General features: G+C 29.5%; 120 protein-coding genes and 2 tRNA genes (1 of these 122 cut by a window edge). 51 read left to right on the forward strand and 71 right to left on the reverse strand.

Translation table 11 applies throughout. From position 1 onward, the window contains the following. The 5 genes from ACTF45_RS05490 to ACTF45_RS05510 all read right to left on the reverse strand — a co-directional run. A protein-coding gene (locus tag ACTF45_RS05490; RefSeq protein WP_288347009.1) for a hypothetical protein crosses the window boundary here: on the reverse strand, positions 1-68 show its 5' end (the start). Its footprint begins 103 nt before the window's first position; only the first 68 of its 171 coding nucleotides appear in the window; its start codon is at positions 66-68; the stop codon falls past the left edge of the window. Between the two features lie 265 nt (positions 69-333). Further along, positions 334-1050 carry an MBL fold metallo-hydrolase gene (locus ACTF45_RS05495; protein WP_438949506.1) on the reverse strand — a complete coding sequence of 239 codons (717 nt, stop codon included), beginning with the start codon at positions 1048-1050 and terminating at the stop codon, positions 334-336. A gap of 140 nt (positions 1051-1190) precedes the next feature. Further along, the gene (locus ACTF45_RS05500) at positions 1191-1496 is read right to left on the reverse strand and encodes a hypothetical protein (protein WP_438949507.1); all 306 of its coding nucleotides are present in this window, start codon (positions 1494-1496) and stop codon (positions 1191-1193) included. Positions 1497-1539: 43 nt separating this feature from the next. Further along, entirely contained in the window at positions 1540-1725 is a 186-nt protein-coding gene (locus tag ACTF45_RS05505) for a hypothetical protein (protein ID WP_288347012.1), read from the reverse strand. A 108-nt stretch (positions 1726-1833) separates the two neighbouring features. Next, complete coding sequence (locus ACTF45_RS05510; protein ID WP_438949508.1) at positions 1834-2214, reverse strand: DCC1-like thiol-disulfide oxidoreductase family protein; 381 nt, start codon at positions 2212-2214, stop codon at positions 1834-1836. A 219-nt stretch (positions 2215-2433) separates the two neighbouring features. Here ACTF45_RS05510 and ACTF45_RS05515 point away from each other — a divergent pair, with 219 nt between their 5' ends. Next, positions 2434-2571: a hypothetical protein gene (locus ACTF45_RS05515; RefSeq protein ID WP_288347014.1), complete on the forward strand. Its 138-nt coding sequence runs from the start codon at positions 2434-2436 to the stop codon at positions 2569-2571. Between the two features lie 106 nt (positions 2572-2677). After that, complete coding sequence (locus ACTF45_RS05520; protein ID WP_288347016.1) at positions 2678-2944, forward strand: hypothetical protein; 267 nt, start codon at positions 2678-2680, stop codon at positions 2942-2944. A gap of 215 nt (positions 2945-3159) precedes the next feature. On the opposite strand, the gene ACTF45_RS05525 is transcribed toward ACTF45_RS05520, so the two are convergent. The 4 genes from ACTF45_RS05525 to ACTF45_RS05540 form a co-directional block, all read right to left on the reverse strand. Further along, complete coding sequence (locus ACTF45_RS05525) at positions 3160-3333, reverse strand: hypothetical protein (RefSeq protein WP_288347018.1); 174 nt, start codon at positions 3331-3333, stop codon at positions 3160-3162. A 22-nt stretch (positions 3334-3355) separates the two neighbouring features. Next, positions 3356-3676: a DUF3303 domain-containing protein gene (locus ACTF45_RS05530; RefSeq protein ID WP_288347019.1), complete on the reverse strand. Its 321-nt coding sequence runs from the start codon at positions 3674-3676 to the stop codon at positions 3356-3358. An 88-nt stretch (positions 3677-3764) separates the two neighbouring features. Next, positions 3765-3920: a hypothetical protein gene (locus ACTF45_RS05535; protein ID WP_288347020.1), complete on the reverse strand. Its 156-nt coding sequence runs from the start codon at positions 3918-3920 to the stop codon at positions 3765-3767. A gap of 427 nt (positions 3921-4347) precedes the next feature. Continuing rightward, positions 4348-4809, reverse strand: a complete 462-nt coding sequence (locus ACTF45_RS05540) for a GNAT family N-acetyltransferase (protein WP_288347022.1) — start codon at positions 4807-4809, stop codon at positions 4348-4350. 20 nt (positions 4810-4829) lie between these two features. On the opposite strand from ACTF45_RS05540, the gene ACTF45_RS05545 reads away from it, so the two are divergent. After that, positions 4830-5528 (forward strand): peptidase E, encoded by a 699-nt coding sequence (locus ACTF45_RS05545; protein WP_438949509.1) that lies wholly within the window; start codon positions 4830-4832, stop codon positions 5526-5528. 4 nt (positions 5529-5532) lie between these two features. Here the strand turns inward: ACTF45_RS05545 and ACTF45_RS05550 are convergent, their stop codons facing one another. Beyond that, complete coding sequence (locus ACTF45_RS05550) at positions 5533-5937, reverse strand: hypothetical protein (RefSeq protein WP_438949510.1); 405 nt, start codon at positions 5935-5937, stop codon at positions 5533-5535. A 180-nt stretch (positions 5938-6117) separates the two neighbouring features. On the opposite strand from ACTF45_RS05550, the gene ACTF45_RS05555 reads away from it, so the two are divergent. From ACTF45_RS05555 to ACTF45_RS05565, 3 genes are read left to right on the forward strand one after another with little or no spacing between them, the layout of a single operon-like run. Continuing rightward, positions 6118-6351 carry a hypothetical protein gene (locus ACTF45_RS05555; protein ID WP_288347025.1) on the forward strand — a complete coding sequence of 78 codons (234 nt, stop codon included), beginning with the start codon at positions 6118-6120 and terminating at the stop codon, positions 6349-6351. Between the two features lie 34 nt (positions 6352-6385). Beyond that, positions 6386-7204 (forward strand): hypothetical protein, encoded by an 819-nt coding sequence (locus ACTF45_RS05560; protein ID WP_438949511.1) that lies wholly within the window; start codon positions 6386-6388, stop codon positions 7202-7204. 13 nt (positions 7205-7217) lie between these two features. Then, positions 7218-8381: an NAD(P)-binding protein gene (locus ACTF45_RS05565; RefSeq protein ID WP_438949512.1), complete on the forward strand. Its 1164-nt coding sequence runs from the start codon at positions 7218-7220 to the stop codon at positions 8379-8381. Here ACTF45_RS05565 and ACTF45_RS05570 read toward each other — a convergent pair. Beyond that, positions 8365-8970, reverse strand: coding sequence for a uridine kinase family protein (locus ACTF45_RS05570; protein WP_438949513.1), 606 nt, complete (start codon positions 8968-8970; stop codon positions 8365-8367). The genes ACTF45_RS05565 and ACTF45_RS05570 overlap by 17 nt on opposite strands. A 512-nt stretch (positions 8971-9482) precedes the next feature. Here ACTF45_RS05570 and ACTF45_RS05575 point away from each other — a divergent pair. Continuing rightward, positions 9483-9815: a helix-hairpin-helix domain-containing protein gene (locus tag ACTF45_RS05575; protein ID WP_438949514.1), complete on the forward strand. Its 333-nt coding sequence runs from the start codon at positions 9483-9485 to the stop codon at positions 9813-9815. 139 nt (positions 9816-9954) lie between these two features. On the opposite strand, the gene rpsU is transcribed toward ACTF45_RS05575, so the two are convergent. The 7 genes from rpsU to ACTF45_RS05610 all read right to left on the reverse strand — a co-directional run bounded on the left by rpsU (position 9955) and on the right by ACTF45_RS05610 (position 12548). Then, the gene (gene rpsU, locus ACTF45_RS05580) at positions 9955-10131 is read right to left on the reverse strand and encodes a 30S ribosomal protein S21 (RefSeq protein ID WP_002806486.1); all 177 of its coding nucleotides are present in this window, start codon (positions 10129-10131) and stop codon (positions 9955-9957) included. Between the two features lie 89 nt (positions 10132-10220). Then, positions 10221-10685, reverse strand: a complete 465-nt coding sequence (locus ACTF45_RS05585) for a nucleoside 2-deoxyribosyltransferase (RefSeq protein WP_438949515.1) — start codon at positions 10683-10685, stop codon at positions 10221-10223. Beyond that, positions 10682-11077, reverse strand: coding sequence for a phosphoribosyltransferase (locus tag ACTF45_RS05590; RefSeq protein WP_288347034.1), 396 nt, complete (start codon positions 11075-11077; stop codon positions 10682-10684). Before ACTF45_RS05590 ends, ACTF45_RS05585 begins: the two co-directional genes overlap by 4 nt. Before the next feature lies 1 nt (position 11078). Beyond that, on the reverse strand, positions 11079-11264 hold the full coding sequence (locus ACTF45_RS05595) for a hypothetical protein (RefSeq protein WP_288347035.1): 186 nt from the start codon (positions 11262-11264) through the stop codon (positions 11079-11081). Between the two features lie 75 nt (positions 11265-11339). Continuing rightward, positions 11340-11843 (reverse strand): josephin, encoded by a 504-nt coding sequence (locus tag ACTF45_RS05600; RefSeq protein ID WP_438949516.1) that lies wholly within the window; start codon positions 11841-11843, stop codon positions 11340-11342. A gap of 223 nt (positions 11844-12066) precedes the next feature. Continuing rightward, positions 12067-12291 (reverse strand): hypothetical protein, encoded by a 225-nt coding sequence (locus ACTF45_RS05605; protein WP_036930301.1) that lies wholly within the window; start codon positions 12289-12291, stop codon positions 12067-12069. 35 nt (positions 12292-12326) lie between these two features. Then, positions 12327-12548 carry a hypothetical protein gene (locus tag ACTF45_RS05610; RefSeq protein ID WP_288347039.1) on the reverse strand — a complete coding sequence of 74 codons (222 nt, stop codon included), beginning with the start codon at positions 12546-12548 and terminating at the stop codon, positions 12327-12329. Between the two features lie 176 nt (positions 12549-12724). Between ACTF45_RS05610 and ACTF45_RS05615 the strand changes: the two genes are divergently transcribed. Continuing rightward, entirely contained in the window at positions 12725-13126 is a 402-nt protein-coding gene (locus ACTF45_RS05615; RefSeq protein WP_438949517.1) for a hypothetical protein, read from the forward strand. 10 nt (positions 13127-13136) lie between these two features. After that, the gene (locus tag ACTF45_RS05620) at positions 13137-13331 is read left to right on the forward strand and encodes a hypothetical protein (RefSeq protein ID WP_288347042.1); all 195 of its coding nucleotides are present in this window, start codon (positions 13137-13139) and stop codon (positions 13329-13331) included. Positions 13332-13412: 81 nt separating this feature from the next. On the opposite strand, the gene ACTF45_RS05625 is transcribed toward ACTF45_RS05620, so the two are convergent. After that, positions 13413-13754: an HNH endonuclease gene (locus tag ACTF45_RS05625; protein ID WP_288347043.1), complete on the reverse strand. Its 342-nt coding sequence runs from the start codon at positions 13752-13754 to the stop codon at positions 13413-13415. Positions 13755-13892: 138 nt separating this feature from the next. Here ACTF45_RS05625 and ACTF45_RS05630 point away from each other — a divergent pair, with 138 nt between their 5' ends. The 3 genes from ACTF45_RS05630 to ACTF45_RS05640 all read left to right on the forward strand — a co-directional run bounded on the left by ACTF45_RS05630 (position 13893) and on the right by ACTF45_RS05640 (position 15686). Further along, the gene (locus ACTF45_RS05630) at positions 13893-14705 is read left to right on the forward strand and encodes a sulfite exporter TauE/SafE family protein (RefSeq protein WP_288347044.1); all 813 of its coding nucleotides are present in this window, start codon (positions 13893-13895) and stop codon (positions 14703-14705) included. Positions 14706-15192: 487 nt separating this feature from the next. Next, the gene (locus ACTF45_RS05635; RefSeq protein WP_011132613.1) at positions 15193-15420 is read left to right on the forward strand and encodes a hypothetical protein; all 228 of its coding nucleotides are present in this window, start codon (positions 15193-15195) and stop codon (positions 15418-15420) included. Beyond that, on the forward strand, positions 15396-15686 hold the full coding sequence (locus ACTF45_RS05640) for a hypothetical protein (RefSeq protein WP_288347046.1): 291 nt from the start codon (positions 15396-15398) through the stop codon (positions 15684-15686). Before ACTF45_RS05635 ends, ACTF45_RS05640 begins: the two co-directional genes overlap by 25 nt. A 3-nt stretch (positions 15687-15689) precedes the next feature. On the opposite strand, the gene ACTF45_RS05645 is transcribed toward ACTF45_RS05640, so the two are convergent. The 5 genes from ACTF45_RS05645 to ACTF45_RS05665 form a co-directional block, all read right to left on the reverse strand. Then, positions 15690-16484 carry an ABC transporter permease gene (locus tag ACTF45_RS05645; RefSeq protein ID WP_288347048.1) on the reverse strand — a complete coding sequence of 265 codons (795 nt, stop codon included), beginning with the start codon at positions 16482-16484 and terminating at the stop codon, positions 15690-15692. Then, positions 16481-17272 (reverse strand): ABC transporter permease, encoded by a 792-nt coding sequence (locus tag ACTF45_RS05650; protein ID WP_288347049.1) that lies wholly within the window; start codon positions 17270-17272, stop codon positions 16481-16483. Before ACTF45_RS05650 ends, ACTF45_RS05645 begins: the two co-directional genes overlap by 4 nt. Continuing rightward, a complete protein-coding gene (locus ACTF45_RS05655; RefSeq protein ID WP_288347051.1) occupies positions 17273-18262 on the reverse strand; it encodes an ABC transporter ATP-binding protein in 990 nt (329 codons plus the stop codon). A gap of 85 nt (positions 18263-18347) precedes the next feature. Continuing rightward, positions 18348-18743: a cytochrome b6-f complex subunit PetP gene (gene petP / locus ACTF45_RS05660; protein WP_438949518.1), complete on the reverse strand. Its 396-nt coding sequence runs from the start codon at positions 18741-18743 to the stop codon at positions 18348-18350. 62 nt (positions 18744-18805) lie between these two features. Further along, positions 18806-18979 (reverse strand): hypothetical protein, encoded by a 174-nt coding sequence (locus tag ACTF45_RS05665; RefSeq protein ID WP_288347055.1) that lies wholly within the window; start codon positions 18977-18979, stop codon positions 18806-18808. A 400-nt stretch (positions 18980-19379) separates the two neighbouring features. On the opposite strand from ACTF45_RS05665, the gene ACTF45_RS05670 reads away from it, so the two are divergent. Both ACTF45_RS05670 and ACTF45_RS05675 read left to right on the forward strand, forming a co-directional pair. Further along, positions 19380-19550, forward strand: coding sequence for a hypothetical protein (locus ACTF45_RS05670; protein WP_288347056.1), 171 nt, complete (start codon positions 19380-19382; stop codon positions 19548-19550). A 255-nt stretch (positions 19551-19805) separates the two neighbouring features. Beyond that, positions 19806-19985 (forward strand): hypothetical protein, encoded by a 180-nt coding sequence (locus tag ACTF45_RS05675; RefSeq protein WP_288347057.1) that lies wholly within the window; start codon positions 19806-19808, stop codon positions 19983-19985. 29 nt (positions 19986-20014) lie between these two features. Here ACTF45_RS05675 and urtE read toward each other — a convergent pair whose 3' ends face one another. From urtE to ureE, 8 genes are all read right to left on the reverse strand, one after another. Further along, positions 20015-20725 (reverse strand): urea ABC transporter ATP-binding subunit UrtE, encoded by a 711-nt coding sequence (urtE, locus tag ACTF45_RS05680; RefSeq protein ID WP_288347059.1) that lies wholly within the window; start codon positions 20723-20725, stop codon positions 20015-20017. 2 nt (positions 20726-20727) lie between these two features. Next, on the reverse strand, positions 20728-21483 hold the full coding sequence (gene urtD, locus ACTF45_RS05685) for an urea ABC transporter ATP-binding protein UrtD (protein WP_288347061.1): 756 nt from the start codon (positions 21481-21483) through the stop codon (positions 20728-20730). Beyond that, positions 21476-22612 carry an urea ABC transporter permease subunit UrtC gene (urtC, locus tag ACTF45_RS05690; protein WP_438949519.1) on the reverse strand — a complete coding sequence of 379 codons (1137 nt, stop codon included), beginning with the start codon at positions 22610-22612 and terminating at the stop codon, positions 21476-21478. The genes urtD and urtC overlap by 8 nt, the downstream gene beginning before the upstream one ends. Beyond that, positions 22612-23766, reverse strand: a complete 1155-nt coding sequence (locus ACTF45_RS05695) for an ABC transporter permease subunit (protein WP_288347064.1) — start codon at positions 23764-23766, stop codon at positions 22612-22614. The genes urtC and ACTF45_RS05695 overlap by 1 nt, the downstream gene beginning before the upstream one ends. Before the next feature lie 81 nt (positions 23767-23847). Further along, positions 23848-25137: an urea ABC transporter substrate-binding protein gene (gene urtA / locus ACTF45_RS05700; protein WP_288347066.1), complete on the reverse strand. Its 1290-nt coding sequence runs from the start codon at positions 25135-25137 to the stop codon at positions 23848-23850. 134 nt (positions 25138-25271) lie between these two features. Next, positions 25272-25877, reverse strand: coding sequence for an urease accessory protein UreG (gene ureG, locus ACTF45_RS05705; protein ID WP_288347067.1), 606 nt, complete (start codon positions 25875-25877; stop codon positions 25272-25274). A 3-nt stretch (positions 25878-25880) separates the two neighbouring features. Continuing rightward, positions 25881-26567, reverse strand: a complete 687-nt coding sequence (locus ACTF45_RS05710) for an urease accessory protein UreF (protein WP_288347068.1) — start codon at positions 26565-26567, stop codon at positions 25881-25883. After that, complete coding sequence (gene ureE / locus ACTF45_RS05715; protein ID WP_288347070.1) at positions 26545-27009, reverse strand: urease accessory protein UreE; 465 nt, start codon at positions 27007-27009, stop codon at positions 26545-26547. The genes ACTF45_RS05710 and ureE overlap by 23 nt, the downstream gene beginning before the upstream one ends. A 47-nt stretch (positions 27010-27056) precedes the next feature. On the opposite strand from ureE, the gene ACTF45_RS05720 reads away from it, so the two are divergent. The 4 genes from ACTF45_RS05720 to ureC are packed head-to-tail and all read left to right on the forward strand — an operon-like array spanning position 27057 to position 30351. After that, complete coding sequence (locus ACTF45_RS05720) at positions 27057-27950, forward strand: urease accessory protein UreD (RefSeq protein ID WP_288347072.1); 894 nt, start codon at positions 27057-27059, stop codon at positions 27948-27950. Positions 27951-28010: 60 nt separating this feature from the next. Further along, positions 28011-28313 carry an urease subunit gamma gene (locus ACTF45_RS05725; RefSeq protein ID WP_011132598.1) on the forward strand — a complete coding sequence of 101 codons (303 nt, stop codon included), beginning with the start codon at positions 28011-28013 and terminating at the stop codon, positions 28311-28313. Between the two features lie 2 nt (positions 28314-28315). Further along, complete coding sequence (locus tag ACTF45_RS05730; RefSeq protein ID WP_288347074.1) at positions 28316-28636, forward strand: urease subunit beta; 321 nt, start codon at positions 28316-28318, stop codon at positions 28634-28636. A 5-nt stretch (positions 28637-28641) separates the two neighbouring features. Continuing rightward, complete coding sequence (gene ureC, locus ACTF45_RS05735; RefSeq protein WP_438949520.1) at positions 28642-30351, forward strand: urease subunit alpha; 1710 nt, start codon at positions 28642-28644, stop codon at positions 30349-30351. Here ureC and ACTF45_RS05740 read toward each other — a convergent pair. Beyond that, complete coding sequence (locus ACTF45_RS05740) at positions 30348-31574, reverse strand: glycosyl transferase (protein ID WP_288348045.1); 1227 nt, start codon at positions 31572-31574, stop codon at positions 30348-30350. The two genes, ureC and ACTF45_RS05740, sit on opposite strands and share 4 nt — an antisense overlap. Positions 31575-31624: 50 nt before the next feature. Here ACTF45_RS05740 and ACTF45_RS05745 point away from each other — a divergent pair, with 50 nt between their 5' ends. The 5 genes from ACTF45_RS05745 (at position 31625) to ACTF45_RS05765 (ending at position 35664) form a co-directional block, all read left to right on the forward strand. Beyond that, positions 31625-33382, forward strand: coding sequence for a sugar phosphorylase (locus ACTF45_RS05745; protein ID WP_438949521.1), 1758 nt, complete (start codon positions 31625-31627; stop codon positions 33380-33382). A gap of 3 nt (positions 33383-33385) precedes the next feature. Further along, on the forward strand, positions 33386-34189 hold the full coding sequence (gene yedP / locus ACTF45_RS05750; protein WP_288348048.1) for a mannosyl-3-phosphoglycerate phosphatase-related protein YedP: 804 nt from the start codon (positions 33386-33388) through the stop codon (positions 34187-34189). Then, positions 34186-35142 (forward strand): kinase, encoded by a 957-nt coding sequence (locus ACTF45_RS05755; protein WP_438949522.1) that lies wholly within the window; start codon positions 34186-34188, stop codon positions 35140-35142. Before yedP ends, ACTF45_RS05755 begins: the two co-directional genes overlap by 4 nt. A 79-nt stretch (positions 35143-35221) precedes the next feature. Beyond that, positions 35222-35449: a DUF1830 domain-containing protein gene (locus ACTF45_RS05760; protein WP_011132591.1), complete on the forward strand. Its 228-nt coding sequence runs from the start codon at positions 35222-35224 to the stop codon at positions 35447-35449. A gap of 89 nt (positions 35450-35538) precedes the next feature. Further along, positions 35539-35664, forward strand: coding sequence for a hypothetical protein (locus tag ACTF45_RS05765; protein WP_288348050.1), 126 nt, complete (start codon positions 35539-35541; stop codon positions 35662-35664). Positions 35665-35829: 165 nt separating this feature from the next. On the opposite strand, the gene ACTF45_RS05770 is transcribed toward ACTF45_RS05765, so the two are convergent. After that, a complete protein-coding gene (locus tag ACTF45_RS05770) occupies positions 35830-36108 on the reverse strand; it encodes a hypothetical protein (protein WP_288348051.1) in 279 nt (92 codons plus the stop codon). An 89-nt stretch (positions 36109-36197) separates the two neighbouring features. On the opposite strand from ACTF45_RS05770, the gene ACTF45_RS05775 reads away from it, so the two are divergent. Then, positions 36198-36998 (forward strand): undecaprenyl-diphosphate phosphatase, encoded by an 801-nt coding sequence (locus ACTF45_RS05775; protein WP_438949523.1) that lies wholly within the window; start codon positions 36198-36200, stop codon positions 36996-36998. A 61-nt stretch (positions 36999-37059) separates the two neighbouring features. Next, positions 37060-37218: a hypothetical protein gene (locus ACTF45_RS05780; RefSeq protein ID WP_288348053.1), complete on the forward strand. Its 159-nt coding sequence runs from the start codon at positions 37060-37062 to the stop codon at positions 37216-37218. Here ACTF45_RS05780 and ACTF45_RS05785 read toward each other — a convergent pair. The 3 genes from ACTF45_RS05785 to ACTF45_RS05795 all read right to left on the reverse strand — a co-directional run bounded on the left by ACTF45_RS05785 (position 37219) and on the right by ACTF45_RS05795 (position 39825). Next, a tRNA-Pro gene (locus ACTF45_RS05785) sits at positions 37219-37292 on the reverse strand. A gap of 27 nt (positions 37293-37319) precedes the next feature. After that, positions 37320-38048, reverse strand: coding sequence for a peptide-methionine (S)-S-oxide reductase MsrA (gene msrA / locus ACTF45_RS05790; RefSeq protein WP_288348054.1), 729 nt, complete (start codon positions 38046-38048; stop codon positions 37320-37322). Between the two features lie 31 nt (positions 38049-38079). Then, positions 38080-39825 (reverse strand): ABC transporter ATP-binding protein, encoded by a 1746-nt coding sequence (locus tag ACTF45_RS05795; protein ID WP_288348055.1) that lies wholly within the window; start codon positions 39823-39825, stop codon positions 38080-38082. An 80-nt stretch (positions 39826-39905) separates the two neighbouring features. Between ACTF45_RS05795 and ACTF45_RS05800 the strand changes: the two genes are divergently transcribed. The 9 genes from ACTF45_RS05800 to ACTF45_RS05840 all read left to right on the forward strand — a co-directional run bounded on the left by ACTF45_RS05800 (position 39906) and on the right by ACTF45_RS05840 (position 49863). After that, positions 39906-40202: a DUF3288 family protein gene (locus tag ACTF45_RS05800; RefSeq protein WP_288348056.1), complete on the forward strand. Its 297-nt coding sequence runs from the start codon at positions 39906-39908 to the stop codon at positions 40200-40202. 29 nt (positions 40203-40231) lie between these two features. Further along, positions 40232-41263 (forward strand): anthranilate phosphoribosyltransferase, encoded by a 1032-nt coding sequence (trpD, locus tag ACTF45_RS05805; RefSeq protein ID WP_438949524.1) that lies wholly within the window; start codon positions 40232-40234, stop codon positions 41261-41263. 15 nt (positions 41264-41278) lie between these two features. Then, positions 41279-42421 carry a glutamine-hydrolyzing carbamoyl-phosphate synthase small subunit gene (gene carA / locus ACTF45_RS05810; RefSeq protein WP_438949525.1) on the forward strand — a complete coding sequence of 381 codons (1143 nt, stop codon included), beginning with the start codon at positions 41279-41281 and terminating at the stop codon, positions 42419-42421. Positions 42422-42550: 129 nt separating this feature from the next. Further along, a complete protein-coding gene (locus ACTF45_RS05815; RefSeq protein WP_438949554.1) occupies positions 42551-42853 on the forward strand; it encodes an STAS domain-containing protein in 303 nt (100 codons plus the stop codon). Continuing rightward, positions 42850-43242, forward strand: a complete 393-nt coding sequence (locus ACTF45_RS05820; protein WP_438949526.1) for a ribonuclease III domain-containing protein — start codon at positions 42850-42852, stop codon at positions 43240-43242. Before ACTF45_RS05815 ends, ACTF45_RS05820 begins: the two co-directional genes overlap by 4 nt. 12 nt (positions 43243-43254) lie before the next feature. Beyond that, positions 43255-44433, forward strand: coding sequence for a 23S rRNA (guanosine(2251)-2'-O)-methyltransferase RlmB (gene rlmB / locus ACTF45_RS05825; protein WP_438949527.1), 1179 nt, complete (start codon positions 43255-43257; stop codon positions 44431-44433). 124 nt (positions 44434-44557) lie between these two features. Continuing rightward, positions 44558-44800, forward strand: a complete 243-nt coding sequence (locus ACTF45_RS05830; protein WP_288348403.1) for a DUF1816 domain-containing protein — start codon at positions 44558-44560, stop codon at positions 44798-44800. A gap of 32 nt (positions 44801-44832) precedes the next feature. Beyond that, the gene (gatA, locus tag ACTF45_RS05835) at positions 44833-46287 is read left to right on the forward strand and encodes an Asp-tRNA(Asn)/Glu-tRNA(Gln) amidotransferase subunit GatA (protein ID WP_438949528.1); all 1455 of its coding nucleotides are present in this window, start codon (positions 44833-44835) and stop codon (positions 46285-46287) included. Positions 46288-46365: 78 nt separating this feature from the next. Beyond that, the gene (locus ACTF45_RS05840; protein ID WP_288348295.1) at positions 46366-49863 is read left to right on the forward strand and encodes a DNA polymerase III subunit alpha; all 3498 of its coding nucleotides are present in this window, start codon (positions 46366-46368) and stop codon (positions 49861-49863) included. A gap of 1 nt (position 49864) precedes the next feature. Here the strand turns inward: ACTF45_RS05840 and ACTF45_RS05845 are convergent, their stop codons facing one another. From ACTF45_RS05845 to ACTF45_RS05865, 5 genes are read right to left on the reverse strand one after another with little or no spacing between them, the layout of a single operon-like run. Beyond that, positions 49865-50311, reverse strand: coding sequence for a PAM68 family protein (locus ACTF45_RS05845; protein ID WP_288348293.1), 447 nt, complete (start codon positions 50309-50311; stop codon positions 49865-49867). A 9-nt stretch (positions 50312-50320) separates the two neighbouring features. Beyond that, the gene (gene rpsO / locus ACTF45_RS05850; RefSeq protein ID WP_438949529.1) at positions 50321-50590 is read right to left on the reverse strand and encodes a 30S ribosomal protein S15; all 270 of its coding nucleotides are present in this window, start codon (positions 50588-50590) and stop codon (positions 50321-50323) included. Between the two features lie 51 nt (positions 50591-50641). Continuing rightward, complete coding sequence (gene ruvA / locus ACTF45_RS05855; protein WP_438949530.1) at positions 50642-51301, reverse strand: Holliday junction branch migration protein RuvA; 660 nt, start codon at positions 51299-51301, stop codon at positions 50642-50644. Beyond that, positions 51302-51652, reverse strand: a complete 351-nt coding sequence (locus ACTF45_RS05860) for a glycine zipper 2TM domain-containing protein (RefSeq protein ID WP_438949531.1) — start codon at positions 51650-51652, stop codon at positions 51302-51304. Positions 51653-51675: 23 nt separating this feature from the next. Further along, entirely contained in the window at positions 51676-52563 is an 888-nt protein-coding gene (locus ACTF45_RS05865; protein WP_438949532.1) for a DMT family transporter, read from the reverse strand. 98 nt (positions 52564-52661) lie between these two features. Between ACTF45_RS05865 and dnaG the strand changes: the two genes are divergently transcribed. Then, positions 52662-54698: a DNA primase gene (gene dnaG, locus ACTF45_RS05870; RefSeq protein ID WP_288347862.1), complete on the forward strand. Its 2037-nt coding sequence runs from the start codon at positions 52662-52664 to the stop codon at positions 54696-54698. A 13-nt stretch (positions 54699-54711) separates the two neighbouring features. On the opposite strand, the gene ACTF45_RS05875 is transcribed toward dnaG, so the two are convergent. The 5 genes from ACTF45_RS05875 to ACTF45_RS05895 form a co-directional block, all read right to left on the reverse strand. Next, positions 54712-55167 carry a serine hydroxymethyltransferase gene (locus tag ACTF45_RS05875; RefSeq protein ID WP_288347863.1) on the reverse strand — a complete coding sequence of 152 codons (456 nt, stop codon included), beginning with the start codon at positions 55165-55167 and terminating at the stop codon, positions 54712-54714. Between the two features lie 9 nt (positions 55168-55176). Next, complete coding sequence (locus ACTF45_RS05880) at positions 55177-56469, reverse strand: Y-family DNA polymerase (protein WP_288347864.1); 1293 nt, start codon at positions 56467-56469, stop codon at positions 55177-55179. Then, positions 56466-56852 (reverse strand): LexA family protein, encoded by a 387-nt coding sequence (locus ACTF45_RS05885; protein WP_011132569.1) that lies wholly within the window; start codon positions 56850-56852, stop codon positions 56466-56468. Before ACTF45_RS05885 ends, ACTF45_RS05880 begins: the two co-directional genes overlap by 4 nt. A gap of 120 nt (positions 56853-56972) precedes the next feature. Further along, entirely contained in the window at positions 56973-57389 is a 417-nt protein-coding gene (locus ACTF45_RS05890) for a 23S rRNA (pseudouridine(1915)-N(3))-methyltransferase RlmH (protein ID WP_288347865.1), read from the reverse strand. A 15-nt stretch (positions 57390-57404) separates the two neighbouring features. Next, positions 57405-57758: a hypothetical protein gene (locus tag ACTF45_RS05895; RefSeq protein ID WP_438949533.1), complete on the reverse strand. Its 354-nt coding sequence runs from the start codon at positions 57756-57758 to the stop codon at positions 57405-57407. Positions 57759-57774: 16 nt separating this feature from the next. On the opposite strand from ACTF45_RS05895, the gene rsmA reads away from it, so the two are divergent. From rsmA to secF, 6 genes are all read left to right on the forward strand, one after another. After that, the gene (gene rsmA, locus ACTF45_RS05900; protein WP_288347868.1) at positions 57775-58608 is read left to right on the forward strand and encodes a 16S rRNA (adenine(1518)-N(6)/adenine(1519)-N(6))-dimethyltransferase RsmA; all 834 of its coding nucleotides are present in this window, start codon (positions 57775-57777) and stop codon (positions 58606-58608) included. A gap of 1 nt (position 58609) precedes the next feature. Beyond that, entirely contained in the window at positions 58610-59548 is a 939-nt protein-coding gene (gene ispE, locus ACTF45_RS05905; protein ID WP_438949534.1) for a 4-(cytidine 5'-diphospho)-2-C-methyl-D-erythritol kinase, read from the forward strand. A 20-nt stretch (positions 59549-59568) separates the two neighbouring features. Continuing rightward, positions 59569-59886, forward strand: coding sequence for a DUF3082 domain-containing protein (locus tag ACTF45_RS05910; RefSeq protein WP_438949535.1), 318 nt, complete (start codon positions 59569-59571; stop codon positions 59884-59886). Positions 59887-60069: 183 nt separating this feature from the next. Further along, positions 60070-61053 carry a pyruvate dehydrogenase complex E1 component subunit beta gene (locus ACTF45_RS05915; protein ID WP_288347873.1) on the forward strand — a complete coding sequence of 328 codons (984 nt, stop codon included), beginning with the start codon at positions 60070-60072 and terminating at the stop codon, positions 61051-61053. A gap of 3 nt (positions 61054-61056) precedes the next feature. Further along, a complete protein-coding gene (gene secD / locus ACTF45_RS05920) occupies positions 61057-62517 on the forward strand; it encodes a protein translocase subunit SecD (RefSeq protein WP_288347875.1) in 1461 nt (486 codons plus the stop codon). Positions 62518-62537: 20 nt separating this feature from the next. Beyond that, the gene (gene secF / locus ACTF45_RS05925; RefSeq protein ID WP_288347876.1) at positions 62538-63455 is read left to right on the forward strand and encodes a protein translocase subunit SecF; all 918 of its coding nucleotides are present in this window, start codon (positions 62538-62540) and stop codon (positions 63453-63455) included. 206 nt (positions 63456-63661) lie between these two features. On the opposite strand, the gene ACTF45_RS05930 is transcribed toward secF, so the two are convergent. Genes ACTF45_RS05930 through mnmH form a run of 3 tightly spaced genes read right to left on the reverse strand, consistent with a single transcriptional unit; the run spans position 63662 to position 66182 of the window. Continuing rightward, on the reverse strand, positions 63662-64705 hold the full coding sequence (locus ACTF45_RS05930; RefSeq protein WP_353884900.1) for an AI-2E family transporter: 1044 nt from the start codon (positions 64703-64705) through the stop codon (positions 63662-63664). A gap of 14 nt (positions 64706-64719) precedes the next feature. Beyond that, entirely contained in the window at positions 64720-65073 is a 354-nt protein-coding gene (gene psb28, locus ACTF45_RS05935) for a photosystem II reaction center protein Psb28 (RefSeq protein ID WP_288347879.1), read from the reverse strand. A 56-nt stretch (positions 65074-65129) separates the two neighbouring features. Further along, the gene (gene mnmH, locus ACTF45_RS05940) at positions 65130-66182 is read right to left on the reverse strand and encodes a tRNA 2-selenouridine(34) synthase MnmH (protein WP_288347881.1); all 1053 of its coding nucleotides are present in this window, start codon (positions 66180-66182) and stop codon (positions 65130-65132) included. Positions 66183-66216: 34 nt separating this feature from the next. Between mnmH and ACTF45_RS05945 the strand changes: the two genes are divergently transcribed. Together ACTF45_RS05945 and ACTF45_RS05950 are read left to right on the forward strand one after the other, a co-directional pair. Then, positions 66217-66936, forward strand: coding sequence for a GUN4 domain-containing protein (locus tag ACTF45_RS05945; RefSeq protein WP_288347884.1), 720 nt, complete (start codon positions 66217-66219; stop codon positions 66934-66936). 49 nt (positions 66937-66985) lie between these two features. Continuing rightward, complete coding sequence (locus tag ACTF45_RS05950; RefSeq protein ID WP_438949536.1) at positions 66986-67429, forward strand: ATP-binding protein; 444 nt, start codon at positions 66986-66988, stop codon at positions 67427-67429. On the opposite strand, the gene ACTF45_RS05955 is transcribed toward ACTF45_RS05950, so the two are convergent. The 3 genes from ACTF45_RS05955 to glnA all read right to left on the reverse strand — a co-directional run bounded on the left by ACTF45_RS05955 (position 67418) and on the right by glnA (position 70276). Further along, positions 67418-67672 carry a DUF6439 family protein gene (locus ACTF45_RS05955; RefSeq protein ID WP_438949537.1) on the reverse strand — a complete coding sequence of 85 codons (255 nt, stop codon included), beginning with the start codon at positions 67670-67672 and terminating at the stop codon, positions 67418-67420. The two genes, ACTF45_RS05950 and ACTF45_RS05955, sit on opposite strands and share 12 nt — an antisense overlap. Before the next feature lie 18 nt (positions 67673-67690). Further along, complete coding sequence (locus ACTF45_RS05960; RefSeq protein ID WP_438949538.1) at positions 67691-68746, reverse strand: class I SAM-dependent methyltransferase; 1056 nt, start codon at positions 68744-68746, stop codon at positions 67691-67693. Positions 68747-68854: 108 nt separating this feature from the next. After that, positions 68855-70276, reverse strand: a complete 1422-nt coding sequence (gene glnA, locus ACTF45_RS05965; RefSeq protein ID WP_288347951.1) for a type I glutamate--ammonia ligase — start codon at positions 70274-70276, stop codon at positions 68855-68857. A 214-nt stretch (positions 70277-70490) separates the two neighbouring features. Here glnA and ACTF45_RS05970 point away from each other — a divergent pair, with 214 nt between their 5' ends. Beyond that, entirely contained in the window at positions 70491-71675 is a 1185-nt protein-coding gene (locus ACTF45_RS05970; RefSeq protein WP_438949539.1) for a pyridoxal-phosphate-dependent aminotransferase family protein, read from the forward strand. On the opposite strand, the gene ACTF45_RS05975 is transcribed toward ACTF45_RS05970, so the two are convergent. Then, on the reverse strand, positions 71650-72147 hold the full coding sequence (locus tag ACTF45_RS05975; protein WP_438949540.1) for a nucleoside deaminase: 498 nt from the start codon (positions 72145-72147) through the stop codon (positions 71650-71652). The genes ACTF45_RS05970 and ACTF45_RS05975 overlap by 26 nt on opposite strands. A gap of 62 nt (positions 72148-72209) precedes the next feature. Here ACTF45_RS05975 and ACTF45_RS05980 point away from each other — a divergent pair, with 62 nt between their 5' ends. Further along, a complete protein-coding gene (locus ACTF45_RS05980; protein ID WP_288347954.1) occupies positions 72210-73604 on the forward strand; it encodes a pyridoxal phosphate-dependent decarboxylase family protein in 1395 nt (464 codons plus the stop codon). Positions 73605-73717: 113 nt separating this feature from the next. Here ACTF45_RS05980 and ACTF45_RS05985 read toward each other — a convergent pair whose 3' ends face one another. From ACTF45_RS05985 to pyk, 5 genes are read right to left on the reverse strand one after another with little or no spacing between them, the layout of a single operon-like run. After that, positions 73718-75220 carry a DUF697 domain-containing protein gene (locus ACTF45_RS05985; RefSeq protein ID WP_438949541.1) on the reverse strand — a complete coding sequence of 501 codons (1503 nt, stop codon included), beginning with the start codon at positions 75218-75220 and terminating at the stop codon, positions 73718-73720. A gap of 2 nt (positions 75221-75222) precedes the next feature. Then, positions 75223-75687: a signal peptidase II gene (gene lspA, locus ACTF45_RS05990; RefSeq protein ID WP_353884901.1), complete on the reverse strand. Its 465-nt coding sequence runs from the start codon at positions 75685-75687 to the stop codon at positions 75223-75225. Further along, a complete protein-coding gene (locus tag ACTF45_RS05995) occupies positions 75684-76253 on the reverse strand; it encodes a biotin transporter BioY (protein ID WP_438949542.1) in 570 nt (189 codons plus the stop codon). Before ACTF45_RS05995 ends, lspA begins: the two co-directional genes overlap by 4 nt. Before the next feature lie 14 nt (positions 76254-76267). Then, a complete protein-coding gene (locus tag ACTF45_RS06000) occupies positions 76268-77497 on the reverse strand; it encodes an ABC transporter permease (RefSeq protein WP_011132546.1) in 1230 nt (409 codons plus the stop codon). Next, positions 77490-79280 (reverse strand): pyruvate kinase, encoded by a 1791-nt coding sequence (gene pyk / locus ACTF45_RS06005; RefSeq protein ID WP_288347957.1) that lies wholly within the window; start codon positions 79278-79280, stop codon positions 77490-77492. The genes ACTF45_RS06000 and pyk overlap by 8 nt, the downstream gene beginning before the upstream one ends. A 61-nt stretch (positions 79281-79341) precedes the next feature. On the opposite strand from pyk, the gene ACTF45_RS06010 reads away from it, so the two are divergent. After that, positions 79342-79671, forward strand: coding sequence for a nucleoside triphosphate pyrophosphohydrolase family protein (locus tag ACTF45_RS06010; RefSeq protein WP_288347958.1), 330 nt, complete (start codon positions 79342-79344; stop codon positions 79669-79671). 3 nt (positions 79672-79674) lie between these two features. On the opposite strand, the gene ACTF45_RS06015 is transcribed toward ACTF45_RS06010, so the two are convergent. The 3 genes from ACTF45_RS06015 to ilvA all read right to left on the reverse strand — a co-directional run bounded on the left by ACTF45_RS06015 (position 79675) and on the right by ilvA (position 82092). Then, positions 79675-79953, reverse strand: coding sequence for a YggT family protein (locus tag ACTF45_RS06015; protein WP_288347959.1), 279 nt, complete (start codon positions 79951-79953; stop codon positions 79675-79677). A gap of 31 nt (positions 79954-79984) precedes the next feature. Next, positions 79985-80467 carry an SMC-Scp complex subunit ScpB gene (scpB, locus tag ACTF45_RS06020; protein ID WP_288347960.1) on the reverse strand — a complete coding sequence of 161 codons (483 nt, stop codon included), beginning with the start codon at positions 80465-80467 and terminating at the stop codon, positions 79985-79987. Between the two features lie 83 nt (positions 80468-80550). Further along, a complete protein-coding gene (ilvA, locus tag ACTF45_RS06025) occupies positions 80551-82092 on the reverse strand; it encodes a threonine ammonia-lyase, biosynthetic (protein ID WP_438949543.1) in 1542 nt (513 codons plus the stop codon). A 116-nt stretch (positions 82093-82208) separates the two neighbouring features. On the opposite strand from ilvA, the gene dxs reads away from it, so the two are divergent. Beyond that, complete coding sequence (dxs, locus tag ACTF45_RS06030) at positions 82209-84122, forward strand: 1-deoxy-D-xylulose-5-phosphate synthase (RefSeq protein ID WP_438949544.1); 1914 nt, start codon at positions 82209-82211, stop codon at positions 84120-84122. A 2-nt stretch (positions 84123-84124) separates the two neighbouring features. On the opposite strand, the gene psaK is transcribed toward dxs, so the two are convergent. From psaK to ACTF45_RS06075, 9 genes are all read right to left on the reverse strand, one after another. Further along, the gene (gene psaK / locus ACTF45_RS06035; RefSeq protein ID WP_011132539.1) at positions 84125-84388 is read right to left on the reverse strand and encodes a photosystem I reaction center subunit PsaK; all 264 of its coding nucleotides are present in this window, start codon (positions 84386-84388) and stop codon (positions 84125-84127) included. Between the two features lie 65 nt (positions 84389-84453). Next, entirely contained in the window at positions 84454-84789 is a 336-nt protein-coding gene (locus tag ACTF45_RS06040; protein ID WP_288346851.1) for a DUF3593 domain-containing protein, read from the reverse strand. Then, positions 84782-85084: a DUF2499 domain-containing protein gene (locus ACTF45_RS06045; RefSeq protein ID WP_438949545.1), complete on the reverse strand. Its 303-nt coding sequence runs from the start codon at positions 85082-85084 to the stop codon at positions 84782-84784. The genes ACTF45_RS06040 and ACTF45_RS06045 overlap by 8 nt, the downstream gene beginning before the upstream one ends. A gap of 5 nt (positions 85085-85089) precedes the next feature. Continuing rightward, positions 85090-85623: a peroxiredoxin gene (locus ACTF45_RS06050; RefSeq protein WP_288346855.1), complete on the reverse strand. Its 534-nt coding sequence runs from the start codon at positions 85621-85623 to the stop codon at positions 85090-85092. Between the two features lie 5 nt (positions 85624-85628). Then, entirely contained in the window at positions 85629-85865 is a 237-nt protein-coding gene (rpmB, locus tag ACTF45_RS06055) for a 50S ribosomal protein L28 (protein WP_288346857.1), read from the reverse strand. 39 nt (positions 85866-85904) lie between these two features. Next, positions 85905-87809, reverse strand: a complete 1905-nt coding sequence (htpG, locus tag ACTF45_RS06060; RefSeq protein WP_438949546.1) for a molecular chaperone HtpG — start codon at positions 87807-87809, stop codon at positions 85905-85907. 147 nt (positions 87810-87956) lie between these two features. Next, positions 87957-89108: an ATP phosphoribosyltransferase regulatory subunit gene (locus ACTF45_RS06065; RefSeq protein ID WP_438949547.1), complete on the reverse strand. Its 1152-nt coding sequence runs from the start codon at positions 89106-89108 to the stop codon at positions 87957-87959. A gap of 21 nt (positions 89109-89129) precedes the next feature. After that, the gene (locus ACTF45_RS06070) at positions 89130-89978 is read right to left on the reverse strand and encodes an inositol monophosphatase family protein (RefSeq protein ID WP_438949548.1); all 849 of its coding nucleotides are present in this window, start codon (positions 89976-89978) and stop codon (positions 89130-89132) included. A gap of 5 nt (positions 89979-89983) precedes the next feature. Further along, positions 89984-90358 (reverse strand): 2Fe-2S iron-sulfur cluster-binding protein, encoded by a 375-nt coding sequence (locus ACTF45_RS06075; protein WP_288346865.1) that lies wholly within the window; start codon positions 90356-90358, stop codon positions 89984-89986. 50 nt (positions 90359-90408) lie between these two features. Between ACTF45_RS06075 and ACTF45_RS06080 the strand changes: the two genes are divergently transcribed. The 4 genes from ACTF45_RS06080 to ACTF45_RS06095 form a co-directional block, all read left to right on the forward strand. Beyond that, positions 90409-90495: transfer RNA gene (locus ACTF45_RS06080), tRNA-Ser, on the forward strand. 227 nt (positions 90496-90722) lie between these two features. After that, positions 90723-92720, forward strand: a complete 1998-nt coding sequence (dnaK, locus tag ACTF45_RS06085) for a molecular chaperone DnaK (protein ID WP_438949549.1) — start codon at positions 90723-90725, stop codon at positions 92718-92720. Further along, on the forward strand, positions 92671-93645 hold the full coding sequence (locus ACTF45_RS06090; protein WP_438949550.1) for a DnaJ C-terminal domain-containing protein: 975 nt from the start codon (positions 92671-92673) through the stop codon (positions 93643-93645). The genes dnaK and ACTF45_RS06090 overlap by 50 nt, the downstream gene beginning before the upstream one ends. Positions 93646-93679: 34 nt before the next feature. After that, positions 93680-93747: DUF3110 domain-containing protein (locus ACTF45_RS06095; protein WP_438949555.1), on the forward strand; the 68-nt coding region annotated here is incomplete at its 3' end.

Consider the following 93747-nt stretch of genomic DNA (forward strand, 5'->3'; position numbering starts at 1 on the left):
TCGTATCTCCAATCCCATTTTCTGTCCGTAAATGATAAGTAATCTTTTCTAAGAGAATATGGTAGCATTAGCTTTTTTTTATTCCAATCTATATTAATAAATGCTCCAGGTTCAATTTCAGAGATGGTTTTAACTATTGAGAAATCTCCATTAATATTATTTCTAATTACTAAATCGAGCTTAATATTGTCGCAAAAATAGGACGTGTTTAGTGCAAATAGACAAATTGTGGAAAAAAATAACGAATAAATTTTAGATAACCCTTATCTTTTTCTATTTTATTAGTTTACAAGCACTAACGATATAGTTATAAATTTTCTTTATTAAAAATATCTAAATTTTTACAGAATCCATAGTTTTTAAATTTACCAAATTACATTTTACTTCTTCTGCATATTCCTGAACTGATATAAATCTGTTTAAAAGGCCTGTATATTTTGCTTCTCCTCCAGCAGTACTTGAAAGTACATATTTTGGATTAAAAGTATTTATTAATTTTGGAAGTATATCTGCGCCTTTTACAAAAGATCCAACCATTGGAAGTTCAAGGTTAATTATGGGTGTTATGACAGCATCAATTTCTTGTGATTTAATGCTTTCATCAAGATAACCATGTGGTTCGATGTAGAAACCTTTTCCTTTTTCGTCTTTTACAATGTATCCATTTTCTATTTGTGGTACGGGTGCACCAGCAGTAGCTTCTATTTCTAGACCCTTTTCTTTAATTTTTTCGGACGGTTTGAGAACTTTGATCGATGTAAAACCTAATTTTTCAAGAATTACTTTTGCACTATTGGGGCAGATGATATCAATATTTTTTTTAAACTTTTTTAATGAAGGAACATGGCAATGATCAGGTAAACCTTGAGTTAAGAGGATTATATTAATGTCTTCCTCAATTAAAATTTCATTGTCTAGTGAACCTTTGAAAAACCATTCTCCAGGAGGGAATACTAAATCACCAGTAAGCCAGGGATCTATTATTAAGTTGGTTTTATCAAATTTGATTAACCAACCATTTGAACCTAAATATTTGGCTTCAAAAGTCATTATTAGTAAGTAGTCTAAATAGACTATAAATTAGATTTATAAAAATTGAGAAAAGAATTTTTATGGAGTTTGCATATCTATTAGTTCTGACAGGAAATGTTTTCGGTTTATTTTTTATTTAATGGTTTTCAAAAAATTTATTAATGTTTAGCTTCATTTAAAATTTGAAATGATTTCTTTTTGAGATTAAATATAAGTACTTGATTTTCTTTTGATTTATTTTTTAAATTTTTTTCTTTTAACGATTGAATAGGAATTAATGCTAATCCTCCAGTCCCTGAAAATATAATTGGCATGGTTACATTTTTATCGCCATTCATTTTTTGTAAATCTATAGCTTGTGAAACAATATTTTTAGCTCTTTCAAATCCATGATGTTCTATCAATTCAGACCATAACGAATTTACTGACTCATATTTTGAAAATTCAATTTGTATACTTTTCATTAAAAATTTAAGGAAAACTAAATTTTTTAGTGAGATTATTTATTTAATTTCTATTTTTAAACCCATCCATCACTAATTGCAACATATCAATAACGTCCCCATCAGTTAAATCAAGATCTTTTTTTAAATCATTGCATGTTAAATTCATCTCTAGTGCTGCTTCTGCCATATGATTTATTTTCTCATCTTTACCACCTAAAGAAATAAATGGATTGAAGTTTTCTATCATTATTTTTTTATATTACTTATACTTTCTAGCTAAGAAATAATAAATTATCTTCTAATCACAAATAAGCTTAAAAATATGTCATTTATTAATTTGGAGTGAATCATTTTTTCAAACCAAAGAAGTTGGTACACCTTTTGCAATCAAGGCTAATCTCCTCGCTCTTACAAGGAAGGGAAACAATAAATTTGTTCTTTTGTCTGATTTAAAGATATTTGATAAGAGCTTTAAAAGTTTGCCAGATGGATTATTTATTTGATTACATATTTTATTTATTGCTTCAGCTCCATGAAATATATCATCACCCTTAAGAAGAATTGCTCCTCTATCTATGTCATAACCTTTCTCTAAAAGAGATTTAATTATTTTTGGATTTTTTCTACCATCTAGAATAGAAATTTTATTTATTTTACTTTTAAGTTCTAAAAGTTCTGCGAAATGATTACAAAAAGGACATTCTCCATCATATATAAAAGTTAAATTTGCATTCATAACGTTTTATTTTCAATAATTTGATTTTAAGTGAAAAAATAGTGACCTGTAGTGCATCAAAGACTCACAATTAAAGTATTTAATTTTCAATTATTTATGTAGCTACTAAACCGTCTCTCGATCGAATCTCCTTTGAATTACAAAGAAATGTCTCAATTTAGGTATAATCCCTGCAATAATTCTGTATGCTATCTCCGAGATAATTGTATTTAAAAATCTATGAATTTATTAGCTTCATTCGCCATAGGCGGTTTTAATCCTTGGGCAGCAGGTGTTGGGATTGGTTCTCTAGTTCTCTTTGGGCTTGTTGGTTTAGTTGCAGGACCAAATCTCAGCAAATTTGATACTGAGGAATAAATAATTAATAGTTTTTTAAATAAAATTCCAAAAGACTCTTTTTGAGTCTTTTTTTTTAGCAGTTTTTGGAAATTTTTTTTAGAGTGGTTAATATAAAAAAATTTAAATGTTATTAAACCCTTTTGCTCCTCTAGCTTTCATAAAAATTACTTCTCTCAAAGCTACTACATTTTTTCTACTAGTTCTCCTAATAAAGTCTAATTTACTTAGATTAAAAGGTGGTTTGATAGGTGGCCTCTTCGCATTGATACTCATTTCAGGAATATTAGCCTCTACATCTATTGCTCTAGGTTCACTAATTTATGCTTATAGAGTCAAAAACAAAACACAAGAAGACAACACCGTACAAGATCTTGAGACAGTGAACATATAATTTTTATCAAATTGATAAATAAATAATGTTATTAGAAAGGTGTTCCGGGTACAAAATGTAATACTAAAAATCCAAATCCAGCAGCGAAAACTATTGAAACTGCGATAATCAGAAGGCCAGAAGCCATGCCACCTTGTTCAAATGCCATAAATTTTAGTTATTTTTACAAATATAATTCAAATATAAGATAAAAGTAATTGTGTATATTACTCATATCAGCCGAATTTGTTATTTATTGTATAAAGGAGCAAAAATATAGAAGATAATGAAACAATAGTTCCGAAAATTATTAACGGTTTTGATTTTTCACTAGCCTCTTTTTTAGGAAGTTTATTTGATAAAGATGTATTTTTATCTTTATTAATAATATTTGAAAAAGGTTTTTTCACATCCAAAAATAAATTTAATAGGTTATTGGTTCATTGATTTAAATAAGTCTTTGTGGTAGTCGACAATATTTTGACAACTGGTCACAGGTGTAAATTCCATATGAATTCCAAATTTAGCTCTCCAAGGAGCAAAATGTTCAAAAACTTCCTTGTCACTCAAAGCTTTACACAAACAAACTACCCTTCCTTCTCCAGGAGCATGAACTCTAAACAGCATTTCAAATTTATCAGTTTTGTCAGCTTTGGCCATTTCACCATTTTCCCATGCTTCTACAAATAATTTATAGGCCTTAACCTGATTATCAATATCTGGAAATTGACAATCAGCAAGATACATTTGCATTAGATTCTTTATAATTTGATTTTATTATCTGTCAAAAACAAACTAATTTCTTGCACTGTTTTAATTTGAACATCATATAAGAATTTTTTTACGGGATGAAATGAGACGCTAATATTTCTAGAAATTTTCCAATATCTTTTTTATATAAACTGTCAGTAATTTTTAGAGAGAATAGTTCATTTTCGTTCAATTCATCCTTTTTATTATCAAAATTAACATTTCCTTTAAACGTAATGTTTTGCATGAAAAAAATAATTTATTACTATTTAAAATTTAAGCAATTTATCTGAAATAGCAATTTTCTTTACATAATGTGTTTTCTCTTTAGCCCTATTATCTATATAACCTTATCTATGAGATAAAAAATTGTATTTAATATACTTAAGACTACGGTAATAAAGGATGCTAGAACAGGCAATAGATTAAACCATAATTGGGATGTTTTCATTGCTGAATCTATTGGTAAGAACTTTTCACTCCTTTTTATCCTTATTTGTAACCAAAATATTGATAATGGATAAATTACCTTTGCGAAGGTAATAAATATAGAAAATAAATATCCTTTTTTTGAATAGAGTATGTAACCTGAAAATAAATATAAAAACCAAATAAGAGATCTTTGCAATAATAATAATTTTTTGCTTCTGCTACTCATTTTTTTATTTAAGCAATTAAAAATTTTTTATCATCTTATATCTTTCAAATGTTATATTCTTGATAATTATTTTTTCTTTACGAATTATTTTCCAGCTATTTTTTAGAAATAATTTATAACTAATTAAGCTTGCCTCTGTTGTTAAGCAAGGTAAACCCTCTTTTATTGCTTCCTTTTCTATTTTTTGAAGTAACTTTGTCCCATAACCTTTCCTTTGTGAATCTCCTCTGCAATATAAAAGGGAAATTCTTTTATTTGGATATCTTGAGGCAAAAGCAATTATCTTCTCTCTTTCATTAATAAGCCATCCTTTACCTTCCTTTAAGGATAAATTAAAATATTTATTATCCCAGGCTTGACTTGCCCAAGCTCTTTTTTGTTCTGAAGTATAAATTTTCTCATCTATAGAAATTATTGAATCAAAATATATTTTTTTTAAATCAAGTTGATCTTTTTGGGTAATTTGTTTTAAATTCATTGAGTTGAGTTCAAATTGTAATGTCAAATAAAAATATTGTGGCAATTGGAGGTGGAGGTTTTGGAAGGTCCTTAGGTGAACTTAAGATAGAGAAATATATTACGTCATTAGTTAAAAAGGAAAGACCTAAAATCTGCTTTATTCCTACTGCATCAGGAGATAATGATTCATATAAATTAAATTTTTATAGAGCTTTTTCAAAATTAAATTGTATAACTAGTCATCTTGATTTCTTTTCAAGAACAGAAAACTTGGAAAAAAAAATTCTATCCCAAGATATTATTTATGTTGGTGGAGGAAATACAAAAAGTATGTTGGCGGTTTGGAAAGAATGGGATCTGCATAATATTCTGAAAATTGCTTATGAAAAAGGCATAATAATGAGTGGTGTCAGTGCCGGCGCGATATGCTGGTTTGATCAAGGAATTACAGACTCTTTCTCTGATAAATTAGAGATAATAAATTGTTTGGGAATAATAAAGGGTATAGCATGCCCTCATTATGATGAGGAAAAAGAAAGAGAACCTTTCGTTAAAAAAATAATTAAAAACCAAAGAATTGATTCTTGTATTTGTATAGAAGGCAATTGTGCCTTGCATATTAAAAATGATTTTAATTATGTATCAATTAATTTTGGAAATAAAAAGAAGTGTATAAATATATCTAGCGAAAATAATGAATTAATTAAAGAATATTTTAAAAATTATGATTGTATATAAAAAGTTATATATCTTCGTTTTTTGCTATTGATACTAATTCCAGACCCTTATATTTTATAAAAGAAGCTGTCCATATTTCTTTTGATAGATTACCTAAATATTTTAAAAATTGTGTTGTATCGCCGTCTCTTATCCATTCAGATTTTATAAATGGAAGTTCTTTCTGCATTCTTTTTGGATGCATATGAACTAATAGTAGGCCTTTATCTTCGGATACTCTTTTTAAAGCTCCTTCATCACTTCTTTGGAAAACTCTTAAAAGAAGATTTAGAATTACTTCTTCCCCAAGTTTATTTAAATTACCTTCTTCTTCAAGTTTTTCTTTAATCTCTTTTCCACCTAAAGGCATAGCCCTGACATTATTTTGCTCTATTAATGCAATTGCAATTAGATAATCCTGACTTGCCATATTTTTTTTGTAATCTTGTTTAGATTATTCTAACCCCTCGACCTCTTCATATATTTCATTTAATAAGAATAATTGTATTAATAAAAATACAAAATTATAAGGTAATTTTTTGTAAGTACTTCCAATCTTTATTTTCCACAAAATATAATTATTTTTATAATGTGTTAAATGTTTTTACTTATGAGAAATTCATTTTTATTATTATCAGGATTAGTTTTAGGTTTATGGACCTCTTGGCCAGGGATAGTTATACCTAACAATTGGAAATGCTTTAAAGATATAATTGAAAAATCTTCCAAAGAACAAATCTCTTTTAAGGCTGCTTTAGCTGTTTCTCCAAATTACATATTAAAAGGTAATAGAATAAATAATAATTCAAAAATGAGAGTTGTCTTTGACGCATGCTTTCGTTAACTCTTTTTACTTATAAATTTTTTATAATTGAAATATGTTAAATGATTTAAGATTCGAATTATCTTTTAAAAATACTTTTCAATTAGAAAATAAACTTAATTTTTGCATATCCAACAATATTAATAAAATCAATATCCCATGCAAAGGAGTAATAAAAAAAGATTTCCTAAATGAGACTATAAAATATATTGGTGAAAACTATAAAAATTTAGATGTCACATATCATTATAGTCTTTATCATCAATATGCAAAGAATAGAGAATATTCATATTTAGAGTTTTTAAATTTTATTAAAAAATGTAAGTTTTATAAAAATAAGGAAATTTTACTAGTTTCAGGATCTAATAAGAAAAAAAACTTTGAAGTATTAGATGTATTGAAAGATTTTAAAAATGAAAAAAATTTAAATTTTAATATTGGAGTTGCTTATAACCCTTACTTGAAAAATCATTACAATATTTGTGGAGAAAGAGAAAGAATAAAAAAGAAATTTTCTTGTAGATTAACTAAATCAATCTGGCTTCAATTTGGAACTGATATTAAATTACTTGAAAAAGAAATTAATTTTTTAAATGATTCTGTTCTGAATAATACATCTCATAGTAAAGATAAAAATGTGAAAATTTTCGGAAGCTTATTAATTCCATCAAAGGAATTTATTTCACGATTTAAATTTCGTCCATGGAAAGGGGTTTTTATTTCAGAGAAGTATCTTAATTCTCTAGATGATTTTTACGCATTTACAAAAGATTTAATTGAAATCTATCTTGATAACAATATTTGTCCAATAATTGAAACTGAATGTTCTTCAATAAAAAAATTACAAGATATTCATTCTTTAATGAAAAAATAACGACATAATAATTATGATTAATGATACTTTTTATGATATTGCGATTATTGGTGGGGGCATATCTTCATGTGTTTTTTCATCGTTTCATCTGAAAAATGGCTACCAAGGTAGAATTGCGATAATAGAAAATGGTAGAAATCTTGGAGGACGTTCTAGTACAAGAAACAGTATTAGTAATAGTGGGTGGCAACTCAATCATGGTTCCCCTAATTTCAATATTTGTAACAGTAATAATAATCAGTTGTTGAAAGCTTTCATTCAGGAATTATTAGATTCAAAAATTATCCAATCAGATCCTTCTGATTTAATTGAATTATATGAAGATCCTAGAGATCAAAAAAAAATAATCTGCGATTTTCATAGTTGCAAAAATTATACCTCAAGCTCTTATATGACTGATTTATCAAGAAATATAATTAATCATAATAATTTGAAAAATCAAGTTGATTTTTTCTTTAAAACTTTAATAGTCAAATTAAAATATGAAAATAATTGTTGGATTTTAACCTCAAAAAATGGCTATAAATTTAAGGCGAAATTTCTTGTATGTTCAAGTAATTTAATTTTACATAAAAGATCTTTAGATATTTTGAAGATAAATCAAATACCATTGAGGGAAGCTATTCCAATAAATAATGATAAAAAAATTGATACAATTTTAAATCTTCTTAATAAGCAAGAATATGTTCAAAGATTAACTTTTTTGATTTATACAAAATCCAATTATAGTTATAAAGATAACTATAAGAATAGATTTAGGTATTTCCTTTTAAATAATCCTCTAGAAGAAAAATTTAAATTTGAAAGAATTATATTTCAAAAACAAATTAATAATCAAATAGGAATTGTCCTACATACTAGAAATAAAAAATTTATAACTGAATATTTTCAATGCAATAATAAAAAGAAATTTAAAAATATCTTATTAGATAAATTCAATCAAATATTCGATGAAAATTCTTATATAAATAAACTAATAGATTATCAGGATATTTCTATAATGATATGGAGAGCATCTCAACCATCTGGTTTAGGGATACCTGAAAATTTGCAAGTTTGTGACAAATATAATATAGCTTTTTGTGGCGATTGGTTCGATTTAGAAGGGTTTGGTAGGATTGAAGGTGCAATGTTGAGTGCTTTAAAATTGTCTTATAAGATTAGTTCACTATATTAATTATTTTTTTTAATATAAGATCTATATCACTTTTCTTCCTAATGACAATTGTGTTGAAATAATTTCTTGAATTACATTTTTTTTTATTTTTATGAAATAATTCCCATGCTTTTATAAAGTCTCTTCTTGCAAGATCTTTACTTTTCCCTCTTTCCAAAAAATCTCTTTTAATTACTCTATTCAAACAAGTTTGTTTATTAGCTTTTAATTTAATTAAAAGGCAATTTTCTTTTGAAAGAGTTTTTAATATTTCTTGTCCAAATATTCCTTCTATAATAAGAAATCTTATATTTTTAGTATTTTTATATACTTTTTTTATAGATTTAATTTTGAAATTATATTCATAATAGAAATCAGAAAATCCGTTTTTTACAATAAATTCTAGATCTCTTTTAAATAATCCATAGTTGAAGCTTATTTTTCTGTCAAAATACGAAGTTAATGTTCGTGATAATATTTGACTTAATATACCTGTTCTATAGTAATTATCTGTATTTAATATTATTCCATTTTTAATTTTTTTTAAAATCCTTTTGGATAGTGTAGTTTTTCCGCTCCCAGATGGTCCACTAATAACTATTAATTGCATATTCAAAAATCAGTTGAATAAGATTGAAGAAATGTATCTCATAATAGTTAAGTAAAAAAAAAATAATAAGTCAATTTATTTTTTAATTTTGGTATGGTTTTAGCGTAATAATATGATTGAAATCGTTTTTATCTTAGAAATTAAATTTCGGATTTATTTTTAGTAAAGTACGGATATGTAAAATTAATTCAAAGGATTTTTTATTAACTTAAATTATAAAAAATACCTAATTTTCAATTAAATATCTAATTTGAATTATTAAACTGCAAAAAATAAATTTATTATTTCATTCTTGGATTAGATCAATTAATTAAATATGAACTTTAAAAATATTTATATAGTTCCCCATTTAATTTTTAACTTGCATCATAAATAAATATATGACTTAATATAGATGTAAATAAAAATTAATTTCTATCATTTCTTTTTAAAATTATCATTGATTGTTTGAAAAAATTAATTTATTTTTTATTGAAATGTAGAATTTATTAAATTATCTAATTTTTGAATAAATGATTACTAAATTTTTAAGTAAGTTAAAATCAATCCTATTTAATAGCGAGACCTCTACAGAAATACCTTTACCTAAGAAAACTGTCTCAAAAACCAAGAGGAAGTCTGTAAAGTCTTCTAAGGCCTCTAAATCCAAAACAAAGAAAGATGATTCGAAAAAAATAATAGAATCCTTTAAAGCTATTCCTGGTGTAGGAGCTAAGAGTGCAGAAGCATTTTATAAGGCTGGTTTTAAAACTCCAAAGTCAATTACTTCTGCAAAAGATGAAGTTCTTCTTGCTGTTCCTGGAGTTGGAATCAATCTTGTTAAGAAACTAAAGAATATTAATTAATAAAATATCAACATTAATGTTTATATTGATTAACTATTGAATTTTATAATAGTTAATCAAGGAATTTTCTAATTTTTCTTAATATTCAATTATAAATTTCCAGCATTTAAATAATTAAAAATAATTGTAATCCTATAAATTATCTTCTTCTTGCTTTTCTTCTTTGTTGTAATTTTCTCTTATATTTTTCAATAGGAGTTTCATGATGTCTTAATCTCTTTAAATCAGCAAATATCCCTGATTTTGAGACTTGCCTTTTAAATCTTCTAAGGGCAGATTCTATTCCCTCATTTTCTCCAACAGTAACTTGAGTCAAAATTTACCAAATAAACATAATTATATCATTTTAACGCATCTTTTAATTATTTTTATAACTCAATATTTTAAGAATAACTTGGAAGATTCTTATTTTCTTTTTGCCCAATTAAGAAAATTCTTCTTTGGATTAAGTATATCCTCTGTGGATTCAAAATAATTCTTTGACCAACTTTCCTTAGATAGGCCTACAAATAACATCAAATTTAGAGGATATTGATCACTATCTGAGCAGTTTCTAAAATCGTCCCTAAATAAAAATATTTCTTTATTAAGCGCAATAGCAATTCCTAGTTCTACCATTACACCCTCATCTGGAGGGTTACCGTTAACAATCGCAAAAATGCAATCACATGACTTTAAATCGTTGAAATTTGCTTTTGCTAGGTCATAAGCCCAATTATTTTTGTTTGTAATTAAATGCTTTGTTCTCTCAAAAGGTTCATAAACTTCTACATTTAAATTTTGAAATATTTTAATGAATTCAGTTAATAGATTTTTAGTTTGTTTTGAAAACCCATATGGATTAGCTAAATATAATTTCTTTTTATTCACTTTAGCCTCCTTTTACTTTTGTATTCTTTTTCATCTTTAAGCTCATTTTCTTTATTTTCCCATGGAAATACTATCCATTCTTCTTTAAGAGATAAATTTACGGTCTTCCACCAAATAGGTTTCTTTTTACTAACTAAGACAAAGAAATTAACACCTTCAATATTTTTAAAATTACTTAACGTCATCCCAGTTTCATAAACATCATCAACTATAAGTGAACTTTTTAAGGGCTTTTCAATTAACTTAACATTTAATTTATGACTCAAAGCCACTGCAAGGCATAGGCCACCTCTGGGAACACCATATATTCCTGATAATTTAAGTTTTTTGCATTGATTAGCAATATAATCAACACTCTTATCAAATTCGCCCCATGTAAAATACTTTGTCATTCTAATTTTTTTTATGTTCAATTATTGGAGCAAAGTTTGAGGCAATTACACTTAATAAGGCTACTACTTGTTCGTTAGGACAATTTGTGTCTTTTTTTAATTTTTCGCATTCTTTTACTATATTTGTATATATTTCTTCAACAATTCCATTCATTTGCTCTTCATTAAATGAATATGGTTTATTCATATTTTTATTTATAAATATATTTTATTTTTACTTGAATATTAAATAAGTAAACATTTTTATTTCAGTAATATGAAATTATTTCCACATTGGCTCATTTGAACCTTTATTTTTTATCATATTTGGCTGATATTTATGTAGATTTTCGATTTCCATCGCATATTTTTTTGAATCTCCTGTTATGCTCTCGCTCTTAATTAAATTTGATAATGATACTCTTCTTCTGATTTTCAGAAGACCAAGACAGATTTCCCATAATTGCTTATCCTTATATTTTTCTAACCAGAAATCAAATATACTTTCTAAAAAGTTTAATGGAATATTAAATGAAATCCCTTTTGGAGGTTGATCTAATGAGAAATCATTATTTTTTAAATCATTCATTAAATTATCTAAATTCAAGTTTATTGCATTAAGAATATCTTTAGCTGATTCATGTCCTATTAGTTCTTTTCTATGACATTCCAAAAGAGTTTCATCATCAAGTATTTTTAAGTCACTATTTTTGACTCCAATCAGCCAAAAACCTTCATCATTTACTATTCCACTAGCTAAAAACAGAAATAAATATCTATTTTCCAAAAATAATAATCTCTCTATTCAGTTTTAACATTAAAGAACAAAAAATAAAATAGCTTTACCACTAAATCATATTAAAATTATTCTCGCGATTTTGAAAAAGTATAGATACTATTAGGTTTTACGATGTTTAGCAAAAAAGAGTTAAGATTAATGTTTAATGACCCACTTGATCAATTAGTAATTTATATAAACCTAAAGTTACTTCAAAATAAAACTCTAAGGACTATTTTTTCTTAGGAAACAATTTTCCAATCTTCTCTTGTTGAATAAGTTCTCTTTCAGTTCTTATTTTTGTATCTTCTAATGATTCTTTATTAGTGCTAACAGCGTAAATAATATAAAAGATCATTCCACTGAAAATCAAACCTATAAATAAGATAATAATCCCAATAGGTTCGGTAGGGCTAAAGATTTTGAGATCTATCCCTGATTTTAAAAATATTTTCATTAAAAATGTAATTAATTAACTACTTTTATTTGCATCTAGTTGACTTCTTCATAACCATAGTAAGCTGTATTATTTGAATTTTTATATCCTATTGCTGCCTCCTCAGGATTTTTAGCATCAATTTTTCTTGCTCTAGCGTGTATCATGTTAAATGGAAAAATCACAGCCCCAACAAAAAAATGGAGTATTAAAAAATCAGAAGGTAATCCGTTTGTCCAATCGGGAAAGAAAAGAAGTGTCAATAATAAATGATCCATATAATAAAAACGAAATTTACTTAATAAATACTATTACTAAGTTCCATCGATAGTTGTTTTTATTTAATAAATTGAAATCTAAATTAAAACTATTTCAAAGAAATTTATTTACTATTTAAGTTTGTAAATATTTAAATATTATTATTTATAATATTGATAGTTATAGAAAAAGCGAATTGTCTAGACTTTTAATTAGCTTTGTATTTTTCGCCGTTGTTTTCTTATCTCCTTTAAGTTCATTTGCATCTCATACTTCTGACCCCACAGTAAGTCTTCTTCAGAGTAGGATATCAAAAAATTTTTCAAAGAAGTTTTGTAATGCAATACAAAATGGATTGTCCAAGGATGAAGCCATGACATCCGCTATAGTTAAAACCGAAAATATTGTTTCATTTTCATATAATCCTCAAAAAAAATGGATTGAAAAAGAAGATTTGGCTAATCAAATTTCTATAAAAGTTATAAACGATTGCGGTTGGTCTTTTGGATTAATCGGCAAAGAAGGAATAGATTATTTTAATTCATATTTTTTAGAAATCTATGATAAGACAACTCCTGATAAGAAATTATCTAGTTAAAAAATTTTTTATGAATAATCTTTCGGATAAAAATTTAATAATAATTCTTTTAGGCACTATTATCGTAGTTTTTGCTTTGATATTTTCAGTAAAATCTCCAGAAAGTAAAGTTATTGAATCCCCTATAATGTGGAAGGAAGAATTTTCTACCATTTTTTTCTTTAAAAATGATTTAGTCGAGTTGAAAAAATCTATTTTTTTATAATAAAAATAATATTTAAATAATCTTTTGAATTAAATTCCATAAAAGATTACTTTAATTAATTTAAAGAGAACTAAAAAAAAATTATTTTATGTAATTTAATAAAACAGAAGCCAACTTTAAATCATTATTAAACCATGCTCTAATTGCCATTGATCTTCTTGGATCATAGAATTTTTGACTCCTGTACCATTTAAGTACTTCAATATCAGATTTTTTTCCGTTGCAAGATAAACAACATGGAACGCAATTTTTTGTGTTAGTTTCTCCTCCTTTTGACCTTGGATATAGGTGATCAAGAGATTCGGATGGATTACCGCAATAAATGCATGTATTATTCGTTAATTTATGTAGAGAATCTCTCCAGTTTTTATTGCTAATTTTAGGGCAAAGTTGATCAAGGTAAATTGCATCTTGCTTATGCATGAACGTCTTGATAACTGCTCTAATAATAACAGTTTTTCTTGAGTTCTGAAGATACTTAAAATTTCAAACTATTTTATAAATATGTAATGTTAATATCTAATAATTGAAGAAACTTTTTTAAAGTAAGAATTATATTAAATGTTAATAATTTTTTTATATTTAACAATTGATAGCGATTTTTATTTTTATAACAAAGCTTTAATCTTTTTAATTTCTTTTTTATCAAATACATTTTCAGCCATTTCTGGTGGCGGTGCTGGATTAATACAATTACCTGCTTTGATTTTATTTGGTTTACCTTATTATCAAGCTCTTGCTACTCATAAAGTTGCTACGGTTGCTTTGGGTTTAGGTGGATCAATTAGAAATTTAAAATATATTAGAAATGATATTTTTGTTTTATGGCAAATTTTATTCTTTGGAACCCCAGGAGTTATTTTGGGTTCATATATTGTGAAATTCCTTTCTGAGCAATATCTATATTTAATATTAGGATTTATTTCAATAGTCTTAGCTATATACTCTTTTTGTAAACCTAGTTTAGGTTTGAATTCAACAGATAATATTATCAATTACCGAATAGAATTAAAGTTTATTATTCCTATTTTTTTTATTGGAATCCTTAACGGTTCTGTCTCTTCAGGAACTGGTTTGTTAGTAACTTTCTTATTAATTAATATTTTTAAGATGGATTTTCTTAGAGCTGTTAGTTTAACTTTTTTTACAGTAGGTATTTTCTGGAATTCTATAGGGGCCTATTTTCTCAGCAAAATTGGTAATGTACCTACAAATATATTAGTTATTCTTATTTTGGGATCTTTTGCGGGGGGATATTTTGGTGCTCATATGTCTAATTTAAAAGGGAATAAACTTATTAAAAATACATTTACAGTTGTATGCCTGCTTGTAGGAGTTAGTTTGTTAGTAAAGTCAATTGGTTCTTTGATATAAATTAACTTATGGCAAATGCTAGAACAGCTGTTGTAGTTAAAAAAAGTCCCACTGCTGCTGTAGCTGTTAATAGTGAAAAATTCATTTGAAGAATATTTTAAAAAAACATTAATTATCTTTTTAGATTGAAGTTGTATTAAAAAATACTTTTATACCAAATTTATTTTGTCCTCCCCGAATATCATTACGTAAAAAAAAAGCCTCACAATTGCGAGGCCAAGTGATGGGGAACCTTATTTTTAATCCAATTTAAATAAAAATGCAACCCCCCCCATCGGTAGCGCGTTGTTGGTGGGTTTACGACACTACAGATAGTGCTTACTAAATGAAATTTTAAAGAGTCTTGCAAATGAGATAATATTTTGTAATATTATGAGCTTTATTCAATATAATAAAATTTAAATTTAGAAATTTATTATCTTTATAAGCTTGTTAAAGCTTCCGTACAATGTATTATTCGTAAAAGTGATTAATAAATTAAAATTTAATGATTGAATTAACTTTACTTACACTATTAAATTATGTTGGAGATAATTTCTGTGAATATAGAAATGTAGGTCATGATAATTATAAATCTTTACTTCTTTCTTATAGTGATGCAAGTGAGAAGTTTGGTCCACTAGAAGTTAAAAAAGTAATTGAGAAATCAGATAATTTTAAAGTCGCGGCAATTGCTATTGCAGCTATTAAGTGTCCTCAGCACATTATGGAATAATGAAATTCGAAGTTAAAACTCAAAATGATGACCTTAGGAATTCTTCTTTTTCTTTCTTATTAATATTTGCTCTTCTTTCATTAATAGTAATCTTTTCTAATGTTTCAATTAAACTTGGAACGATTTCAAGATATCATGAAATAAATTATCTTTGTAGTCTACTTACCATTGAAAAGTCATCATTAAATTTCAAAAAACTATCAAAATTAACTAACTTAAATACTAAGCAAAAAATGTGGGATTTATGTCGAGAAATTGTTAAATAAAAATTAGCTAGAAGCTGAAGTGTAATATTTTAGGGCAAATAACCAAAATCTTCTTGAAACTAAAAAAAATATTATAGCAACAAATATTTCTAATAATATTTCCCATAGTAATGCAATACCTAGGAAAACTTCAGAGGGAATTGTCGTTATGAATGCAATTGGAACAAAAATACTAAAAAATATCCTTAAAGAGAATGAAAATGAATTTAAAGGAAATCTTCCTATATAAAGAAAAGAACGTAAGACTTCTGTCGCATTCCATGTTTTTACAAACCAAATTGTTGTTGTTGAGATTAAAAACCATAAGCTATATAGAATTACAATAGAACAACACAATGTTGTAAGGCATAATAATAAAAAACTTAAGTTTATATTTATTTGATTAATACCTATGCAATAAAATAGTAGAGCAAAACCTAATATTATTTCTAAAAATCCTGACGGTGCTATTTTATTTAAGGAAATAAAAAATTGACTATCTAAGGGTTTAAGAAGAACAAAATCTAAGGTTCCTTCTCTTATGTGTTTTACTATTTCTGTAAGATTTGGATTGAACCATGTATTAGTAATCCCATTTAAAATTGTATATATTCCTTGAATAATTAAGGCTTGTTCAAAATTCCATCCTCCGATATTATCAGTATTTTGGAAAAATATAGTTAATAAAAATACGCTCCCTACTAAGCTTAAAATCGCAGTAATAAAGTCAATTATTACGTTAGTCTTATATTCCAATTCTGAGGCTATAGAAGTACTTAAAAATAATGAATAAATTTTTATATATTTTTTTATTTTCATGAACCCATCGCTGTATATTTTTTTGTTCCCAGAGACCAAGTCCTTTTAAATATGGGGAAAAGAACTGAAATCCAAAATATCTGCATAAAAAATCCAGAAATTATGTTTGTATTATTCCCAGATAATATATTTGCTGGAAAATCAATTAAGTAAGGGAATGGGGTTAGGTATATCCATGATTTCACATGTTCTGGGAATGATATTACTGGGGCTAAAAGTCCTGAAAGGAATAAAGTTGGGATAAATAACAATCTTTCTATTGAAGAAGCCTTTTCTGTCCAAAAACAGAAGCAAGCAATAATTGATTGAATCAGAAATTGAATTAGAAAAGAGAAAAATGTAGAAAAACATGCTAATAAAAATAGACTTAAGTTTGGTATCCATATACTTTCTGGATTTATTAGAAAAAAAATTAACGCAATTATTATGGCAAAAGGGAAGCGTGTTATTTGTTCTGCTATGTGTTGAGCAAAGTATCTAAAAAATGGGTTTAAAGGTTGAATTAAATATGGGGAAATTTTACCCAAGAGAGCGTCTTCTTCAAAAGTAAAAACAACCCAAACTACGGAAAATTGCCTTACAAAGAACGCACTCAAAAAATATCTTGAGAGCATTACATTACTTAAGTTAATTGATTCATTTAAGTTATTGTTTGTCCATATATTGAGCATAAAAAAAGGTATTATTCCTGATATTGCCCATAAAGCTATTTCTACTCTATATTCCAACATATTTGAGTACTGTACTTTTAATAATGTTATTAGCTTATTTTTATTTAAATTAAACATTTATACTTTTTCCTTGACTAAAATATTCCCAATTATTTCATCAACAGGAGGCTCATTTATATATAGATCCTCGATCTCAAATCTTTTAAGAATATTATTTAAAGTAGATTTAATAGAATCTTTTTTAATTGTTATTGTAATTTCTTTTTGATTTTGATTTTTAATATTAAATCCTGAATTGCTTAGTTCTATAGCATCTTTATCCGTCTTGCAAATTATTAGGATATCTTTAACAGGAGATATTTTTTTTAATAGTTTTTCCAGTCGCCCATCATATGTAAGACAACCTTCGTGAATACATAATACCCTCTTGCATAAAGATGTAATATCTTTCATGTAATGACTAGTTAGACAAATTGTTGCATCTGTTTCTTTATTATAAATTTGTAGGAATTTTCTAAGATTCCTTTGAGAGTTAACATCTAGGCCTAGTGTCGGTTCATCTAAAAATAATATATTTGGTTTATGTATTAAAGCTGCCAATAATTCTGATTTCATTCTTTGACCTAAAGATAATTTTCTAACAGGTATATAAAGCTCCTTTTCAATTTCAAGCATATCTGACAACTTTTTAATTCTTTTTTTAGCTTCAAATTTTTCTATGTCATAAATTGCGGCATTTAAGTAAAAAGATTCTATTGGAGGAAGATCCCAAATTAGCTGTTGTTTTTGCCCCATTATTAAAGTTATATTTTTCAGGAAATTAGACCTTCTTTTATAAGGCAGGTTACCTGCTACCGATAACCGACCTTGGCTTGGGTGAATTAAACCACAGAGTATTTTAAGAATGGTTGTTTTCCCAGCTCCATTAGCCCCAAGAAAACCTACTATTTCTCCTTTTTTTATTCCAAAATTTATATTTTTTATAACCTCAATACTTTTTGTTTCTCTTTTAAAAAAATGCTTTAGTGTACCTTTTAGTCCAGGTTCTTTTGATGAAATATCAAATGATTTTGATAAATTTTCAACCTGAATAATATTCTCTTCCATATTATTTAAAAAAGTAAGTTTTAATTTTGGATTCTATAAATTTTAAAAATCTAAATTTATTTATTTAGTTGAATATTAAAATCAATTAAAAAATATCTTTTAATGAAACAACAAGCCAAGTTACAAAATTAATCGGGTTTAAAAGTTCACTGGATTTAAACTTAGATTCGTAATTAATATTATTAACTGCATTCAATATAAAATTATTTTCTAAAATTTTATTTTTATTTACTTCATTTTCTATTATGTTGCCATTCTCATCAAGAATTTGAATTTCATTCTCAAAAAACCACTCATTTTTCCCATTTGATAAGTTTAAAAATACTCCAATACCCATACCATCAGTAATTTTGAAATCACTTATAGTGCATTCTGATGAAATGTTTATTGCTTCAATGGTCTCCTTAGTTAATCTATCTTTTGAAAGCTCTAGATTAACCTTAACCGTGCTTCCTATTTTTACTTTATCTAGTATCATCATTTATAAGTTATTATACCTATAAAAAATTTACTATTGTGATAATTAAATATAAGTTCTTGTTATTATTTATTAGAGTTTTTGAATACGGCTTCTAATATTTTTTTTATTATTATCGCTAATATTCTTAGGAAAACAAAACTTATTCCTAGCCATCCCAATAATACTGAAATTGATAATAAGCTTGAACTAAGATCTTTTTGTAAAAATTCCTGCATAGAGAATGAAATTTTATTCATCAACTTTAATTTATATATCTAGTTTATTCGTTAATTCGATATAAATGCTTATAAATTATTTTTATTTAACTGAGATTAAATCCAAGATTTGATGATTTAATTTAATAAGCTAATATATATTTAATCAGAAATTATTAATTTGGATCTCTCATTAAATTCATATTTAGGATTTTTTTTAATCCTAGTTGGCTTAATAGTTCGTATTGATTTTAAATTTATTATTCAAAAGAATTTATAATAGTATCCTCTAATAATTGAAAATTTATTTAACTTTTTAAAATTTCCTGCCATTTCAAAAATATAAATTTAAAAAATTTTTTTAGTAATATTTTGATTTTAAAATTTAATTAGCTTTTATATTTTATATGATTAATAATTATCAAAAATATAGATTATTTTCATGAATAATGATTTGGAAACCTTTAATTATTTTATTGATGATCTACTCTCTTCGGAGGTTAATTTATTAAATAATGAGCTTGATCTTCTTTTAATGCAGTATCTTTTTAATTCGATAGATTTAGACTCATTAAGGAATATGGATAATGAAGAAGAAATTAGTGTTGCATAATTGTTCTTAATTATGAAATATTTTTATGAAAAATTTTGGGTTCCTTTCTTTGGTGGAATTTTATCAAAGTTTGTTTTTTTAATTGAAAGGAAACAAACAAAAAACAAGGGAGAGAAAACTAAACTTTAACTGAAAACTTTGAATAGTTGTTATGAGTATTTGACAGTTTATATATTGAAAGCAACAAAACATATTCTCTTAATTAATTAATTTATGCATGGTTAAGGTATCCAAAGAAATAGTATTAAAATTTTTATGAATAACAAACCTTTTTTAAAACCATACACTGTCCATTATAGAGACTTTCAAAATCTTAGATTTGAAAATTGTTTTTATGCACTAGATGCTTATGAAGCAAGAACATTGGCTATGGAGTTTAATAAATTTATAAATGCACATCCTAATAGTATTGATTTAATTAGGTGCGAAAAGTGATATTTAAATAGATATTTGAAAGTTATATTCTATACACTTAAAAATTTATCAATAACTGTTTGGCTTAATTCACTTGTACGGCCACTTGCAACAATTCCTCCCCTTTGCATTGCATAATATCTACTTGCCTGCCTAACAAAGTGTAAGTGCTGTTCAACTAATAAAACTCCAATACCAGTTTCTTTAATTATGAGATTTATAGCGTTTTCAATATCTAATACTATATTTGGTTGAATTCCTTCAGTAGGTTCGTCTAGTAACAATAATTTTGGTTTACCTAATAGTGCTCTCGCAATTGCAAGTTGTTGTTGTTGCCCTCCACTGAGATCACCTCCTTTTCTTGATAGAAAGTCTTTTAAAATAGGAAATAAATCATAGATACTTGAATCAATATTTTTATTTTTAGATAAGCCTCCAGGAAGCGATTCCATTCCCAACATTAAGTTTTCTTCAACAGTCAGATAAGGTATTATTTCTCTTCCTTGAGGAACATATGCCATTCCTTTTCTAGCTCTTTGATGTGGGGCCTTTCTATTTATATTTTCTCCAATAAAGTTTATTTCTCCTTTCTTTGCCTTTAATAGCCCTATTAATGATTTTAATAAAGTAGTTTTCCCTACTCCATTTCTACCTATTAAACAGATCATTTCTCCAGATTTAAGGTTTAAATCTACATCTCTGAGGATATGGCTTTCCCCATAATAAGTATTTAATGATTTTACTTCTAGTAGATTTTTCATGTTTATTCCTCCGGTCTTCCTAAATAAACATCAATTACCCTTTTGTCATTTTGAATAGTATCCATTGTACCTTCACATAATACTGTTCCTTGATTGAGAACTGAAACATTACTATCAAGTCTTCTTATGAATTCCATATCGTGATCTATAACAACAACAGTATTTTCTCCAGATAATGATTTTAATAAATCTGCTGTCAAATCAGTTTCTTCATCTGTAAGCCCTGCCACAGGTTCATCAACCAGCATTAAATCCGGTTTTTGACCTAGTAACATTGCTATTTCTAACCATTGTTTTTGACCATGTGATAAAGCACCGGCTTTTGAATTGATTTTTTTTGATAAGTTTATGACTTTCATTAAATGTTCTATTTCATCTAATTGATCATTTTTAATTTTTTTATTAATTAGATTTAAAGGACTTTTTGGAGTACTTACTGATATCTCAAGATTTTCTTTAACAGTTAGATTTTCAAATACTCTTGGGCTTTGAAATTTTCTTCCTACACCTAAACGTGCAATTTTATGTTCTTTTCTTCCTATTAATGATTTTCCTTTAAAAAAAACATCACCTTTAGTAGGTTTTACTTTACCTGTTATTACATCTAGAAATGTTGTTTTGCCCGCCCCATTTGGACCAATTACAGCTCTTAATTCTCCTTTTTTTAAGCTAAGGTTTAGATCATTTAATGCTAGAAATCCTTCAAAACTTACACTTATATTTTCTAAGCTTAATAGAGAATTAGTATTCTTATTCATTTTTTAATCCCTCCGTTTCATTTTTTATTTCTAGACTTGGATATGTTTCGATTTTCCTTTTCAGACCAATTCTTTGAAGCAGATTCCTTGGTCCCTCTCCTTGTACCCATCCTAAAACACCTTCTGGTAATGCTGTAACTACTAGAATAAATAACCCACCCTGAATAAACATCCAGCTTGCCGGTAAAGCTTCACTTACTAAACTTTTTGCATAATTTATTAAGACTGCTCCAAGTATTGCTCCCAATAAAGTCCCTCTTCCTCCAACTGCAACCCAAATAACCATTTCTATTGAAAATGGAACTGTCATAAATTGAGGGGATACTATTCCTGATTGAACCGTGTATAAAGCACCCGATATTCCTGCTAAACCTCCTGCTATAGAAAATATTATTGTTTTAAATAAGACAGGATTGTAACCTGTGAATCTTACTCTTGGTTCGTCATCTCTGATCCCTATAAGAATATTCCCAAATCTTCCTTTTACTACCCATTTTGAAAAAAACCATGCCGCAATAACTAATAAGGCTGTAAACCAAAAAAACATTCTTTGGATTGATTCTGAACCAACCATTTGTCCAAAAAGTTGAGTTACATCAGTTTTTAACCCGTTTGTACCATTAATAAGTTTTTGTTGTCCATTAAAGAAATTAAAGAATACTAAAAGAGCAGCTTGGGTAAGGATTGAAAAATACACACCTTTTATTCTGTTTCTAAAAACAAGAAATCCAAGTATTCCTGCAACTAATGCAGGTATAACCCAAATTGCAAATAAACTAAAGATTGGAGATCTAAATGGCTCCCAGAAAAAAGGTAAATTATCTACGCCATAAAGTCCAAAGAATTCTGGAATATTATTTGGAAATTCAGAAGAGCTTGTTATCTGTAGATACATTGCTGCACAATAACCACCAAGAGCAAAAAATATACCTTGACCAAGACTCAATAAACCAGTAAATCCCCAAATTAGATCTACACCCAAAGCAACAATAGCTAATGATAAATATCTACCAAGAAGATTCAATCTGAAAACAGGAAGAATTGATGGAGCTGCGATAATAAAAGCAATAATGAGCACCCAAATAACAAAAGTTGTTTTTTTGCTTAGTTTTAAATTTTTAAATTCCATTAACTCTCAACCATCCTTCCTTTCTGGGGGAATAAACCAGTAGGTTTGAATTGCAGGAATATTACTATTAATGCAAAAATCATAACTCTAGCCATACTGGTAGTTGCAAAGAAATTTATTGTATTAGATAGTGGTAGAGGCATATCAGGCCATATTGATAAAAGGCGACCAGCTCCAATTAAATCAGTCATTATTCCTATTCCAAAAGAGGCAAAAATTGTACCCAACAGGTTCCCTACACCTCCTAAAACTACAACCATAAAACATCCAACTATATAATTTCCTCCAACATTAGGCCCAACCGATCCCAAAAGAGATACAGCAACTCCTGCTACACCTGCCAATCCAGAACCAATTCCAAAAGTAAGAATATCAACTTTTTCTGTTGAAATTCCAAGACAGTCACTCATTTCTCTATTTTGAGTTACTGCTCTTATCCTCATACCCCAAGCACTTTGATTCAAAAATAAAGTTATTGCAATTACAGATATTAAAGTAATTATTATTATCATTAATCTTGTTTTTGGGAAAGCTGTTCCAAGAATTTCAACCTGACCCCTCATCCATGCTGGAGCCGTGACATCCACATTTCTTGCACTAGCTCTACTTAATTTGCTAACTGAAGATGAAATTAAATTACCGGAGAGAACTCCCGCTAAAGCTGCAAATATCCATGAACTAAATTTTACATATTTAAAGTTTATAGAATCTTTTAATTTTGATGAAAATAGTGATGGTAGAAATAAACCTATTATGAGACTTATTATTAGTCCTGTCCCATAAGCTAAAGGAACACTGCGGACAAACTGTTGAAGTATAAGGCTTACTCCCCATGTTGCAAGTAAAGTCTCTAATGGACTTCCGTATAACTTTCTAATTACAGTTTTTTCTAAAAGTATTCCTACTACTCCACTGACAATAAATGCAAAAAAGATAGAAACTATAACGTACGCGTTGTAATAGGGTTTTAATAGTGGGAGTTTGAAAATTAATTGAGTTACATATGTTGTGTAAGCACCTAGCATCATTAATTCACCATGAGCCAGATTGATTACACCCATCAAACCAAATACAATAGCTAGGCCCAAGGCTGCTACAAGTAAAACTGATCCGATCGCTACACCGTTGAATAAACTATCAAGAAGCAATTCCAATTTTAATAAGAAGAAAATTTAAGTGGATATAAGAAGAGGAGGCATCAAGCCTCCTCTTCTCTTTAGAAGTAAGCTTTGAAATTAAAGCTTATATCTTTCTCCTTTAGATGGGTCTGTCCAGTCACATGCATAACCTTTTGAACTAGGTTCAAATTGGTTCCATGCTTGTGGTAACACAACTCCATCAGTTTCTTCAAGAATCTCAAATCCACCTTCAGGCTTGATTAAACCAATTCTTACTGTTTGAGCAAGGTGATGGTTAGGCATAACCTCAACTGGTCCTTGAGGAGCGTCGAATGTTTGTCCTACTAGTGCTTCTCTAACAGCACTGTTCTCAAATGTGCCTGCATCTTCAACTGCTTGTTTCCATAAATAAACCATGTTGTAAGCAGACTCCTGTGGATCAGCAACTACTCTGTCACTTCCATATAGAGCTTTGAAATCAGCTGCAAATTTCTTGGATTCAGGTGTGTCGATAGACATCATGTAGTTCCAAGCACCATAATGGCCTTCTAAAAATTCAGGTCCAATAGTACTGATTTCTTCCTCTGCAATAGAATAGTTCATTACATAATATCCATTACTAGGAGTAATCCCAGCATCCTGAATCTGTTTAAAGAAAGCAACGTTTTGGTCACCATTAAGTGTGTTGATGATTACTCCACCACCAGATGGTGCTAACGCTTTTTTGATCTTGGAAATAATAGGAGCAACTTCAGTATTACCTAGAGGTAAATAATCTTCACCTACAACCTTTCCTCCAAGTGATTTAAGTTGTTCTTTGGTAATTGTATTTGATGTCCTTGGGAAAACATAGTCTGAACCAACTAGGAAAAATGGCTTTCCAGCGGCAGGAGATCTCTTATACATAAAATCAGTTGCTGGTTCTGATTGTTGGTTTGGTGAAGCACCCGTGTAGAAAATGTTGTTTGAACATTCCTGAGCTTCATACTGAATTGGGTAGTAAAGGAATGCATCTTTTGATTCATACACAGGAAGCATTGCCTTTCTACTAGCGGATGTCCATCCACCAAATACAACTGGAACCCCATCCTGGTCGATTAATTTTTTAGACTTCTCAGCAAATGTTGGCCAGTCAGAAGCCCCATCTTCAACGATGTAATCGATTTTATAGCTTTTTCCACCAACGGTTACTCCGCCGGCAGCGTTTATTTCAGCAATTGCCATTTTTTCAGTATCAACAAGAGTTGATTCAGATATGGCCATTGTTCCTGAAAGGGAATGTAAGATACCAACAGTTACAGTGTCATCGAAACTTCCGGAAGTGTCTGAACCTCCTCCGCAAGAAGTAACTGAAACGGCAAGAGAGGCAGTAGCTAAACCTGCCAAAATACGCCTTGAAATTCTCATGAATTCGTTTAAATTAGGAAATTGACCCACATTGGGGGGATAAAGTAAAAGTTATAAACGAGTGGGATTTAGTTTTGTAGCATAGGTAACATTTTGTTGAATCCAATATAAAACTTCTGATTATTTTTTTTAGTTTAAATGTTTGGTATTTGACCGACTAAATACTTAATAACGTCATCAACTCCACTGCCGGAACTAAGATTTGTAAAAAACCATGGTTTACCATCTCTCATCAAATCTGTATCGTTCTGCATAATATTTAAATTTGCACCAACCATATCAGCTAAATCAATTTTGTTGATTAATAACAAATCAGATCTTGTAATGCCAGGACCTCCTTTTCTAGGAATTTTATCCCCAGCCGATACATCAATCACGTAAATAGATAAATCTACAAGTTCTGGACTAAAACTTGCTGCAAGGTTATCTCCTCCACTTTCAACAAAAATGAAATCCAATGGATCATATTTTTTTTCAAGATCCATTACTGCATTTTTATTAAGTGAACAATCTTCTCTGATTGCAGTATGAGGACAACCACCAGTTTCTACTCCAACAATTCTTCCTTCCTCTAAAATCTTTTTCTTTATGAGAAAATTAGCATCCTCTTTTGTATAAATGTCATTAGTAACAACAGCTATTTTATATCTCTTTTTAAGACCTATGCATAAAGTTTCAACTAATGCTGTTTTTCCCGAGCCTACTGGGCCCGCAACTCCTACTCTTAATTTGCTGCTCATAAATCAATTTCTAAAAAGTTTTGTATATAAATCATTATGGTTTTGTTGAGCCATAGATAAGCTTATATTCCCAACATAAAGATCATTGATATTACTGTCTACAATTTCTTGGGAAACTTCTGAGATTAAATCCAATAACTCAAGTTGAATAGTTTGTGCTTTTATTGAACCCATGGGTATAAGTCTTATTGCAGCACTAAGTTGATTCGCAGTCCATGCATATATAAAATTTTCGATCATTTCTAATTTATTTATTTGAAAAGAGAAGCAAGCCCAACTCCATGCTAAAGACCAAGAGATATTTTTATTTTTATCATATAAATATTCAAATCCAAATTCTTTAGTCAATTCAAAAAGTGATTTAGCCATTTGAGTCTGTTGATCTCTTATCTCAACAGAATCTCTAAAAGATAATAGCCATTTATCTAAACTCAATAATCTTCTTTTGTTATTTTTAACATTATTAGCAACTTTTAATTCTACAAAAATATCAAAAAATTCTATTAAACATTTTGCTTCAATTCTAATTTGCCCAATTTTTAATTCATTTGTAATTAAATCCCTTATGTGGACTGATTCTTCTAAATTCTTAATTTTTAAATAACTTTCCAATCCCTCAGAATAACAAAAACCTCCCACAGGTAAACTTGGACTAATTAATAAATACTTAACTAAGTGATTTTTTTTCATGATGAAAAGCTCCTATTTCTGGGAAAAACTTTTTTTCAACTTTTGAGAAAACAACATCAAAGTTCTTAAGCAATTCCTCAATTATGTAATCACTTTTAGTAAATAAGATATTTTCATTAATCTCAATTTCCACATGTCTATTCCCAAGATGATAAGCAACTTTTATAAGCTCTAAATTCTTTTTAGCAGTAATTTCAATTAAATTTTCTTTTTGCGCAATGATTTGTACAAAGAGTTTTTTTTGATTTGTTCGAAGTATATCACCATCATTCAATTTCCCCTCTCTTGGTAATTGTAATTGAAGTTCTTGATTACAATCTGATTTTCTTTTTCCCCTGAAGACTCTTCTTTGATCAGAACTTAGTGTAAGGTTTAAAAGATTACCCTCATGGCAATTTTGCTTAATCCAATCAGTTACAACAATTTCTTTTTTATTACTCATAACAAAATATTTTTAGTAACTTAAATAGAGTAATCAAGAAATCAATTATGGCTAAATCTTCTTGGGAAGGTAATTGTTTCTTAAATTTTTTTAATAATAAATCAAGTTCTGGGAAAGACGATAAAACAATCTTTAAATCTAAATTTACATCTCCTTATAAATTACTAAAATGCAGTTATGACATAGAGGGCAGATGTATTTTACCTATACTTCATACGGCAGGAGGACTTGTTGGTGGTGATTTGCTTGAATTTGAAGCAGACATTGGAATTAATTCGAAAGTTTTATTAACCACCACTTCCGCTCAGAAAGTATATGGATCAGTTGGTAGATCAAAAATTAATCCTGAAGGAACTTTTTCCTCACAGAAAACAAAGATAAGTATTCTTGATAATTCTCATTTAGAGTACCTCCCACAAGAAACAATAGTTTTTGCAAACGGATTATATTCTCAGGAATTTAATATAAAGATTTCGGATAACTCCAGTTTTTTATTTACAGATTTAATAAGACTTGGAAGATCTTCTGCAGGTGAATCAATTGAGAGCGGCGTTTTTAGATCAAAATTAGAGATTATGAGGAATGGAAATTTATGTGATGATTGGGAATTTGTAGATCAAATCGAATTAACTAAATTTAGTTTTGAAGCTAAAAGTGGAATGGATTATAAGCCAGTTTTTGGTTCTTTAATTTGGATATGTGAAAAAGAATTTCCTAAAACAAAAATAAGTTACTTAAAAGATAAAATCAAAATAATTTTTAAAGAAAATAATAATTATTTGTCTTTAGGAACTTTAGAAAATGGGATATCAATAAGATTCTTAGGAACTTCATCACAAGATGCAAGAAAATGTTTTTTTTCTATTTGGACACAAATAAGAACTGTTTGTGGGTTTTGTAAGCCAGAATATCAAGGTGTATGGCCTTTGCAAGATCTTTAAATTACAAATTATGTTCATTAAGAACTTTTTTAAAGACAATTTTTAGATTAATTTTTATTTATGCATCTTTCACCTCAAGAAAAAGATAAACTATTAATTTTTTCAGCTGCACAACTAGCTGAAAGAAGACTCAATAGGGGTCTAAAACTTAATTATCCGGAAACAGTTGCTTTCTTAAGCTTTCAAGTTTTAGAAGGTGCAAGAGATGGCAAAAGTGTTAGTCAATTAATGTCTGAAGGGACAACTTGGCTTAGTAAAAAACAAGTAATGGATGGCATCTCTGAAATGGTCGATGAAGTTCAAGTTGAGGCTGTCTTTCCAGATGGTACTAAATTGGTAACTATTCACAATCCTATTAATTAACTATGGAATATTTAATACCAGGAGAAATAATTACTGAAGATGGTGATATTGAATTAAATTCTGGTAAGGATGTCATAAGTATATCTGTCTCTAACTCTGGGGATAGACCTATTCAAGTTGGATCTCATTATCATTTTTTCGAAACTAATAAAGCTTTATTTTTTACAAGAGAAATTACACTTGGTATGCGTCTAGATATTCCTGCAGGAACTGCTATTAGATTTGAACCTGGAGATACTACAGAAGTAAAACTCGTACCTTATTCAGGATACAGAAATGCCTTTGGTTTTAATGCTTTAATTAATGGTCCTTTAGATTCTTAAATATTATGTCTTATAAAATCAATAGAAAAACTTACGCTCAAACATATGGACCTACAAAGGGAGATAGAGTAAGACTTGCAGATACAGAATTAATAATTGAAGTTGAAAAGGATTTCACAACTTATGGAGATGAAGTTAAATTTGGAGGAGGTAAGGTTATCAGAGATGGGATGGGGCAGTCTCAAGTAACTAGAGATGATGGAGCTGTTGATACAGTAATAACAAATGCCTTAATAGTTGATTGGTGGGGAATCGTAAAAGCTGATGTCGGATTAAAAGATGGAAAAATTTATGAAATTGGTAAAGCTGGAAATCCAGATATACAAGATAATATAAATATTATTATTGGCTCTTCTACTGAAGTAATAGCTGGTGAAGGACATATTCTTACGGCAGGATCTATTGATACACATATACATTTTATTTGTCCTCAACAAATAGAAACTGCATTAGCTTCTGGCGTGACAACTATGTTAGGAGGAGGAACAGGGCCAGCTACCGGAACAAATGCTACTACCTGTACTCCAGGTGCTTTTCATATATCTCGTATGCTTCAATCTGCCGAAGCATTTCCTGTTAATTTAGGTTTTTTTGGGAAGGGAAATTCAACTAATGAGACAAATCTTTTTGAACAAGTAAATGCTGGGGCATGCGGTTTAAAATTACATGAAGACTGGGGTACAACCCCATCAACGATAAATTCATGTCTTAATGTTGCAGATACTCTAGACGTTCAAGTATGTATTCATACTGATACTTTGAATGAAGCAGGGTTTGTTGAAGACACTATTGCTGCCATCGCAGGTAGAACTATTCATACTTTTCATACCGAAGGAGCAGGGGGTGGCCATGCTCCAGATATTATTAAAATTTGTGGAGAAAATAATGTCTTACCAAGTAGTACTAATCCAACGAGGCCTTATACCAAAAATACTCTTGAAGAACATCTTGACATGTTAATGGTTTGTCATCATTTAGATTCAAAAATTCCAGAAGATATTGCATTTGCAGAGTCAAGAATTAGGAGGGAGACAATAGCTGCGGAGGATATTTTGCATGATATAGGAGCTTTTTCAATTATTGCAAGTGATTCGCAAGCTATGGGACGAGTTGGAGAAGTAATAACAAGAACTTTTCAAACCGCGCATAAAATGAAAGTGCAAAGAGGTCCTTTACCTGAAGATTCTGATAGAAATGATAACTATAGAGTTAAAAGATATATCTCTAAAGTTACTATTAATCCAGCTATTGCTCATGGAATTAATAGGTTTGTTGGTTCTATAGAAAAGGGTAAAATAGCGGATTTGGTTTTGTGGAAACCTTCATTTTTTGGTGTTAAGCCAGAACTAGTTGTCAAAGGGGGTTCTATAGTTTGGTCTCAGATGGGTGATGCAAATGCTTCAATTCCAACGCCAGGACCTGTTCATGGTAGACCTATGTTTGCGAATTACGGACAATCAATTTTAAAAAGTTCGTTCACTTTTTTGAGTAAAAATGCAATCGAGCTTGATATTCCTAACAAACTTTCTTTACAAAAAAATTGTTTGGCTGTAGAAAACACAAGATCAATTAATAAATTAGATCTAAAATTGAATAATAAATTACCAGATATCACGGTTGATCCACAAACTTATGAAGTATTCGCTGATGGAGTATTACTTTCTTGCGAACCTCTTGAAGAAGTACCGATGGCTCAAAAATATTTTTTACTTTAATAGTTATTAATTAATTCCTTTTTAGTTGTATTTATTTCTTTAGATCCTGCATTTGCTAAATCTTCTTGAAGCTTATTCTCACATGAAAGAACTCTTGACCAACTAGGAAGTTGTTGAGTTGTTGGATTTGCTAAGTAACCTTGAGTAGCAGGTCTTAATAATTTTGCAAATTTTTGAACAGACAATTCCTCTTCATGTCTGTCATATGGAAGCTTATTAACTGCAGAATCTAGTCCAAATTGTTTAACTCTATCTTCTCCTACTCTTTTATAAAGAACTTCAAGTGTAGATAATTGAGTGCTTGTTAGAGTCTGAGCTTGATGTTCCATAAGTCCTCTTAAGACGCTAGATAGAATTTCTGTGCACATCTTTTGAAGACCTTCCTTGGAAGATAATCCTATAGTTTTATGTTTATGATCAAATAATCCAAGGTCTACTTGAGCTATTTTTGAAGTTCTGACATTCCTGTAAACCTCTGATAGAAGACCTATCTCTAATCCCCAATCACATGGAATTCTTAAATTCATAGCTAAATCTTTTGTAAATGCAAATTCACCAGCTAGAGGATATCTAAAGGATTGTAAATACTGCAAAAATGGTCCATTGCCAACTAACTGCTCCAAACTTGCCAATAAAGGACCTACAAATAATCTCGTTGCTCTTCCTTGTAATTGATTTGTTTCTAAGGATAATCGACTATAGAAGGCTTTTACATAGGAAATTCCATATGATTCGTCTAACAAGGGAAGAATCATTCTTGATGGATATAAAGGGGTGAATGTTCTTATGTCTGCATCAAATAAAGCAACTACGTCAGATTGTCTTGTAGCAACCCCTATTCCTTGCCATACGGCCCATCCTTTTCCTGGAGTTCCAAGAAGTTCTAATCCATTTTTTTCTTGATTTTTTAATAGTTCAATTACAGATGGAGAATTTGTCCATTGAATATGAACAGGGAATGGCATTGAATCAAAAAATGACTTTGCAGAATTTACTTGATCTGCAGTCTTTGCAGATAGAGCAATAACTAATTCATTTAATCCTGTAAGATTTTTTAAAACTTCTTTAATGTCTTTTAGCGCTGGTCGTTCAAATTCTTCATATAGACACGGAATTAATATTGCTGTAGATCTTTTCTTAAGACGTTTATTTAATTCTCTAAGTAGATCCTTAGTGACACCATATTCATGTATTGTTGTGATTAATCCTTGTTGAAAGTCCATTTTCTATTTGATGTGCAGAATAGTGTTAATACTTCGATGATTTCTTCAATGTGACGCAAATTGATTCAAAGAAAAAATTTGATAGATTAAGGCTTTATAAATTGCTAGAAACAATTTATAAGGATCATACTACTGAAGAGCTTAACTTAATTTGTAATCAATTATTGCAGATTTTAGATAATTTCTCAGAGAAGTCTCGTTATGAAGAAATAAGTGAAGATAAAAAGTGGGATGAATCTTTTGCTGTTTTAATAACCTATGCCGATGGGGTTTATAAAAAAGGAGAAACTACACTTGTAACGCTTCGAGAATTACTAAGTAAAAATTTTGGGAGTTTATCAAAAGTAGTTCATATTCTTCCATTTCTTAAATCAACTAGTGATGGTGGTTTTGCTGTATCAAGTCATAAGTCTTTAGAAGAAAAATTTGGTAGTTGGGAGGATTTAAAAAGTATCTCTAATAAACATTATTTAATGGCTGATTTAGTTTTAAATCATGTTTCATCATCTCATCCATGGGTTCAGCAATTTATAAAATGTAAAGAACCCGGATTATCTAATGTTTTTTCTCCTTCACAAGATCTTGACTGGAAAAATGTTATCAGACCAAGAAGTTCATCTCTTTTCTCCCAGATAAATACAGAAGATGGACAAAAACAAGTTTGGACAACTTTTGGTCCAGATCAAATTGATTTGAATTGGCTTAATCCCAAAATGACAATAGAGTTTCTTAACTTGATTATTACTTATTTATCAAATGGTATTAAATGGTTAAGATTAGACGCTGTAGGTTTTATTTGGAAGGAGCCTGGTACAACATGTTTGCATTTACCAAAAGCACATTCAATAGTAAAAATTTTAAGAATACTTTTAAATAGCCTTCTTAAGGATGGCGTATTAATTACTGAAACTAATGTTCCACAGAAGGAAAATCTCTCTTATTTATTACCAGAAGATGAGGCGGACATGGCTTATAATTTCCCTTTGCCTCCTCTTCTTTTAGAAGCAATAATTAGTTCAAGAGCAGATATTTTGAATTCATGGATTTGTGATTGGCCAGAGTTACCCAATACTACAACGCTATTTAATTTCACTGCTTCTCATGATGGAGTGGGGTTAAGGGCTTTAGAGGGTCTCATGAATGAAGAAAGAATTAAAGATTTATTGATTAATTGTGAGAAAAGAGGTGGTCTAGTAAGTCATAGAAGATTATCAAATGGAGAAGATAAACCTTATGAACTAAATATTAGTTGGTGGAGCGCTATGGAGGATCCTGGTAGGGATTCAAATCGTTTTCAATATGAAAGGTTTTTGTTAACTCAATTACTTGTGATGTCACTAAAAGGCGTTCCTGCTTTTTATCTACCAGCATTGCTGGCTTCAGAAAATGATATAAAAAGTTTTTCAATGACAGGCCAAAGAAGAGATTTGAATAGAGAAAAATTTAAGTCAGAGAAATTAGCAGCTGTATTTAATAATCCTGAATCTAACGCTAATAAAAATCTTAAATACCTCAGACATGCAATGGATGTTAGAGCAAAATTACCTCAATTCCATCCTCAATCGCATATGGAATGTTTATCTAAAAATAGAGCTGATATTGTTGCATTAAAAAGGGGTATTGGTTCAAAAGCTGTTTTCACAATTCATAATATGACCGAAAATAAAATTAATTACAGGTGTATTGATTATGAATTTAATAAATTGATTAAAAATGATTTAAATATGCAGGATTATCTTACATCAAATAAATATAATTCTAATAATATTGAACTTGATCCCTTTCAAGTTATTTGGCTCGGTTTTTGATTGATGATTGATTTTTCTTCCTTATGGGTCGTTAGTGATGTTGATGGAACATTAATGGATCATTCTTATGATTTAACTCCAGCAAAAGAAACTATAAAATTACTTCAGGAATTATCTATACCAGTAATATTATGTACCAGTAAAACCGCTGCTGAGGTTAAGGTTATTAGAAAGGAACTTAATTTAACTGATCCATATATTGTTGAAAATGGTGCGGCCATACATGGTGAAACATTAAAGAGAGTTAATGGGGAGATTATTCTTGGAGAAAAATACGAAATACTTGAAAATATTTTAAGTAGTATTTCTAATGAAATTAATTATGATTTACAACCACTCAATAATATTTCCGACCAAGAAGCAACCGAACTGACTGGATTAAGAGGCCATTCTCTTGATTTAATGAGAGAAAGACACTGGAGTATGCCATTCTTGAATCCTCCTCAAAACAAAGAAGAAGAAATTAATATTTGTTGTAAAAGATTTGGTGTGGAAATTTTTAGAGGTAACAGGATGAGCCATATGTTATCAATTAACTCAAATAAGGGTAAAGCAATAAATGCGCTCAAGAACTATTCAAATAATCCAAATATTAAAATTATTGGTCTAGGAGATTCTCCAAATGATTTACCTTTATTATTAAATTCAGATTACAAAATTGTAATTCCTGGTCCTGGGGGACCAAATTTGAAATTAATAGAGAAATTAAAAGACCACAAATATACATTAGCGACTGATCCAAATGGTTATGGTTGGAAAAGTGAAATAAATAAGTTAATAAATAATTTAGTATTAAATAAGCGATGAATGATTTAAATATTGAATTTCCACTGGATGATTTTGAAGAATTAATTTCTCAAATTGGATGGAGTTCTTTGGATGAATGGTTTATGTTTTGGAATCTTAAGAAAGAGATGCTTTCAATTAATAATTTTTGGGATGATAATGTAAAAGATGATTGGATTTGGGGATTGGCTTTACCCCTTTTATCACAAGCATATAAATTGAATAAAAAATCTCCTAAGAGAAAAATTATTGGAATATCCGCTTTACCTGGTACAGGGAAAACTACTTTAGGTAAATGGTTGGAGAGTATGTCTTTAAAATTAAAATTTAAGTTATCTGTTATTTCTATTGATGATTTTTATCTACCTTCTGAAGAAATGGAATTTGCTATTAAAAATAATCCATGGAATGTATCTCGAGGTTTTCCTGGAAGTCACTCGATTGATTTAATGAAAGAGAAATTACTTAAATGGAAAACTGATGGACAATTAACTGTACCTGTTTTTGATAAATCATTAAGAAAAGGTCTAGGTGATAGGGCTCATTGGAGGGAAGAATCTCCTGATTTGCTGATAATTGAAGGATGGTTTTTAGGTGTAAAACCCTTATCTATAGAATTAGATAATTCTGAAAAATTTTCACCTCCATTAAGTGTTTTTGAATCTTCTTACAGAATTAAAATACAAAATAATTTAAATCAATATTTAGACGTTTGGAATATGATTGATAAAATTTGGCATTTAAAACCTTTGAAATTTGAATATTTGAATGAATGGAAATCTAATCAAGAAAAAAGTATGCAGTTTAAAAGTGGAAGTTCTCTTAAAGATAATAATTTGAGTAATTTTCTTCGAATGTTAAATGTTTCTATCCCACATAAAAGTTTTGACGATATCAGCTCGGATGTTTTATTAATGATAAATCAAGAGAGAAAGTTAATTAAAGTTGGATTAAATCAACAAATCTCTAAATAATTTTTTATTTAGTTGCTTTTTATACATTTTAGATCAATTTACTTAGTGTTTAATTAGAACAAATTTTAATTATTTTTATATGGTTGAGTTTTCTTATAAAAATGAAGGCTCCAGAATGGTTGTTTTGAGATGTATAGGACCTTCTAATTTTTTTTTAGAAAGAGTGCTATTTCCTACGGATATTTTATCTTTTACGGCTCCTAATGATTCTAGAGTTGAAATTTGGGGTAATGAATTATATGGTCCTAAACTAGAAGAAAGGATAAGAATTTCTTCTGAAAATGAAGATGCAACTCTAGTTGCTTAATTCTGTTGATTTGTAATTGTCTTCGAGTCAGAATTTTTAACGACCTACGTTAATTTTATTGATATTATTGAGATAAATTTGAATTTATAATGACTCAATTTGCTTCTTTTGCCATAGGTGGATTTGTTCCTTCAGCCGCTATTGCCGGTGTCCTAGTTTTGATTGGTCTTGGTGCATTTTTTTATCTGGGATTAAAAGGACCTACAGATTATTAATATAAAATATTAAATATACCTATTTTAGATGGATCTTACTGTAGTACTTTTTATAATTAGTATGCCTTTCGTATTACTAACAGCCTATTTTGGGACTAAAAATGATTTTTACGAAAGTGAAAATTATAAAGGTGACGGCTGTGCACACGATGTGAAAAGATAATTTTATTTAATGTTTCCGCTATATATACAAGTCCATTTATTATCAAATTGCCAAACAGGAATATAAATTTCTTTAGAAATTTTATTCCCAGCTTTTTCACAAGTTTCCATATCTTTCATTGGAATAGTATGCAAAGATGGGCTTGTTATTCCACTTACCTCAGGTCTGCCTCCTGGTCCTTGTCTGTAAGTTCCAATCACTAGCCAATAATTTGCTTTAACAGCATCAGAAAAAATAAAAAGACTTACGAAGACTAGTATTTTAAAAACAAATTTTTTCATAATATTAATACCTTAGCTTTTCTTCAAATAATGTAAATTGTATTATTTTTAATTGATATTATTATTGGAAATATTTTGAATATAAACTATTGGAATTTTTAAAGTATATTTTTTATGGAATAATTCAAGGTTTAACAGAGTTTATTCCTGTAAGTAGCACTGCTCATTTAAAAATCATATCTCTATTCTTTGGAATTGATGATCCTGGTTCGTCTGTTTCTGCAACTATACAAATTGGAAGTGTTTTTGCAATATTTTGGTATTTTAGGAAAAGTATTTCTAATTTCAAAAATACAAACTCTAGAAAACCAAGAGATTCATTTTTGTTTAATAAATTAAATAAATCTATCTTTATAGGTACAATTCCAATTGTTTTTATTGGTGGAATTATAAAGCTATTTGTTCCAGGATTCTCTGATTCGTTTTTACGTTCAAATCTTTCAATAGCTTTAGTATCTATATTGATGTCTTTAATAATGCTTTTTGCAGATATTTCGACTAAGAAATCAATTAATTTAAACAATCATAAATATCCAAACAGCTTATATATTGGAATTGCTCAAGCCTTTGCAATTGTTCCAGGAGTATCTCGTTCAGGAGCCACTATTTCTATGGCTCTTTTATCTGGATGGAATAGAAAAGATGCCGCTAAATTCTCATTCCTTCTTGGTATTCCTTCAATCTCATTAGCAGCTTTTGTTGAGTTTTTTAGTACAGTAAATCAATATTCAGCATTTCCATTCCTTCCTCTTTTTGCTGGATTAATTACAGCTTTCTTCTCTTCTCTATTAGCCATAAATTTTTTAATAAAGTATGTTTCTTCTAATGGACTCAAAATATTTGTCTATTATCGTTTAATATTCGGAATCTTAATTCTTCTCAATTTATAGGAATCTAAATTAAATTAAATCAACATTTCTATGTTAGTGTTTTTTAAATATTGTTTTTCGGATGATTTTTTTTATATCATATCAACTAGGAGAGGTTGAAGTCTCGAATCTTACTATTATTATATGTGCAATTTTTTCTTCATTTACTTTCATCGCTGTTGGAATAAGTTCTTATAAGCTGTATAAATCGTTAATAAATAAAGATGATTCTGAATCTTAATCGGAACGGCGGGATTTGAACCCACGACCCCCACTACCCCAAAGTGGTGCGCTACCAAACTGCGCTACGCCCCGTATTGACACTATAAATATAAAAGGCTTTTAATTGTTAATATCTATAGGTTTATTATTAGATCTCAATACACATTTATCAATGTCCCAATTGAAATTATCCCAGACTTTTTTTGGGAGTTTGTAATCACAGTTATTGAAACTTCCTAACTTTACTTTAGTAGGAGATGCCGAACAATATTGCCTACTACCTTCTACTGCTAAATACTGCTGATGATAGTCTTCAGCATAATAATAAGTGTCAATTTTTTTAATCTCTGTTTCTATGTGTCCTAAATTATTTTTATAAAGTTCTTTTTGGTAAGCTTCTTTGCTCGAGTAAATTTTGTCTTTATTCCTGTCATTCTTATAGTAAATTGTTGATCTATATTGAGTTCCCATATCATTACCTTGTCTATTTTTTTGGGTTGGGTTATGACATTCCCAGAACATTTTTAATAAATCGCTAATATCTATTTCATTTACATTCCAAACAACCCTTACAACTTCAGCATGACCGGTAATACCAGAGCAGACCTCGTAGTAAGTAGGGTTTTTCTTCTCTCCTCCAGCATAACCCACGGAAGTTGTAATGACTCCCGGAAGTTTCCAGAAACATTTTTCTGCACCCCAAAAACATCCACATCCAAATATTATTTCATCCTCTTGAGATTTTGGTACCTCTTTTATATCGGTACCTAATATTCTGTGGAGGGAATTTGTTTTATTTGCTGAAACTGATTTATTGTTTGTCATGAGTTTTTTAAGAAATTCAAACATCTTTAGGTATGTATTTAATTAAAAAGTTTTTTTAACTTACTATTTTATTAGTAGCTATTTCTCTTTCCCAAAGTTTTTTATATAGTCCATTGGTTTTTATCAAATCTTTATGGATCCCCTCCTGCACAATCTCACCTTTATCCATAACAAGTACCCTATCACATGTTGCTGCAACGGATAATTGATGACTAATCATTAATATTGTTTTACTTTTTTTTGCTCTCATCTCTTCGATAATTTTCGCAGCAGTTTTATTGTCTACACTGGCCAATGCATCATCTAGAACTACTACAGAAGCTTCAACTAAAAGTGCTCTTCCCAACGCTGTTCTTTGTCGTTGACCCCCACTCAGCGTGATTCCTCTTTCACCTACGATTGTTTTAAACCCTTCTGGAAAACTATTAATATCATCTATTAATCCTGCTTTTACTGCGCTTTTTTTTACAACATTTTTAGAAGCTTTTGGATCTCCAAATTTTAAATTTTCTGAAATTGTAGATGTAAATAAAAATGCTTCTTGAGGTACGATGGCAATGTGTTTTCTTAAATCTCTTAATTTAATATTCTTAATATCAATATTATCTAAAAACAATTGTCCATCGGGAATCTCAATAGTTCTACCTAGTGATTTAGCTAATGTTGTTTTTCCACAGCCTACTGGACCAACTATGGCGATAAGTTCTCCGGGATTAATTTTGAAATTTAATTTATTTAAAGAGTTAAAATTTGCACCCTCGTATCTTATTTTTAAATTTTTTGCCTCAATAAAACCTTTAACTTTTTTCTTTATGAATTTAGCTTTTGGGTTGTCAATTATTTTTGGATTGTTTTGAAATATCTCTTCAACTCTATCTAGACTTACTTGTCCTAATTGAAAAGTATTTAATGTAAATCCTAATAGAGCTGTTGGAAATACAAGTCTTTCAACAAATAATATCAATGCAACTAGTCCACCAATTGTGATAAATCCGTTTTCTAGTTGAGAGGTCCCTAGACCTAAAAGTATTAATAATGAAATTGAAGAAATACCTTGCAATAGAGGGAATAATGTACTTGCTGTTCTTGCGAGCTTTATAGCTGAATTGCGATAAACTTTATTGTAGTTATTAAATTCTTTCTTTTCAGCCTCCTCCTGTGCATAAATTTTTATAGCGCTTATCCCTGATAAATCTTCTTGTATTAAATCACTTAGTTTGGAAAGTGATTCTTGTTGAATTTTTCTTTGGCTCACCATTCTTCCTCCAAATAAACTAACTATTACTAATATCATTGGAAATATCATTAATGCAGCTACTGTCAATGTTTTATTAATCGATAACATTGAAGGAATTGTTAGAGAATAAGCCAGAACGATATTACATAAACTTAAAACTGTAAAACCTAAGAGTCTTCTAATGTTTTCTACATCACTAGTAGCTCTACTAATGATATCTCCACTACCTTTTTTTTGTATCCAATCAGGGTCTTGAATTAGTAAATGGTCAAATAATTTTTGGCGAAGATTTACTTCAACTTTTCTTCCAATCCCAAATACAATTTGCCTTGAAAATAATCTTATAAGACCCATGCATGTTGCTAGAAACATGAGTAATAATGATTTTGATATAACGTAACTAGAGGAAAATCCATCTTTCAGTTGATCAATTATGTTTTTAACTTCTAAAGGTATTAGAATACTTAAAATATTCACTACTAGGAGAGCTATCCCACCATATAAAAATTCTTTTTTGTATGGTTTTAAATACTTAAATATGACTTTTAATTTAAGATTCTTCATTTAAAAATTCCCATATGATTAAGATAATGTTTCATTTTCGAATATGTGAGCTAGTTTGATAAATGATTTCGTTTTTTATTATGAGCAATGAACAAACTCATCCTTTGCATGCAACTGATAAAAAGATTATAGATTCTCTTATATCTAAGGAAATACCAGAGGATTTTGACTTAATTAATTTAGGTAGATTAATTAATAGATATGATGATTTTCCTGGTGAAATTGAGATCAAAGATGATATTGAAAAAACACTAAAATTTTGGAAAATAACAAAGGACAATCTTTTTGAAAAGACTAAGAAATTATGGTCAAATAATTTTAGACCTTCAAATACGAATAAAGATTTAGTCGGTTCCGGTTTTGATACTTCTAATTGAGCCACGAACCTTAAATCCACTAAAGATTAATGTCTATTATTAAAACAAATTCTGAAATTCTAAACCAGTTGCTATATGGGCAAGACCTTGATGCTGAGACATCATATATTTTAATGAAAAGATGGCTAAATGATGAAATTTTGGACGTCCAAACAGGTGCTTTTTTGAGTGCATTGAGAGCTAAAGGAGCTACAGGTACTGAATTATCTTCTATGGCAGAGGTACTTTTAAATGCTTGTAAATTGCCTGTCGAACGACCCAATTTGTTTATGGTTGATACTTGTGGAACTGGGGGGGATGGGGCTAATACTTTTAATATTTCTACTGCTGTCGCTTTTGTCGCCTCATCATGTGGTGTAAATATTGCAAAACACGGAAATAAAAGTGCTAGTGGAAAAGTTGGCTCGGCAGATGTTTTGTTAAATCTTGGGATTAATTTAAATTCCACTTTAGAAAAGGTTATTTCTTCAATAGATCAAATTGGGATAACTTTCTTATTTGCTCCTGTTTGGCACAAATCATTAATTAAACTAGCTCCTTTGAGGAAGGCTCTTGGCATAAGAACTGTTTTTAACCAACTAGGGCCATTAGTAAATCCTTTAAGACCTAATGCTCAAGTTTTAGGGGTTGCTTCTGATGAATTACTTAATCCTATGGCTTCAGCTTTGAGCAGAATGGAAATGGATAGAGCAATCGTTGTTCATGGCTATGGTGGTCTAGATGAGGCTTCGTTAGAAGGTGATAATGAAATAATATTTGTAGACAAAGGTAAGCTTAAACATTCAAAAATAAATGTTTCTGACTTTAACTATCAAAACACTTCAAATAAAGATTTAATCGTATCAAATGATGACTCTTATGAAGACATATTGAAATCTGTTTTGAATGGTTCAGGTCAAAAGGCTCATTTGGATGTAGTCGCTTTAAATACAGCATTAGTACTCTGGGTTGCAGGAATTGAAGATGATATTGAAAAGGGATTTAAAAAAGCTTTGTTCTCTATGAGTAAAGCAGAGCCTTGGAATAAATTTTTGCTTTTGAAAAACTACCTTGAATCATAATAAATTTTTTAATTAATGAATCATCCTTTTAAGAAAAATGCAAAACTTGTTTTGAGTAATGGGATAACTTTTACTGGTTATTCCTTTGGTGCGATGGGTTCAACTGTTGGCGAAATTGTTTTTAATACTGGTATGACTGGTTATCAGGAAGTAATTACTGACCCAAGTTATTTTGGTCAGATCATTACATTTACTTATCCTGAGATTGGAAATACAGGAATCAATTTCGAAGATTCAGAATCAGATAATTCTGTCAGAGGTATAATTGTGCGTAATTTTTCAAATAATAATAGTAATTGGAGATCTAAATTAAACTTTAATCAGTGGCTAATAGAAAAAAATATTATTGGACTTTATGGAATTGATACAAGAGCTCTTGTTAAAATTTTAAGATCGAATGGTTCCATGAATGGAGTTATCACTACTGAAAAAAATGATTTTGATAGTTGTCTTGAAATTATTTCTAATACTCCCAATATGCAAGGTTTGAATTTAGCCAAAGATGTTTCAACAAAGAAAAATTATATTTTTAAAGAAACTACAATGACTGATTTTGATGTAAGAGAAAAAATCCACAATAATATAAATAAATACAAAATTGTGGCAATTGATTTTGGTATTAAAAAATCAATTCTCAATAGATTAGTTTCGCATGGATGTGAAATATTGGTTTTGCCTTCAAATTCTTCATTTGAAGATGTTTTAAGTCATGATCCTGATGGAATATTTTTCTCAAATGGTCCAGGTGATCCTTCATCTGTCCTTGATGGAATTAACTTAGCTAAAGCACTAATTGATTTTGGAAAAATTCCTATGTTTGGTATTTGTCTTGGTCATCAAATATTTGGTTTGGCATTAGGTGGAAAAACATATAAATTGCCTTTTGGACATCGTGGATTAAATCATCCTTGTGGCATGAATAATAATAATATTGAAATTACAAGTCAGAATCATGGTTTTGCTATAGATCCAAATTCTTTGTCAACTGAATCAGTTGAAATAACCCACTTGAATCTTAATGATAAAACTGTCGCCGGATTGAAACTTATAAATAAGCCTATATTTAGTGTTCAATATCATCCAGAAGCAAGTCCTGGTCCTCATGATTCAGATTATTTATTTGAAAAATTTGTTTCTCTAATGTTAGAAAGATGTTGACATATTGATTCTTTTTGATTTGATAATTACATTTAGTAAATTAATTTTTTTTGGAGGTATTAAACCATAGAAGATTTCCAAAAGTTAACTGTTTCGTTAAGAGGCAACATTGAAATAAAGGCAAATATAATTGTTTTTACTTTAAAAGGGCAATTAGACGCATTTTCTGAAAAACAATTTAAAACTTTTATTACCAATACCCTTAAAAAAGAACCTCTGTCATTTGTAATTGATTTAAGTAAAATAGATTTCCTTGATTCATCCGGTTTAGGTGCCCTTGTTCAAACTTCCAAGGAATGCAAAAAACTTAAACTAAGGTTTTCTGTAGTTGGAAATTCTAGAGTTGCTCAAACTATAAAACTAGTAAGATTAGCAGACTTTCTGAATTTGAAAGCTACTCTTCAAGAAGCCTTGCTCTATTTGAAGCATTGAATTATTGGATACAAAATCTTGCTCCTGATGGTTCTCCTGATGAGATAGGTGTTATTCAACTTGCTTGGCTAGGGGATTCTATATGGGAGTTACATCAAAGATTACGCCATATTCATATCCCATTAAAATCAAAAGATCTTCATCTTTCAGTTGTTAATGAAGTAAAAGCTCAAGCTCAATCAAAAGCATTAGATGAAATTGAACATTTATTAAATTCATTTGAAATTAATTTAATAAGACGAGCCAGAAATAAAACAAAGCGATTTCCAAAATCTTCAGATCCTGCTATCTATTCAAGAGCAACAGGTTTTGAAGCTTTAGTTGGTTGGTTATTTCTAAAAGACCCTAAAAGATTGTCTAAATTTTTTGAATACCTAGAGTGTAAATAAGCTATAAGATTTATGAAAAACTTTTCTAAAAATAATTATTCAACAAAAAGGAATGATACAGAAAATAGAAGATCACAATCAAAAAATAATTTTAAAAAAGGAAATGATTTAAATACAAGAGATAATTTTAAAAGGCGAGACGATTCTAATAGAAGAGACGATTCTAATAGAAGAGACGATTCTAATAGAAGAGACGATTTTAAAAGACGAGATAATTTTAAAAGACGAGACGATTCTAATAGAAGAGACGATTTTAAAAGAAGAGATAATTTTAAAAGAAGAGACGATTACGAAAGAAAAGACGATATTAAAAGTAATGAATACAACTACTTAAATTCAAAAGAAAAACCTAGAAATAGTTTTAATCAACCACAAACAAGATTTTCCTCTAACGCTCCGCAAACTAAAAATTATTCTGAAAACAGTTCAAAAAAATTTCAATTGAGTCCAAATGAAAGAAATTTTGAAGACTGGGTTTGGGGTAAGCATTCTGTTTTTGCTGCTTTAAATAGTGAAAGACCAATCAATAGGATTTGGTGTACTTCTGAAATTTTTTCTTCAGAAAAATTTTACCTATTATTAAAAGACCTTAAGTCTAAAGGCGTTTTAATAGAAGAGGTGACTTGGTCTAGACTCTCTCAACTAACATCCGGAGCCGTTCATCAAGGTGTTGCTTTACAACATGCTTCTACTGAGTCAATATCTTTAGAAAAATTAATTGATATATCAAAAAGTAAATCCTCTAATCCTATTATTGTTGCATTGGATGGTGTGACAGATCCTCACAACTTTGGTGCAATTATTAGATCAGCAGAAGCTTTTGATTGCAAAGGTATTATTGTTCCTCAAAGAAGATCTGCAGGTTTAACTGGAACTGTTGCAAAAGTTGCTGCTGGAGCATTAGAGCATATACCTGTAAGCAGAGTAGTAAATCTAAATAGAGCTATTGATGAATTAAAGAAAAAGGGGTTTATCATTATTGGTTTATCTGGAGATGGGCAAGTCCCCATTTCAGAATTTAAAGAAAAAGCTCCTTTTGTTGTAATAGTTGGAGCAGAAAATAAAGGAATCTCTTTGCTAGTCCAAAAAAAATGTGATTATTTACTTAAAATTCCTCTTAAAGGGAAGACTTCGAGCTTAAATGCCTCTGTAGCAGCTGCTATTTCCTTATGTTATTTATCAAATAGTTAACATAATTATTAAGTAAAAATTGCTATTTTGATTAAATATTTATCGTTATTTCAATATATTTATTTAAATCAAATTAATTACTTGAATAATTAGTTGAAAATTGTATAGAATTTAACAAGAATTTATGGTCTTAAATGAAGACCAAAAAATATTGATTAGAAATTTAGGTAACAAACTTGGTTTGGCTTGGTGGGCAAAAGTCGAGACCGGAAATCCTTCGGGAATCTATTGGTATGGTCCATTTCTTACAAAAAGTAGTCTTAAGAAAAATCTAGAAAAATTTCTTTCTGATCTTTCAGACGAAGGTTCAACAGATATTAAATACCATATTGTTAGATGTAATAAAGAAGAACCCCTAACTGTTTGATAACTAATTTAATCTAAATTTTCGATTTTGATATGAACTTTAATTCTTTTAGAAAAGAAATTAATAGTGGAAATGCTTCAGTTAAGGAATTAGTTAATGAATTCTTTTTAAAAATAGATTCATTAAATCCAAAAATAAATGCTTATACTTGCTTAACAAAAAGCATTGCTAATTCTCAATCTGAAAACATTGATAAATTAATAACTAATAATCAAAAACTTCCACCGCTTGCAGGAATACCTATTGCGATAAAAGATAATATTTGTACTAAAGGGGTTGTTACATCTTGTTCAAGTAAAATGCTTAAAGACTTTGTTTCTCCATACGAGTCTTCTGCGTCAGGTAAATTATGGTCATCTGGTGGTATTTGCTTAGGGAAGACTAATTTAGACGAATTTGCGATGGGAAGTTCGACTGAGACTTCTGTATTTGGTGCGACATCAAATCCTTGGGATGTAAATAGAGTACCTGGTGGAAGTTCAGGTGGAAGTGCCGCTTCAGTAGCTGCAGGTCTATGCTTAGCCGCTATTGGATCAGATACCGGAGGCTCCATAAGACAGCCAGCATCTTTTTGTGGAGTTGTGGGACTAAAACCAACATACGGAAGAGTAAGTAGATGGGGACTAATTGCATTTGCAAGTTCTCTAGATCAAATTGGTCCAATTACAAATACTGTTTCAGATGCTGCTGAGATTCTTTATTCAATTTCTGGTAAGGATAATCTAGATTCAACATGTCTTGATAAATCAGTTCCTAATTACTTATCAGATTTAGATAAATCTATTAAAGGTATTAAAATAGGTATTATTGAAGAATGTTTTGATCATCCTGGGCTTGATCCTGAAGTTAAGGAATCAGTTTTATCAAGTGTTGAGAGGTTCAGATCTTTAGGAGCTGAAATTCACGACATAAAGTGTCCAAGATTTAACGACGGCATTGCCACTTATTATGTTATTGCTCCATGTGAGGCTTCAGCTAATTTAGCAAGATATGATGGCGTTAAATATGGATATAGATCAGAAGGTGATTCTAATTTATTAGAAATGATATCTAAGAGTAGAGCTGAAGGATTTGGAGATGAAGTACAAAGAAGAATTTTGATTGGTACCTATGCTTTGTCTGCAGGATATAGTGATGCATATTACAAGAAAGCTCAGAAAGTAAGAACTTTAATTAGAAAGGATTTTGATACAGCTTTTAAGGAAGTAGATGTTTTATTAACCCCCACATGTCCTACCACTGCATTCTTAAAAGGTGATTTTGTAAATGACCCTTTATCAATGTATTTGTCTGATCTCTTAACTGTTCCAGTAAATCTTGCTGGACTCCCAGCTATCAGCATTCCATGTGGTTTTGATAAAAAGGGTTTACCTATCGGTCTTCAATTAATCGGAAATGTATTGGAGGAGCATCGAATATTGAATGTTGCAAATATATTTGAAAAAGATGCTGAAGTTATGAATAGTAAACCTAATATTGAAATTTGAATTAATAATTAATTTGTATTAGTAAAATATAGAATTTTTTAAAATATTCTCTATCTTATAAATATAAATTGGTTAAACATGGGATTTGTTCCACTACATAATCATAGCGATTACAGCCTTCTAGATGGAGCAAGTCAAGTTTCGAAAATTGTTGATAGAGCTTGTGAACTTGGAATGGATTCAATTGCTTTGACCGATCATGGAGTAATGTATGGCGTTCTTGATTTAGTAAAAAAATGCAAAAGTAAGGGTATAAAACCAATCATTGGTAATGAAATGTACATTATCAATGGTTCTATCGATGATCCTCAGCCAAAAAAGGAAAAAAGATACCATTTGGTAGTATTAGCCAAAAATCATACAGGCTATAAGAATCTTGTAAAGTTAACAACGATTAGCCATCTTAATGGTATGAGGGGCAGAGGTATCTTTTCTAGACCTTGTATTGATAAAACTCTTCTAGAAAAATATAATGATGGTCTTATTATTTCAACAGCATGTTTAGGTGGAGAGATTCCTCAAGCAATCTTAAAAGGAAGGATTGATGTCGCTGAGAATACTGCTGTTTGGTATAAGAAATTATTTGGAGATGATTTTTATTTAGAAATACAAGATCATGGTTCTATAGAAGACAGAATTGTAAATGTTGAATTAATAAGAATAGGTAAAGAGCATCAAATTAAAGTTATTGCTACAAATGATGCTCACTATATCTCAAACATGGATGTTGAAGCTCATGATGCCTTACTTTGTGTTCTTACGGGAAAATTAATAAGTGACGAAAAGAGATTGAGATATACGGGAACAGAATATATTAAAAGTGAAGATGAAATGCTTAGACTTTTTAACGATCATATTGATAAAGAATCTATTAAAGAAGCAATAAATAATACGGTTGAGGTTTCACAAAAGATTGAGGAATTTGAGTTGTTCGGTACCTACAGAATGCCAAAGTTTCCTTTAAAAGAAGAGACTGACTCTTTATCATTTTTGACCAAAATAACTAAGCAGGGTCTTTTAAGTAGGCTTAATAAAAATAATCTTGATGAAATCGATGAAATCTACAAGAAAAGGTTAACTTCAGAATTAAAAATAATAGATGATATGGGTTTCCCAGACTATTTCTTAGTTGTGTGGGATTATATAAAATTTGCTAGAGATAGCTCTATACCTGTTGGCCCAGGCAGAGGTTCCGCTGCAGGTTCACTTGTAGCATATGCTCTTCAAATTACAAACATTGATCCAGTTAAACATGGATTATTATTTGAGAGATTCTTAAATCCAGCAAGAAAATCTATGCCTGATATTGATACAGATTTTTGTATTGACAGGAGAAATGAAGTTATTGATTATGTAACCAACAGATATGGCGAAGATAAAGTTGCGCAAATAATTACCTTTAATAAAATGACATCAAAAGCAGTATTAAAGGACGTTGCAAGAGTACTAGATATCTCTTATGGAGAATCGGATAAGTTGGCTAAGTTAATACCAGTTGTAAGGGGGAAACCTTATAAGCTGAACGAAATGATTGATAAAAAATCTCCTAGTCCTGAATTTAGGGATAAATATTTAAAAGATATTAAGGTAAAAAGATGGGTTGATTTGGCATTGAGAATTGAGGGTACTAATAAAACATATGGTGTTCATGCCGCAGGAGTTGTAATAGCATCTGATCCTTTAGATATGCTAGTGCCACTGCAGAGGAATAATGAAGGACAAATAATTACACAATATTCAATGGATGATATTGAATCGTTAGGCTTATTAAAAATGGACTTCTTAGGCCTTAAAAATCTTACAATGATAGATAAGACTATATCTTTAATTGAAAGTTCCACAGGACAAAAAATAAATATCGATCAATTACCTCCAAAAGATAATAAAACTTTTGATCTTATTGGAAGAGGAGATTTAGAAGGGATATTTCAATTAGAATCATCTGGGATGAAACAAGTTGTTAAAGACTTTAAGCCAAATTCTCTTGAAGATATCTCCTCTATTTTGGCTTTATATAGGCCTGGGCCTCTTGATGCTGGTCTCATACCAAAGTTTATCAATAGAAAAAATGGGAGTGAAAAAATAGATTTTCCTCATCCTTTAATTGAATCTATTCTCACTGAAACCTATGGAATAATGGTTTATCAAGAGCAAATTATGAAAATTGCTCAAGATTTGGCAGGTTATTCTCTTGGGGATGCAGACTTGTTACGAAGAGCAATGGGAAAGAAGAAAGTATCTGAGATGGTTAAACATCGTAATATTTTTATTGAAGGATCCTGTAAAAAAGGTGTAGATAAAAAAATTGCTAATGATCTTTTTGATCAAATGGTTTTATTCGCTGAATATTGTTTTAATAAAAGTCATTCTACTGCATATGGAGCAGTCACTTACCAAACTGCTTTTTTAAAAGCACATTATCCAGTAGCTTATATGGCTTCTCTTCTAAGTGTTAATGCTGGTTCAAGTGACAAAATGCAGAGATATATTTCTAATTGTTATTCCATGGGAATAGAAGTCATTTCACCAAGTATTAATTTATCGGGAATTGATTTCACTATTAAAAAGGATCAAATTTTGTTTGGATTATCTGCTATTAAGAATCTCGGAGATTCAGCTATAAGAAATATAATTGATAATCGTATTAAACTAGGAGTTTTCAAATCATTTTCTGATTTATGCGATCGTTTACCCTCTAATATTTTAAATAAAAGGAATCTCGAATCTTTAATTCATTGTGGAGCCCTTGATGAATTTTCTGAAAATAATAATAGAGCTCAACTTTTTTCAGATCTTGAATATGTAATGGAATGGGCATCCTCACGTAATCGTGATCGGATTTCTGGACAAGGAAATTTATTTGATTCAATTAGTAAAAACGATACCAAAGAATTTTCTTTATCTCAAGGATCTAAAGTTGAAGATTACTCCTTAATTGAAAAGCTTAAATTAGAAAAGCAACTTTTAGGTTTTTATTTATCAGATCATCCTTTAAAACATCTTGCAAAGCCAGCTAAACTTGTTTCTCCTATAAGTATCTCTCAATTAGAGAACTCCCACGACAGAACAAAAGTCTCTTTAGTTGGAATGATTCCAGAATTAAAGCAAATTACTACAAGAAAAGGCGACAGAATGGCTATTGTTCAACTTGAAGATCTTTCTGGAAGTTGTGAGGCAATAGTATTCCCTAAAACCTATTGTAGATTATCTGAATTTTTGCTTACTGATACAAGACTATTAGTCTGGGGCACTATTGATAAAAAAAGTGATAAGACTCAATTAATTATTGATGACTGCAGAGAAATTGATAATTTAAAGTTACTTGTCATTAATCTTGATAGTTCCCAAGCCTCAGATATAAGAATTCAAAACACAATAAGAGATTGTTTAGTTAAATTTAAACCAGAAAGAGATAAATGTGGAATTAAAATTCCAGTATTAGCTGCTGTTAGGAATAATGACTCTACAACTTATGTTAAGTTTGGAGATCAATTTTGTGTTGGAGATATTCTCGGTGTTTCGAAATTACTCTCTGATAAATCTTTTCAAGTAAATTTGAAATCTATGATTGCATAATTTACTTTTTCTCATCAAAGTTTTGAGATGCTGGTTTAAATGCAGCCTTTGCTCTTTCAATATTCAAGGGGATATTTTCTATACCAAAAAAACTTCCTGGTTCTATATCCCAACTAGCAGATAATATTCCAAAACTTAACCCCCCTAGTCCTAATAAGAAGAATAATGCTGATATTGCTATTGTTGAAGAAGGCGGGATTTCAGCAATATTTCTTGTGACGATTATATAACTTATAACAAAGACTGACATGCCCATAATTGTTGGTATTCCAGCCGTAAAAAAGATTCTCCTAGCCATTCTGTCAGCTACATATTTTGGTATGCCGCTAGATTGTTTGCTTTTTGGGGTTAATGATGGAACTTTCTTTTCAATATTTCTAAAGGCATCAACCTCGGATATTTTTTTCTTTTTTGAAAGATTTTTCTTTTTAGCTTGTTTTTTCTTCATCAATGGAAATCATCCTCTGATTCCAATTTTTTTAATTAGATCTTGATAGTTTTGGAGATTTTTATCTTTTATGTATGATAGTAATCTTTTTCTTTTTCCTATCATCTTTAATAGGCCTTGTCTTGATGCGTAATCGTGAATATTTCCTTGTAAGTGGTCACTTAATTTTGAAATTCTTTCTGAAAGCATAGCAACTTGCACCTCAACAGATCCTGTGTCTGTTGCATGTACTTGATGCGATTCAATTAGTTTTTGTTTTTCCGCTGTATCGAGAGTCATGAAATTTATCTACCTTTAGACATTTTACTACGTTATTGGTCTAAATTACTATTATTGGTTGTCTAAATAGTTCATTGCTTCTTTTAATAGGTTTTCAAAAGAAATAGACTTTTTTTCTAAAGATGAATTTTTAATATTTTTAATAAGTTTTGGAAATAAGTTTTTAATTTCTTTTTTAGGATAATTTAAAGATTGAAGTGTTAAATCAATATCTTTAAAAATTGAATCTAAGTCTTTATTTTCTTCAAGGAAATTATTTCCATTTAGATTCTCTTTTTCAATTTGTTTTGTAATTACCTTACTTTTTAATTCAAGGATTATTCTATCAGTCATTTTCTGACCAATTCCTTGAACAGAACTAATCGATTTTTTATCATTATTAGAAATTGCATTTATTAATTGATTCACAGAAAATTTATTTAATAAAGACATCCCGATTTGGGAGCCAATACCTTTAATATTTAGAATTTCAATAAAAAAATCTCTTTGCTCTTTGGAGTTAAAACCAAAGAGCATATCAGAATCTTCTTTTTTAATATGTTTTAGCCAGATGATTATTTCTTTTTTAGAACTCTTATTTGTATCGATATCAAAAATTACTGATGCCAGGGTCTGGATTTCATAACCTAATCCCTGACAGTTTATTAAAATGTAAAATTTATTATTAGCTTGCCATGAACTTACTAATTCTCCCTTTATCCAACTAATCAATTAACCACCATCCACCTGACATCCAATAAGAGCACCTGCTGTGCCTCCTGCTGGGACAGCCCAAAATCTATCTTTGCCTCTAGATGAAGAAAGAGCTATTCCTGCTCCAAGGAGTCCGCCTATTACTGACCCCTCACTACAATCGTTATCATCAACATTTTTAGCACTTTCTCCACTACAAGGTATCTCTACATCTTCAACCCAACTTTTAACATAACCTGGAGATGATTCTGTACCTGGTATGTATTCTTCATAATATTGCTTCCTTGAACATGTTACTGCTTTGGGAGTTGAGGCATTAACTTGAAGAAATGGATAGATACTGAAAAATGCTAATAAGAAAAATTTCATTACAAACATACTTTTTATTTATTTTAAATCTTTTTTAGTTTTTTGCTAGTAGAAATAATAGTTCCTAACAAAACAAGTACTGCACCAATTATGAAGTTAAAATTAATTAATTCATTGAAGAACAGAATTCCCCATAAAGAGCCAAAAATTACTTGTAAATAATTTATTGTGGCCGCATTTGAGGTTGGTAATTTTTTTAATCCAATGGTCAAAAATGTTTGCCCCGCTTGGGTAAATATCCCAATACCTATTATCCAAGTTAAATCATTAATGTTGGGCGTTACCCAATTAAATAATACTATCGGTGATAATGTAATTACAGACATTAAGGGAAAGTATTTAATTATTATGAAAATATCTTCTGTTAATGAAAGTTTCTTTACTGTTATGTAAGCCAGCGCTGTTGATATAGCTCCTAGAAATGCTATTAATATAGTTAATTTATTCAGCTCAACGTTTATACTCGATAATTGATATGGATTTAAGATTAATAATATTCCTAACCAACCTATTAAAGATGCAATAATTATATTCTTAGTAATCTTTTCTTTTATTAGAATTCCTGCAAACATAGCTATAAAAATAGGGTATGTATATTGAATAACAGTAGAAATATTTAGAGGCATATTTTTAATAGCATAAAATATACAAACCAAAGCTATTGTCCCTAAAAGACCCCTTAAGATTAGTAAAGGTTTGTTCTTCCCCCAGGGATTTATATTCTTTTTATTTATTATCAAAGAGGTTATGAACAAGCTTATTAATGATCTAAAAAATACTAATTCATATATTGGTATTCTATTATCTATTATTTTTACGCAAACAGTCATAAGGCTAAAGAAAAAAGATGCCAGTATTAGATTTACTTTTTTAAATGAATTACTTTTTTGATTAAAAAATTCTATAAGCATTACTAAAAATAATTTTATTGTGAAATTAAGTAGATTCTTTTGAAAAATTGACCTATAACAAAATGATAATTAGGACTTCTTTTTAGAAAAATAAATAAATGGGACCTTCCATACATCCAAGAACTATTCAGGAGGTTAAAGATAAAGCGGATATTGTAGATGTTATTTCTGAACATATTGTATTAAAGAAAAAGGGAAAAGAATTTGTTGGTATATGCCCTTTTCATGATGATAGTAAGCCATCTATGACGGTATCTCCTGCAAAACAATTTTATTATTGTTTCTCTTGTGGCGCTGGAGGTAATTCTATTAAATTTTTGATGGAGTTTACCCGTAATAACTTTACTGATGTTGTTCTTTCACTTGCAAAAAAGAATGATATTAATGTAATAAATGTTGACGGACCTCAACAAGAAATATATAAAAAACAATTATCTAGAAGAGAGGAACTTTATAAGATTCTTCGCGTAACAAAGGAATGGTTTAAATCTCAACTAAATAATACCTTGGGTAAGGAAGCACATCATTATTTGACTTCACAACGAAATTTAAATATTAAAAATATTAATGATTTTGAATTAGGTTATGCTCCTAATTCATGGAATGATTTATTCAATTATCTTTCAAAAGTTGAGAAATTTCCTTTAAAGTTAATTTTAAGTGCAGGTCTTGTTGTTTCAAAGGATAATGCTGATAAGGTTTACGATCGCTTTAGAAATAGATTGATAGTTCCTATTTTTGATATGCAAGGGCGTGTAGTTGCTTTTGGAGGCAGATCTCTTGATGGTCAGGAACCTAAATATTTAAATTCTCCCGAATCTGAAGTTTTTGAGAAGGGTAAAATGTTGTTTGCTTTTGATAAAGCATCCAGCAATATTAGAAAAAGAGACAAAGCAGTTGTAGTGGAAGGTTATTTCGATGTTATTTCACTTCATTCAAAAGGAATTACTAATTCTGTCGCTTCTCTTGGAACGGCATTAAACAAATATCAGATATCACAACTTTGTAGATGTACTGATAATAAAAATATAATAATTAACTTTGATTCTGATAATGCAGGAAGATTAGCTACAAAAAGGGTTATAAACGAAGTTGAAAGTTTATCTCTTCACGATCAAATAAACTTAAAAATCCTGGAAATAAAATCATTTAAAGATCCTGACGAGTATCTTAAAGAAAATAAACCAGAAGATTATTTTAATTTAATAGATAATGCATCTTTTTGGATTGATTGGGAGATTGATCAGATTTTTGATAATAAAGATTTATCTAAATCTGATATTTTTCAGAACGTTATTTCTTCGTTAGTTAAGTTATTAAGCAAATTTCCTCAATCTGCTACAAGAACTCACTATTTGCAAAAAGTCTCTGAAAGATTAAGCATGGGTCAAGCAAGATTAGCTATTAAATTTGAAGAAGACTTAAGAAAACAAGTTAAAGGATTTCGTTGGCATGGTAGATCAAAAAAATTTGAACAACCAAGTGAAGTTAGTCAGCGTGAAAAAAATGAATCAGAGATTATTTATTACTATTTGCATTGCCCTGAACATAGACTTTTTATTCGCGAAGAATTACTTAAAAGAGAAATTAACATCTTCAATACTGAATACATTCGTATTATTTGGGAATCTATTTCAACAATAGAAGTAAATAATTTAAGTGTAAATTATTTAGATGATTTGAAAGATCCTAATAATAAACAATTAAATAATGAATTTACTTCAATTAACTTGATTTCATTATTGCCTGATCATTTAGCTCTTAATGATTTAGAAGTCTCAAATAAAATCAATACTTTTATTAATCCAGATGAATTATTTTTAACCACTTTAAAAAATTCTAAACATAATCTTCTGGGTACTTTATCTCTTCTTGAAAGATATAAATCATTAAAAAGATGTAGACATCTTATCGAATCCTGGGGTTCGCAAAGACTAAAAACTTTGGAAAACTGTATTTCTATTTTAATCGATAATTCTTCCTTAGAACCTACAGATTCTAATAAAGAGATTGAAGATGTATTCAAAGATTTAAACTCTGATGCTATAAAATTTCAAGAATTATATTACCTAGAAAGAGAACATATCAATTTTCTTGATAAACAACGTTGTGGAAATTTTTCTTCTAACCAATAAATTTTTTAAGAATTTATAAACAATAAATTTTCATTATCTCTTTTACTTTTCTTGGCTTGTCTTCCATAACATAAGCCTCTAACTCTTTAGAATAATTTCCAGATAATTGTACTGAGGAATTTAAAGCTTTTAATTTTCCTGAATGAATTTTATCTTCTATATTTTTTATTATCCCTGTTGGTTTATTGTTATTGCATGACTGTACTAGATGTGTCGTCTCATGCCTTAAAGCTCTCCTTATATAAAGATTTGTTTTGTGATTATCATGACGTTCTCCTTCTTTATATCTTCCTAATTTTTTAGCATTTTCAGTGCAAATAACTATTACTTTTTCTCTTCTTTTGTAAAAACCAACAAATTTTTTATCTATAGCACAAAGAGCTGTATTTTCTTCTATTGAATTATTTGATTTATTGATCAGATCTATTATCTCTTTATCGATTTTGCTTAAAAATAATATAAATTCCATATTCCATTTTTATATCATTATATTTGGAATTTTTCTAATATCTGTTGTAGATCCAGAACTTAATGAATTTCTATTCATTGCCCATTCTTGTGGTTTTTTTGTAATTGCCCATGTAATTACTTCATTATTAAATTTTTTATTCAAGGAGTCAATTGTTTTCATAAGACGGATTGATTTTTTTGATTTCTCTTGAGATTCGTAATTGATAATTGATTGCTGCAAATATTTGCAATTAGTTAAATCCTGCATTAAAACCCCAGCTTTTGATAATTTATATTCCGGAGTATAAATTTCTTTAGATAATGCAATTACTGTTTTTAAAATAGTACTTGTATTATCTGTTGCATTTATAAGTTTTTTATAAGCACTTTTGTGATAAGGATGATTTGAATAATGACTAGTTCTTACAAATATAGTAATGGCAGATGATTTTAAGCTTTGACTTCTCATTTTCTCGGACGCTTTTATTGCATAAATTGCTAATGCTTGAGTTAAATCTTCTAATTTTGTGATTGGTTTTCCAAAGCTTCTACTTACTTGAATCTCTTTTTTTGGCTTCTTAATTATTTCTATCGGAAGACATTTATTACCTTTTAATTCCATTTGTAACCTTTTCCCTATGATCCCTAATTTCTTAATGATTTCATCTTCATCCATATCTCTGAATTCTTTTGCATTTTTAATCCCTTTGCTTTGTAACCAATTAGATGTTTGTTTACCAATACCCCATATTTTTTCTACACTAATTTTTCTTAAGTAATCATTATCATTATAGATCCTAGCTAAATCAAATATTCCTGCGGAAGAATCTATATTCTTAGCTAGATTATTAGCAATTTTTGCTCTTACTTTGTTTTCTGCTATTCCTATTGTTAAAGTTATTCCTAGATTTTGATATATTAAGCACCTTACTTTTCTTGCCCAAGGATTTAAATTCTTATCTTTAGGTCTAAGAATTGAAATAAAGGCTTCATCAATAGAATAAATCTCTATCTCTTCAGAATAGTCCTTTAATAAATTCATTAATCTCTTGCTCATATCACCATAGAGCGAATAATTGGAACTTAGGACTGCAACTCCTAAGTTATTCAAACTTTCTTTGACTTTAAAATAAGGAATTCCCATTTTTATTTTCAAAGCACGAGCTTCAGGGCTTCTTGCGATAATACATCCGTCGTTATTAGATAAGATTACTACTGGTTTATTCCTTAAATTGGGGTTGATACTTTGTTCGCACGATGCGTAGAAATTATTGGCATCTATAAGAGCTATTGCTTCAGTACTTGAGCTTTTACTTTTCATAAGTAACTATGTATTGAATAGATTACAACTCCCCAAATTTGTATATCAATATGATTTCTAAAACTGAAGTCTGGATATTTATGATTTTCTGCTTTTAAATATAATTCATTATTTTTTATGGATAATCTTTTTATAGTAAATTCTCCATCTATCATCGCAATAATAATATTTCCTGGTTTAGCAGTTAGACTCTTATCTACTATTATTAAATCTTTATCTTTAATTCCTGAATTGATCATTGAGTCACCTTTGACTCTAAGAAAAAAAGTACTAAAAGGATTAGATATTAAATGCTCGTTCAAATCAATATTTTCTTCAGCATAGTCATCTGCAGGAGAGGGAAAACCCGCTGAGACCGAATCACTTAATAATGGAATCTTCACCTTTTTAAAAGTTAAATCAGAAGAATACGAAATTCTTTAATAGTACATATATACTATATATTAAAAATTTAAAATTGTGTTTGTCTTAAGAGGTTTATGTATTAATCTTAAATCTTCTGTTTAGGCGCGATGATAAGGTGAATTATTAGAAATAGAAATAGCTCTATAAATTTGTTCAATAAGAATTAATCTTGCAAGTTCATGAGGAAAAGTAAGAGGAGAGAGGCTTAGTAGAAGATTTGATTTATCTTTAATATCTGAAGGGATTCCATCTGCGTCTCCAATAAGAAAATTAATTTTTTTATTTTTAAAATTTAAAAGTAAGGAAGTTAGTTCAATTGAATTAAAGGATTGTCCTTCTTCAGTAAGGCAAATAATAATATTATTATTAACTCGAATATTATCAATATTAAAACTCTTAGATTCATTAATAATAAGATCAGGCATTCTTTTTTTGTATTGATTAATTCCTTCTCTTATCCAATTTTTTTTTATTTTACCAATAGCAATTATTGATAATCTATTAGTTTGAAGCATAGAAAAAAAATTTCTTTATTCATCAAGAAGATAATTAAATTCGTCATATAGTTCTTCCTCTGTCGATAGATTCTCTGATGTATTAGTTTTTCTAGAATTTATATTATGAAAAACGTCCTCACTTTTTTTTAATAATTGATTTGCATTTGATGTCTCATTTATATTATCGGAGTTATCAATTATAGAATAAAAAATTTTGGAAGGTTCTTCAACTTTGGAAGGATTGAGGGATTCTTGAGGGTTTTCAATTGAGTTATTTTTGCTAACTAAATTATTATTTTTAATAAAAGTATTGAGTTTACCTAAATTTTTTTTTGATAGGCCCATACTATTTAATAAAGATATAAGATGTACATTTAATTTAAACATATTATTTCTCTTTTGGATGAATTTTAAGAACCATCATCAAAAAAAAAGATTTGGACAACATTGGTTGGTTAATAATCTGATATTAGAGAAAATCAAAGAGGTAGCTGAACTGGAAGAAAAAGATTTTATTCTAGAAATTGGTCCCGGAAGAGGAGCTTTAACATCGAAATTATTAGATTCGAAAATTAGTAGATTACATGCTATCGAGTTAGATAAAGATTTAATTGACCTTTTAAATAATAAATTTAGAAATGATAAAAATTTTTCTCTTCAACAAGGAGATATTCTTTCAACAAATCTTGACTCAATAAATAAAAAAATCACAAAAGTGATCGCAAATATCCCATACAATATTACAGGCCCAATATTGGATATTTTTGTAGGAAGATTAGGAATAATTAGCAATAATAACTACAATAAAATAATTTTCTTAATGCAAAAGGATGTTGTAGATAGGATCTTAGCTAAAGATGGAAATACGAATGCAGGAGCTCTGAGTGTGCGGATGCAACTCATCTCTAACATAAGAAGAATTTGTGATGTACCTCCATCTTCTTTTGACCCACCTCCAAAAGTGTTTTCTACTTTGGTTGTTTTTGAACCATTGAGACCAGAGATGCGTTTAGATATTAAACTAGAGAAATATTTAGATAAACTTCTTAGGATTTCATTTAATTCAAGAAGAAAAATGATAAGAAACACTCTTAATTCAATACTTTCTGCGGATGAGATAGAGAAATTATCAGAATCATCTCAAATATGCTTTAATTCAAGACCTCAGGATATTTCAATTAATAAATGGATTAAGCTTGCAGAGGCTTGTATTAAAATAACAAATAAGAACCAGTAAAATGTCAAAATTATCTACAACTAAGATTTGTGTTAAATCACCTGCAAAGATAAACCTCCATCTTGAAATCATCGGCAAAAGAGAGGACGGATATCATGAATTAGCGATGATAATGCAGAACATTGATCTTTCTGACTATATAGAATTTGAGAATAATCAAATTGGCGAAATTAAGTTAAAGTCTGATAGCAAAGATCTATCTCTAGATGAAGATAATTTAATAATAAAAGCGGCAAATTATATAAAGGACATATCAAAAAATAAAGAATTAGGGGCTAATATATTTTTAAAAAAGAATATTCCTATTGGTGCTGGTTTAGCTGGTGGTTCTAGTAATGCAGCTGCAACATTAGTTGGACTTAATAAATTATGGGCTTTAGACCTTGATTACGACACTATTTTTATACTTTCGGCAAAACTTGGTTCAGATGTACCTTTTTTTATAGAAGGAGGATGCCAATTTTGTTTCGGAAGGGGAGAAATTCTTGAGAAATATAGTTCTAATTTTGACTTTGGCGTAATTCTTTTAAAAAACCCAAATATTTCAATTTCAACTGTAGATACTTATAAAAAATATAGTCAAGAATTTTGTCCAAAATATTTTACTGAAACTGAGAAAACAAACAAAATCAGAAATGATTTAAGAGTAAACGGATTCAATGATTTCAAATTTTCAGAACAAAGGATAAATGTAAAAAATGATTTGCAAGTTATTGTTGAGAGAGAAAATAATTCTGTAAAGAAAGCATTATATCTACTTTCAAATTTGCAAAATTGTTTATCATTCTCAATGAGTGGATCTGGTCCAACATGTTTTGCTCTTTTTAAAGATATAAATATAGCTAATGAAGTTTTTGAACAAAATTATAAAATGTTTAATGATAATGGATTTGAAGCGTGGGTCTGTAAATTAATTAATAGCGGTATTACCTTATTGTAAAAAATTTTTTTCTATTAATAATGAATAATGAACAAACATCAATTAAAAAAGTAAATATTGAAAATCAAAATACTCCTGAAAAAGGTCCCCTAAGTTTTTTAACTGGGTCATTAACAAGTTTCCTCCTTTGTATATTTTCTTATTTTATAAGTAATAAAATTGCAATTTACTTTTCACTCCATAAACCATCAAATTCATCTGAAATTGTTCAAAGTATATCTTCTAGTATTAATACATTAATTATTGGATTGTCCTTCTTATTAACTTTTTCTTTTGCGTTTATAGGATTAGGTCTTTTTATTGTATTTATTCGAAGTTTTTTGATTAAAAAAAATTGAAATCCTAATATTATTAAGTAATACTGTTATTTTTTAATGTCTTTACATGACTTAGGCCTTTTAATACTTTTGCTCTCTCCAGGAATGATTTTGTCAATATTACTACTCATAACTTTTGCCGAAGGAGGCTAATTCAACCTTGATGGTATAAATTTATATATATGATGAATTAGGAAATTACTCGTGGCTAGTACTTTATTATTTACTGCTTTGAAAGAAGCAATTGATGAAGAGATGGCAAATGATGTAAACGTTTGCATTATGGGAGAAGATGTAGGTCAATATGGTGGTTCTTATAAGGTCACTAAGGATCTATACGAAAAATATGGAGAATTAAGAGTTTTAGATACTCCAATTGCCGAAAATAGTTTTACTGGTATGGCAGTTGGTGCAGCCATGACAGGATTAAGACCGATAGTTGAAGGTATGAATATGGGATTTTTACTATTAGCCTTTAATCAAATTTCCAACAACATGGGTATGCTCAGATATACAAGTGGCGGTAACTATAAAATACCAGCAGTTGTTCGCGGTCCTGGTGGTGTAGGTAGACAACTAGGCGCTGAACATAGTCAAAGATTAGAGGCATACTTTCACGCAGTTCCTGGGATTAAGATTGTTGCTTGTAGCACTCCTACTAATGCAAAGGGATTAATGAAAGCTGCTATAAGGGACAATAACCCAGTTCTATTTTTTGAACATGTCCTTTTATATAATTTATCTGAGGAATTGCCTGAAGGAGATTATATATGTTCTTTAGATCAAGCTGATTTAGTCAAAGAGGGTAAAGATATTACTATATTAACTTATTCAAGAATGAGACATCATTGTTTAAAGGCTATTGAGGAATTAGATAAGAAAAATATTGACGTGGAATTAATTGATCTGATAAGTTTAAAACCTTTTGATATGAAAACAATTTCAAAATCAATCAAAAAAACTAATAATGTAATTATTGTTGAGGAGTGTATGAAGACTGGAGGTATTGGAGCAGAATTAATTGCTTTGATTACCGAAGAGTGTTTTGATGATCTTGATACTAGACCTATAAGATTATCTAGTCAGGATATTCCTACTCCTTATAATGGAAATTTAGAAAATTTAACAATAATTCAACCACATCAAATAGTCGAAAAAGTCGAAGAAGTAATCAATGGGAGTATTTAAGAAATGAAAAGAAGGCAAGGTTGGCTTTTTTTTATTATTTTTCTACTGACTTTTTCTATTTATTTATTAATTAATTTCCCACTACAATTGGGTCTTGATTTAAAAGGAGGTTCTCAACTAACTCTTCAATTGATTAAAGAAGAGGGGAAAGTTTCAAAAGAAGAACTAGAGGCTGTCAATGCAGTTTTAGATAAACGTGTGAATAATTTAGGAGTTGCAGAGTCTAATTTACAAACATTAGGACGTGATCAATTGATTTTGGAGTTACCAGGGGAACAAAACCCTTTGTCTGCATCAAGGATATTAGGTAAAACTGCTTTATTAGAATTTAGAACTCAAAAAGAAAATACAAATTCTCAATTAAAAAATCTCCAATTGCAGAGATTTAAACTTAATGATTTAATTGAACAATTCAAAATTGGTGATAAACGAAATGAAGAGAAGTCTTCACTTCTTATGGACAATCTTACTGAAATTGAAAATGAGATAAATTATTCTTCTAATAATCAGCAATTATTTGAGAGATTGGTCGAAACTAAAAAATTTATAACTAATGAAATTGCTAATCTATTCAATAAAACTGACTTATCAGGCAAGGATTTAATAAATGCTGGTAGAAGGCAAGAGCAAACTAATAATAATTGGGAGGTCTCATTATCCTTTAGTAATGATGGTGGTGAAAAATTTGCTGAAATTACAAAATCTATTGCAGGCACAGATAAACTTTTGTCTATTGTTCTTGATGGAGAATCTATTAGTGAAGCTAGTGTTGGAAGCCAATTCATAAATACGGGTATTACCGGGGGATCAGCAACGATAAGTGGAAATTTTTCAGCTGAAAACGCCAGAGAATTAGAAGTTCAACTTAAGGGTGGTTCTTTACCTTTACCTATTGAAATTGTTGAAACTAATACTATTGGTCCTTTACTTGGTTCAAAAAATATTGTTAAGAGTCTTTATGCTGCTATTTGTGGATTGATATTTGTTGGAATATTTATGATCTTTAACTATAGAATTCTAGGTTTTGTTTCTGTTATTTCCTTGATTTTTTATGGTTTTTTTAACTTGGCTCTTTATTCTTTAATACCAGTGACATTAACTTTACCTGGAATTGCTGGATTAATTTTAAGCATTGGTATGGCTGTGGATGCAAATGTTTTAATTTTTGAGAGAATTAGAGAGGAACTTATAAATGGAAATACTCTTATAAGATCAATTGATAGTGGGTTTCAGAGAGCTAATTCGTCTATTATCGATGGACATATTACAACCTTTGTAAGTTGTTTTGTGTTGTTTTTATTAGGAACTAATTTTGTAAAGGGCTTTGCTGCAACTCTTGGTCTAGGAGTTGTTATAAGTTTATTTACCTCGTTAAATTGTTCCAAAACTATTTTAAGATTTTTAACTACTTATCAATCTTTAAGACAAAAAAATCTTTATTTAAGTAAATCTAATCCCCTCTAATTTTATTAATTATCTAGTTCATGACATCATTTAGTTTTAATTTAATTAAAAATAAAAATAAAATATTTGGATTTTCATCTTTTCTTATTTTGTTAAGTTTAATAGGAATCTTATATTCAACTTTTAATACTTCATTCAAAAAACCTATTAATCTTGGAATGGACTTTATTGGTGGTAATGAATTAAGAATTGAGAGGAGTTGTAAAGAAGAATGTGAAAATATTTCCCCTGATTTAGTTATTGAAAAACTGAGAACTTTTTCAAATAATAAAAATCTTCTAAACAATATTAAATTACAAATTCAAAATAATAATAGTTTAATTTCTATTAGGACTCCTTATTTAACTATTGAAGAATCAAATGATTTGATTTCTAATGTTGACAAAATTTTAGGTCCTTTAAATTATGACAGTAAAAACTCTAGAATAATAGGTCCAAAACTTGGCAAAAAACTTCTTACAAATTGTGCTACCTCCTTATTAGTTTCTTTATTTGCAATATCTTTATACATCTCTATTCGATTTGATAAGAAATATGCATTGTTTGCTTTATTAGCTTTATTCCATGATTTATTTATTGTTTTTGGAATTTTTTCTTGGTTAGGTGTCCTATTGTCTATTGAGGTAAATAGTTTGTTTGCCGTTTCTTTATTAACAATTGCTGGCTATTCAGTAAATGATACAGTTGTAATTTTCGATAGGATTAGAGAAAATTTAAAGAAAGATTCAGATAACTATAATAAAATAATCCAAATTTCTGTTAATGAATCCTTTCGAAGAACATTTTTTACTAGTATTACAACATTAATACCTCTACTAACACTAATAATTTTTGGTTCATATTCGCTATTTTGGTTTTCTGTATCTTTGACCCTAGGAATTTTAATAGGTAGTTATTCAAGTATATTACTAGCACCTTCATTTCTAATTAAAGATTGAACTAAGGGTGTAATTTAATGAAAATAAATTACTATTTAATTCTTCTATTTTCCTTAGTATTAATTGATTTATCTACAGAATTAAGAATACTAATAGATCATTTTACATTTAATTCCTTATATTTTGCATTCTCTAAACATCCTCTTTCCTTCTTTATACTTTTTTCTTATCCATATTTGTATAGGAAATTAACTAAATAAAAGTCTTTAATTATCATTAATTAGCTCTTTAATTAATACTTGTGTTACTACTACAATTGGCAAAGATAATACTAATCCTAAAGGACCAAAGATGAAAGTAAATCCAAATTGAGATATTAATGTTAATCCTGGAAGTAAATTGGATTTCTTCTTCAAAATAGAGGGCATTATTATATAACTCTCTATATTTTGAATTATGATATAAGCCCCAAAAACAGCTACTGGTTTCCAAAAGTTATCTAAAAGTGCGATTGAGATAGGAAATATTCCACTTAAAACTGGTCCTATGTTAGGAATTATGTTTAAGATCATTGCTATAATTGCATTTGAAACTACATATTTAACATCTAAAATTGATAAAACTATTAAAGATAATAAACCTACTGATATTGAACTTATCACTATAGAAAAAGTCCAATTTGTTAATGCAATATTACACTTATCTAATATAATCCTGAATTTATTTCTATAAACTTTAGGAACTATAAAGAGTACTCCCTCTTTATAAGCTTTTGGTTCAATGGATATCATAAAACTTACAACTAATACAAAGATTACTCTTATAAATCCAGATCCGAGGTTTCCAGCTAAATTAATTATATTTATAAAACTTTCTTGAATTGCTTTGGCAATAGTCGCGCCATCTGGAATTGGAACTACATCATTAACAAGGTCGAAAATGTTTACTATCCTCTCAGATTCTTTACCATAAAGTAGATCGTTAAATTTATTTAGGTTAGAGTTGATCAATTCGTTAACTCTTGATAATCCATTTGGAATATCTATTAGTATTTCATTAAATTCTCTTATGAATGGAGGTAATACAATGATAGAAATAGCAAATATTATGAATGATATTCCTAATAGAACAATCAATAAGGAAATAAATCTTGGTAATTTTAAAATGGTTTGTATTTGGTTACATAAATTACTAACTACATTCGATATTACTAATGAACAAATTATTAAAAGAATGAAATCCCTCAAGGTCCATACTATTAAAAAGCTTATTATTACAACAGAAAATTTAAAATAGAAGGAACGATTCAATTTTCATAATCTATTTACTTCTTCTCAGAGTATCCTAATCCATTTGATTTGGCATAACTATTAGCAAACCTCATAAATCTATCAAAATCAGATTTGGTTTTCCATATATAGGTTCCCTCTAAAAACATTGGTTCACCATCAACAAATTTGACTTTAACTTCTCTGGTTAAAATTTCTCCTTCGGCATCAATCATTCTCATTCCTGTAATCTCACCATCTGCAATTGAAGATAATGCTTGAGGTTTCTCGAATATAAATATTGCTTGTCCAGTAGTACCATCATTACCCCTTGTTAATCTAATCTCTGGAACAACTGGTTCATCAGTTCCTTCATAAAATTGAATTTTTGCTAAGTTATTTTCTGCCATAATAATTTAAAAGTTAATTTTATATTGTAGATAATAAAAGCATATTTCGTTAAAATTTATGATTTCATATATTCCTTTATTAATCTCAATGTTGTTTGATCGTCAAAGATATCTGTCATATCTAATGTTTTAATATTATTTGCCCCTGTTTTTTCATAGTCATAGCACTTATCATAATATTCTAAAACAGACTTACAAACCGATTCCCAATCTTTACTTTTTATTGACTCGATTGCAATTGCTGTTCTTTGTGGACCTAATCTTTTCTTTATTCTTAAAACAGCTTCTATAAGATCTTTTTCTTCAAAAATACTATATGTTTTAATTAATTCCTCTAAACGATTTGATTCACTTTTTTTTATTTCTATTCTCTCTGCTGTTTTCATTTGACTAAAAAACTCATGAGGTATTTTACATTTTCCAATATTTGCACTTTCAGCTTCGACGAATATTTTCTTATTTTTTATAAAACCTTTTAATTCCTCTGCGATGGTATTTTCAAATTGTTCATTTGAAGGTTGTGCTTTCATGCCTAGTCCGCCAAAAGTACTTCCTCTATGACTAGCTAACCCCTCTAAATCAATGATCTGATAATTATTATCACGAAGTAATTTTAATATTTTAGTTTTACCAGTTCCAGTTTTTCCTCCCATAACAACTATTTTCCATTTTTTATTAAAGCTTTCTAAAGTCCATTTTCTGTAGCTTTTATAGCCATTTTTTAAAGTAACACTTTTATGATTGTATTTTTCTAAAAGCCAGCATATACTTTGAGATCTCATTCCACCCCTGGCACAGTAGATTTTTAACGTGGGATCACTAAATTGTGAATTATGACTTTTCATTTGATGATCATTTATAACTTCAAATAACTTATTCATAATATTTTCAATTTTTATGGCTAAAAATTCCAAACCTTTTATTACTGCTCCTTGTCTACCGTAATTTTTATATACAGTTCCTACTATTGATCTCTCTTCATTATCAAATAAAGGAATATTTATAGAATTTGGCATATGTCCTTTATAATATTCACCTGGACTCCTAACATCAATAAGTGGGCCGTTTAACTTCCTGAATTCCTCTAGTTCTTCTTTTCTGGAGTTCATGGATAGTTTTAAAAATTAGATGGATTTTTTAGAAATGACAAACAAAGATCAAGAAGACCATTATAAGAATACATTAAATTTAGTTAATATTTTTGTTAAATCAAATCAACGGAAAAGAATAAATTTATTATCTGATATTGAATCAGATGTTGAAAACATATTTTTGATTGGAAAGAAAATATTTGATGATTTTGATCAGAAAGGAGATGATTGGGCTGCTGGTTGGTTACTACAAGTATTAAAAAAACATAAACCAATTTTTTTTAATGAAAAAAAATACAATAATTGGTTTTTTACTTCTTCAGATGAAAATATTAACTATGAAGAACTTCAGTTGAGGTTATTAGAACAAAACTTTGAGGATGCTGATAGATTAACTAGTTCATATTTAAGAAAACTAGCTGGTAAGCTTGCTGAAAATCGTGGTTATGTTTTTTATAGTGAGGTCAATAATATGTCAGGCACTGATCTTCAAACGATAGATAGATTATGGACTATTTATTCAAATGGCAGGTTTGGTTTTTCTATACAAGCTAAACTTCTTAAGTCAGTTGGAAAAAAATATGAATTGTTATGGCCAAAGATAGGATGGAAAAAAGATGGATATTGGACTAGATATCCAAGTTCATTTAGTTGGTCATTAGAGGCTCCTGAAGGTCACATGCCATTAATCAATCAACTTAGGGGAGTAAGACTTATGGATTCTATTCTCAGACATCCAGCTATTTCATTGAGGCATAATAATATTCTTTGATCTATAGCTATTTGGTAAGTTAAAATATTCTTAATATAGATATAAAGTTATGTCCTTTTTTCAGGGCAAAATTCTTTTAAATTTTATTATTGATTTACTTAACAGACCAGCAATTAACTGGTCTAATTTTGAATTAAATTCCTCACTTCAATTAAATGATTTTGTTGATTTATTGTTAGAACCGTTAAATACTTCTCAATACAGCTACAACATAAAACTAGGTTTACATGAAGCACTTATAAATGCGGTTACGCATGGAAATAAACTAGATCCTAATAAATCAATTAGAGTTCGAAGAATTATTACTCCTAACTGGTGTGTATGGCAGATTCAAGATCAAGGTAATGGTTTAGAAATAAAAAAAAGATTATATAAATTACCTGAAAAACTTAATTCATTAAATGGGCGGGGTCTATATATAATAAACGAGTGTTTTGATGATATTAGATGGAGTAATAAGGGTAATCGGCTCCAATTAGCATTAAAAAGATGAATGTTTACTTGGACATGGCTTGTTTACATTAATTCCTTTTAACCATTTTATACTTTCTTCCAAATAATTTATAGTATCTTCCTCATTCTCTGAAATTAGTAATTGGCATAATGCGGCTGATATGAGTTCTGCTGATCTATTTAATTTTTCCCCCTTTAGTTTGTGCCAATCTAGGTGATCAATTTTTAACTTATTATTCAGTTTTTGGGCTAGTTGAATAATGTCTTCATCCGAGTTATTCATAAGTATTTATTGTTTTTTTTATTTTATAGCAGACCATACTTTAGTCATGAAAAAAGAATTTGATTTTATATTATTAAAACCTATATCTTTTATTTTGGAAGTTATATCTTCTTTGATGTAATCACAATAAAAAGGTTCATGGAATGATTTATAAAAATTTTCCATTATCTGGATAAAATCAGGTGAATCATTCTCCTGTATTGAATCAGCAAGAATTAATATTCCCTCTGGTTCAAGGACTCTAAAGAATTCTTTTAAGACATTTTCTCTTACTGTTCTAGGTAATTCATGGAATAAATAAACACATGTAATTCCTTGAATACTATTATCTGCAAATGGTAAATTTTCAGCATTACCTTTAATTAATTCTATTAAATCACCATTTAAATTTGAAATAAATCTACTAGCTTCTTTTAAGTATGATCCAGACAAATCAAGTCCTATAATTTTTTCTTTAGGGAGTGCACCTCTTAACTGTTTAAGTGTTCTACCAGAACCTGTAGCAACATCAAGAATTTTTAATGAACTTTTTTTTCTACTACTAAAATTGTTTAATCCTTCCTTAAGGGGTTTAATTATTCTTCTTCTCATGGCATCGGCACTTCCATTAAAAAGAATTTCTACTTGTAAATCATAAATACTCGCCGAAAAATCAGAAAGATAACCATCTGTCTGATGGTGAAAATTTCTTAAGTAATACTTTGGGTAGTTTTCATTTTCTATGTTTTTAGGAAGATCTTTATAATTTTGTTTTCTTCTTCGGTCCCATGTGTTTGGCATGTCGAGCCAAATTTTTGGATATTGGGTTAAATATCTCAGCCAAGGTTCATCAAATAATAATTTCTGAGGGTATATATTTTTTTCCGCATCATTCCAATCCTCTTCTCTAAGACGATCCATTGAATTTTGGATATCAACCAAGAGTTTTTTATCTATATTAAAATTACCAAGCTTATTATCCGGGAGTACGAAATTCATGATTCTTGTGCTTAATTCTTTATGAGCTAATCCAGCAATACTTTTTCCTTGTTGAAGTGTTTTATATGCAATTTTTGAAAATTGTTCTTTTATCATTTTTTATTATTAATTACCTATATTTCAACAAAAAAAAAATCAATCTGAGAATTATTTGTGATAATTCTCAAAAAGATCTTTTGAAATTTTTAAATTTCCTACTTTGACTTAAGCGTCATAGTACATAAAAAATTCATGAGGGTGGGGCCTCTGCCTTAATTGTTGAACCTCTTCATACTTCATATCAATAAAATTATCAATGAAATCTTCTGTGAATACTCCTCCCGCTAGTAAATAATCTTTATCTGCTTTAAGTGCATTTAGTGAATCGTTTAGAGATGACGGAACTGTATCTATTTTTGATAGCTCCTCTGCTGGTAATTCAAATAAGTCAACATCAACTCCATCACCAGGATCGATTTGATTCTTAATACCATCAATACCAGCAAGCATCATTACGGAAAAAGCTAAATAAGGGTTAGCAAGTGCATCACCTGATCTAAACTCTAATCTTTTAGCTTTTGGATTAGGTCCAGTTAAAGGGATTCTTACAGCTGCTGATCTATTACCCTCTGAGTAAACTAGATTTACCGGAGCTTCAAAACCTGGAACTAGCCTTTTATAGCTATTAGTTGTTGGATTAGTAAATGCAAGGAATGATGGAGCGTGTTTTAAAATACCTCCGATATACCACCTTGCTGTCTGAGATAGATTTGCATATGATCCTTCGCCATAAAATAGAGGTTGACCACTTTTCCATAAACTCTGATGAACATGCATGCCTGTTCCATTATCGTTAAATACAGGTTTAGGCATAAATGTTGCTGTTTTCCCATATTTTTTGGCTACGTTTCTTACAACATATTTGTATGTCATAACACTATCAGCCGAGCTAATTAAGGAGTCAAATTTAATACCAAGTTCATGTTGTCCTGCTCCAGCGACTTCATGATGATGCTTCTCAGTTGGAATTCCTAATTCAGCCATTTGCAATAACATTTCAGACCTTATGTCTTGAGCGGTGTCATTAGGAGCAACTGGGAAATAGCCCTCTTTGTATTGAATTTTATAACCTAGGTTCCCACCTTCTTCTGTTCGACCAGTATTCCAGGGAGCTTCAATAGTATCTACACTATAAAAACAACTACCTTCTTTAGAGTCATATCTAACATCATCGAATAAAAAGAATTCTGGCTCTGGTCCAAAAAATGCAGTATCTGCTATACCTGTGGAATCTAAATATTTTAATGCCTTTTGGGCTAATGATCTTGGGCACCTATCATAGGGTTCTCCACTTCTTGGCTCTTGAATAGAGCAGATCATACTTAAGGTTTTGTGTTTATAAAAAGGATCGATCCATGCGGTACTTGAATCTGGAACCATAGACATGTCAGATGCGTTAATGGCTTTCCAACCTCTTATAGAAGATCCATCAAAGGCAAGACCTTCAGTGAATGATTCTTCTTCTATCATGTCAGATGTCAAGGTTAGATGTTGCCATTTACCATGAATGTCAGTGAACTTTAGATCGATGAGTTCAATTCCTTCATCCTTAATCTGACTTAAAACGTCTTGGGGAGACTTGGCCATTTCTTTATTTATACCTCCAATAAAATTAATAACTTGACGAATCTAATTATGTATCAAAGGTAACTTTTTTCAACACTTGCTGGGTTCTTTGAGTATTTCAAGTTATATGTTTACCAATTGTTAACTAAAATATTTAAATTGGATGAATTTCTTTAAACATTCTTCGCTTTAGTAGATAAATTAGTTTAATTTAAAAGTAATGCTTTAAAAGGTTTTGACCGAAACAAAACTCATTTCAACTTTAAATGAAGAGAATCTACCTCATCTCGATAAAACTTATGTTCCTTCAAGACTTTTATTAGGGCCTGGTCCTTCAAATGCTCATCCCGAAGTCCTTAAGGCTTTAGCACTTAATCCAATAGGACATTTAGATGAGGCATATATAGAGTTAATGTCCGAGGTACAAAAATTACTTAGATATACATGGCAGTGTAATAATCGAATAACTCTACCTATGAGTGGTACAGGTAGTGCAGCTATGGAAGCCTCTATTGCTAATTTTATAGAGCCTGGAGAAAAAATTCTAATCGCAAAAAAAGGATATTTTGGGGATCGTTTGGTTGATATGGCATCGAGATATAAAGCGGACGTTTCAGTAATTGAAAAAGAATGGGGAGAAGCGTTTACTTTTGAAGAAATAAAATATGAAATAGAAACTAAAAAACCTGTAATATTTGCTATTGTCCACGCTGAGACATCAACGGGGGTATTACAGCCTCTTGAAGGAATAGGTGAAATATGCAGAAAGAATAATTGTCTTTTTTTGGTTGATGCTGTCACATCATTAGGTGCTTTAGAACTTTTTATTGATGATTGGAAAATTGATCTTGGCTATAGTTGTAGCCAAAAAGGTCTAAGCTGCCCTCCTGGACTTAGTCCTTTCACAATGAACAAACGTGCAGAAGATAAACTTAGTGCAAGAACTTCTAAAGTTCCAAATTGGTACTTAGATTTATCCTTATTGAATAGATATTGGGGATCTGATCGTGTTTACCATCATACTGCTCCAGTGAATATGAATTTTGCAATAAGAGAGGGTTTGCGCTTAATCGCTAATGAAGGTTTAGAAAATATTTGGAGAAGACACAATTCTAATGCAATCAAATTATGGAAGGGATTAGAAAGTTTAGGTATGGAGTTACATGTTGCTAGTGAATTTAGATTACCTACTCTGACAACAGTGAAAATTCCTCCTGCAGTAGATGGAGACGCATTTAGAAATCATCTTTTGAAAAATTTTGGTATAGAAATAGGAAATGGACTAGGTGCATTGTCTGGTAAGGTTTGGCGTATTGGATTAATGGGGTTTAACTCTAGTGAAGAGAATGTTGATCGATTATTAAATTTATTTGATACAGAATTAAAGAAGTTTTCTATTTTTGATTCCTCATCTTTTTAAACCATAACTTAATTTTATTTTTACAATCCTGATTTAAAATCCCTCCTACTACTTTCATTTTATGATGTGCGCTTTCATGCTTAGATAAATCAATCGTGCCTCCGAATCCGCCTCTTTTGTCATCTTCTGTTCCATATATCACTTGACCCATTCTTGCTTGAACTAATGCCGCAGCACACATTGTACAAGGCTCTAAATTTACAATTATGCTGCATTCATTAAATCGCCAATCATTTTTAATCCATGAAGCTTGTCTTAGTGCTATTAATTCTGCATGTCCTAAAGGGTCATTGTTAATTTCTCTTTTATTGCTTCCTCTACCAATACATCTTCCATTCTCATCTATTATTACTGCTGTAATTGGTAATTCAACCTTACCTACTTCCTCTGATCTTCGTAAAATGAATTTCATCCATTTAAAATAATCTATGTGCTCAATTTTTTTATGCCAATTTATAGTTTTTTGGTTCATTTTATCAATTACGTTTTTTTTATAAACATTATAAATAACCTAATTAATAATTATTTTAAAGAATGACTTCAGATTCACTTAATAATCAAAACAATATATTTCCGACATCTTCTGGAAGTAACGAAAGTTTGCTTATACTTCTCAACCGAACTTCTGAAATCATATGCAAATGGTTTTCAGATTCAGATAAATTAGGTCCTATACCCATCGATAGTAACTTTGAATGTTCAGTTCCTGGAGAACAGGGAAAGTCTTTCGATGTTTTATTCTCGGAGATTGAAAGTCTTATTTATAGTTCTTTTAATCCAGTACATCCAGGTTCCCTTGCTCATCTAGACCCTCCACCATTAATCATTTCTATTTTGGGAGATTTAATAGCTGCTGGCTTAAATAATAATCTTCTTGCACATGAATTATCACCAAGTGTTTCTCTTCTTGAGGAATCAATTTGCAAGTGGTTTTCAATAAAACTAGGGTTTTCTGATTTAGCAGGTGGCGTTGCAGCCAGTGGCGGGACTTTAAGTAATTTAAATGCCCTTGTCACAGCAAGAAACTATGCCGGACTTGAAACTGATTCAAAGGCAGTTTATTTAATTAGCGAAGATGCTCATTCATCATTTGAAAAATGTACTAGAATTATGGGCCTTGAAAAAAATAATTTAATTAAAGTCAAAACAGATAAAGATGGATGTATGGATATGATTGAGCTTAAAAAGACTGTTGATAAATGTTCTATTGAAGGTAAAAGAATTTTTGCTATTGTTGCCACTCTTGGTACAACAGTTCGTGGAGCAATAGACCCAATTGATAACATCAGTAAATTTTGTAATGAAAGAAATATTTGGCTACACATTGACGGATCCATAGGGGGCATTTTTTCAATTACGAATATAAAGATCAATGGAATTATTAATGTTCATTTAGCAAATTCAATAACTATAAATCCACAAAAAATACTTGGAATTACAAAAACTTCATCCCTTTTAATCGTTTCAAATATTGAAATTCTTAAAAATACATTTTCTACAGGGTTACCTTACGTTTCTAATGAAAACAATTCCTTTAATAGAGGTGAACTAGGAATACAAGGTTCTAGACCCGCTGAAATAATCAAACTATGGTTAGGGTTGCGATTTCTGGGAATGCGAGGAATAGAGGATGTCTTAAATTCATCTATTAAGAGAAGAATATTCTTCGAAAATAATTTAGATAGATACAAATATGATTTATATTCTGGTCCTTTGCATATAATTTCCTTTTTACCAAAGGGTATGAATAAAAACGAATCAGATTCATGGACTTTAAAAAAAAGAATAAATCTTCTTAAAAAGAACTTTATGATTTCTCGGCCTCTATTTAAAAATAGATATTATTTAAGAGCAGTTTTTGGGAATTACAATACAAGTGAATCTCATATTAATGATCTTTTGAAATTACTAAATTATTATGAAAGTTAGTAGATCAAAATTAATAGCAATTATAACGGGTTTTATTTCAATATTAATTTGTATTTTATATTTATTATTAATTACTGTTTTTGATTTTAGATCATTCTTAAACAATCAAATAATTAGTCACTCTGCAAATATGGCGGCAATTTTCTTTGAGATTTTTGATCCTCGTTAATTCTTATATTATTTATTGCTTCTCTAATGAAATTATTTAGAATATCCTCCCTTTTATTTAATTTGTAAATATCCTCAATTACTTCTTGAATTCCACCATCTCCCCAATTTTTTCCATTATTAAAATATTTTTTTATTGATAAACCTACTATTTTTAGTAACCAACATGAGGTTATAGATTGTAATGATTTTGAAATAAATATTGTTGTAAAATTTGAAGCTAATGCGTTTGTAATAACACTAAGTCCACCTTTCAAAATGCCAAGTTTTGCTAGAGTAGTTAATAATGATTTTGATAATTCGACTGCTTCTTTTTTTGTTATCTTGAAATCATAAATTTTCGAAATTTCAAGTATCATTTGAACATTTACAGATGTTGTTGTTATAAAATCTACAACTGGCAAAGGATTTACCAGTATTACTCCACCGGTAATCAAAGTATATTTATTTATTACTTTATTAGCACTTAAATTTCTTTGATCCGATATTACATTTTTGCTAATTTGGCCTAATTTATTACATCTAAAAAGAATATTATCAGCTAGTAATTCTTCTCCATTAGCATCAAGTGTTTCTATTATCTCTTTAAATAGATTACTTACATCAGGAGTTATTTTTAATGAGTTTACTAAATTGTTTGAGAAGACTTTTGATGAAGCAATAGTTTCTATAACTGATATTTTAATATGTTTTGTAGATGTAATTGAGATAATGTTTTCTCTAATGATATTATTATGTTTTTCTGATCTTAAGTCACATTTATTTAAAACAATAATAATTTTCTTCTTCAAATTTAGTAATTCTCTAATTAGATAGAGTTCATATTTATTGATATCTTGATCAATTACAAAAAGAATTAGATCTGATTTTGATGCCTCCATTATTGTGGAATCCTCCCTTTCTTGGCCTTCTTTAGAAGCTTCAAATAACCCAGGCGTATCAATTATATTTATATTTCTTTTTAAGATTGGAATTCTGATTTTATAACTTGTTATATCTTTTGTAGTACCAATTGTTGGCGAAATCTTTCCAATTAAATTTTTCAATAGTGCTCTTGCTATAGAAGTTTTTCCAGAGGATCCCGCACCAAATAATATTACGTTATAGTCTCCGTTCTTGAACTGTTTCTCAAGCTTTATTTTTTCATATTTCAATAAATCTGCATATATATTATTGGTTATTTTTTTATTAATTTCATCTATTGCTTCAAGACTATTTTTTGCAGCTCCATATTTATTTCTAAAAGAAAAACTATTTTTTTTCTTAAAAATTATTTTATAAGCAATCTTTTTGAATAAACTTTTGTTCTTAGAATAAAAAATCAGTAAAATAATAACAATTATCAAAATAGAATAGAAATTTAAAATATTTCTAAATAACGTCAATAAAAAATAAAGAAATAATAGAATTAATAAATATCTATAGTTCTTAAAAAGAAAATGGTACATTATTATCGTTTATTTTTAATAAGTCCATATATAATAAAAATAAGACCTATATTTATAGATATATCAGCAATATTAAATACTGGAAAATCAATAAAGTTTAAATTAATAAAATCTATAACGTAACCTCTTGTAATTCTTTCAATTCCGTTTCCTATCGTACCTGCCAAAATAAAGCTATAACTCAATAAATCTAAATTACTTAAATTTTTTTTATATAAAATTAAATATATTAAAAACAACGTTATTATTGTACTTAGTGTGGATAGAAAAATTCTGTTACCATTTAAAATATTAAATGCTGCTCCATAATTTTTCACGTAATCAATACTAAAAAATAAAAGATCTTTATTTATATAGGATGTATGATTTATATCGATAATATGTTTTGTAAATTGATCAGATAAAAAAATTAAAATAGATAAAATAATATAATAAAATCTATTTTTTTTTATATTTAACATCATCATTGATATCTGTTCTTATTGACGATTTTAAACAGTAGAGTAATAGGTGTGATTATTAATAAATGATATCCGAATTTTCCTAATGAATATTTTGAAATATTATATAAGAGTATTTCCGATTGTTTAAAATATAAAACTAGAATGCAATTATAAATTATACCTATAAGATGCATACTAGATATTCCTAATATTACGTATTTTAAAAGGTCATAATATTTAATCATTTGCTTTCTTTTATTTAAATTATCTATCATTTTTATTAATGGATACATTCCTAATAAATAACCAAAATTTGGAGTTAATAAATATCCTAATGAACCTCCCTGGTCAAATACTGGAATAAAAAACAAACCTATTATTAAATAGATACTAAATGCTTTTATTACTATTTTACCGTTAAATATTAAGGTAATTATTACGATTGAAGGTAATTGCCATGTAATAGGCATCTCAAATGTCCCAATAAGTTTATTAGTAAAAGGTATAGAGAAAAAAACAGGAATAAATGTAGAAATTATAATGATTTGGACACTTATAAATACCTCAATAAGTTTACTAACATTTAGCATTTACTAATAAAGATTTACAAACTTCTTAGAGCAACAATTGGATCTAATTGTGAAGCTCTTTTGGCTGGTAACACTCCAAATATTAATCCTATTGAACCTGAAATAATCATTGTTGACAACGTTGTTGTTATTCCCACAGAAGCTGGCAATGGAGTTATTACTCCTAGAAGAAAAACCCCTGTCAAACCGGTTGTTGTTCCAACCAAACCTCCAATAGTAGATAAAATCAAAGCCTCAAATAAAAATTGTATAAGAATATCTGATTGTTTCGCTCCTATTGCTTTCCTTAAACCAATCTCCTCTGTTCTTTCACTTACAGAAACTAGCATTATATTCATTATTCCTATACCTCCAACAATAAGAGAGACAGCACCTATACCTGCCAATAAAAATGTAAGACCACTTGTAATGTTTGTTACGATATTTAATGCATCTTCTTGAGATCTAACTGCAAAATCATCGTCTCTTACTATGTTATGTCTTTGACGCAATAAATTTGTAATTTGGAACTTAGCAGCACTAGTTTTGTTTTTACTAGTAGCCTCTACACTTATAAAACTTAGGCTAACTCCATAGGTAGGATCCTTTCCACTTATTCTATTAACCATTGTAGTAAGAGGTATATATGCATTTTTATCTTGATTGCTACCAAAAACAGCACCTTTAGGTTTCAAAATTCCAATTATTTCATAGGTGTGATCCTTAATTCTTATTTTTTCTCCAATTACGGTGTTTCCCTTAAAAAAGTCTTCCTTTAGATCAGGTCCAATTACAACAAAACTTCTAGCTGAATTTACGTCACTTTGGGAGATGAATCTTCCTTCATCTACCTCAAAACTTCTAACGTCAAGAAATTCAGGAGTAACCCCAGCAATTGAAATATTTAAGCTTTTTGAATTTGATTGAACAATTTCATTTGCAGAGATTTGTGGTGCAACTTTTTTAACACTCGGGACTTGATTGTTAATTGCAATTGAATCTTCTAAAACAAGATTTTTTGGAAATGATATACCTCTTCTTCGAGTGTCGTTATTGCCTGGAACAATAAATAAAACATTTGCACCTAAATTACTTAATTGATTTTTGGCAAGAGTTTGAGCTCCTCTCCCTAATCCTACAAGTGTTATTACTGATGCATTACCTATTATTATTCCAAGCATAGTAAGAGAACTTCTTAATTTGTTTGAAACTAAAGTCTTACCAGCCATATTAAAGGCTTCTTTAAGAGATATATTCCTAGACATACTTATATTTATCTAGTGCATCCTCATCGTCTTCTATCTGCCCCATATAAACAACTCCTTCATTGAGTTGTAATGTTATTAAATCCCCGTTCGATACAAGATTGTCAATAGCAGATAAATTACATATAGTGGATATCTTAATATTATTTTTCTTAAATATTTTATAGCATTCATCTATATTTTCATCCGTGACTATTCCAGTAATTTTCTTGGTGTAAGGTAAATCCATTAAAATATTTTTTGGTACAAATAAAATTTCTCCTGGAGATATCAATGATAAATCAAGATTAGTCTTTATATTTCTTGCTTTACCAGTAACACCTAACTCTCCTATTGATATTCCTCGAGTTACCACTTTTCTTACTAATCCAACTTTTATTAGATCAGTCGAACCACTTATACCTGTTAGTGTCCCCGCAGTCTGAACTACCAGGTCTCCTTGCTTCAGAATCCCTAGTTCTTGTGCTATTTGCATTGCAATACTGAATGTTTTTGCAGTTCTATCGTCATTTTTGACTAATAAAGGAGTCACTCCCCATACTAATTGCAATCTTCTCGCGACACTTCTCTCTGTCGTGGTGGCAAGAATAGGAGTTGGAGGTCTGAATTTACTTACATTACGGGCTGTTGAACCGGATTTAGTTAAAGGGATTATTGCCCCAGCATCAAGTTGTCTAGCAATGTTGCTGACTGCGGCGCTTATTGCATTTGGGATAGTACTAGGAAGGTGACTCTCAATTGCTTTTAGAGGATAATCACGTTCAATTCTTCTAGCAATTGTCGCCATAGTTTCAACAGCTTCTACTGGATAATCACCCACAGCTGTTTCATTTGAAAGCATCACGGCATCTGTACCATCAAGAATTGCATTAGCCACATCACTTACTTCAGCACGAGTTGGTCTTGGATTTGATGCCATTGAGTCAAGCATTTGTGTGGCGGTAATAATGGGGATCCCTAGTGTATTTGCTTTTCTAATTAACTCTTTTTGTAGAAGAGGGACTTCTTCTGCTGGCATTTCAACTCCTAGGTCTCCTCGTGCAACCATAACCCCGTCACACAAAGGTAATATTGAATCTATTTGATCTATTGCTTCAAATTTTTCAATCTTGGCTACAACAGGAATTGAATGTCCACTGTTATTTATTATATTTTTTATTTCATTAATATCAGATGGATTTCTTACAAAACTTAGAGCTATCCAATCAACACCAGCAGTTAATCCAAATTCAAGATCTTCTATATCTTTATCAGTTAAAGCTTTAACTGATAATTGTACATCTGGAAAATTTACACCTTTGTTGTTAGAAAGGACTCCTCCAACAGTTACTTTACATTCCAATAAATTATTTCCTATGTCAACCTTTTCAACAATCATTTCAATTTTTCCATCATCTAACAATATTCTTTTTCCTGAAGTTACTTCCTCGGCAAGTTTGTTGTAGGTAACATTAGCTATACTTTTTGTACATTCAACTTCATTAGAAGTTAAAGAGAATTTATCTCCTTTTTTTACTTTTACAGGACCATCTTTAAATCTTCCTAATCTTATTTTAGGACCCTGAAGATCCTGAAGTATTCCAATATCCAAATCTAGCTTTTCAGAAACTTTTCTTATGGTTTTAATTCTTTCTTGATGATCTTTATGATCTCCATGAGAAAAATTTAATCGAAATGTTGTAACTCCAGCCTTTATAAGATCAGTAATAATTTCTTCTGATTGAGTAGCTGGTCCAATTGTTGCAACAATCTTGGTTCTTCTTTTTAAATCAATATTCGACATATATAAATAATATTGCTAGATATAAGTAAATTTAACATACATAAAGTTAGTTATTTAATCTATGGATTTTAAAACTTATCAGAAGCAAGCTCGCTTAACAGCCCAATATCCAAATTTAGGCTCAAACAATATTTATCCAACACTAGGATTAGTTGGCGAAGCTGGTGAAGTTGCAGAAAAAGTAAAAAAAGTAATTAGAGATAAAAAAGGTATTTTTGATGAAGAATCTAAAAAAGGGATAAAAAAAGAGTTAGGTGATGTTTTGTGGTATATATCTAATCTTTGCAACGAATTCAATTTCGAATTAGAAGAAGTTGCTTTACAAAATTTAGAAAAATTGAACTTAAGAGCAGCTAAGGGTAAAATTTCTGGTTCCGGAGATGATCGTTAAATTTTAAGCATATCCTAGGCTGGCATATTGAAGATTAGTAATTAGGTTTTGGATAACATTAAGGAGTAGAAAAGCTAACAATGATGAAATATCAAAGCCACCAATTGGAGGAATTATTCCTCTAAATATATTCAAATATGGGTCTGTTATTGATGTTAATGCTGATAATATTCCATTACTCCAATCTATTCCAGGAAACCATGTAAGTAATATCCTAATGATCAAAATAAATGAATAAATTGATAAGGTTTGACCTAAAACAGCAAAAATCTCAGACAACATTATTTTCAGGTGGTTTATCTAATTGTAACATTTACTTTTTATTGCCGCCTATTTGCGATAAATATTCATTGCTTACAGCAAAAGTTTGAAAAAATTTTTCAGATAATGATAGCCAATAAGATCTCCCATCTTTTTGCTTACGTTTAATAATAAGTTTTTTATTTGTTAATTCCTTTATATGGTCGTATGCTCCTGACCCTCTTAAAACTATAAGATCTGATTGCAGTATTTTTTTCTTAATTGCAATTGTTGCAAGTGTCCTTAATTCTGATGTTCTTAATTCAGATGGTAATAAATCTTCTACAAATTCATTTAAAATTGATTTTAACTCTAGACAATAACAACTATTAATTTCATTTAATTCTATTGCAGATTTTGTGTTTGAGTATTTTTCCTTTAATTCTCTTAATGCCTTTTCGATAGAATTAATATCCGCATTAGTAATTTCTGAAAGATTCTTTTTTGATATTGGTCTACCTTTAAGATACAGAACAGCCTCAACTCTTGTAACCAAACTTATATCGCTTAATTTTTTAGTAATTAGATCAGCTTGATTAATTTTTTTAATACCTAACTCTTTCCCAAGTTACCTTATTTTTAATCAGATGCACCAAGGAATAATTTATATGTTTGATTATTCGTTTCGTCCCAGTATTTATATCCTAAGAATTCTACAAATTTATTCCAGTAATTAATTTCATCACTATCTATTAATACTCCTATAACAATTTTTCCTACATCAGAACCATGATTTCTATAGTGAAAGATGCTTATTGTCCAATTTGATTTCATATTTTTTAGAAAATTTATTAATGCTCCTGGCCTTTCTGGAAACTCAAATCTATATAGCAATTCAATATATTTTGATTTTTCTAGTTCAGTAAATTTTTGTGGCAAACGACCACCTACCATATGTCTTAGATGATTTTTAGATAATTCATCATTACTTATATCTATAAAAGGATAATTTGATTTCCTAAATTCTTGTAAAAGTTCTTCTTTATCAATTACTCCATTAACCTCGATTCCTACAAATATTTGAGCATTAACTGAATTGGACATCCTATAGCTAAATTCTGTTAAATTTCTATTATTTAACAAACTACAGAAATTAATTAAGCTTCCTGCTTTTTCTGGTATTTCAACAGCAAACATTGCTTCTTTGTACTCTCCAAGTGCAGATCTTTCTGCTACAAATCGTAGTCTTTCGAAATTCATATTTGCCCCACATGCGATAGCAATTATATTTTTATTTGCGTATTTTGATTCGTATATATCCTTTTTCATTCCCGCAATAGATAGAGCTCCAGCTGGTTCTAGGATTGATCTGGTATCTTCGAAAACATCCTTAATAGCGGTACATATTTCATCAGTATTTACAGTTATCATTCTGTCGATATATTTTCTTCCGATTTCAAAGGTTTTTTCTCCAACTTTTTTTACTGCTACGCCATCAGCAAACTGACCAACTGATGCTAATTCAATTAATTTTGAATTTTTTAGGGATTTAGTCATCGCATCAGCATCTTCAGGCTCTACACCAATTATTTTTACTTGGGGCCAAATTTTTTTTATATATACAGAAATACCAGCTATTAAACCTCCTCCTCCAACAGCAACATATATTGCTTCTGGAGGTTCATTTACTTGTTGTTCTAGTTCAATGGCGATTGTCCCTTGGCCAGCTATTACTTCAGGATCATCAAATGGATGAATAAAACATAAATTATTTTCTTCACTAAGACGTAATGCTTCCTTATAAGTTTCATCATAATTATCACCGAATAATATTACAGTTGCTTTTAGATTTCTTACAGCATTTACTTTTACTAATGGTGTAGTTATCGGCATTAAAATAGTTGCGTTACAATTTAATTTCAACGCACTAAGCGCGACTCCTTGAGCGTGATTTCCAGCACTTGATGTTATGACACCATTAGCTAGTTGTGATTGTGGTATTTGCCTCATTTTATTAAAGGCACCTCTTATCTTAAAAGAAAATACATCTTGAAGATCTTCTCTTTTCAAATAAATATTATTTTTAAGTGCTTTACTTAAATTATTTGCTTTTTCTAAAGGTGTTTTTTTAGCTACTTCATAGACTTTAGCCTGAAGTATTTTTTTAAAATAATCTTCCATATTTATATTTTTAGCATTAAATATTAATCTAATAAAACATTACATAATCTATTTCAAAAAAATTACTCATTTTGCACCTTAACGTTTTAGATTAGATAAGTAAATATTTTTAAATAATGCTTTTAAGTGAGTTAAGCCATCCAAATCAATTACTTGGTTTAACGGTATCACAATTAGAGGAAATTGCTTCTCAGATTAGAGAGAGACATTTAGAGGTAGTTTCAACAAGTGGAGGTCATCTTGGTCCTGGACTAGGGGTAGTTGAATTAACACTTGCTTTATATCAAACATTAGATCTTGATATTGATAAAGTTGTATGGGATGTTGGCCATCAGGCTTATCCACATAAGTTAATTACTGGACGTTTCAATGAATTTGATTCCTTACGTCAACAAAAAGGTATAGCTGGTTATCTTAAACGTACTGAAAGTATATTTGATCATTTTGGAGCAGGCCACGCAAGTACATCAATATCAGCTGCGTTGGGAATGGCAATTGCAAGGGATAGAAAAGGGGAAGATCATAAATGCGTTGCAGTTATAGGTGATGGAGCATTAACAGGTGGAATGGCTTTAGAAGCGATAAATCATGCGGGACATTTACCAAATACTCCCTTAGTTGTTGTTCTGAATGATAATGATATGTCAATATCGCCACCTGTTGGAGCTCTTTCAACATATTTGAATAAAGTTAGACTAAGTCCACCATTACAATTTTTGTCAGATAGTGTTCAGGAAAGTGTTAAAAATATTCCTCTTATAGGTAAAGATATACCTGAAGAATTAAAAAATATAAAAGGAAGTGTTAGACGTTTAGCGGTACCAAAAGTTGGAGCAGTTTTTGAAGAACTTGGTTTTACGTATATGGGCCCAATTGATGGACATGATATTTCTAATCTTATAAATACTTTTAATGCTGCTCATAGACTTAAAAAACCAGTAATGGTTCATGTTGTTACAACTAAAGGGAAAGGATATCCATATGCAGAAGCAGATCAAGTAGGGTACCATGCTCAATCATCATTCGATCTTACGACGGGTAAATCAATTCCATCAAGCAAGCCTAAACCAGTAAGCTATAGTAAAATTTTCGGTCAAACGCTTTTAAAAATTTGTGAGCAAGACAGTAAGGTTATAGGAATTACAGCAGCAATGGCTACTGGAACTGGACTAGATTTATTGCAAAAAAATATTCCAGAACAATATATAGATGTAGGAATAGCTGAACAACATGCAGTTACATTAGCAGCTGGAATGTCTTGCGATGGTCTTAAACCTGTAGTTGCTATTTACAGTACATTCTTGCAACGCGCTTTTGATCAGCTAATTCATGATGTAGGTATTCAGAATCTCCCTGTATCTTTTGTTTTAGATAGAGCAGGAATTGTTGGTGCCGATGGTCCAACTCATCAGGGTCAATATGATATTAGCTATATGAGAGCTATTCCTAATTTTGTTTTAATGGCTCCAAAAGATGAAGCTGAACTTCAAAGAATGTTAATTACATCTATTAATCACAAGGGACCGACAGCACTTCGCATTCCAAGAGGTTCAGGTTTAGGTGTAGCAGTAATGGATGAGGGATGGGAGCCTTTGAGGATTGGCGAAGGAGAAATTTTAGAAGAAGGTGATGATGTTTTAATTATTGCTTATGGTTCAATGGTTCATGCCGCTACTGAAACTGCAAACTTACTAAAAAATAGAGGTATTAGTGCTTGTATTGTTAATGCTAGATTTGTTAGACCTATTGATCAAGATTTAATAATACCGTTAGTAAGAAAACTTAAAAAGGTAGTAACAATGGAAGAAGGTACATTAGTTGGAGGATTTGGCTCGGCTATTGTTGAAATGTTAAACGATAATGAAATAAATATACCAGTTTTAAGAATTGGTATTCCTGATGTACTTGTAGATCATGCATCACCTGATCAGAGTAAAGAAAAATTAGGACTTAAACCTGATCAGATGGCAGAAAAAATTATTAACAAATTTAATTTAGTAAAATTAAATTCTAAAATTACTGTTGAATAATTTTACAATACACCTCTAGAAGCTAATCCTAGTATTGCACCTATTCCGAAGATATGTCCTAGGCAATTAGCTCCTACGACAGACGCATGACTTAAACCACCAAAGAATTGTGAATTAGGAATTTCAAAACCTTCATTAGGTTTTCTTATTGTGGCTCTTGCAATTGCATAAGCAAAAACATTACATGCAATCATTACAATGGCACATTTTGGAGACCATTCAAATGTTGCGGGAGCAGCCGCTGCTGCAAATAATGTAGTAAGCATAAAAAAACGTTATTTTCTATATTCTCCTTTATTTCGAGCAATAAATCACATAATTGTAAAAGGTCTTAAGAGTTATTTACTTCTAGACGATTTAACATCTTTATAAAGCCAAGTAAAATAACAAAATCGCTTAAGGTTAAGAAAAATTCTGCTGAACCATGAAGTAAGTCAACTTCAACAAGAGTTCTTTGATAGTAAGTAAGAGAAAATATCGAAATTACTATGGTTATAAATACAAATAATACAGTTAAAGAAAAACCAATTTTGATTAATTTATTTAATGACTTTATCTTGTATAAATAATATAAGAAAATCGAATATGGAATTATAGATGCTGCAAATAAGGCTGTATTATCAAATCTTGATAAGAAATTTAGAAATCTTAAAAAAAAATCATTCATAGGATTCTGTTCTTTTATAAATTGCAATAGTAGCTATAGCTAATGTTGAGTTCCCTATAAAAGTGAAAATCCCTTGAAGGGTAACTAACCCATTTAATTCAGGTTGATTATCAAAAATATGCCAAGTAATAGCACACATAGCTCCAATTAAATTAGGTATCATTGCGAGACTTAACCAGTAATAAAGCTTTAGTTTTTTATAGCTACTTATTTTGTTTATTATAAAAATTGCATAAATCCATTCTATTACTGAGCTGATATGAATTAACCAAGTGCCAAATGAAAGTTCGTGCAAAATATTTATATATTTTTCTTTAATATATTAAGTACTTCTTTTGCATGATTAATTGGTAAAACACTTATCCATCTGTATGTTATTTTTCCCTCTGGTGAAATCAAAAAAGTATTCCTATCGGAATAAGGAGGAATCCAGGAACCATATTTTGCACTAATAGTTCCATTTGGGTCGGATAATAATGTGTAATTTATTGATTTTTCACTGCAAAAACTGTCGTGAGAATCTTGATTGTCAGCACTTATTCCTATTATTTCAGCATTATATTTAAAAAAGTCGTTTTTTAATTGAGAAAATCCTTTTGCTTCTAGAGTACAACCAGCGGTAAAATCCTTAGGATAAAAATATAAAACTATCCATTTACCTATTAATTCATTCGAATCCCATATTTTTTTTGATTTAATACTTTTGTTTATTCCCTCTAAATGGAAACTAGGAGCTGAATCTCCTATCTCTGGAGCATAATCAAAAGCAATTGCAGATTTAAGATTAAAATATAACGATATTAATATTACAAAAAGGCCAAATAAACTCTTCATCAAAATCAGAACTTATTAAGATCCACTCCATTTGTTTTGGCAAACTTATCTAAACCAACCTTTTGTATTGATTTTAATGCCTTAGTACTAATTTTTATGTTTACCCACTTTTTACCTTCTTGCCACCAAAGTCTCCTTTTTTGAAGATTTACTTGTTGTAATTTCTTAGTACGTATATGCGAATGACTAACAGCCATTCCATTATTAGCTTTTGCACCTGTCAGCTCACAAACCCTAGACATATTATTTGAAGAATATATTTATTAACTCTAACACACTACTTATTTTGATGTTTTAAGTAAATCTGAAATTAAATCGGCATTATTATTTTGCAAATTTATAATTTGTTCTTGATCTAATCCTCCTACACTTAATTTCGCCATGTCATAAACATGATTAGCAATTTTTGATGCTAATGGATTTTCAACTGGGTCTTTTTTATCAAGAATAATTTTATTACCAGTTATTTTATTTAATCCTGCAATGAGTGGATGTTCTTTATTAATTAATAGGACGTGATATTCAGGTAATCCAGGCATTTTTTGTTCCATATATGCCCCCATATCGTTTATCCTTCTCATTTGTTCAGGTAACAATATCATTGCTGGAGGAGCATCTTTACTTTTAAGAGATTGAACTTTTACTGTTACTTTATCGTTATTTAATGCTTTAGAAATAATATCCTTTAAATTATCTGTGTTTGATTTGCCATCTTTATCAACTATTTCTTTTGAATCTTTATCTTCAAGCTCATTTATTTCAGAATCAACTCTTTGAAATTGATAATTTTCATTTTTATTTTCTATCCATGGAAGAAATTGTGCATCTATTAAAGGATCAGATTTTATTACTTCTTTGTTGTCAGATAAACAAATTTTTAAAGCACTAGATTGCGCAATTACATCAGAACAATAGATAATTTTTTTGGAATCGACTATGTTATTTCTCTCCTTATAATTTGATAATGTTGTGTAAAACTTTTCTTTAGATTTTATAAGAGATTTATCATCGAGATATTTTTTTACGTCTTTATCAGAATTTATAATTGTCTCAAAAATAATACTATTTTCTACAAGATCAGCAAATTTTTCGTCCTCGATAGCACCTATTTTAATAAAGGCAGAAATTGAATCCCAAATTTCTGTATAAAATTCAGGCGAATTTTTTATTAAGTCTTTTAACTTATTAGCAATCTTTTTTGAAATGAATGATGAAATAGATCTGACTTTTCTATCAGTTTGCAATGCACTTCTACTTACATTTAATGGTATATCTGTAGAGTCAATTACACCTCTCAAGGGTAAGAGATATTTAGGTACAATTTCCTTTATTGAGTCGCTTACAAATACTTGGTTGCAAAATAGTTTAATTTCGCCTTTTTCCCAATCGGCTCTTCCAGATAATTTAGGGAAATACAAAATACCTTGTATGTCGTATGGATAATCTGTGTTTAAATGAATCCATAAAAGAGGGTCTCCTTGAAAAGGATATAAATATTTATATAGTTCAATATAATCTTCATCCTTTAGTTCACTAGGTTGTTTTCTCCATGGAGGATTTTTCTTATTAATTGTTTCACCCTCTAATAGAACATCTATAGGCATAAAGTCACAATATTTTTTAATAAGCGATTTAATTCTCTCTGGTTCTATAAATTCTTTTTCTTCATCCATTAAATGAAGGATTACATCAGTTCCAACTGAATCTCTTTCAGATTCTTCTAATGTGAAGTTAGGTGAGCCATCACATGACCAATTAAAAGTTTTACTATTATCTATGGCTGATTTAGTTAAAATATTGACTTTATCTGCGACCATAAAACTAGAATAAAAACCCAATCCAAAATGTCCTATAAATTCGTCATTATCTTTTTTATATTTTGTTAGAAACTCTTCAGCACTAGAAAAAGCAACTTGGTTTATATATTTTTTTATTTCTTCATCATTCATTCCAATACCATTATCAGAAATTTTTAAGATATTATTTTCCCTATCAATAGTAATTTTTACTTGAGGTTCATCACAATTTTCACAATCTCCAGCCATTGAGGCCATTCTTCTTTTACTAATTGCGTCTACAGCATTACTAACGAGTTCTCTTAAAAAAATTTCGTGATCAGAATATACAGCTTTTTTTATTATTGGAAAAATATTTTCGGTATTTATTCTAATTTCGCCTTTTTCCATTTTAATTTTCTTTTTTTTTAACTATTAAATTTTATTTCCTATTTTAAGGTTAATCAAGTTTAATTAGGAGTATTGTCCGTACTAAAAATTTATATTGTCGTAGCTTATTCAAATTGCATTTTTTTTTATAAATCTCAAATGGAAAAATTATTTAATCCATTGAATTTCAGTACAATTATGTTCTTTCATAAGAATGTTGGCTTTTGAATTTTCATTACATGGATTCAAATATAGTATTGTAATTATCCCTTTTTTTTGCAATGCTTTTTGCTCATTTATACCTTTATCTAATAAATAAGGATCTTTAAATAAGAGCAACACTCTCTTTTTAGTTTGAGATTTTTCAACTATCAATTCTCTTAAATTATCTATAGATATTGTGAATCCAATTCCATTAATTATTTTTTCATTAGGATTAAAATATCTTACTAATTCGTCATATCTACCACCTTTTGCAATTATGGTTTTAATATTTTTGTTATCGCAAATAAGTTGAAAAACTATACCTGCATATAAATTAAGATGAGGTTGATAAGTAGGATCAAGTTGTATTTTTATATTATATTTTTTTGAAATTTTTGATAAAGTATTAAATAAACAGTCAAGTTCCTCAATGACATTATTATTACCATAAACATTTTTAAGCTTTTTAAGTATGATTGCAGGTTCCCCTCTTGTAAATAATAATTCCTTCAATATTGCTTTATCATTGTTGTCAATATTTAATTTATCTAATGATTCTTGATCTAAATTTACCATGCATTTTTTAATCTCCTCATAATTATTATTTTTATAATTGAATAATATTAAATCCATTATTTTTGTTGTACTAACAAGAAGAGTTAGATTACAACTATCAATTAAATTGATATTATCGATTGCATCAAATAATATATTAATCACCTCAATCTCAGGGTATTGAGTGTCATAACTAATTAGTTCTATACCGCTTTGTAAATTTTCTTGAAATTTATAAGTATTTTTATAACTTTGTTTTTTATTAAATACAATACCACTATTAAAAAGTCTTATTGGTCTCTTCTTATTTAATAATCTTGTGGATGTTAATTTAACAATTGATGTTGTCATTTCTGGTCTTAAACATAATGAACTATTACTTACTATTCCAATAAGTTCGTCCCCATCAATTACTTCTCTACCTTTGATTGTCTCAAGATTATTAATAAATGAAGGTGAAATTTCTTCATAACCCCACAACTTATATACATTATTTAAATCATTAACAATCGAGGAATTATTCCTTACATCTATTAAATTAAATTCTTTAATATCACTCATTTTAAAACGATAATTTTATTTTTAAGTGTAAAGTTGTTTATTAAGTGGAGTAACTTTGCTTAATTCCATTTTTAGCTCTTCTTCAAGTCTAGGACTGCAAGCCAATATTCTTCCAGAGCTAAGATTAAATTCACCGTTAGGGTAATCAGAAACGGAACCACCAGCTTCTTTAACAATAATAGCACCAGCAGCTAAATCCCATATTTCTAGACCTCTTTCCCAATATCCATCTACTTTCCCTGAGGCAACAAATGCTAAATCAACAGCCGCTGCACCTCCTCTCCTTACTCCTCTAGTTTTATGTGTTAAATAACAAAATTCTGCATAATTATTATCTTCAGTATCAAACCTATCATATGCAAAACCTGTTACGAGAAGACTATCGATAAGAGAATTAGCATTTGATACCTTCAGTTTTTTATCGTTGCAATATGAACCTTTCCCTATGCATGCAGAATAAAGTTCGTTTAAATATGGTACTGATATAGCACCTAAGATAGGATTGTTTTTATATAAGAGACCTATTGAAGTTCCAAAGAATGGATAACCGTGAGAATAGTTAGTTGTTCCATCTAATGGATCAATGCACCAAGTTAATTCCGAAGTCTTTATTAATTTTCCTGATTCTTCCGCATGAATAGAAATTTCGGGAGTTTTAATTGTTAAGTACTCCTTAATCTTCTCTTCTACTTCTAAATCTACGTTGGTAACTAAATCACCTTTTCTCCCCTTTGAAGTGATTGTTTGAATTTTATTATAATTTTTAATTAGAATTTCATTACCTATAAGAGCACTCTCTTTAGCAATGTTAGTAAGGAAAATTAAATCAATTTCTGAATTGATTTCTTCAAATTCTTGAATTTCAAGCATAATAATTAATCTTCCTCAAATTCCCAGGGAGGAGCTTTTCTAGTTTTTCCTTTACCAAAATATTGGCCAAATTGTAAATCATAAACCTCATCATAATAGGTAGTCTCGACTTCAATATCTTCTATTACTTTCGCAACACAAAGAAGAGCATAACCCTTATCTTTTAAATCTTGAGATACACCCATTGCTTCTGGTTGTTCAAGCTTACCCGAAACGATTTTTACCGCACAACTTGTACAGCATCCATTCCTACAGGAAAATGGAAGTCTTAGACCCTTTTTTTCAAATTCTTTTAGTATATATTCTTGATCGCTAATATTTTCCTGATATATTTTACCAGTTTCTTTATTCCTAATAGTGACTTTAAAAGTCTTTTTCAAGTAACTTTCCTCAATAATGGGATATTAAAAGGGTAAAATATAAATCTTAAGGAGAGGTGGCCGAGTGGTTGAAGGCGCAGCACTGGAAATGCTGTATAGGGGCAACTTTATCGAGGGTTCGAATCCCTCTCTCTCCGTTTCATTTTAATTGATAGAGATATAAAATAACAATTAGAATTTTAACTAATAAATACTTTATTAATTTTGTGTATTTTGTAAAAGTATAAAAAAAAATAAGTAAATGAATTTATTTATTTAAATAAAGTTGAAATTAATAGATTTTTATTATTATATGTAGATAACAGAGAATTTAAATTGATTAAATTATTAGTTAAGGATAACTTTTAATTAATCAAGTAATACTATGGGGCAAATAGTTGGGATTGATTTAGGTACTACTAACTCCGTTGTAGGAGTTATAGAGGCTGGCCGCCCCGTTGTAATTGCAAATTCAGAGGGTACAAGAACAACCCCTTCGATAGTTGGATTCACTAAAAACTCCGAAATTGTTATTGGTGATCAGGCTCGAAGGCAACTTGTTTTAAATCCTAAAAATACATTTTATAACTTAAAAAGATTCGTTGGACGAGATTGGGATGAACTTGATGAAACAAGTATTTCTGTTCCGTATAATGTTAAATCTAATGATAAAGGGAGAGTTAGAATTCTAAGTCCATTTACAGAGAGAGAGTATGCTCCTGAAGAGTTAATAAGTTCGATAATAAGAAAATTAATTAATGATGCAGAAACTTATTTAGGAGACACTATTGATTCTGCCGTAATCACTGTACCTGCATATTTTAATGAGTCTCAGAGGCAAGCTACAAAGGATTCTGCAGTGTTAGCTGGGATAAAGGTTGATAGAATTTTAAATGAACCAACAGCAGCGGCATTAGCCTATGGTTTTGAAAAAAGCTCTTCCAATAATGTATTAGTTTTTGATTTAGGTGGAGGGACTTTTGATGTTTCTTTGTTAAGGATATCTAATGGTGTTTTTGATGTAAAAGCGACCTGTGGAGATACTCAACTCGGAGGTAATAATTTTGATTCCAAAATAGTAGATTGGATTGCTGAACGATTTCTTGAGAAACATAAGATTGATTTAAGACGAGATAGGCAAGCTCTTCAAAGACTTACAGAAGCTGCTGAGAAGGCTAAATGTGAATTATCAGGACTACAAAAAACTAAAATTTCCTTACCTTTTATTACTACAAGTGATGATGGACCATTACATATTGAAGAGGAATTCGATAGGAAATTATTTGAATCGTTATCTGATGATCTTCTCGATAGATTGCTTGAACCTGTTCAAATTGCTTTAGAAGATTCTGGTTGGGATGCTGAAGAAATTGATGAAGTCGTCCTTGTTGGTGGAAGTACTCGTATACCAATGGTTCAACAATTAGTTAAAACTCTTGTTCCTAATGAGCCATGTCAATCTGTAAATCCTGATGAAGTTGTTGCAATTGGTGCTGCAATACAATCTGGAATAATTAGTGGAGATTTACGTGATTTACTTTTAAATGATGTAACTCCTTTATCCTTAGGGTTAGAGACTATTGGAGGACTTATGAAGGTTCTTATTCCACGTAATACCCCAATACCAGTAAGACAATCAGATGTTTTTAGTACTTCGGAATCTAATCAATCATCAGTAGTTGTACAAGTTAGACAAGGCGAGAGACCACTGGCTTCAGAAAACAAATCATTAGGAAAATTTAGATTGTCAGGTATACCTCCCGCACCTAGAGGGATTCCCCAAGTACAAGTAGCTTTCGATATTGACGCAAATGGATTGCTAGAAGTCAGTGCAACTGATAGAACTACAGGTAGAAAACAAACAGTAAGTATCTCTGGAGGTTCGAATTTAAATGAACAAGAAATTAATATGATGATCGCTGAGGCAAAGTCAAAAGCAACAGAAGATAGGATGAAAAGATCAGTAATTGATAGAAAAAATAATGCACTTACACTAATTGCTCAAGCAGAGAGAAGATTAAGAGACGCTTCCTTAGAATTTGGACCATATGGAGCAGAGCGACAACAGAGGGCGGTAGAGCTTGCAATTCAAGATGTCGAAGAATTTATAGATGATGATGATCCTCAAGAATTAGAAATTTCTGTAAGTTCTTTGCAAGAAGCCCTTTTTGGTTTAAATAGAAGATTTGCTGCGGAGAAGAAAGTTGATAGCAATCCATTACAAGGAATTAAAAATACCTTTGGCTCTTTAAAAGATGAATTATTTTCAGATGATTACTGGGATGATGACCCTTGGGACAATCAAATGAATAGTAATTCTAGAAATTCGAGGTATGGTAACTCTAGGGATGACGATCCATGGGACAATGACTACTTCCTCTAAAAAAGACTATTTGTCGATTTTAGGTTTATCCTCTGAATTCGACGATATTGAACTTAAAAAAGCTTTTCGAAGGGAAGCGAGAAAATGGCATCCGGATTTAAATAAAAATGATATAAATGCTGAGGACAGATTTAAATTAATTAATGAAGCTTACGAATTTTTACGTGATCCTGTCAGAAGAGTTAAATCAATAGATTCTAATTCTTCTAATGAAGGAAATTTTAATAAATACAGCACAGGTTTTCCTGAATTTAAAGATTATCTTAATTCTCTATTCGGATTTGAATACGAATCTGAATTAGACAATGAAAGCTATCATCAAACCTCTGATTTTTATGAAGAGGAAAAGCCTGATGAAATTTTTAATGAAGAAGAGTTTAATAGTTACGACTATCCAGCAAGATCTCCAGAAGAACCACCACCTGTAAAACTTCATCAAGATATTGAAACTATTATCGAATTAACCCCAGATGAAGCTCTGAGTGGTGCATCTATATTAATAGAATTAGAAGATCAAACTGTTGTAGAAGTTGATACTCCCCCATTTGCTGGAGATGGTTGGAGATTGAGATTAGAAAATATTGCAAAAGGTGGAAAAGATCATTATTTACAATTAAAAGTCCAAACTGAAAATGGACTTCGAATAGATGGTCTACGTGTTCTTTATAAATTAGAGTTATTTCCCCCCGACGCTCTTCTTGGATGTGCAGTAGAAGTTCCTACTCTTGATGGAAATGTAACTCTTCAGGTACCTCCAAAGTCTTCAACTGGAAGATTGCTAAGACTTAAGGGTAGAGGCTTGAGTTTTGGAGATAATATTGGAGATCAGTTTGTAGAAATCCTCGTTGTAATTCCTGCTGATATAAATGATGAGGAAATAGCTTTATATACCAGACTTCAAGAATTATCACTATCAGATGAATAGTTAAATAATATATAATAATTTTAAAAAAGTTTTTATGAATATTTATGTTTTACTTTATAACTTCGGTACAGAGAAAGAAGGAATACATTCAATAGAATTAAA

The organism is Prochlorococcus sp. (genome assembly GCF_965655815.1).
Lineage (GTDB): Bacteria > Cyanobacteriota > Cyanobacteriia > PCC-6307 > Cyanobiaceae > Prochlorococcus_A > Prochlorococcus_A pastoris.

Bases quoted from the DNA above. Each gene is read 5' to 3' on its own strand.
- ACTF45_RS05495 (WP_438949506.1), bottom strand. From the start codon at position 1,050: ATGACTTTTGAAGCCAAATATTTAGGTTCAAATGGTTGGTTAATCAAA.
- ACTF45_RS05500 (WP_438949507.1), bottom strand. From the start codon at position 1,496: ATGAAAAGTATACAAATTGAATTTTCAAAATATGAGTCAGTAAATTCG.
- ACTF45_RS05505 (WP_288347012.1), bottom strand. From the start codon at position 1,725: ATGATAGAAAACTTCAATCCATTTATTTCTTTAGGTGGTAAAGATGAG.
- ACTF45_RS05510 (WP_438949508.1), bottom strand. From the start codon at position 2,214: ATGAATGCAAATTTAACTTTTATATATGATGGAGAATGTCCTTTTTGT.
- ACTF45_RS05515 (WP_288347014.1), top strand. From the start codon at position 2,434: ATGAATTTATTAGCTTCATTCGCCATAGGCGGTTTTAATCCTTGGGCA.
- ACTF45_RS05520 (WP_288347016.1), top strand. From the start codon at position 2,678: ATGTTATTAAACCCTTTTGCTCCTCTAGCTTTCATAAAAATTACTTCT.
- ACTF45_RS05530 (WP_288347019.1), bottom strand. From the start codon at position 3,676: ATGCAAATGTATCTTGCTGATTGTCAATTTCCAGATATTGATAATCAG.
- ACTF45_RS05535 (WP_288347020.1), bottom strand. From the start codon at position 3,920: ATGCAAAACATTACGTTTAAAGGAAATGTTAATTTTGATAATAAAAAG.
- ACTF45_RS05540 (WP_288347022.1), bottom strand. From the start codon at position 4,809: ATGAATTTAAAACAAATTACCCAAAAAGATCAACTTGATTTAAAAAAA.
- ACTF45_RS05545 (WP_438949509.1), top strand. From the start codon at position 4,830: ATGTCAAATAAAAATATTGTGGCAATTGGAGGTGGAGGTTTTGGAAGG.
- ACTF45_RS05550 (WP_438949510.1), bottom strand. From the start codon at position 5,937: ATGGCAAGTCAGGATTATCTAATTGCAATTGCATTAATAGAGCAAAAT.
- ACTF45_RS05555 (WP_288347025.1), top strand. From the start codon at position 6,118: ATGAGAAATTCATTTTTATTATTATCAGGATTAGTTTTAGGTTTATGG.
- ACTF45_RS05560 (WP_438949511.1), top strand. From the start codon at position 6,386: ATGTTAAATGATTTAAGATTCGAATTATCTTTTAAAAATACTTTTCAA.
- ACTF45_RS05565 (WP_438949512.1), top strand. From the start codon at position 7,218: ATGATTAATGATACTTTTTATGATATTGCGATTATTGGTGGGGGCATA.
- ACTF45_RS05570 (WP_438949513.1), bottom strand. From the start codon at position 8,970: ATGCAATTAATAGTTATTAGTGGACCATCTGGGAGCGGAAAAACTACA.
- ACTF45_RS05575 (WP_438949514.1), top strand. From the start codon at position 9,483: ATGATTACTAAATTTTTAAGTAAGTTAAAATCAATCCTATTTAATAGC.
- ACTF45_RS05590 (WP_288347034.1), bottom strand. From the start codon at position 11,077: ATGACAAAGTATTTTACATGGGGCGAATTTGATAAGAGTGTTGATTAT.
- ACTF45_RS05595 (WP_288347035.1), bottom strand. From the start codon at position 11,264: ATGAATAAACCATATTCATTTAATGAAGAGCAAATGAATGGAATTGTT.
- ACTF45_RS05605 (WP_036930301.1), bottom strand. From the start codon at position 12,291: ATGAAAATATTTTTAAAATCAGGGATAGATCTCAAAATCTTTAGCCCT.
- ACTF45_RS05610 (WP_288347039.1), bottom strand. From the start codon at position 12,548: ATGGATCATTTATTATTGACACTTCTTTTCTTTCCCGATTGGACAAAC.
- ACTF45_RS05620 (WP_288347042.1), top strand. From the start codon at position 13,137: ATGAATAATCTTTCGGATAAAAATTTAATAATAATTCTTTTAGGCACT.
- ACTF45_RS05625 (WP_288347043.1), bottom strand. From the start codon at position 13,754: ATGCATAAGCAAGATGCAATTTACCTTGATCAACTTTGCCCTAAAATT.
- ACTF45_RS05630 (WP_288347044.1), top strand. From the start codon at position 13,893: ATGTTAATAATTTTTTTATATTTAACAATTGATAGCGATTTTTATTTT.
- ACTF45_RS05635 (WP_011132613.1), top strand. From the start codon at position 15,193: ATGATTGAATTAACTTTACTTACACTATTAAATTATGTTGGAGATAAT.
- ACTF45_RS05645 (WP_288347048.1), bottom strand. From the start codon at position 16,484: ATGAAAATAAAAAAATATATAAAAATTTATTCATTATTTTTAAGTACT.
- ACTF45_RS05650 (WP_288347049.1), bottom strand. From the start codon at position 17,272: ATGTTTAATTTAAATAAAAATAAGCTAATAACATTATTAAAAGTACAG.
- ACTF45_RS05655 (WP_288347051.1), bottom strand. From the start codon at position 18,262: ATGGAAGAGAATATTATTCAGGTTGAAAATTTATCAAAATCATTTGAT.
- petP (WP_438949518.1), bottom strand. From the start codon at position 18,743: ATGATGATACTAGATAAAGTAAAAATAGGAAGCACGGTTAAGGTTAAT.
- ACTF45_RS05665 (WP_288347055.1), bottom strand. From the start codon at position 18,979: ATGAATAAAATTTCATTCTCTATGCAGGAATTTTTACAAAAAGATCTT.
- ACTF45_RS05670 (WP_288347056.1), top strand. From the start codon at position 19,380: ATGAATAATGATTTGGAAACCTTTAATTATTTTATTGATGATCTACTC.
- ACTF45_RS05675 (WP_288347057.1), top strand. From the start codon at position 19,806: ATGAATAACAAACCTTTTTTAAAACCATACACTGTCCATTATAGAGAC.
- urtE (WP_288347059.1), bottom strand. From the start codon at position 20,725: ATGAAAAATCTACTAGAAGTAAAATCATTAAATACTTATTATGGGGAA.
- urtD (WP_288347061.1), bottom strand. From the start codon at position 21,483: ATGAATAAGAATACTAATTCTCTATTAAGCTTAGAAAATATAAGTGTA.
- urtC (WP_438949519.1), bottom strand. From the start codon at position 22,612: ATGGAATTTAAAAATTTAAAACTAAGCAAAAAAACAACTTTTGTTATT.
- urtA (WP_288347066.1), bottom strand. From the start codon at position 25,137: ATGAGAATTTCAAGGCGTATTTTGGCAGGTTTAGCTACTGCCTCTCTT.
- ureG (WP_288347067.1), bottom strand. From the start codon at position 25,877: ATGAGCAGCAAATTAAGAGTAGGAGTTGCGGGCCCAGTAGGCTCGGGA.
- ACTF45_RS05710 (WP_288347068.1), bottom strand. From the start codon at position 26,567: ATGAAAAAAAATCACTTAGTTAAGTATTTATTAATTAGTCCAAGTTTA.
- ureE (WP_288347070.1), bottom strand. From the start codon at position 27,009: ATGAGTAATAAAAAAGAAATTGTTGTAACTGATTGGATTAAGCAAAAT.
- ACTF45_RS05720 (WP_288347072.1), top strand. From the start codon at position 27,057: ATGGCTAAATCTTCTTGGGAAGGTAATTGTTTCTTAAATTTTTTTAAT.
- ACTF45_RS05725 (WP_011132598.1), top strand. From the start codon at position 28,011: ATGCATCTTTCACCTCAAGAAAAAGATAAACTATTAATTTTTTCAGCT.
- ACTF45_RS05730 (WP_288347074.1), top strand. From the start codon at position 28,316: ATGGAATATTTAATACCAGGAGAAATAATTACTGAAGATGGTGATATT.
- ureC (WP_438949520.1), top strand. From the start codon at position 28,642: ATGTCTTATAAAATCAATAGAAAAACTTACGCTCAAACATATGGACCT.
- ACTF45_RS05740 (WP_288348045.1), bottom strand. From the start codon at position 31,574: ATGGACTTTCAACAAGGATTAATCACAACAATACATGAATATGGTGTC.
- yedP (WP_288348048.1), top strand. From the start codon at position 33,386: ATGATTGATTTTTCTTCCTTATGGGTCGTTAGTGATGTTGATGGAACA.
- ACTF45_RS05755 (WP_438949522.1), top strand. From the start codon at position 34,186: ATGAATGATTTAAATATTGAATTTCCACTGGATGATTTTGAAGAATTA.
- ACTF45_RS05760 (WP_011132591.1), top strand. From the start codon at position 35,222: ATGGTTGAGTTTTCTTATAAAAATGAAGGCTCCAGAATGGTTGTTTTG.
- ACTF45_RS05765 (WP_288348050.1), top strand. From the start codon at position 35,539: ATGACTCAATTTGCTTCTTTTGCCATAGGTGGATTTGTTCCTTCAGCC.
- ACTF45_RS05770 (WP_288348051.1), bottom strand. From the start codon at position 36,108: ATGAAAAAATTTGTTTTTAAAATACTAGTCTTCGTAAGTCTTTTTATT.
- ACTF45_RS05780 (WP_288348053.1), top strand. From the start codon at position 37,060: ATGATTTTTTTTATATCATATCAACTAGGAGAGGTTGAAGTCTCGAAT.
- msrA (WP_288348054.1), bottom strand. From the start codon at position 38,048: ATGTTTGAATTTCTTAAAAAACTCATGACAAACAATAAATCAGTTTCA.
- ACTF45_RS05795 (WP_288348055.1), bottom strand. From the start codon at position 39,825: ATGAAGAATCTTAAATTAAAAGTCATATTTAAGTATTTAAAACCATAC.
- ACTF45_RS05800 (WP_288348056.1), top strand. From the start codon at position 39,906: ATGAGCAATGAACAAACTCATCCTTTGCATGCAACTGATAAAAAGATT.
- trpD (WP_438949524.1), top strand. From the start codon at position 40,232: ATGTCTATTATTAAAACAAATTCTGAAATTCTAAACCAGTTGCTATAT.
- carA (WP_438949525.1), top strand. From the start codon at position 41,279: ATGAATCATCCTTTTAAGAAAAATGCAAAACTTGTTTTGAGTAATGGG.
- rlmB (WP_438949527.1), top strand. From the start codon at position 43,255: ATGAAAAACTTTTCTAAAAATAATTATTCAACAAAAAGGAATGATACA.
- ACTF45_RS05830 (WP_288348403.1), top strand. From the start codon at position 44,558: ATGGTCTTAAATGAAGACCAAAAAATATTGATTAGAAATTTAGGTAAC.
- gatA (WP_438949528.1), top strand. From the start codon at position 44,833: ATGAACTTTAATTCTTTTAGAAAAGAAATTAATAGTGGAAATGCTTCA.
- ACTF45_RS05840 (WP_288348295.1), top strand. From the start codon at position 46,366: ATGGGATTTGTTCCACTACATAATCATAGCGATTACAGCCTTCTAGAT.
- ACTF45_RS05845 (WP_288348293.1), bottom strand. From the start codon at position 50,311: ATGAAGAAAAAACAAGCTAAAAAGAAAAATCTTTCAAAAAAGAAAAAA.
- rpsO (WP_438949529.1), bottom strand. From the start codon at position 50,590: ATGACTCTCGATACAGCGGAAAAACAAAAACTAATTGAATCGCATCAA.
- ACTF45_RS05860 (WP_438949531.1), bottom strand. From the start codon at position 51,652: ATGAAATTTTTCTTATTAGCATTTTTCAGTATCTATCCATTTCTTCAA.
- ACTF45_RS05865 (WP_438949532.1), bottom strand. From the start codon at position 52,563: ATGCTTATAGAATTTTTTAATCAAAAAAGTAATTCATTTAAAAAAGTA.
- dnaG (WP_288347862.1), top strand. From the start codon at position 52,662: ATGGGACCTTCCATACATCCAAGAACTATTCAGGAGGTTAAAGATAAA.
- ACTF45_RS05875 (WP_288347863.1), bottom strand. From the start codon at position 55,167: ATGGAATTTATATTATTTTTAAGCAAAATCGATAAAGAGATAATAGAT.
- ACTF45_RS05880 (WP_288347864.1), bottom strand. From the start codon at position 56,469: ATGAAAAGTAAAAGCTCAAGTACTGAAGCAATAGCTCTTATAGATGCC.
- ACTF45_RS05890 (WP_288347865.1), bottom strand. From the start codon at position 57,389: ATGCTTCAAACTAATAGATTATCAATAATTGCTATTGGTAAAATAAAA.
- ACTF45_RS05895 (WP_438949533.1), bottom strand. From the start codon at position 57,758: ATGTTTAAATTAAATGTACATCTTATATCTTTATTAAATAGTATGGGC.
- rsmA (WP_288347868.1), top strand. From the start codon at position 57,775: ATGAATTTTAAGAACCATCATCAAAAAAAAAGATTTGGACAACATTGG.
- ispE (WP_438949534.1), top strand. From the start codon at position 58,610: ATGTCAAAATTATCTACAACTAAGATTTGTGTTAAATCACCTGCAAAG.
- ACTF45_RS05910 (WP_438949535.1), top strand. From the start codon at position 59,569: ATGAATAATGAACAAACATCAATTAAAAAAGTAAATATTGAAAATCAA.
- secD (WP_288347875.1), top strand. From the start codon at position 61,057: ATGAAAAGAAGGCAAGGTTGGCTTTTTTTTATTATTTTTCTACTGACT.
- secF (WP_288347876.1), top strand. From the start codon at position 62,538: ATGACATCATTTAGTTTTAATTTAATTAAAAATAAAAATAAAATATTT.
- psb28 (WP_288347879.1), bottom strand. From the start codon at position 65,073: ATGGCAGAAAATAACTTAGCAAAAATTCAATTTTATGAAGGAACTGAT.
- mnmH (WP_288347881.1), bottom strand. From the start codon at position 66,182: ATGAACTCCAGAAAAGAAGAACTAGAGGAATTCAGGAAGTTAAACGGC.
- ACTF45_RS05945 (WP_288347884.1), top strand. From the start codon at position 66,217: ATGACAAACAAAGATCAAGAAGACCATTATAAGAATACATTAAATTTA.
- ACTF45_RS05950 (WP_438949536.1), top strand. From the start codon at position 66,986: ATGTCCTTTTTTCAGGGCAAAATTCTTTTAAATTTTATTATTGATTTA.
- ACTF45_RS05955 (WP_438949537.1), bottom strand. From the start codon at position 67,672: ATGAATAACTCGGATGAAGACATTATTCAACTAGCCCAAAAACTGAAT.
- ACTF45_RS05960 (WP_438949538.1), bottom strand. From the start codon at position 68,746: ATGATAAAAGAACAATTTTCAAAAATTGCATATAAAACACTTCAACAA.
- glnA (WP_288347951.1), bottom strand. From the start codon at position 70,276: ATGGCCAAGTCTCCCCAAGACGTTTTAAGTCAGATTAAGGATGAAGGA.
- ACTF45_RS05975 (WP_438949540.1), bottom strand. From the start codon at position 72,147: ATGAACCAAAAAACTATAAATTGGCATAAAAAAATTGAGCACATAGAT.
- ACTF45_RS05980 (WP_288347954.1), top strand. From the start codon at position 72,210: ATGACTTCAGATTCACTTAATAATCAAAACAATATATTTCCGACATCT.
- ACTF45_RS05985 (WP_438949541.1), bottom strand. From the start codon at position 75,220: ATGTACCATTTTCTTTTTAAGAACTATAGATATTTATTAATTCTATTA.
- lspA (WP_353884901.1), bottom strand. From the start codon at position 75,687: ATGATGATGTTAAATATAAAAAAAAATAGATTTTATTATATTATTTTA.
- ACTF45_RS05995 (WP_438949542.1), bottom strand. From the start codon at position 76,253: ATGCTAAATGTTAGTAAACTTATTGAGGTATTTATAAGTGTCCAAATC.
- ACTF45_RS06000 (WP_011132546.1), bottom strand. From the start codon at position 77,497: ATGTCTAGGAATATATCTCTTAAAGAAGCCTTTAATATGGCTGGTAAG.
- pyk (WP_288347957.1), bottom strand. From the start codon at position 79,280: ATGTCGAATATTGATTTAAAAAGAAGAACCAAGATTGTTGCAACAATT.
- ACTF45_RS06010 (WP_288347958.1), top strand. From the start codon at position 79,342: ATGGATTTTAAAACTTATCAGAAGCAAGCTCGCTTAACAGCCCAATAT.
- ACTF45_RS06015 (WP_288347959.1), bottom strand. From the start codon at position 79,953: ATGTTGTCTGAGATTTTTGCTGTTTTAGGTCAAACCTTATCAATTTAT.
- ilvA (WP_438949543.1), bottom strand. From the start codon at position 82,092: ATGGAAGATTATTTTAAAAAAATACTTCAGGCTAAAGTCTATGAAGTA.
- dxs (WP_438949544.1), top strand. From the start codon at position 82,209: ATGCTTTTAAGTGAGTTAAGCCATCCAAATCAATTACTTGGTTTAACG.
- psaK (WP_011132539.1), bottom strand. From the start codon at position 84,388: ATGCTTACTACATTATTTGCAGCAGCGGCTGCTCCCGCAACATTTGAA.
- ACTF45_RS06040 (WP_288346851.1), bottom strand. From the start codon at position 84,789: ATGAATGATTTTTTTTTAAGATTTCTAAATTTCTTATCAAGATTTGAT.
- ACTF45_RS06050 (WP_288346855.1), bottom strand. From the start codon at position 85,623: ATGAAGAGTTTATTTGGCCTTTTTGTAATATTAATATCGTTATATTTT.
- rpmB (WP_288346857.1), bottom strand. From the start codon at position 85,865: ATGTCTAGGGTTTGTGAGCTGACAGGTGCAAAAGCTAATAATGGAATG.
- htpG (WP_438949546.1), bottom strand. From the start codon at position 87,809: ATGGAAAAAGGCGAAATTAGAATAAATACCGAAAATATTTTTCCAATA.
- ACTF45_RS06065 (WP_438949547.1), bottom strand. From the start codon at position 89,108: ATGAGTGATATTAAAGAATTTAATTTAATAGATGTAAGGAATAATTCC.
- ACTF45_RS06070 (WP_438949548.1), bottom strand. From the start codon at position 89,978: ATGCTTGAAATTCAAGAATTTGAAGAAATCAATTCAGAAATTGATTTA.
- dnaK (WP_438949549.1), top strand. From the start codon at position 90,723: ATGGGGCAAATAGTTGGGATTGATTTAGGTACTACTAACTCCGTTGTA.
- ACTF45_RS06090 (WP_438949550.1), top strand. From the start codon at position 92,671: ATGGTAACTCTAGGGATGACGATCCATGGGACAATGACTACTTCCTCT.